General features: G+C 46.5%; 105 protein-coding genes and 3 tRNA genes (2 of these 108 only partly in view). 26 read left to right on the forward strand and 82 right to left on the reverse strand.

The features are described from left to right. Positions 1-726: the 3' portion of a glycosyltransferase gene (locus tag OW491_RS13365; RefSeq protein WP_290036454.1), read on the forward strand. 315 nt of this gene lie to the left of the window's left edge; the window shows 726 of its 1,041 coding nt (coding positions 316-1,041); its start codon lies off the left edge, out of view; the stop codon is at positions 724-726. Between the two features lie 100 nt (positions 727-826). Then, complete coding sequence (locus tag OW491_RS13370; RefSeq protein ID WP_290036456.1) at positions 827-1,870, forward strand: glycosyltransferase; 1,044 nt, start codon at positions 827-829, stop codon at positions 1,868-1,870. A 6-nt stretch (positions 1,871-1,876) separates the two neighbouring features. Here the strand turns inward: OW491_RS13370 and OW491_RS13375 are convergent, their stop codons facing one another. Further along, on the reverse strand, positions 1,877-2,788 hold the full coding sequence (locus tag OW491_RS13375; protein ID WP_290036458.1) for an ELM1/GtrOC1 family putative glycosyltransferase: 912 nt from the start codon (positions 2,786-2,788) through the stop codon (positions 1,877-1,879). 240 nt (positions 2,789-3,028) lie between these two features. Here OW491_RS13375 and OW491_RS13380 point away from each other — a divergent pair, with 240 nt between their 5' ends. Then, positions 3,029-4,024 (forward strand): branched-chain amino acid aminotransferase, encoded by a 996-nt coding sequence (locus OW491_RS13380; protein WP_075171010.1) that lies wholly within the window; start codon positions 3,029-3,031, stop codon positions 4,022-4,024. Between the two features lie 63 nt (positions 4,025-4,087). Here the strand turns inward: OW491_RS13380 and glnE are convergent, their stop codons facing one another. Both glnE and OW491_RS13390 read right to left on the reverse strand, forming a co-directional pair. Next, positions 4,088-7,009 carry a bifunctional [glutamate--ammonia ligase]-adenylyl-L-tyrosine phosphorylase/[glutamate--ammonia-ligase] adenylyltransferase gene (glnE, locus tag OW491_RS13385; protein WP_290036461.1) on the reverse strand — a complete coding sequence of 974 codons (2,922 nt, stop codon included), beginning with the start codon at positions 7,007-7,009 and terminating at the stop codon, positions 4,088-4,090. A gap of 69 nt (positions 7,010-7,078) precedes the next feature. Next, the gene (locus OW491_RS13390; RefSeq protein WP_290036463.1) at positions 7,079-7,717 is read right to left on the reverse strand and encodes a CYTH domain-containing protein; all 639 of its coding nucleotides are present in this window, start codon (positions 7,715-7,717) and stop codon (positions 7,079-7,081) included. Positions 7,718-7,860: 143 nt separating this feature from the next. On the opposite strand from OW491_RS13390, the gene OW491_RS13395 reads away from it, so the two are divergent. The 4 genes from OW491_RS13395 (at position 7,861) to argA (ending at position 12,453) form a co-directional block, all read left to right on the forward strand. Continuing rightward, positions 7,861-8,541: a TIGR00153 family protein gene (locus OW491_RS13395; protein WP_075171007.1), complete on the forward strand. Its 681-nt coding sequence runs from the start codon at positions 7,861-7,863 to the stop codon at positions 8,539-8,541. Between the two features lie 21 nt (positions 8,542-8,562). Continuing rightward, complete coding sequence (locus tag OW491_RS13400; RefSeq protein ID WP_075171006.1) at positions 8,563-9,828, forward strand: inorganic phosphate transporter; 1,266 nt, start codon at positions 8,563-8,565, stop codon at positions 9,826-9,828. 97 nt (positions 9,829-9,925) lie between these two features. Next, positions 9,926-11,080, forward strand: coding sequence for an acetylornithine deacetylase (gene argE / locus OW491_RS13405; protein WP_290036464.1), 1,155 nt, complete (start codon positions 9,926-9,928; stop codon positions 11,078-11,080). Between the two features lie 29 nt (positions 11,081-11,109). Continuing rightward, positions 11,110-12,453: an amino-acid N-acetyltransferase gene (gene argA, locus OW491_RS13410; protein ID WP_075171004.1), complete on the forward strand. Its 1,344-nt coding sequence runs from the start codon at positions 11,110-11,112 to the stop codon at positions 12,451-12,453. A gap of 58 nt (positions 12,454-12,511) precedes the next feature. On the opposite strand, the gene OW491_RS13415 is transcribed toward argA, so the two are convergent. Both OW491_RS13415 and OW491_RS13420 read right to left on the reverse strand, forming a co-directional pair. Next, the gene (locus OW491_RS13415) at positions 12,512-13,870 is read right to left on the reverse strand and encodes an ATP-binding protein (protein WP_075171003.1); all 1,359 of its coding nucleotides are present in this window, start codon (positions 13,868-13,870) and stop codon (positions 12,512-12,514) included. Between the two features lie 20 nt (positions 13,871-13,890). Continuing rightward, positions 13,891-14,568, reverse strand: a complete 678-nt coding sequence (locus OW491_RS13420) for a response regulator transcription factor (RefSeq protein ID WP_075171002.1) — start codon at positions 14,566-14,568, stop codon at positions 13,891-13,893. Positions 14,569-15,215: 647 nt separating this feature from the next. On the opposite strand from OW491_RS13420, the gene ilvD reads away from it, so the two are divergent. Beyond that, positions 15,216-17,060: a dihydroxy-acid dehydratase gene (gene ilvD, locus OW491_RS13425; protein ID WP_075171000.1), complete on the forward strand. Its 1,845-nt coding sequence runs from the start codon at positions 15,216-15,218 to the stop codon at positions 17,058-17,060. 100 nt (positions 17,061-17,160) lie between these two features. On the opposite strand, the gene OW491_RS13430 is transcribed toward ilvD, so the two are convergent. After that, entirely contained in the window at positions 17,161-19,809 is a 2,649-nt protein-coding gene (locus OW491_RS13430; RefSeq protein WP_215150821.1) for an EAL domain-containing protein, read from the reverse strand. Positions 19,810-19,843: 34 nt separating this feature from the next. After that, positions 19,844-21,082: an HDOD domain-containing protein gene (locus tag OW491_RS13435; protein WP_246283302.1), complete on the reverse strand. Its 1,239-nt coding sequence runs from the start codon at positions 21,080-21,082 to the stop codon at positions 19,844-19,846. Positions 21,083-21,226: 144 nt separating this feature from the next. Between OW491_RS13435 and OW491_RS13440 the strand changes: the two genes are divergently transcribed. From OW491_RS13440 to OW491_RS13450, 3 genes are all read left to right on the forward strand, one after another. Continuing rightward, a complete protein-coding gene (locus OW491_RS13440) occupies positions 21,227-21,454 on the forward strand; it encodes a hypothetical protein (RefSeq protein WP_075170998.1) in 228 nt (75 codons plus the stop codon). Between the two features lie 91 nt (positions 21,455-21,545). Next, positions 21,546-23,783, forward strand: coding sequence for an EAL domain-containing protein (locus tag OW491_RS13445; RefSeq protein WP_178967842.1), 2,238 nt, complete (start codon positions 21,546-21,548; stop codon positions 23,781-23,783). Positions 23,784-23,787: 4 nt separating this feature from the next. Beyond that, entirely contained in the window at positions 23,788-25,632 is a 1,845-nt protein-coding gene (locus OW491_RS13450; protein ID WP_290036470.1) for a HAMP domain-containing sensor histidine kinase, read from the forward strand. Positions 25,633-25,636: 4 nt separating this feature from the next. On the opposite strand, the gene OW491_RS13455 is transcribed toward OW491_RS13450, so the two are convergent. Together OW491_RS13455 and OW491_RS13460 are read right to left on the reverse strand one after the other, a co-directional pair. Beyond that, entirely contained in the window at positions 25,637-25,816 is a 180-nt protein-coding gene (locus OW491_RS13455) for a DUF6726 family protein (protein ID WP_170870304.1), read from the reverse strand. A 214-nt stretch (positions 25,817-26,030) separates the two neighbouring features. Then, positions 26,031-26,107 (reverse strand) — tRNA-Arg (locus tag OW491_RS13460). Between the two features lie 233 nt (positions 26,108-26,340). On the opposite strand from OW491_RS13460, the gene OW491_RS13465 reads away from it, so the two are divergent. Next, complete coding sequence (locus OW491_RS13465; protein WP_246283345.1) at positions 26,341-26,763, forward strand: c-type cytochrome; 423 nt, start codon at positions 26,341-26,343, stop codon at positions 26,761-26,763. Between the two features lie 127 nt (positions 26,764-26,890). On the opposite strand, the gene pnp is transcribed toward OW491_RS13465, so the two are convergent. The 15 genes from pnp to rlmE form a co-directional block, all read right to left on the reverse strand. Continuing rightward, positions 26,891-28,996 (reverse strand): polyribonucleotide nucleotidyltransferase, encoded by a 2,106-nt coding sequence (gene pnp, locus OW491_RS13470; protein ID WP_290036472.1) that lies wholly within the window; start codon positions 28,994-28,996, stop codon positions 26,891-26,893. Positions 28,997-29,210: 214 nt separating this feature from the next. Beyond that, on the reverse strand, positions 29,211-29,477 hold the full coding sequence (rpsO, locus tag OW491_RS13475) for a 30S ribosomal protein S15 (RefSeq protein WP_075170992.1): 267 nt from the start codon (positions 29,475-29,477) through the stop codon (positions 29,211-29,213). 159 nt (positions 29,478-29,636) lie between these two features. Further along, positions 29,637-30,593, reverse strand: a complete 957-nt coding sequence (gene truB / locus OW491_RS13480) for a tRNA pseudouridine(55) synthase TruB (protein ID WP_290036473.1) — start codon at positions 30,591-30,593, stop codon at positions 29,637-29,639. A 2-nt stretch (positions 30,594-30,595) separates the two neighbouring features. Further along, the gene (rbfA, locus tag OW491_RS13485) at positions 30,596-30,991 is read right to left on the reverse strand and encodes a 30S ribosome-binding factor RbfA (RefSeq protein ID WP_075170990.1); all 396 of its coding nucleotides are present in this window, start codon (positions 30,989-30,991) and stop codon (positions 30,596-30,598) included. Positions 30,992-31,001: 10 nt separating this feature from the next. After that, the gene (gene infB / locus OW491_RS13490; protein ID WP_075179239.1) at positions 31,002-33,554 is read right to left on the reverse strand and encodes a translation initiation factor IF-2; all 2,553 of its coding nucleotides are present in this window, start codon (positions 33,552-33,554) and stop codon (positions 31,002-31,004) included. Between the two features lie 24 nt (positions 33,555-33,578). Then, the gene (gene nusA / locus OW491_RS13495; RefSeq protein WP_075170988.1) at positions 33,579-35,069 is read right to left on the reverse strand and encodes a transcription termination factor NusA; all 1,491 of its coding nucleotides are present in this window, start codon (positions 35,067-35,069) and stop codon (positions 33,579-33,581) included. A gap of 32 nt (positions 35,070-35,101) precedes the next feature. Then, positions 35,102-35,557: a ribosome maturation factor RimP gene (gene rimP / locus OW491_RS13500; protein WP_075170987.1), complete on the reverse strand. Its 456-nt coding sequence runs from the start codon at positions 35,555-35,557 to the stop codon at positions 35,102-35,104. A 121-nt stretch (positions 35,558-35,678) separates the two neighbouring features. After that, positions 35,679-35,755 (reverse strand) — tRNA-Met (locus tag OW491_RS13505). 50 nt (positions 35,756-35,805) lie between these two features. After that, a tRNA-Leu gene (locus OW491_RS13510) sits at positions 35,806-35,891 on the reverse strand. Between the two features lie 9 nt (positions 35,892-35,900). Further along, the gene (secG, locus tag OW491_RS13515) at positions 35,901-36,269 is read right to left on the reverse strand and encodes a preprotein translocase subunit SecG (protein WP_075170986.1); all 369 of its coding nucleotides are present in this window, start codon (positions 36,267-36,269) and stop codon (positions 35,901-35,903) included. A 9-nt stretch (positions 36,270-36,278) separates the two neighbouring features. Next, positions 36,279-37,031 carry a triose-phosphate isomerase gene (gene tpiA, locus OW491_RS13520; protein WP_290036475.1) on the reverse strand — a complete coding sequence of 251 codons (753 nt, stop codon included), beginning with the start codon at positions 37,029-37,031 and terminating at the stop codon, positions 36,279-36,281. Between the two features lie 38 nt (positions 37,032-37,069). After that, entirely contained in the window at positions 37,070-38,425 is a 1,356-nt protein-coding gene (glmM, locus tag OW491_RS13525) for a phosphoglucosamine mutase (RefSeq protein WP_290036476.1), read from the reverse strand. A gap of 15 nt (positions 38,426-38,440) precedes the next feature. Then, entirely contained in the window at positions 38,441-39,292 is an 852-nt protein-coding gene (gene folP / locus OW491_RS13530) for a dihydropteroate synthase (RefSeq protein WP_290036477.1), read from the reverse strand. A 73-nt stretch (positions 39,293-39,365) separates the two neighbouring features. After that, entirely contained in the window at positions 39,366-41,315 is a 1,950-nt protein-coding gene (gene ftsH, locus OW491_RS13535; protein WP_075173362.1) for an ATP-dependent zinc metalloprotease FtsH, read from the reverse strand. 80 nt (positions 41,316-41,395) lie between these two features. Next, entirely contained in the window at positions 41,396-42,013 is a 618-nt protein-coding gene (gene rlmE, locus OW491_RS13540) for a 23S rRNA (uridine(2552)-2'-O)-methyltransferase RlmE (RefSeq protein ID WP_075170983.1), read from the reverse strand. A 93-nt stretch (positions 42,014-42,106) separates the two neighbouring features. Between rlmE and OW491_RS13545 the strand changes: the two genes are divergently transcribed. After that, a complete protein-coding gene (locus tag OW491_RS13545; RefSeq protein ID WP_075170982.1) occupies positions 42,107-42,409 on the forward strand; it encodes a YhbY family RNA-binding protein in 303 nt (100 codons plus the stop codon). Positions 42,410-42,479: 70 nt separating this feature from the next. Here OW491_RS13545 and OW491_RS13550 read toward each other — a convergent pair whose 3' ends face one another. The 3 genes from OW491_RS13550 to OW491_RS13560 are packed head-to-tail and all read right to left on the reverse strand — an operon-like array spanning position 42,480 to position 44,840. Then, a complete protein-coding gene (locus OW491_RS13550) occupies positions 42,480-43,145 on the reverse strand; it encodes an aminodeoxychorismate/anthranilate synthase component II (RefSeq protein WP_178967836.1) in 666 nt (221 codons plus the stop codon). Next, a complete protein-coding gene (locus OW491_RS13555; RefSeq protein WP_290036480.1) occupies positions 43,142-44,536 on the reverse strand; it encodes a chorismate-binding protein in 1,395 nt (464 codons plus the stop codon). Before OW491_RS13555 ends, OW491_RS13550 begins: the two co-directional genes overlap by 4 nt. A 52-nt stretch (positions 44,537-44,588) precedes the next feature. After that, positions 44,589-44,840, reverse strand: coding sequence for a Trp family transcriptional regulator (locus OW491_RS13560; RefSeq protein WP_075170979.1), 252 nt, complete (start codon positions 44,838-44,840; stop codon positions 44,589-44,591). 173 nt (positions 44,841-45,013) lie between these two features. Between OW491_RS13560 and OW491_RS13565 the strand changes: the two genes are divergently transcribed. The 4 genes from OW491_RS13565 to OW491_RS13580 all read left to right on the forward strand — a co-directional run bounded on the left by OW491_RS13565 (position 45,014) and on the right by OW491_RS13580 (position 47,224). Continuing rightward, positions 45,014-46,117 (forward strand): phosphoribosylaminoimidazolesuccinocarboxamide synthase, encoded by a 1,104-nt coding sequence (locus OW491_RS13565; RefSeq protein ID WP_178967834.1) that lies wholly within the window; start codon positions 45,014-45,016, stop codon positions 46,115-46,117. Between the two features lie 152 nt (positions 46,118-46,269). Continuing rightward, the gene (locus tag OW491_RS13570) at positions 46,270-46,800 is read left to right on the forward strand and encodes a DUF4124 domain-containing protein (RefSeq protein WP_075170977.1); all 531 of its coding nucleotides are present in this window, start codon (positions 46,270-46,272) and stop codon (positions 46,798-46,800) included. A 44-nt stretch (positions 46,801-46,844) separates the two neighbouring features. Continuing rightward, positions 46,845-47,006, forward strand: a complete 162-nt coding sequence (locus OW491_RS13575; RefSeq protein ID WP_075170976.1) for a DUF2986 domain-containing protein — start codon at positions 46,845-46,847, stop codon at positions 47,004-47,006. Next, positions 47,006-47,224: a VF530 family protein gene (locus OW491_RS13580; RefSeq protein WP_075170975.1), complete on the forward strand. Its 219-nt coding sequence runs from the start codon at positions 47,006-47,008 to the stop codon at positions 47,222-47,224. The genes OW491_RS13575 and OW491_RS13580 overlap by 1 nt, the downstream gene beginning before the upstream one ends. A gap of 11 nt (positions 47,225-47,235) precedes the next feature. Here OW491_RS13580 and OW491_RS13585 read toward each other — a convergent pair whose 3' ends face one another. From OW491_RS13585 to OW491_RS13595, 3 genes are all read right to left on the reverse strand, one after another. Beyond that, entirely contained in the window at positions 47,236-47,670 is a 435-nt protein-coding gene (locus tag OW491_RS13585) for a hypothetical protein (RefSeq protein ID WP_290036484.1), read from the reverse strand. A 57-nt stretch (positions 47,671-47,727) separates the two neighbouring features. Beyond that, positions 47,728-48,891 carry an aldose 1-epimerase family protein gene (locus OW491_RS13590; RefSeq protein ID WP_290036486.1) on the reverse strand — a complete coding sequence of 388 codons (1,164 nt, stop codon included), beginning with the start codon at positions 48,889-48,891 and terminating at the stop codon, positions 47,728-47,730. A gap of 72 nt (positions 48,892-48,963) precedes the next feature. Then, on the reverse strand, positions 48,964-49,506 hold the full coding sequence (locus OW491_RS13595) for a zinc ribbon-containing protein (RefSeq protein WP_290036487.1): 543 nt from the start codon (positions 49,504-49,506) through the stop codon (positions 48,964-48,966). A 155-nt stretch (positions 49,507-49,661) separates the two neighbouring features. Here OW491_RS13595 and leuS point away from each other — a divergent pair, with 155 nt between their 5' ends. From leuS to OW491_RS13615, 4 genes are read left to right on the forward strand one after another with little or no spacing between them, the layout of a single operon-like run. Beyond that, complete coding sequence (gene leuS, locus OW491_RS13600) at positions 49,662-52,256, forward strand: leucine--tRNA ligase (RefSeq protein WP_290036560.1); 2,595 nt, start codon at positions 49,662-49,664, stop codon at positions 52,254-52,256. A gap of 33 nt (positions 52,257-52,289) precedes the next feature. Next, complete coding sequence (lptE, locus tag OW491_RS13605) at positions 52,290-52,781, forward strand: LPS assembly lipoprotein LptE (RefSeq protein WP_075170970.1); 492 nt, start codon at positions 52,290-52,292, stop codon at positions 52,779-52,781. Positions 52,782-52,791: 10 nt separating this feature from the next. Beyond that, a complete protein-coding gene (holA, locus tag OW491_RS13610) occupies positions 52,792-53,814 on the forward strand; it encodes a DNA polymerase III subunit delta (RefSeq protein ID WP_290036488.1) in 1,023 nt (340 codons plus the stop codon). A 56-nt stretch (positions 53,815-53,870) separates the two neighbouring features. Beyond that, entirely contained in the window at positions 53,871-54,176 is a 306-nt protein-coding gene (locus OW491_RS13615) for a c-type cytochrome (protein ID WP_075170968.1), read from the forward strand. A gap of 65 nt (positions 54,177-54,241) precedes the next feature. Here OW491_RS13615 and lipA read toward each other — a convergent pair whose 3' ends face one another. The 13 genes from lipA to OW491_RS13680 all read right to left on the reverse strand — a co-directional run bounded on the left by lipA (position 54,242) and on the right by OW491_RS13680 (position 66,306). Further along, entirely contained in the window at positions 54,242-55,225 is a 984-nt protein-coding gene (gene lipA, locus OW491_RS13620) for a lipoyl synthase (protein WP_178967831.1), read from the reverse strand. An 8-nt stretch (positions 55,226-55,233) separates the two neighbouring features. Further along, the gene (lipB, locus tag OW491_RS13625) at positions 55,234-55,899 is read right to left on the reverse strand and encodes a lipoyl(octanoyl) transferase LipB (protein ID WP_290036490.1); all 666 of its coding nucleotides are present in this window, start codon (positions 55,897-55,899) and stop codon (positions 55,234-55,236) included. A gap of 3 nt (positions 55,900-55,902) precedes the next feature. Next, positions 55,903-56,193, reverse strand: coding sequence for a DUF493 domain-containing protein (locus tag OW491_RS13630; protein WP_075170965.1), 291 nt, complete (start codon positions 56,191-56,193; stop codon positions 55,903-55,905). Next, entirely contained in the window at positions 56,171-57,055 is an 885-nt protein-coding gene (locus OW491_RS13635; RefSeq protein WP_075179251.1) for a D-amino acid aminotransferase, read from the reverse strand. The genes OW491_RS13630 and OW491_RS13635 overlap by 23 nt, the downstream gene beginning before the upstream one ends. Before the next feature lie 63 nt (positions 57,056-57,118). Continuing rightward, positions 57,119-58,252: a D-alanyl-D-alanine carboxypeptidase family protein gene (locus OW491_RS13640; RefSeq protein WP_290036561.1), complete on the reverse strand. Its 1,134-nt coding sequence runs from the start codon at positions 58,250-58,252 to the stop codon at positions 57,119-57,121. Between the two features lie 121 nt (positions 58,253-58,373). Beyond that, positions 58,374-59,240 carry a septal ring lytic transglycosylase RlpA family protein gene (locus OW491_RS13645; RefSeq protein ID WP_075170962.1) on the reverse strand — a complete coding sequence of 289 codons (867 nt, stop codon included), beginning with the start codon at positions 59,238-59,240 and terminating at the stop codon, positions 58,374-58,376. 2 nt (positions 59,241-59,242) lie between these two features. Next, positions 59,243-60,262, reverse strand: coding sequence for a lytic murein transglycosylase B (mltB, locus tag OW491_RS13650; protein WP_290036494.1), 1,020 nt, complete (start codon positions 60,260-60,262; stop codon positions 59,243-59,245). A 36-nt stretch (positions 60,263-60,298) separates the two neighbouring features. Continuing rightward, positions 60,299-61,441: a rod shape-determining protein RodA gene (gene rodA, locus OW491_RS13655; protein ID WP_075170960.1), complete on the reverse strand. Its 1,143-nt coding sequence runs from the start codon at positions 61,439-61,441 to the stop codon at positions 60,299-60,301. Next, on the reverse strand, positions 61,434-63,407 hold the full coding sequence (gene mrdA, locus OW491_RS13660; RefSeq protein WP_075170959.1) for a penicillin-binding protein 2: 1,974 nt from the start codon (positions 63,405-63,407) through the stop codon (positions 61,434-61,436). The genes rodA and mrdA overlap by 8 nt, the downstream gene beginning before the upstream one ends. 47 nt (positions 63,408-63,454) lie before the next feature. After that, positions 63,455-63,922 carry a 23S rRNA (pseudouridine(1915)-N(3))-methyltransferase RlmH gene (rlmH, locus tag OW491_RS13665; protein WP_075170958.1) on the reverse strand — a complete coding sequence of 156 codons (468 nt, stop codon included), beginning with the start codon at positions 63,920-63,922 and terminating at the stop codon, positions 63,455-63,457. Between the two features lie 4 nt (positions 63,923-63,926). Continuing rightward, positions 63,927-64,286, reverse strand: coding sequence for a ribosome silencing factor (rsfS, locus tag OW491_RS13670; RefSeq protein ID WP_075170957.1), 360 nt, complete (start codon positions 64,284-64,286; stop codon positions 63,927-63,929). A gap of 77 nt (positions 64,287-64,363) precedes the next feature. Continuing rightward, positions 64,364-65,008, reverse strand: coding sequence for a nicotinate-nucleotide adenylyltransferase (nadD, locus tag OW491_RS13675; protein ID WP_075170956.1), 645 nt, complete (start codon positions 65,006-65,008; stop codon positions 64,364-64,366). 41 nt (positions 65,009-65,049) lie between these two features. Then, positions 65,050-66,306, reverse strand: coding sequence for a glutamate-5-semialdehyde dehydrogenase (locus OW491_RS13680; RefSeq protein WP_277252010.1), 1,257 nt, complete (start codon positions 66,304-66,306; stop codon positions 65,050-65,052). A 161-nt stretch (positions 66,307-66,467) separates the two neighbouring features. On the opposite strand from OW491_RS13680, the gene OW491_RS13685 reads away from it, so the two are divergent. Then, positions 66,468-68,231, forward strand: a complete 1,764-nt coding sequence (locus OW491_RS13685; protein WP_290036496.1) for a hypothetical protein — start codon at positions 66,468-66,470, stop codon at positions 68,229-68,231. Between the two features lie 105 nt (positions 68,232-68,336). Here the strand turns inward: OW491_RS13685 and parC are convergent, their stop codons facing one another. The 20 genes from parC to ffh all read right to left on the reverse strand — a co-directional run bounded on the left by parC (position 68,337) and on the right by ffh (position 91,840). Further along, positions 68,337-70,613 carry a DNA topoisomerase IV subunit A gene (gene parC / locus OW491_RS13690; RefSeq protein WP_290036498.1) on the reverse strand — a complete coding sequence of 759 codons (2,277 nt, stop codon included), beginning with the start codon at positions 70,611-70,613 and terminating at the stop codon, positions 68,337-68,339. A gap of 79 nt (positions 70,614-70,692) precedes the next feature. After that, positions 70,693-72,585 (reverse strand): DNA topoisomerase IV subunit B, encoded by a 1,893-nt coding sequence (parE, locus tag OW491_RS13695; RefSeq protein ID WP_290036500.1) that lies wholly within the window; start codon positions 72,583-72,585, stop codon positions 70,693-70,695. 15 nt (positions 72,586-72,600) lie between these two features. Beyond that, positions 72,601-73,224: a YqiA/YcfP family alpha/beta fold hydrolase gene (locus OW491_RS13700; protein WP_290036502.1), complete on the reverse strand. Its 624-nt coding sequence runs from the start codon at positions 73,222-73,224 to the stop codon at positions 72,601-72,603. A gap of 57 nt (positions 73,225-73,281) precedes the next feature. Next, on the reverse strand, positions 73,282-74,055 hold the full coding sequence (locus tag OW491_RS13705) for a metallophosphoesterase (protein WP_290036504.1): 774 nt from the start codon (positions 74,053-74,055) through the stop codon (positions 73,282-73,284). Positions 74,056-74,057: 2 nt separating this feature from the next. Further along, entirely contained in the window at positions 74,058-74,501 is a 444-nt protein-coding gene (locus OW491_RS13710) for a DUF1249 domain-containing protein (protein ID WP_075170949.1), read from the reverse strand. Beyond that, complete coding sequence (locus tag OW491_RS13715; protein WP_075170948.1) at positions 74,491-75,132, reverse strand: NUDIX domain-containing protein; 642 nt, start codon at positions 75,130-75,132, stop codon at positions 74,491-74,493. The genes OW491_RS13710 and OW491_RS13715 overlap by 11 nt, the downstream gene beginning before the upstream one ends. 117 nt (positions 75,133-75,249) lie before the next feature. After that, positions 75,250-77,046 (reverse strand): bifunctional diguanylate cyclase/phosphodiesterase, encoded by a 1,797-nt coding sequence (locus OW491_RS13720; protein WP_083609872.1) that lies wholly within the window; start codon positions 77,044-77,046, stop codon positions 75,250-75,252. A gap of 89 nt (positions 77,047-77,135) precedes the next feature. Beyond that, on the reverse strand, positions 77,136-79,796 hold the full coding sequence (locus OW491_RS13725; protein WP_075170947.1) for an EAL domain-containing protein: 2,661 nt from the start codon (positions 79,794-79,796) through the stop codon (positions 77,136-77,138). Between the two features lie 292 nt (positions 79,797-80,088). Next, positions 80,089-80,271 (reverse strand): hypothetical protein, encoded by a 183-nt coding sequence (locus tag OW491_RS13730; protein ID WP_075170946.1) that lies wholly within the window; start codon positions 80,269-80,271, stop codon positions 80,089-80,091. Between the two features lie 2 nt (positions 80,272-80,273). Further along, positions 80,274-82,022 (reverse strand): single-stranded-DNA-specific exonuclease RecJ, encoded by a 1,749-nt coding sequence (gene recJ, locus OW491_RS13735; protein WP_212667396.1) that lies wholly within the window; start codon positions 82,020-82,022, stop codon positions 80,274-80,276. A gap of 126 nt (positions 82,023-82,148) precedes the next feature. After that, complete coding sequence (thrC, locus tag OW491_RS13740; protein ID WP_290036511.1) at positions 82,149-83,540, reverse strand: threonine synthase; 1,392 nt, start codon at positions 83,538-83,540, stop codon at positions 82,149-82,151. A gap of 10 nt (positions 83,541-83,550) precedes the next feature. Next, on the reverse strand, positions 83,551-84,852 hold the full coding sequence (locus tag OW491_RS13745; protein ID WP_075170944.1) for a homoserine dehydrogenase: 1,302 nt from the start codon (positions 84,850-84,852) through the stop codon (positions 83,551-83,553). 224 nt (positions 84,853-85,076) lie between these two features. After that, the gene (locus OW491_RS13750; RefSeq protein WP_075179259.1) at positions 85,077-85,802 is read right to left on the reverse strand and encodes a DsbC family protein; all 726 of its coding nucleotides are present in this window, start codon (positions 85,800-85,802) and stop codon (positions 85,077-85,079) included. Positions 85,803-85,922: 120 nt separating this feature from the next. Further along, positions 85,923-86,864 (reverse strand): site-specific tyrosine recombinase XerD, encoded by a 942-nt coding sequence (gene xerD / locus OW491_RS13755; RefSeq protein ID WP_290036512.1) that lies wholly within the window; start codon positions 86,862-86,864, stop codon positions 85,923-85,925. A gap of 2 nt (positions 86,865-86,866) precedes the next feature. Next, positions 86,867-88,216, reverse strand: a complete 1,350-nt coding sequence (locus OW491_RS13760) for a hypothetical protein (RefSeq protein ID WP_290036513.1) — start codon at positions 88,214-88,216, stop codon at positions 86,867-86,869. A 132-nt stretch (positions 88,217-88,348) separates the two neighbouring features. Continuing rightward, on the reverse strand, positions 88,349-88,708 hold the full coding sequence (gene rplS, locus OW491_RS13765; protein WP_075170941.1) for a 50S ribosomal protein L19: 360 nt from the start codon (positions 88,706-88,708) through the stop codon (positions 88,349-88,351). Positions 88,709-88,724: 16 nt separating this feature from the next. Next, the gene (gene trmD / locus OW491_RS13770; protein ID WP_290036514.1) at positions 88,725-89,474 is read right to left on the reverse strand and encodes a tRNA (guanosine(37)-N1)-methyltransferase TrmD; all 750 of its coding nucleotides are present in this window, start codon (positions 89,472-89,474) and stop codon (positions 88,725-88,727) included. Positions 89,475-89,477: 3 nt separating this feature from the next. After that, entirely contained in the window at positions 89,478-90,014 is a 537-nt protein-coding gene (gene rimM / locus OW491_RS13775) for a ribosome maturation factor RimM (protein ID WP_343287708.1), read from the reverse strand. Positions 90,015-90,043: 29 nt separating this feature from the next. Further along, positions 90,044-90,295: a 30S ribosomal protein S16 gene (rpsP, locus tag OW491_RS13780; RefSeq protein WP_075170938.1), complete on the reverse strand. Its 252-nt coding sequence runs from the start codon at positions 90,293-90,295 to the stop codon at positions 90,044-90,046. A 162-nt stretch (positions 90,296-90,457) separates the two neighbouring features. Then, positions 90,458-91,840: a signal recognition particle protein gene (gene ffh / locus OW491_RS13785; protein ID WP_075170937.1), complete on the reverse strand. Its 1,383-nt coding sequence runs from the start codon at positions 91,838-91,840 to the stop codon at positions 90,458-90,460. A 182-nt stretch (positions 91,841-92,022) separates the two neighbouring features. On the opposite strand from ffh, the gene ccsA reads away from it, so the two are divergent. Together ccsA and OW491_RS13795 are read left to right on the forward strand one after the other, a co-directional pair. Next, the gene (gene ccsA, locus OW491_RS13790) at positions 92,023-92,817 is read left to right on the forward strand and encodes a cytochrome c biogenesis protein CcsA (RefSeq protein WP_290036515.1); all 795 of its coding nucleotides are present in this window, start codon (positions 92,023-92,025) and stop codon (positions 92,815-92,817) included. A 78-nt stretch (positions 92,818-92,895) separates the two neighbouring features. Further along, on the forward strand, positions 92,896-94,170 hold the full coding sequence (locus OW491_RS13795) for an HlyC/CorC family transporter (protein ID WP_075170935.1): 1,275 nt from the start codon (positions 92,896-92,898) through the stop codon (positions 94,168-94,170). 25 nt (positions 94,171-94,195) lie between these two features. Here the strand turns inward: OW491_RS13795 and OW491_RS13800 are convergent, their stop codons facing one another. Genes OW491_RS13800 through OW491_RS13810 form a run of 3 tightly spaced genes read right to left on the reverse strand, consistent with a single transcriptional unit; the run spans position 94,196 to position 95,362 of the window. Beyond that, positions 94,196-94,504, reverse strand: coding sequence for an MTH1187 family thiamine-binding protein (locus OW491_RS13800; RefSeq protein ID WP_215150869.1), 309 nt, complete (start codon positions 94,502-94,504; stop codon positions 94,196-94,198). A 37-nt stretch (positions 94,505-94,541) separates the two neighbouring features. Beyond that, positions 94,542-94,757 (reverse strand): DUF1289 domain-containing protein, encoded by a 216-nt coding sequence (locus OW491_RS13805; RefSeq protein WP_290036518.1) that lies wholly within the window; start codon positions 94,755-94,757, stop codon positions 94,542-94,544. Between the two features lie 11 nt (positions 94,758-94,768). Next, the gene (locus OW491_RS13810) at positions 94,769-95,362 is read right to left on the reverse strand and encodes a CoA pyrophosphatase (RefSeq protein WP_290036520.1); all 594 of its coding nucleotides are present in this window, start codon (positions 95,360-95,362) and stop codon (positions 94,769-94,771) included. 83 nt (positions 95,363-95,445) lie between these two features. On the opposite strand from OW491_RS13810, the gene OW491_RS13815 reads away from it, so the two are divergent. Further along, positions 95,446-96,012, forward strand: a complete 567-nt coding sequence (locus tag OW491_RS13815; RefSeq protein ID WP_290036521.1) for an NUDIX hydrolase — start codon at positions 95,446-95,448, stop codon at positions 96,010-96,012. Here OW491_RS13815 and OW491_RS13820 read toward each other — a convergent pair. From OW491_RS13820 to grpE, 16 genes are all read right to left on the reverse strand, one after another. Beyond that, entirely contained in the window at positions 96,009-96,917 is a 909-nt protein-coding gene (locus tag OW491_RS13820) for a DMT family transporter (RefSeq protein ID WP_290036522.1), read from the reverse strand. The two genes, OW491_RS13815 and OW491_RS13820, sit on opposite strands and share 4 nt — an antisense overlap. A 63-nt stretch (positions 96,918-96,980) precedes the next feature. Further along, complete coding sequence (locus OW491_RS13825; protein ID WP_290036523.1) at positions 96,981-99,866, reverse strand: EAL domain-containing protein; 2,886 nt, start codon at positions 99,864-99,866, stop codon at positions 96,981-96,983. A gap of 140 nt (positions 99,867-100,006) precedes the next feature. Beyond that, positions 100,007-101,881: a V-type ATP synthase subunit A gene (locus OW491_RS13830; RefSeq protein ID WP_290036525.1), complete on the reverse strand. Its 1,875-nt coding sequence runs from the start codon at positions 101,879-101,881 to the stop codon at positions 100,007-100,009. Beyond that, positions 101,878-102,576, reverse strand: coding sequence for a hypothetical protein (locus OW491_RS13835; protein WP_290036526.1), 699 nt, complete (start codon positions 102,574-102,576; stop codon positions 101,878-101,880). Before OW491_RS13835 ends, OW491_RS13830 begins: the two co-directional genes overlap by 4 nt. Next, the gene (locus OW491_RS13840; protein ID WP_215150875.1) at positions 102,573-103,253 is read right to left on the reverse strand and encodes an ATPase; all 681 of its coding nucleotides are present in this window, start codon (positions 103,251-103,253) and stop codon (positions 102,573-102,575) included. The genes OW491_RS13835 and OW491_RS13840 overlap by 4 nt, the downstream gene beginning before the upstream one ends. Positions 103,254-103,262: 9 nt before the next feature. Then, positions 103,263-103,709 carry an ATP synthase subunit C gene (locus OW491_RS13845; protein WP_139303123.1) on the reverse strand — a complete coding sequence of 149 codons (447 nt, stop codon included), beginning with the start codon at positions 103,707-103,709 and terminating at the stop codon, positions 103,263-103,265. Continuing rightward, positions 103,697-105,508, reverse strand: coding sequence for a V-type ATP synthase subunit I (locus tag OW491_RS13850; RefSeq protein ID WP_290036528.1), 1,812 nt, complete (start codon positions 105,506-105,508; stop codon positions 103,697-103,699). Before OW491_RS13850 ends, OW491_RS13845 begins: the two co-directional genes overlap by 13 nt. Beyond that, positions 105,505-106,110 carry a V-type ATP synthase subunit D gene (locus OW491_RS13855; RefSeq protein ID WP_215150877.1) on the reverse strand — a complete coding sequence of 202 codons (606 nt, stop codon included), beginning with the start codon at positions 106,108-106,110 and terminating at the stop codon, positions 105,505-105,507. The genes OW491_RS13850 and OW491_RS13855 overlap by 4 nt, the downstream gene beginning before the upstream one ends. Then, positions 106,107-107,489, reverse strand: coding sequence for a V-type ATP synthase subunit B (locus OW491_RS13860; RefSeq protein WP_075170923.1), 1,383 nt, complete (start codon positions 107,487-107,489; stop codon positions 106,107-106,109). The genes OW491_RS13855 and OW491_RS13860 overlap by 4 nt, the downstream gene beginning before the upstream one ends. 46 nt (positions 107,490-107,535) lie before the next feature. Further along, positions 107,536-107,847 (reverse strand): YqfO family protein, encoded by a 312-nt coding sequence (locus OW491_RS13865; protein WP_075179269.1) that lies wholly within the window; start codon positions 107,845-107,847, stop codon positions 107,536-107,538. Positions 107,848-108,081: 234 nt separating this feature from the next. Next, positions 108,082-108,471, reverse strand: coding sequence for a DUF3461 family protein (locus tag OW491_RS13870; protein ID WP_075170921.1), 390 nt, complete (start codon positions 108,469-108,471; stop codon positions 108,082-108,084). Positions 108,472-108,617: 146 nt separating this feature from the next. Then, a complete protein-coding gene (dapB, locus tag OW491_RS13875; RefSeq protein WP_075179270.1) occupies positions 108,618-109,418 on the reverse strand; it encodes a 4-hydroxy-tetrahydrodipicolinate reductase in 801 nt (266 codons plus the stop codon). Between the two features lie 15 nt (positions 109,419-109,433). Further along, complete coding sequence (gene cysE, locus OW491_RS13880) at positions 109,434-110,255, reverse strand: serine O-acetyltransferase (RefSeq protein ID WP_075170919.1); 822 nt, start codon at positions 110,253-110,255, stop codon at positions 109,434-109,436. Positions 110,256-110,299: 44 nt separating this feature from the next. After that, a complete protein-coding gene (gene dnaJ / locus OW491_RS13885) occupies positions 110,300-111,430 on the reverse strand; it encodes a molecular chaperone DnaJ (protein ID WP_075170918.1) in 1,131 nt (376 codons plus the stop codon). Positions 111,431-111,540: 110 nt separating this feature from the next. Beyond that, positions 111,541-113,454 carry a molecular chaperone DnaK gene (gene dnaK, locus OW491_RS13890; RefSeq protein WP_290036531.1) on the reverse strand — a complete coding sequence of 638 codons (1,914 nt, stop codon included), beginning with the start codon at positions 113,452-113,454 and terminating at the stop codon, positions 111,541-111,543. A gap of 114 nt (positions 113,455-113,568) precedes the next feature. Further along, positions 113,569-114,159 carry a nucleotide exchange factor GrpE gene (grpE, locus tag OW491_RS13895; RefSeq protein ID WP_075170916.1) on the reverse strand — a complete coding sequence of 197 codons (591 nt, stop codon included), beginning with the start codon at positions 114,157-114,159 and terminating at the stop codon, positions 113,569-113,571. Between the two features lie 202 nt (positions 114,160-114,361). Here grpE and recN point away from each other — a divergent pair, with 202 nt between their 5' ends. Continuing rightward, on the forward strand, positions 114,362-115,343 hold the 5' portion of the coding sequence (gene recN / locus OW491_RS13900) for a DNA repair protein RecN (protein WP_290036533.1). It continues 683 nt past the right edge of the window; only the first 982 of its 1,665 coding nucleotides appear in the window; its start codon is at positions 114,362-114,364; the stop codon falls past the right edge of the window.

A 115,343-nucleotide genomic window follows, 5' to 3' on the forward strand; every position in this document is an offset into this window, starting at 1 on the left:
AATAATGACCCTTTATTTGTTCCGTCCAACGTAGAGCGAATCAAAAAACGTGCCGAAGTAGCCGACGCCATTTTTGTTTCTACGGGCCGCAGTGAGCTGTCTATTTTTGAAGGATTGGGAACACGCGTGTATCACATGCCAAACCCAACAGACCCTTCCATTGAAACACTCGACAACTCGACTAAAACAGATCTCGATATCGACTTACTATTTTGCAGTAACAGCAACGACTTTACCGAACGCTTGGCAATGGTGGGACGCTTAAAAGAAGCGCTGGCCGATGATGTGCGCTTCAGAACATTTGGTAGTTTCGGGGAAGACCCGGTATGGGGGCGTGACTATGACCGTGCTCTATCTCAAACTAAGATGGGTTTGAACCTTAACCGACAAGAAGGAATGTATTGGTATTCATCCGCTCGCATGGCTCAACTAGCAGGGAATGGCATCTTACAATTTACCCACGAATCCCCTCGATTCGACACACTTATGCCAGAAGAAAGCCTTGTATATTTCGCGAGCGAGGACGATTTAAAGTCGAAAATTCTTGAATTCCAACACGACGACGCTAAACGCCGCTACTGGGCAAGCCGAGCTCGTACGTTCTTCCATCAAGAAATGAACTCAAAATTATATGCACAATATATTGTTGAAGCCGCCACTCAAACCGCATTTAGTCATGATTACGTATGGGCGCGGGACATCCACTTAGACGGCTCAATGAGGTAATGCGCCTATCTTTGTAAGGGGCGCAACTCGATCAACACGTCTAACTTTCCGTGATGGCTAACGTTCGTCATATAACAGTAAAAAACGAGATGTAATCAACATGGCCTCGAACCCAATCAAAGTAGCTCAAGTACTCGCGGGTGCAGCTAATGGCGGCGCCGAAAATTTTTTTGTGCGCTTAGTCAGCGGTTTAAATGAGCAACCCGAGTTACACGAAAAAGCATTTATACGTAACCACCAGCACCGCTTAGATGCCTTAAGAGACAACGGCGTAGACGCCCAGGGGTTCTCCTTTGGTGGCAAGCTAGACCTGTTAGGAGCCTACCGTTTCAAGAAAGCTCTCAACGCTTTTGAACCAGAAATAGTCATGACATGGATGAGTCGTGCCAGCGGTTCCACCCCAAACTCAAGCAAATACATTTTAGTAAACCGCCTAGGCCATTATTACAATCTTAAATACTATAAACACTCTGACTACTGGGTTGGTATTAGCAAAGGCATTTGCCAACACATGATTGATGGCGGCTTCCCTAAAGAGAAAATTGTACATATCCCCAACTTTGCTGATGAGACCCCCGTTACCGCTATCCCACGGAACAGTTTTAACACTCCAGCGGAGCAGCCACTCATTCTGGCAGCGGGTAGGCTCCATACCAACAAAGGCTTCGACACATTACTTCATAGCTTAGAGCGCATACCATCAGCTACCTTATGGTTAGCTGGCGCAGGGCCTGAAGAAGCCAATCTAAAAGCTCTTTGTTCACAATTAGGGTTGGACCAGCGCGTTCGGTTTTTAGGATGGCGCGATGATGTCACCACGCTAATGAAAACCGCAGACCTGTTCGTATGCCCTTCGCGCCATGAAGGTCTGGGCTCGATTGTAATGGAATCATGGGCGCATCAATGCCCCATAGTAGCGACTAACTCTCAAGGCCCAGGCGAGGCTATCACTCATGGCGAAAGCGGACTCATCACACCAATTGACGACAGCAAAGCGTTAGCGGATGCTATTAATGAGGTGTTAGGTAGTGATGATTTACGAAACGAACTGATTCATGGTGCATCACGCGTGTATGCAGAACATTACTCTAAAAAGCGTATAGTAGAGCAGTATATTGATTTTTATCAGAAAATTACTCGCTAGAGGCTATCACTGTTCACCTAACCAACCGTAGCCTAAGATAATTTCAGCGCTACGGTCAGCCTCAGCTAACACTATAGGGTTCTGGCTCGACGCCGGCTTGCTCAAAGAACCAACAAGCTCATCCGTTTTGAGGCGCTCAATACCTTTAACAACTCGGCTTTTCTCCGCTGGCAATAGGTTGATTAAGTTAACCACGCAGCCGGCTGTCAATGCTTCATAGGTCATCGAGATACTATCTTCAGTTACCCAACACGTCTCAGTGATAGCGATTGTATTCGGCAGCCAATCACTACTCGTATCCTCAGCCAAAACCAATGTAAATACGCTATCAAGGCCACTCAGGGCTTTTACTAGCGAGTCAGGCGTGCGCCGCGACGTCGCCAATGTCCATTGAGTATCTGGAAAGCCAGTTAACACACTTGAGATCTGATCAAGCACTTGCTGATCGTGCCATTCATAATGCTTGGAAGGCCCACCTAAAAGAATCAGACCTGTCCCATGTTGCTTTGGCTGAGCAACCACGCGATTGAGCGCACCTCGCGTCTGAATTACGTTGGCCGGCAATTGGTCGACATCTAATAAATCATGCTCAGGGATAACGCACTGATCAAACCAGCTTATTGGCAAGGAAGGTTTCATAAGCACCACTGTTTTGGCCTTAAAAAAACGCCCTAGTGCTAACGCTGTCCAGTGTGTTTTGTGTCCAGCGGCCAACACAAGAGCAGTAGGCTTCATGGAAGGCGAAGCCCCCCCAAAAAACATACTTTTTATAAGTAGGCTCAGCGCATTAAATACAGACAAGGGTGGTCGAACTTCAACCGCCAGTGCTGGGTTACGTCTCACTAGCGCCTCAGCCAGCCCCTTGCTTTGATTCACATGACCCGGCTTGCCATCACTGATGATAAGAATATCTGACACCACACTTAACCACTTTTCAATATTTCTCTTTATGATACTCCAGATCACTGACGCACCAAAAAAAGAAACAGATTATTCCATCCTAGCCGCAGCAAACAATTCCATTTTCTGAATAGGGTGATTACAATTTAACCTCTTGGGCCCTCTGCTTTAACAAGCTTAGTCTTATCAGTTTCGCTCACGACTGTGTAATAACGGCTCTCTACATTATTTTTACTACTTTACTTATTAGGAGTTCGCATGGCTGCGTTCGGTACAGTTTTTATGCCTGAAATGGCAATTTCTTGGTTTGACGGTTCTAGCTGGAGCACTCCTGAACTCGTCGCGAGCGACAGCCTACAACTCCACCCCGGCGCGCACGTCTTACACTACTCAAGCACCTGCTTTGAAGGCCTCAAGGCGTTTCGTCATGCAGACGGTTCTGTCAAAATTTTCCGCATGGACAAAAATTTAGACCGTTTTGAGCAAAGTAGCCATTTGCTAGCCCTCCCTCCTATTGATAAAAACGCAACACGCGAAATGATCATAGACACGGTTCGTCGCTTTGCGGCTGATGTTCCTGAAGCGCCTGGTTCCTTGTACATTCGACCAACTCACATTGGTACTGAAGCGGCTATTGGTAAAGCAGCGGCGCCCTCTCTCACCTCTTGTCAGTACATCCTCGTTTCACCTGTAGGGGATTATTTTGCAGGCGGAGTAGCGGCTTTACGTGTACTCATCGAAGACGATGGGATGCGCTGCGCAACACATATGGGCATGATTAAAAGTGGTGGCAACTATGCCAGCGCCTTACTGCCAATAATGAAAGCACGCGCTGAAGTGCAAGCCGATCAAATCTTGTTTTGCCCTAATGGCGACGTTCAAGAAACAGGAGCAGCAAACTTTTTATTGATCGATGGTGATGAAATTATTACTAAAGCGCTTGATGAAAGTTTCTTACACGGTGTTACCCGCGATTCGGTCTTAACTATAGCTCGCGATATGGGCATGCGCATTTCTGAACGTGACATCACCGTTGATGAGCTATTAGAACGTGCCGCTAAACCTAATTGCGAAGCGGCGCTTTCTGGCACAGCTGCCGTTCTAACACCGGTGGGAACATTTATCCATCACGGAAAAGAAATCAGCATCGGGAACGGCGGCATAGGCGAAACCACGCTAAAACTGCGCAAAGCACTGAATGATATTCAGTGGGGCAACAGCGAAGATAAATATGGCTGGCTTACTGAAGTTTAAGTAGGGAGTATTCAGCAGGAGGGGCCAAGCACAAACCTATGCCCCTCCTCTTACTAGCCCTTCTCAACTTTGTGGCTCATCCACTTTTATAAAACGTTTCCATATGTGAGTCACAGCGGCTCTCAACTCGGCCATTTCAACATCATTCATTGCCTTAGAGCGCTCTTGCAAGGCCAATCGATGCCCTACAGCACGATAACGTTTATAGGCTTCCTGCAAAGTAACCGCGTCGTGTTCTGGTAGTAAACCTTCTGCCTGTAAAACTTCTAAAATCCGAATATTATCGGAATACGTGCACAAAGCAGGGTGTTTATCTGCGTGTGCTAACACGAGATACTGAACCAAAAACTCAATATCAACGATTCCCCCCTCATCTTGCTTTAGATTAAACAAGCCGTCTTCAACATCTTGGGAAGAGGAGCCCAAATGCGTACGCATTTTTTGGCGCATGTCGGCGACTTCTTTTTGCAACACATCGAGATCACGCGGCTTCGCTAAAATTGTTTGGCGCAAGTTGTTAAAATCGCCACTCAACCCAGAAGCGCCGGCAATAACACGAGCACGAACTAGCGCTTGGTGTTCCCACGTCCAAGCGCTGTTATTCTGATACTCTCCAAAAGCTTTTAAAGAACTAACCAGCAAGCCTGAATTTCCCGAAGGTCGCAGCCGCATATCCACCTCGTATAACTGCCCTCCGGCCGTAAACGTATTGAGGATATGTATCATTCGCTGACCTAAGCGCGTGAAGAAAACAGCATTAGCAATCGGCTTCGCACCATCCGTCATAAGGTCGGTTTCACAATCATGAATGAACACCAAATCCAAATCTGAGCCATAAGATAACTCGATACCACCCAGTTTGCCGTAGCCCAGCACAATAAAGTCAGGGTCCGCAGGTACGCCAGCCGTTTTCATCGGACGGCCATGTTTTTCTAGCATTAACCGCCACGCTATATCTAACACACTACTTATAATAACTTCTGCAAGCCAAGTCAGATAATCACTGACTTTCATCAGCGGCAAAACGCCGGTAATGTCGGCCGCCGCTACGCGTAAAAGATGTGCACTTTTGAAATAGCGTAACGCTTCCATTAATTGCTCGATATCATCCTCAGGTATGCGTAATAGCTGCTGACGCAACTCGTTGGCTAACGCGGCTTTATCAGTTGGCGCATAAAGAGTACGTGGATCAATGAGTTCATCTAGCAAAACTGGCTTTTTCGCTAACTGGTCAGCAAACCACGCACTGCTAGAGCACAGTTTCACCAGTTGCTGTAAAGCCGCTGGGTTTTCATGCAATAGCACCAGATAAGCAGAACGCCTGAGGATTGCATGAATGAGCATCATTATCCGATTTAAAGTTTGTGTCGGATTCTCGACCTGACTAACTTCTTCTAGTAGCACAGGTAAAACACGTTTAAGCCTTTCAACGCCACCTGGCTGCAACACTTGTACAGTGCGCGAATCACGTAGTTCACTAATCAGTTTCAGCGCGGCTTCTGGGTCATCACTGTATTTATCGCTAATAAACGCTAACGACTCAGCCTCATCAAGATGCCCACTCCACAATGCCAACCAATTACCTTCTTCCTGTTGCTCCTGATCGGCGGACTCTGTTGAAGAGGGGGCAATCACTTCCTCAAAATGTGCCCTTACAATTTCTCGGTGATACTTAAGCTGCTCACTGCATTGCTGCCATGAATCAAACCCCATACTAAATGCCAAACGTGCTTTGCCGAGATCATCAGTGGGCAGTTCTTGAGTCTGTTTATCGGCTATGGCTTGGATGGCGTGCTCGATATTACGTAAAAAGATATAGGCGGCAATTAGCTCCTCTACAGCTTCTGGAGTCACATCCGATAATTCGGGCAATAAGGGTAAAATTGTCAATAACTCACGTTGCTGCAAACGACTATCGCGCCCGCCCCTGATCAACTGGAATGCTTGGGCTATAAACTCAACTTCGCGAATCCCACCCGGGCCTAATTTAACATTAAGCTCCATTCCTTTGCGTCGCACTTCGCGATTAATCATCTCTTTCATTTCGCGTAATGACTCGAAAGCGCCATAGTCCAGGTACTTGCGGTAAACAAACGGCTTTAGCATTGCCATCAATTGAGCGCCCTGCTCTTTGTCACCCGCGACCACTCGCGCTTTAATCATGGCATAGCGTTCCCATTCACGCCCTTGATCTTGATAGTAGTGTTCCATTGCTGCAAAACTTAATGCAAGCGGGCTTGCTGAACCAAAAGGTCGGAGGCGCATATCCACACGAAACACAAAACCTTCGCCATTCATGGTGTCTAAAGCATGGATTAACTTTTGCCCTAGACGAATGAAAAATTCTTGGTTTTCTAAGGTACGCTTAGCTCCCTCTGTTTCACCTTTCTCAGGGAATGTAAAAATCAGATCAATATCCGATGATAGATTGAGTTCATGCGCGCCGAGTTTCCCCATGCCCAACACAACCATGCGTTGCTGCTGCTTTTCTCCGGTAGTTTCACAGACATGCATGGGTGTACCCCAACGATCGCAAGCTTGCTGATAAAGCACCTCAAGCGCACCATCAATGAGTGCATCAGCCATCCAGCTTAACTCCAACACGGTCTGCTGCATGGTGGCTTTTCGCGTTAAATCGCGCCAAATCAGACGCACCATGGATTGCTGCCTAAGAAGACGCAAAACAGATAGTAAAGAAGGCTCGTCTGTAACCTGCTTTAGCGCCTCCTGAACAAGCGTTTTATATCCGTTTAATGACTGATTTTGATCCAACTGTTCGGCATTGCATAATGAAGCGCCCCATTCAGGATGACGAGCCAATTGGTCAACCACAAAATCACTACCAATCGAAACGGTCAGTAACTCATTGTAGCGACTCGCCGGCCAGTGCGGCTTTACTGATTCCAACAATGGGGATAACCGGTCCCACTGCTTCTCAGCTAATGGAATAAGATCACTGGGTAGCGCGGATAAATTAGGCGTCATAGTTTTCTCTTTTTAAACGGTATAAATAATCAGACACTTATCATGATGGGGAGCTAAAACAACATCTAATCAACACCGGTTCGCCTGATGAAAAAGGCGATAACCTCGTTCTGCTTTACTAATATCACTGGTGACCAAGCACCCAAGTTCAGCTTGCAACTGGTCTTTAAGCATCAGCAAGTCTTCTACCGCTCCTGACTTTAGCTCTAATTCTAACTCGCAAATAGCATCTTTTAATAACTCACCATCGCGCGCGCACTGATAACTCACATCACCTTGATCGAGCGCAACTTCTATCTGCGTGTCGTTTACAGTAACCCACCAAACAAGCCGATCAAAATTAGTGGCGAAAATAGGTAACAGTTGCCCTTTAAGTTTTTCTACAGGTAATGCATCCGGCCATTGAGCTTGCGCGAGCAAGGTTAAATCTAGATCCGGCTTGTCAAGCAACCACTCCCATTCACCTCTCTGATGCAAGCCATTAATGCTGTGCCCACGCGTTTTAACCGTTTGAATAATATCCTCACCTTGCTCTCGGATACGCAGAGCCACTTTATGCTGCGTGAGAGCAAGCTCGGGCGTATCGTAATACCGATTTACTAGGTGATTTTTACCTTTAAAATCGGCACCTTGCAGTACCTTAAGCGCTAAAACTTGTTCTAGCTTGTCGGCAGGAAAAGTCAGCTTCACTTCCGTTTCATTTGCCACTCTATTCATTCCCCATGCAATGTTAACCTCTATTACCTGATCTTTTTTAACATTTAGTTACAATTAGATGATATTTTTACTACAAATACAGGTATCTCACCCTTATACTTGCGCGAAAACTCAATCCTAAACAGGTTTTGGTTATGATTACTAACAATCCGATTATGCAAATGTTTGCACGTTCACCGTTCAAACCGATGCAAGAGCACATCGTAAAGGCACAGGCCTGTGCAGAACAGCTAATCCCATTCTTTAATGCTGTTATAGCAAACGACTGGGAAACTGCCCGAACAACCCAACATAAGATTGCGGTTTTAGAAGGCGAAGCTGATCGATTGAAAAAGGATGTTCGTCAACACCTACCTAATAGCATTTTCCTTCCGGTACCACGTACCGATCTCTTGGAATTGCTGCGTATGCAGGACAAAATCGCCAACCGCGCCAAAGACATTGCAGGGATAATGTTAGGCCGCGAAATGCCAGTCCCTGAAGTCATACAACCCATTATGCTTGAGTTTGTTCAATCTGCCTTAGCAACATCTGGACAAGCCGTCACTGCATTATCCGAACTGGACGAACTCGTCAGCGCAGGATTTCGCGGCCGCGAAGTAGAGGTCGTAGAAAAAATGCTAATCGAACTCGATCAACTTGAGCACAAAAATGATGAGTTTGAACGCACGATTCGCTCTCAACTCTTTGCTATTGAACGCGACTTACACCCCATCGATGCTATTTTCCTCTATCAGGTCATTAGTGGCATAGGTGACTTAGCTGATCGCGCCCAACAAGTCGGCAGCCGTTTACAACTTCTGCTAGCACGCTAATCTCAACAAAAAGGCATTATCATGAGCATTATTGCGCAATACGGCGATATCATCGTCATACTTGCATGTGTGTTTGGTTTTTTCATGGCGTGGGGTGTCGGCGCAAACGACGTTGCTAACGCTATGGGTACGTCAGTTGGCTCCAAAGCACTGACAATGAAACAAGCGATTATGATCGCTATTCTTTTCGAGTTTGCAGGGGCTTATTTAGCCGGTGGCGCCGTAACCGCCACTATTCGCAAAGGTATTATTGACCCCGGAATTTTATCCGGCAATCCAGAACTTCTCGTTTTTGGTATGCTATCGGCACTGCTCGCTGCAGGCTTATGGTTGCTCATCGCTACACATTATGGGTGGCCTGTTTCAACCACCCACTCTATCGTCGGTGCCATTGTAGGCTTTGCTGCCGTCGGCATCTCAGTTGATGCTGTCCATTGGGACAAAGTCTCTAAAATCGTCGCTAGCTGGGTCGTCTCGCCCGTCACCGCGGGCATTATTGCTTTCTTCTTGTTTAGGAGTGTGCAAAAGCTGATTTTAGATACAGATAAACCATTCGAAAATTCTAAAAAGTACGTGCCCGTTTATATCTTTTTAGTTGGCTTTATTATCTCAATGGTGACATTCACCAAAGGGCTAAAGCACATCGGCCTTGATATCAGCTTTGCAAACAGCGCGTTCATCTCGATAGGTGTCGCTGCTATTACCATGTTCATTGGTATCATGATGCTGAAGAAAATCAAAGCAGACCCTACGGCAGATAAGGACTATCATTTCGCGAGCGTCGAGAAGGTATTTGGTGTTCTAATGATGTTCACAGCCTGCGCCATGGCCTTTGCTCACGGCTCTAACGATGTAGCTAACGCCGTAGGCCCTTTAGCGGCCGTCGTAGGCGTTATAAGCTCTGGTGGTGAAGTAGCGCAAAAAACAGCAATGCCTGCTTGGATACTGCTCTTAGGTGGCGCTGGTATCGTAGCTGGCCTCATCATGTATGGTCACAAAGTCATTGCTACTGTAGGTAATAATATTACCGAACTTACCCCAAGTCGCGGTTTTGCTGCCACTTTAGCTGCAGCCACAACGGTTGTCGTTGCATCTGGTACGGGGTTGCCAATTTCTACCACGCACACGCTTGTAGGAGCCGTACTCGGCGTCGGTCTTGCTCGCGGCTTAGCGGCACTCAACTTACGCGTTGTCGGTACCATCTTTGTGTCCTGGGTAGTTACCCTACCTGCAGGCGCGCTATTAGCAATCATGTTCTTCTTCATGTTTAAGGGTATGTTCACTTAAGTTTTGTGCTAATACACTGAAACACGTCCACTAAGAAGGCTCGACCCGCTTCCCGAAAGCCTGCACAATAGAGAAAAACTTGTGCAGGCTTTTTATTATGTCTAAATCTATTCCAAGTCTGATCGACATGCTGACGCAGCTCATAGCTACCCCTTCTGTTAGTTGTACAGCACAAGAGTTGGACATGAGCAACCGCCCCGTTATTGATCTACTAGCCACCTGGTTATCAGCAATCGGTTTTGAGATTGAGGTGATGCCGGTTCCCGGCTATGCAGGCAAATACAATCTTATTGCCACACTTGGCCAAGGCCCCGGCGGTCTAGTTTTATCTGGCCATACAGACACAGTCCCTTTCAATGAAGAGAAATGGAAAAGCAATCCGTTCACACTCACTGAGAAAGACCAACGCCTATATGGATTGGGCAGCTGTGATATGAAGGGCTTTTTCGCACTCGCCATAGAGGCCGCCAAGCAGTTTGTAGACCATCCTTTTAAGTCGCCTTTAATCATTCTAGCGACTGCCGACGAGGAGAGCTCCATGTCAGGCGCTCAGGCCTTAGCCGATGCTGGCAAACCCAAGGCTCGTTATGCAGTTATTGGCGAACCCACCAGCTTGCGCCCTATTCGCATGCACAAAGGCATCATGATGGAAGGCATCAAAATCACCGGACGTTCTGGGCATTCATCCGATCCATCATTAGGGGCTAACGCACTCGATGCCATGCATAAAGTATTGGGCGAGCTCATGAGTTTTCGTCAAGAAATGCAAAGCAATTATCGTAACAGCGCGTTTCGTGTTGATGTGCCCACACTCAATTTAGGTTGCATTCACGGAGGCGACAACCCCAACCGGATTTGTGGACAATGCGAACTAGAGTATGATTTGCGCCCACTTCCTGGAATGGATATGTCGGTGCTACGCGAAGGCATTTATAAACGCGTAAAACCTTTAGAGACCCAATACGATGTTATTATCGATTGCGCACCCATCTTTAATGGCATTCCATCATTTGAAACGGCTGCCAACGCAGAGCTAGTTCAAATGGCCGAAAAGCTGACCGGCTATACAGCCGACGCTGTCGCCTTCGCAACAGAGGCGCCTTTTCTACAATCGTTAGGCATGGAAACGATTGTGATGGGCCCCGGTAGTATTGACCAAGCCCATCAACCAGACGAGTTCATAGCGCTGGACCAAATCCGTCCAACCGTTGATATACTGAGCCACATGATTAAGCGCTACTGTTTACAATAGCGGACTGAATTTTTTAAGAGGAAACCTCGTTGTCTGACCCAACCGCCACTGACTATGTAAATTGGTTCCGTCATTCATCGCCTTACATTAACGCACATCGCGGTAAAACATTTGTGCTAATGCTAGGTGGCGAAGCGATTATCGACCCTAACTTCGATAACATCATTCATGACATCGCCTTGATGACCAGCTTGGGAATTCGACTCGTCATTGTTCATGGTGCACGACCACAGATTGAGTCACGCCTTGAAGAGCGTGGTTTAGAAACTCGCCTGCATCATGACATGCGCATTACAGATAGCGAATCCTTATTATGTGTTATGGAGTCCATTGGCGTAATTCGTAACCTATTCGAATCCAAACTATCCATGGGACTCGTCAATACACCCATGCATGGTGCTGAAATACGTGCCGTATCGGGTAATTTTATTACAGGCCGTCCCGTAGGTGTCTATGAAGGCGTCGACTTATGCCATACAGGAGAAGTACGACGCATTGATCACAAAGGTATTTGCGCTCAACTTGATAGCGGAAACATCGTGTTGTTATCGAACCTAGGCTTTTCCCCAACAGGAGAAATATTCAACTTATCAGTCGAAGAAGTAGCTGCCCAAACAGCCATTGCATTACAAGCTGACAAGTTAATTTTATTTGGCGGCGAAAGCGGCATTATAGATAGTAAAGGCGAGGTTCGTTCTGAGTTGCTTGCTAAGACAGCTGAGCGCTTCCTAAGCCAGTACCATCAACAACTTGAAAGTACCGACGTTGCGCACTCAGAAGTCTCTAAATTGCTGTATATGGCAACCATTGCATGCGCTGGAGGCGTCCCGCGTAGCCATTTAATTAGCTACAAAGAAGACGGCGCCTTACTCGCAGAGCTCTACACAAGAGACGGCGCAGGCACAATGGTTATCAAAGAGTCTTATGAACAAGTCCGCGCGGCCACCATTGAAGACGTTGGCGGCATTATCGAACTAATTAAACCCTTAGAAGACAAAGGCATTTTAGTACGCCGCTCACGCGAATTACTGGAGGCGGAAGTCGAGCAGTTTTTTGTGGTAGAACGAGATGGTGCCATCATTGGTTGTGCAGCACTCTACCAGTATGAAGAGTCGAAAATGGGTGAGCTAGCTTGCGTTGCTATTGCTAAAGAATATCAAGGGGGTGACCGGGCAGAGATGTTACTCGCGTCGATTGAAGAGCAAGCGAAAGAGTTGGGTCTTAACGCTTTATTTGTACTAACAACGCGTACAGCCCATTGGTTCATTGAACATGGTTTTGTTGAAGTGGCAATCGAGCAACTGCCTAGCAAAAAGCAAGCGCTCTACAATTTCCAACGTAATTCAAAAGTGTTCTCTAAAGCGCTGCGATAAATACAAAAGCACTCGGGGTTAAATCCGAGTGCTTTTTAACAACCAGTGCTAGCTATTACTAGCCGGTTGGCAAAATTATTTTAAAGCTAGCGCCCCCCAAAGAAGATTCACCCACTTCTAGTTGGCCGTCATAACTGCTCAATATATCCACAGCCACTGCCAAACCAATCCCTTGCCCTGGCGCTGCGGATGTATCTACACGGGCACCACGTTGCAAGATAATATGCCGCATTTCAGGCGAGACACCAGGCCCATCATCTTCAAGCTCCAAATGCACGCCGTCATCATCACACACTAACGAGACCCGGACCTTTGAGTGGGAATATTTAAAGGCATTTTCAAGCAGATTACCCAGCATTTCCATTAAGTCGCGCTCATCGGCGCCAAACAGAGCTGTTTCATCCAGCAAAAGAGAGTAATCCACACTTTTCTCTCGGTACACTTTACTTAACGCTGAGGTAATTCGTTTTATTAAGGGCGCTAAAGCTATTGCATGCACAATCGTATTATTTTGGCTACGCACAGCCCTCGCCAATTGATACTGAACAATTTGATCCATTCGACGCACTTGCTCATCCACTACGGATCGGTAACTTTCGTAGCTCAGCTTTTCGTTTCCCGCCCCACGAACAACCGCTAGTGGCGTTTTAAGACTATGCGCTAAATCACCTAATGTGTTGCGATAACGCTCTCGTTGGTTACGTTCACTATGCAAAAGGTGATTCAAGCTATCAGTCACCCCTTGCACTTCTTCTGGATATTGACCGGCTAAACGCGTTGTCTGACCTCGCTCAATTTCATGGAGATCAGCCACCAACTTGCTCAATGGCTGCAAACCCCAGCGAGTCACTAATGTCTGAAGAATTAACGCCAAAATAGTCACGGCAAATAACCAGCCCCACAAGTGGGTGCGATAGCTATTTAATTGCGTTTGTAGGGTGCCGCCTGGCTCTAATAATGAAAATAAATAGCGACGAACCACCCCTTCGGTTTCCCATTGAACGGGATATTGATAGAGGTAGTAGTTCTGATCCGCCAAGAACTCAAAACGAGTCTCACCGGTTTTAAGCTGAGTACTGAGCAGCTGGGTACGTAACGGCTTATCAATGAACTTGGCCGACGGGGACTCCCACTGCAGCTGTCCTAGTTGAGAATGGATAAAGGCATACCCGTAACCATCATTTGGGATGGATAAATAATCAGGCACTTTCAACTGATTATCTTTGTAACGAACTTCGCCAATCATGATATACACCTGCAAGCGCATCCTATCTTCTAAGGACGCTTGCAAACTGTAGGCGTAAGAATTCTGCAGAGCATAGCCCGCTACAGTAATAATAACGGGCAACAACAGGAAAGAAGCGATTAATAAGCGCGCTTTAAGGGATCGAGGGTACCAGCGTCCTAGCCGTTTCATCAATAAAGCTTAACGCCGCACTATGAAGATTGCATATCAAAACGATACCCAAGGCCTCTCACCGTAGTAATAGGGTTGAGTGTCTGGTCGGGATCCAGTTTTTGACGTAAGCGACGTATAAAGACCTCTAATACATTGCTGTCCCTATCAAAATCCTGGTGATAGAGATGCTCGGTTAGCTCTGCTTTGGATACTGTCTTACCGGCATTCAGCATGAGGTATTCAAGGGTACGGTACTCGTAACTGGTGAGTTTGATAGGCTTGTCAAAACAAGCAACAACGCGCCCAATCGTGTCTAGGCTTAACGGGCCAAACTCAAGCAACGGTTTAGCATGACCTGCAGCACGGCGCAGCAGCGCGTTTAAACGGGCTAATAACTCTTCCATGTGGAACGGCTTGACCAAGAAGTCATCCGCTCCCGCTTCGAGCCCTTCTACTTTGTCTTGCCAATCACTGCGTGCCGTTAAAATGAGGATCGGAAAGTTTCTTTCTTCTGCACGCCACCGTCTGATCAGCTCAACCCCTGACAACGAGGGTAAGCCTAAATCAACAATTGCTAAGTCATAAGAAAATTCAGAACCCAGGTAAAGAGCCTCTTGACCATCCGCTGTCTCTTCAACGGTATAGCCACGAGATTCAAGCCCGCTGACCAACTGGCGACGTAAATCTGCATCATCCTCAACGACCAACAGCTTCATTCGTTACTCCTGTTATATTTACCTAAATCCAAATCTACCTGCCTGTTTCAGGCGAGCAACTTGCTCACTCGTGGATGAATGAACCCGTTCCTCAAACTTATTGCATGCAATTTAAGACACTTAATCACAAACAATTCGGCGCGCTTCGCATAACTTACACGATGAGGGTAAGTTTGCAATATATACCGAGTTTTTCAATATTATAATATGTTGTTTATCATCATCTTAGCCCACAAAGGCTGCGAATCGTTGTCATTTCTTGGGTGGCGATGCTTTGTTAGCTTCTTGCTTTTGCAACCTAACAGCTATCATCACAAAACGAATATTGTAAACAAAACCAATCACGAGAACGATAGGCATAGTTACAATAAAAATCTGCCCTAATGTCGGATTAGCAAGCCATTGCCCTGCCCATAAGGATAGTATACTTATCACAAATAAGGGTATGCCTACCCATCTCATTCGTCGTAGCCAATCGTCTTGTTTAATCTGTTTTTTATTCACAAATGACCTCAATCAAATAGTACGAATATTACCGTTAAAACCTTCAAGCATACATCAAGCCACCGAACTTCTATTAGCTCAGCCTGAATCTGTTATAATATCGGCCTAAAAATGCTACTAATAACGCTGTTGAGGGTCTCCTGATGCCTGTTTATCGTTCTAAAACCTCTACCGCTGGCCGCAATATGGCGGGTGCTCGTGCACTGTGGCGTGCGACGGGAATGAAAGATGATGATTTCCATAAACCGATCATTGCCATTGCTAACTCCTTCACCCAGTTTGTACCTGGTCACGTCCACCTTAAGGACATGGGTCAGCTCGTAGCGCGCGAGATCGAAAAAGCGGGCGGTGTGGCGAAAGAGTTTAACACGATCGCCGTTGACGACGGTATTGCGATGGGACATGACGGCATGCTGTACTCCCTACCGTCACGCGATATTATTGCCGACTCAGTTGAGTATATGGTCAACGCTCATTGTGCTGATGCACTCGTGTGTATTTCTAATTGCGACAAAATCACTCCGGGAATGCTAATGGCTGCGATGCGCCTAAACATTCCAGTTGTGTTTGTATCTGGCGGCCCAATGGAAGCCGGAAAAACCAAGCTGTCTGAGCATAAGTTAGACCTAGTCGACGCAATGGTTGTCGCGGTTGATGACTCAGCATCTGATGAAAAAGTAGCTGAATACGAACGCTCTGCCTGCCCTACCTGTGGCTCTTGCTCTGGTATGTTTACAGCGAATTCCATGAACTGCTTAACCGAAGCCTTAGGCTTATCATTACCCGGTAACGGCACAACACTTGCGACACACAGTGATCGTCGCCGCCTGTTTGAAGAAGCCGGACATCTCATTGTAAAAATCGCTAAAGATTATTACGAAAACGATAACGAAGCAGTGTTACCGCGTAACGTTGGTAACTTTAAAGCATTCGAAAACGCCATGACGCTCGATATTTCTATGGGCGGCTCAACGAATACCATTCTGCATTTATTGGCCATTGCTTTAGAAGCCGAAATTGACTTTACAATGAAAGACATAGATCGGCTCTCACATACCGTACCGCAGTTGTGTAAAGTGGCACCTAACTCGCCGCTGTACCACATAGAAGATGTTCACCGTGCGGGCGGCATTTTTGCGATTTTAGGCGAACTAGATCGCGCAGGAAATTTACACACCGATATCCCTACTATTCACAGCCCGACCTTAAAAGACGCTCTGGATCAGTGGGATATAATGCGCAACCCTAGTCCGGAAGTGATTAACTTTTTTAAAGCCGGACCGGCAGGCATTCCAACACAAACGGCCTTTAGCCAATCGACACGCTGGCCTTCACTGGACGGCGACCGTGAGCATGGCTGCATACGCTCAATTGACCACGCATTCTCATTAGAAGGTGGTTTAGCCGTGTTATATGGCAACATCGCGCTGGACGGCTGCGTTGTTAAAACAGCAGGCGTGGATGAGTCAATTCTTGTGTTTGAAGGTCCAGCCCATGTAACTGAATCCCAAGACGAAGCGGTTGCTAACATTTTAGCGGATAAAGTTAAATCCGGAGATATCGTCATTGTTCGCTACGAAGGCCCTAAAGGCGGCCCTGGTATGCAAGAAATGCTTTATCCAACGTCGTATATCAAATCGAAAGGATTGGGCAAAGAGTGCGCTCTCTTGACTGATGGTCGCTTCTCTGGAGGAACGTCCGGGCTCTCTATTGGCCACGCGTCTCCTGAAGCCGCCGCTGGCGGGGCGATCGGCCTAGTCGAGAATGGCGACCTAATCCGCATCGACATTCCTAACCGCACTATTAACTTACTCGTTTCAGACGAAGAGTTAGCGCACCGTCGCGCAGCGATGGAAGCAAAAGGCAAAGATGCTTGGAAGCCCGTAAAAGACCGTCCTCGCAAAGTATCTGCTGCATTAAAAGCTTATGCGCTGTTAGCTACTTCGGCCGACAAAGGCGCAGTTCGCGACTTAAGCAAGCTAGATTAACCGCACTATTAATGGGCCGCCTACTTGCAGCGGCTCATTGACACAAACGGAAAGCCTAGGCTTTCCGTTTTTTCTTTGCGCTACACGCTGAGTTAGCCAATCACGATTCTTTGATCACAGGAATAATGGACCCTTTAGCACTTTCTTGAGTAGCCCCCGGCACTTCAAGTAAGGACACCAAATTCTCGTAAGTCACTGGTCTGCTAAACAAATACCCCTGCCCAACATTACAACGTTGTTCCTCTAAAAAACGACGCTGTACATCAGTTTCTATTCCTTCAGCGACCACCGTCAAATTTAGACGATGAGCCATCGATATAATAGCGGCCGTAATTTCCATGTCATCTTGGTGATTAGGAATGTCCTTAATAAATTCTCTATCGACCTTTAACACGTTGATAGGTAATGTTTTAAGGTAGTTAAAGGACGAATACCCTATGCCAAAATCATCAATGGCTATCGTAAGCCCCAATGCTTGCAGCTCCGTTAGTGTTTCAATAGCCGATGAAATATCTTGCATGAGCAAAGATTCGGTAATCTCCACTTCAATCCAGCCAGGATCAACCTGATATTCTTCAATAATATCTCGAACCATATCAAGTAAGCCTGGATCTCTAAACTGCCGAGATGACAAGTTAATTGCTATCCGTATAGGTGTTTCAGTACGGCTGTTTAAGCGATGAATCATCTCGCATGCTGTGGCAAATACCCACCGCCCTAAAGTCACAATAAATCCGGTTTCTTCAGCGACAGGTATAAACTCATTCGGCGATACTATACCTAGCTCTGAATGCTCCCAACGAATCAACGCCTCGACACTCACGATCGAACCTGTACTCAAATCAACCTGCGGCTGATAGAGCAAGCAAAAATGGTCTGCTTCCAGCGCTTTAGGCATTTCCCGCGAAAACTGTAAGTAAGTTTGCAATTGATCATGCAAGCTTTCTGTAAAGCTCCGGTACTGGTTACGGCCCATTTCCTTAGCTTGGTACATGGCCAAATCGGCATGTTTGAGTAAGGTTTCAGATGAGTTGCCATCTTTAGGTAAACACGCCATCCCTAAGCTCGTACTAATTTGTAGCTCTAAGCCATTAATAAGAAAAGGCTGTGAAATAGCATTTAAGATTTTGCGGGCCACTTTATCAATATGATTGGTGTCTTTAATGGGGTGCACAATAATGGCGAATTCATCCCCCCCCAACCGTGCTGCCACATCATCGTCATGTAAGGTATCTACTAGACGTTGAGCAACCTGAATCAACAATTGATCCCCCACATTGTGGCCTTGGGTATCGTTAATTGTTTTAAAGTAATCAAGATCCAGAAGCATGACTACAGCGGGATCTTCTGGGTTTGCAACATCAATAAGCTCTGACAGCTGCCTAAAGAAGAACCGGCGATTCGGTAAGCCAGTTAGCTCATCGTATAACGCTAAGCGCTCCATCTGTGCATGAGCGTCTTTCAGCTCGCTAACGTCTTCACACACTATGACAAAATGAGTGAGTTCTTTATATTCATTATGGATAGGAGAGATGGAAACCAGTGACCAGAACATTTCGCCATTTTTACAGCGGCTTTGCAATTCACCGCGCCAGTGCTGACCTGAGAGCACGCACTGCCATAAGGCCTCGTAACGATCGGCACTGATCCACTTACGACTTAATAAGTCTGGCTGCGTCCCTTTTAGCTCGTCTAGTGTATAGCCTGTGGACTCGGTATATTTTGGATTAACGTACTCTATAGCACCGATAACATCGATGATGATGACGCTTGAGCCACTGTAAGTGATAGCACTTGATAACTGCTGAAGTGAGGACTCGATTTGCTTGCGATAGGAGAAATCCTGACAGGTGCCGGTTACCTTAATAATTTTTTGGTTTTCTCTGAATGCCTGAGCGACCAAGTGTATATGGCGCGGAGACTCATCTTCGCTCATCACTCGAAAGTTTAAATCTAGGCGGCCACCAACAGTCAAAATCCCCTCAAAGCGCTTGTTCAATTCATAACGGTCAGCAGGATGGACATGATAAAAAAATTGATCAAGCGTCTCAGGCTCTGGCACTTGAGGTCTCAGCACATCCATGAGACTTCGCGAACACCAAAATTGGCGTGTGGTTGCATCCCACTCCCAACACCCTAAACGTGCTATTTCTTGCGACTCTTCGAGGCGGCTTTCCACTGCACGATACAGGTTGTTTTGCTCTTCAAGCTGTTGGCGCTGATGCCCGAGAGATTCTCGTAGCAACGAAAAAGTCGATGACATCGGCTTTAAAACTAAGCGCTGAAAAACGACAACACCCAAAAGCCCAAAAATAAGCAAAGTACCTACTACTGCTCCCTCCACTATCCATACGTAGTGCCGAGCTTTTTTTAAGATAGGCTCTCTATATACCGGGCTGCTTAGCTGAAAAGGCGTATCCTCAATGGGAATAATCACCAGATGATAATCATCCGATAATGAGGAGTACGTATCACTACTGCCATCATTAGTACGTCTTTCCACGGCCATATCCAAGGCAGGATTCAAAGCCGACTCAGTGAGCAGTTCATCTAATGGGGCTCCTTCGGCGGTTTTGTGCAGTTGGTCAATGTAGCGCACCATTAATGAGCTCAACTGCTCATCATGTTCGCGTATTAACGACTGCTCCACATAAGGCAACACTAACCACTCAACAACGACCGCTAAGATGACGCAACCTAACAACAAAGGCGCTAACAACCTAAACACAGCAAACTTAATGTGTTGCATTAATTAACACCTAAACCTGCCACCATTAGCAATGTCATACGAGGGTTCCCATCACATTATCAGACCACTTCAGGCTGTGACGATACGCTACTTCATAATAAGGCTGCGGCAAGGCTCCACTTAACTGGTTAAACTCACCTCGTTCATAATGCACTACTTCTTCTAGCACAGAGCCAAGTACGCCTTCATGCTTGAGAATAGCTTGTTTAATCTCTTTCTGAATAGGAATGCCTTCTAACAAATCAGGCATTGCCTGATCAAACAGAGCATCTATTTGCGACAGCAAGCCCACCACAAAAAAGTTGAGTGAATCATCATAACCTTGCATTGATGCCAGCAGCTCGCACATACGGCCACGCACCAATAAATTGCGTGTCAGCGCATTAGGGGTTCCGTCTTGAGCTGTCGTAAGGAACAGAAGAACCCAACGTCGCATTTGCTCCATGCCCAAAAGCATAATGGCATGCGATAACGAGGAAATTTCTTTTGGCGTTTTGAATGCAGCAGAGTTGACCACTTTTAAAATTTTGTAAGTTAACGCCGCATCATTAATAGCTATTTGCTCCAAACTATCGCCCGTAGCGCCCTCACGGTTTAGCTCGGCCAGCATTTGCAGCAAAATGACTTTATTACCGCGTATCTTTCGCCCTTTAACGGGTTCGGGGCGGCTCAAAAAATACCCCTGGTATTGAGAGAACCCTATCTCTAAGCACTGTCTAAACTCTTCTTTTGTTTCGACTTTATCCGCTAGCAAATCGAGTTGATAAGGGCGTAAACGTTGAACAATACTCGGTATGTTGGCCAACCCTAATAATTGGATATCCAGCTTGACGACATGGACCGTATTTAACAGAGGATCGAAACGAAGATCACTCGGGTCATAGTCTGCGAGTACAATACGGTAACCACGCTTAGCGTAATCACTCACCTTCTGAATAAATTCCGGTGTAATTGTTGAGCGCCCCAAGATCTCTAGTACAAATAAGTTAGGCGGCAGTTCAGGGAGCTGATCGTTCAACAGTATTTTATCGGTTACCTTAATGTAACAAGGCAGATGTTGATTTTGTTTACCTACAGAAAGGCTCGCATAACTGTTTGTTATTACATCTAGCGTGGCAGCATCATCACCAATGCTCGCGATGTCAGTACCGTTCGCACTTCTAAAAAGCAGTTCAAACGCAATGATATCCTGATTTTTAGAATAAATAGGCTGACGAGCCATCAGCACATCAAGTGTATCGTCTGCATCCAGACCAGCGGGCGTAGTTAACACAAATATCTCCAAATAAATCTAACGCTTGTACGAGTTATCGACCTTAAAGTAACTAAATTGAGCGATCAATGTTATGTGTTCAGTTGACAGTTTTTCAGCTATCTAGCACTCTCGTTGCATGTACAGTTCAACAAAGGAATCACCATGAGTCAGCAACAAGGAAGTGCAGGCAATGTAATCGCCGCACTTTGTAATGTTTTTGTTCCCGGTTTAGGGCATCTAATCCAAGGGCGATTGTTAGCCGCTATTATGTATTTCATCATCATCTCCCTTGGGTATGCATTTTACATTTTAGTCATTCCTGCAATTTTCGCAGCGATTATTCACTTGATCTGCATCATCAGTGCTGCTCGTTACAAGCCCGCTGAATGACCTGACACCCATCTCTGAATGATAACTTAACAAAGCTAAACTATACTCATAGTGAAATAAAAAAATTGAATTCATAACGAAGGAGGCTTGCATGGCAAGCGAGTCGTTATTTAGCTTTACGCAAGAAGATAGCACGCCAAGGCACTCCAAAACGGATCATTGGAAAATCCTGAGCGTCGAAGACGATTCGGCGTATCAAGCGTCGCTCGCTTTTGCTCTAGAAAATCAGCGAATATTCGATCGCTCTATTGTGCTATTGAAAGCCAACTCAGCAAGCGAAGCGGCTGATATCATAGCGACTAATCCAGACCTAAGTGTGATTCTATTAGATGTGGTCATGGAAACAGACGATGCGGGGCTCAAACTCGTTGGTACTATTCGCGAAGTGTTGGGCAATGCCAACGTACGCATTGTTTTACTCACAGGCCAGCCAAGCATGGCTCCTCGTAATGATGTAATGAAACGCTACGATATCGATGACTACTGGTGTAAATCGGACCTTTCGAGCGACTTTCTGCAAACCATTATTGCAGGCAATATTCGAACCTGGAACCACCTCCAAGAGCTAAACCGCGCAAAACAAGGTTTGCAGATGGTTATTGACGCCAGTCAGCAGCTCAGTTTCAAACGTAACTTGCAGGAATTCACCCAAGTTTTACTTGAAGAAATTAGCCGGCTGCTTGGTGTCGAAGATGAAGGCATTGTGTGCAGCCTTATTAATCGCAGCAAAGTACCTTTGGATAAAGCGTGTATTTTGGCGGCGACCGGTAAATACGCCATTTATCAACAGCAGCCTCTATCGTCGATTACCGACAAGCCCCTCTTAACGCTATTCCAAGCGGCCTCTTGGCAGAGGCAGCATATTTTTGGCAATAATGTATCCATTCTTTATTTTGAGAATAAGCAGATACACGATAAAGCCTACATTATTATGGTAAACACGGAACGTGCGTTAAGCGAACATGAAACCTATTTACTTGAAGTCTTTAGCACCAACATCAGCAATGGTTTCACAAATCTCGCGCTCAATAGTCGGCTAAGCGAGCTTGCCTATACCCATGCAACATTGGGGATTCCTAACCGCAATCACTTTTTACGATCAATCGACAATACGAGCGAACAAGACAAACGAACAGCGATCATCGGCGTTGTGAAGATTGATGACTTCAACGACCTTACCCTAACCTTTGGCGAAGAATTCTGCAGCGATCTATTACGCAGCATTTACGAACGGTTAAAATCCACTACTCGTCCCTTAGAACCCATTGCTATTATTTCCCAAGATAGCATTGGCTTATTGCTCAACAATACATCACCCCATGATGCGGCTTTCTTTGAACAACTGCTTACGCCTTCATTTACCATAAGCGGAGCCGGACACAGCTTATCAACCACCGTAGGCATTCTGGATGTTAGCGTAAATAGTAACCAGCCAATACGCGAAGCAGATCGGTTATTACGCCTCGCAGAAGGGACCGTATTAATAGCCAACCGAGAAAAGCTTAATTATCTGCGCTTCGAATCACATATGGAAAGTGATATTTCTACGCGCGCTAAACTACTAAGCGAACTACGCAACGCGATCCATCAGCAGTCCATATTTATAGAAATCCAACCCAAAATAAATTTACATTCCGGCTCAATCACAGGTTTTGAAGCACTAGCCCGCTGGGAGCTTAACAACGAAAGGATTCCTCCTGATACCTTTATACTCTTAGCAGAGACTTCTGGCCTCATAACGAAGCTGGATTTACTGGTTGCCGAAAAAGTGGCCCAAGCTATCCAAAAAATGACGAAAGCAGGCGTAAGTTACCCTATTGCTATTAATGCTTCAGCCCCCGATTTACTCAACAACGATTATCGTCACAAACTCTTTGAAATACTCGATGAATATCACATAAACCCCAACCAAATAGAGCTTGAGATAACAGAAACCAAAGCAATGCGGGACTACCATGTCATAGCACCGCAACTGCGCTCAATGATAGAAATGGGCATGAAAGTGAGCCTCGATGATTTTGGCACTGGCTACTCATCGCTCGCTTACATTACTGACCTGGCCGCCACAGGCCTAAAGATTGATCGCAGCTTTATTCAAAAATTGACACAATCTGAAGCCGACGAAAAAGTTGTGGATATGATTCTTCACCTAGGTCGTTTTTTTGATTTAGACGTAATTGCTGAAGGCATCGAAACGCCAGAGCAAGCTGAACGCCTCAAACAGATGAACTGTCCCTCTGGCCAAGGCTATTTATTTTCACGTCCCATGTCTGTAGACAGCGCCATACAATGGGTCAAACTTCATAACAAACAAGCACCAAAAGGGTAGAAGGGTGCAAGAGCCCAAACGGTTTTCGGCTTCTTTGATTCTGATGGCTATCTTGTTATTAGCCGTGAGCATCGTGGGCAGCTTTATTATCTATCAGAGTCGAGTTCAAGCTCAAATTCAACAACTTGAAGGACAGCTAACGCAACAAGTCTACAATACAACCAAAGCGTTGGCCTATGAATTTGGCAACATCGAAAACATAACCCTATTACTCAAAAGAAGGCTGCTTACCCAAGATGGGCTATTGAATACAACCCCTATCAACCAAAAGCATGTGCTTAAAGAATTTGCCCATTTCCAAAGCATCTCACCATTTATAACCGAAATAACCTGGTTAGCTTCCGACGGGAAAGTACAAATCCAACTAAACGCCACCTCCACCCAAGAAAACAATGCCCCTAGTGACAGGTATGGCGACGCCTTTATGTCTGCAGCCAGACGCGCGCCAACCACCATAGCGCCGGCCATATTATTAAATGAGGAAAACCGCTATTACATCCTCTCAACAGTTACCTCAACCGAATCAGAAGGGCTTCATTCCGGCCTATTTATTATTAGGTTTAACCTAACCCCCCCCACTCAGAACCTACTGAGCACCCAAAGCGAACGCTTCGATACGTTTCTTATTACGGGAGCAGGAAAACGCAAACTAGTCCCTCCTCCTGAGATCAACTCAGAAGATAAGCATGCGTTTCATTTCTCAAAGAAATACCCTCAAGCGTGGAGCAAATTAACACTCGGCCCAGCCGAAGGGAGCTTCGTTCTCAACAACCAACTATGGCAATACCTAAGAAGAACTGTTGCCCTTAGAGAGCACCAAGAGACATTTAACCGAGAAATACTCACAATTGCTGTCGCGTCAAAGCCTGAAGTGCTTTCCAACATAAAATACTCTCAACAGATCATGATAGGGCAGTTTGCTTTTGGGGTTCTCGGCATTGGTTTATTTATCATTTACCGTCTCTATAAAAACAACCAATCCTTCCAGATGCTGCATCGCACTTTACAGAAGGAAAAAAGTAAACTTGAAACTACTTTCCAAGCACTACAAGCTGCTCATGAGCAACAAAACCTATTGATAGAAGAACTTGCCGAAAGCCAAAAACTCTCTTCGCTTGGAATGATGGTTGCCGGAGTAGCCCATGAATTAAACACACCTACTGGCGGCGCGTTAATCTCGGTCAGTACGCTACAGCGCCAACTTCACGAGCTTCAAGAAGCCATCAATTCAGGGCTTAAACGCAGTGATTTAGACCAATACGTCAACAACGCCGAATCAGGCTTGCAACTAACTGAACATAATTTAAAGCAAGCATCTAAACTCATTAAAAGCTTTAAGCGCTTAGCCGTGGATAGGAATTCTGAAGACATCACTGAATTTACGCTGGATGAGCCTATTCAAGACTTGCTGACCAGCTTACATTCTTTGATTAAAAACGCGAATATCGAGCTAATAACTGACTACCCAGCCCAACTAAAACTTTACAGCCACCCAGGGATTCTATCGCAGGTTATACAAAACTTTATCGAAAACGCTATTAACCACGCTTTTAGTCATCAAACGATCAGCAGTAAAACCATTCGCCTTTGTGCAAAAACCGAAGCCAACCAGCTTATTGTTAGCATCTCAGACAATGGCCAAGGCATTGCGCCCCATGTCTTGCCAACTATATTCGACCCTTTTGTCACAACACGTCGCGGTGAAGGCCATACTGGTTTAGGGCTGCATCAGGTGCACCAATGGGTGCAAAAAATTCTACAAGGTTCCATCAAAGTCAAAAGCACTACCAATGAAGGCACCGAATTCATCATCGCCATACCAATACGCCTGACAACAAATAAAAATTAGCGCGTTACAAAGGCACCAAATCAATCGCATCGGCGGTGGTATCGATCACCGCATCAGCCGCATTACCCACAACAGGAACCACAGAAACAACAGCCCCGCCGACACGCAACGGCACCGTTACCACCTTCGTTAGAACACACCCGTTCAATACAAGCGCCAACATTAGCACTGCTATCAACTTCATCAATGTCTACGCCTTAATATATCACCGTATTAATGCAAAACAGCATAGTGCAGATCTCACAAATGGCAATACAAGACAATGAATAACAAGAACTTAATATACAGCTAGGAATGTAAATCGCTTCGCTCAACCCAAACTTGTCGGGGGCTCTCACCCTCCCGTTCGAGCAATCAATAAGTGACTATATGTACAGAGCAGAAAAGGAAACTAGAAGTGGCGCGCCTGGAGGGATTCGAACCCCCGACCAACAGGATCGGAACCTGCTACTCTATCCAGCTGAGCTACAGGCGCTTACACATTCATGTGGGCGCTAATAATACGTAGCTAACGTGGCTTTGCCAAGCTGAAAAGCCAAAAAGTGCTTTTCATTGTCTAACCTCAATACTTTATGTTGTTATACGCCTTAAGACCAATATATAACCCCTTTTTTGTTAGGTGCTTTTATCGGTATAATTTGCGCTATTAAAATTAATGATGCTCTTAAGCATCTAATGAACCGTGACGAGGTCTCCACTGTGAAATTGATCGCCAAAGTGACATCAATCTTAAGCGCATTGGGTTTAAGTTTAGCCCTGGCTAGTTCGGTAGGTGCAGCAACCTCCGATGAAAAAATTATCGAGCGTATAAAGCCAGCGGGCAACGTATGCCTAGAAGGTGATGACTCTTGTGGCGGTGCCGCAGCAGCAGTCGCTACAACAGCCGGCGGTGCTCGCTCAGGTGAAGAGGTATATAACAGTGCTTGCGCAGCGTGCCACTCTATCGGTGTTGCTGGCGCGCCTAAGTTTGGTACGAGCGAATGGACTGACAGAGCTGCTAAGGGCATTGATAGCCTTTTAGCCACTGCCATCAGCGGTATTAATGCCATGCCACCAAAAGGAACATGTGCCACATGTTCTGATGATGAGCTGAAGATTGCTATCGAATACATGATCGATAGCGCTCCTTAATAGCCCTTATCACTTTCAATAAAAAACCTCGCACTGCGAGGTTTTTTATTGCTTTACGAAACTCTTAACGTATAGCGTCCACAAAAAAAGCCCTCATAAGAGGGCTTTTTTAATCGACTATCAGCGATTAGCCTTCAACAGACTCATCTTCAATCAAGTCTTTCATAGACAACTTAATGCGCCCACGTGGATCAACCTCAAGTACTTTAACTTTAATCACATCACCCATGTTGATGTAATCAGTCACTTTCTCAACACGCTTGTTAGCAATCTGAGAAATGTGAACTAGGCCGTCTTTACCAGGTAATAAGTTAACAAACGCACCAAACTCTTCGATACGTACCACTTTACCTTCGTAAACTTTACCGACTTCCGCTTCAGCAGTGATTTCGATAACCTTATCAGTTGCCGCTTTTGCAGAAGCTTTATCCGCTGCATAGATACGAACCGTACCGTCATCATCGATGTCGATCATAGCACCCGTTTCTTCTGTCAACGAACGGATAGTCGCTCCGCCTTTACCGATAACGTCACGAATTTTCTCAGGGTTGATTTTAATCTGAGTCATCGCTGGTGCATTATCAGGAAGCTCTGGACGTGCATAACCGATAACTTTAGCCATCTCTTTCAAAATATGGGTACGTGCATTGAACGCTTGCTCCAATGCAATCTCCATAATTTCTTCGGTAATACCTGTAATCTTGATATCCATCTGCAGTGCTGTAACACCTGCTTCAGTACCAGCTACTTTAAAGTCCATATCACCTAGGTGATCTTCGTCACCCAAGATATCAGTTAAAACAGCGAACTTTTCGCCTTCTTTAACCAATCCCATTGCGATACCAGCAACAGGGGCTTTGAGCGGCACGCCAGCATCCATCATGGCTAATGAAGCACCACAAACAGAGGCCATAGAGCTAGAGCCGTTTGATTCCGTGATTTCAGATACAATGCGGATGGTATATGGGAACTCTTCTTGTGATGGTAGCATTGCCGCTACGCCACGACGCGCTAGACGGCCATGACCTATTTCACGACGGCCTGTTGCACCCATACGTCCTGCTTCACCAACTGAATAAGGAGGGAAGTTGTAATGCAGCATGAACGGATCTTTACGCTCACCTTCAATCGCATCAATGATCTGTTGATCACGTGCAGTACCTAACGTACAAGTCGCAATGGCTTGCGTTTCACCACGCGTGAATAATGCAGAACCGTGAGTACCTTTCAGTACATCGATAGCTACTTCAATTGGACGAACCGTTTTAGTATCACGGCCATCGATACGCGGAGCACCATCAACAATACGCTGACGAACGATCTGCTTCTCAACTGAGCTCACAACACCCGACACTTCTTTAGCGCTAGGCTGACCTTCTTCACCAGACAAAGCCGCAACAGCTTGGTTACGCAACTCACTCAACGCACCTTGACGCTGCATTTTATCAGCCACTTGGTATGCATCGGCAATACCTTGACCTACAAGCTCTTTAACTTGAGCAATCAGCGCTTCGTTCTTAGCAGCTGGCTGCCAATCCCACATTGGCTTACCGGCTTCGGCTTTTAGCTCATTAATTGCATTAACAGCTACTTGCATCTCGTTGTGCGCGAACAATACCGCACCCAACATTTCATCTTCGGTTAGTTCTTGGGCTTCTGACTCAACCATCAAAACCGCATCAGACGTACCTGCAACAACCATGTCTAACTCTGAAGTAGCTAGCTGCTCATAGTTAGGGTTTAGGATATAGCCATCAGCTTCTGTAAAGCCAACACGTGCAGCACCGATTGGGCCTACGAAAGGAATGCCCGAGATCGACAAAGCGGCTGATGTACCAATCAATGCAGCAATATCCGGATCGTTTACCTTATCTGCAGACATGACCGTACAGATAACCTGTACTTCGTTCATGAAGCCTTTTGGAAACAATGGGCGAATTGGACGGTCGATCAGACGTGATGTTAGTGTTTCTTTCTCTGATGGGCGCGCTTCGCGCTTGAAGAAACCACCAGGGATACGGCCTACGGCGTAGTACTTCTCTTGATAATGAACCGACAACGGGAAGAAATCTTGACCGTCTTTGGCTTCTTTAGCGCCAACAACCGTACACAATACTTGGTTGCCGCCCATAGTAACTAATACAGCGCCTGTTGCTTGGCGAGCAACACGACCCGTTTCGATTGTGACTTCTTGGTCACCAAATTGGAACGTTTTAGTAATCGTTTGAAACACGATTAACTCCTTTAAAAAGACAAAAAATATACCTGCAGGAGAGCGCGTTTCGACACCATCTTTAAGCCAGTACTCATTTGTATTTCTTATAACACAGCCATCTTATTGAATAGCAGAAACACAAATGAGTACAGGCGGGTTGAAATCGCATCCACTCAAACAGGAGGCTTATAAAACAGAGGCCATACATTGTATGGCCTCTGTAGAGTTCAGCTTAACGACGCAGACCTAGACGGCCGATCAAAGCTAAGTAACGATCCGCATCTTTCTTTTTCAAGTAATCAAGCAGCTTACGACGCGAGTTTACCATGCGGATCAGACCACGACGTGAGTGGTGATCGTGCTTATGTGCTTTGAAATGCTCTTGCAGACCAGTAATGTTAGCGGTAAGCAAAGCAACCTGTACTTCTGTACAACCTGTGTCTGCTTCACCACGACCGAAATCTGCAACGATTTGCGCTTTTTGTTCAACTGTTAACATCTGTTTAACTCCAAAAATAATATGCAGACAATCATGCACCTTTGGTGTCACGTTGCCGGTTAAATGTCACGGTATACCGAGCATATTTTCAGTAAACCGTCTAACGCAAAAGCACAAAAGAGCGCTTAAGCGAAACAATCAGAATAGGCAAAACCCTAGCTAAGATGCAGCTTGAGTACTCAACAAACGAGTCGGCTTAAGGCGTCGATCATCTGTCACTTCACCTATCCCTAAAAAGGTATTTGAGCCTTTTTCGTGTATTCGAATCAACGAAACCGGCCTGTGCTCAACCGATACTTTTTGCCCTTGGCGAATCAACTGGCAATGCTCTGCTGTTAACTCAATCACTGGTGCATCTTCTATCGCTGACCACGGCGCTAATAATAGCGCATCAAGACGAGTTTGTATGCTTTCCTGAGACTCATCAGGCGCTTTAGGCTCAGCTATTTCACGCAATTCGTCTAAGGTAATCATATCTTTGGCGAGATAAGGCCCCGAGTCCAAGCGACGAAGCCTTTTCACATGGGCCCCACAACCTAACAACAGCCCTAAATCCTCAACGATTGAACGAATATACGTTCCTTTTGAGCAACATATATCCAGATCAACCTCATCTCCGCGAAAGGCCATTATTTCAATCGAAAAAATGGTGACTCGGCGCGGCTTGACTTCAACTTGAACGCCCTGCCTTGCCAATTTATAAAGCGGCTGCCCGTTATGCTTTAAAGCCGAGAACATCGAAGGGACTTGTTCTATCTCTCCAGTAAAATGCTCAACGAGCAAACTGGCGATACGGCCTTGCGTTATATCTTCACCCACATTAGCGGTCGCGATCACCTTTCCATCAGCGTCACTGCTATCGGTTCGGATACCTAACTTAGCCGTGGTCTGATAACGCTTATTAGCATTGAGAAGAAACTGCGAAAACTTAGTAGCCTCACCAAAGGTGAGTGGCAACATACCTGTTGCTAATGGGTCAAGAGCGCCGGTATGGCCAGCCTTTGCCGCGCCAAAAAGACGCTTAGCAACCTGCAGCACATGATTAGAACTGACGCCTTGCGGTTTATCTAATAATAAAATGCCGTCCACAGGACGGCCTTTTCTTGTTCTAGCCACGCTTATTCCTCGTCAGAGGCTTCTTTATCCCGCAGCTCGCGCGCTGCTTTTTCAATCAAGCTATGTAATTGGCGACCACGCTCTACACTCTCATCGAAATGAAAACGCAACTGTGGCATTACACGTAGCTTAATTTTATGGGATAACTCATGACGCAAAAAACCAGCTGCCTTACGCAGCACATCTAACGATACGGCGATCGACTCTGCTTCATCTTGGTCTCCTAAAGGTAAAACCGTGATGTAGACATCGCAATAACCTAGATCTTTAGCGACTTTTACGTGACTAATTGTCACCATCCCCATACGGGGATCTTTAATTTCAAACTGAATCACCTGAGCCAGATCCCTTTGGATCTGGTCAGCGATTCGTTGTGTACGACTAAACTCGCGTGCCATACGACTCCGTTTACAGTGTCCGTTGGACTTCAACAGTCGAGAATACCTCGATCTGATCGCCCTCTTTCACATCATTGTAGTTTTTAACGCCGATACCACATTCCATACCTTGGCGAACCTCAGCAACGGAATCTTTAAAGCGACGTAGCGACTCTAATTCGCCTTCATAGATAACAACGTTATCACGTAGTACACGAATCCGCTTGTTACGGAAGACCGTACCTTCAGTTACCATACAACCAGCAACCAAGCCCAATTTAGGCGAACGGAATACATCACGTACTTCAGCAATACCGACAATTTCTTCACGGAATTCTGGAGATAGAAGCCCCGTCATTGCCTGCTTAACGTCATCAATGATGTCGTAAATCACACTGTAGTAGCGTAATTGAATGCCTTCACGATCAATAATAGCTTTGGCTTGTGCATCAGCACGAACGTTAAAACCTATCACCAATGCAGAGGAAGCCAACGCTAAGTTCGCTTCTGTCTCAGCGATACCACCTACACCACTAGAAACAATGACGACTTTTACTTCGTCTGTCGACAAATCTTCTAGCGCGTTAGTTAACGCTTCCAGAGAACCACGTACGTCCGCTTTTAGTACGATATTCAGAGACTTAACATCGCCGGCTTGCATGTTTTCAAACAAGTTTTCAAGCTTCGATGCTTGTTGACGCGCCAACTTAACCTCGCGGTATTTGCCTTGACGGAACAATGCAACTTCACGCGCTTTCTTCTCATTGGAAACAACAGCAAACTCATCACCCGCCGCAGGCGTACCATCCAAACCAAGTATTTCAACAGGGATAGACGGGCCAGCTTCTTCAACGGCTTTACCATTCTCATCCAACATCGCACGGATACGTCCGTAATGCAGACCGGCAAGCACAATATCACCTTTACGAAGCGTACCGTTTTGTACTAACAACGTCGCAACTGGACCACGTCCTTTATCCAAACGAGACTCAACGACTACACCTTGACCTGGTGCTTCTGGAACAGCACTCAATTCTAGAACTTCGGCTTGTAACAGCACCGCCTCTAGCAGGTCATCAATACCATGACCGGTTTTAGCCGAAACTTCGATAAATTGAACATCACCACCCCAGTCTTCAGGGATAACATCACGCTGAGCTAACTCGTTTTTAACACGATCAGGATCAGCGTCTTCTTTATCTACTTTGTTAACGGCGATAACAAGAGGAACACCAGCCGCACGCGCATGCTGAACCGCCTCCTCTGTTTGAGGCATAACACCGTCATCAGCTGCAACCACAAGGATTACAATATCAGTCAGCTTAGCACCACGTGCTCGCATAGCCGTAAACGCAGCGTGTCCCGGAGTATCCAAGAAGGTAACCATGCCATTGTCTGTTTCAACATGGTAAGCACCAATGTGCTGCGTAATACCACCAGACTCACCGGCAGCAACACGTGTGCGACGGATGTAATCCAGCAGTGATGTTTTACCATGGTCAACGTGACCCATAACCGTAACGATTGGAGCACGGCCTTGACGATCACCTTCGTGACTTTGCATGCTTTCCATCAAGGCTTCTTCAACAGCATTTTCTTGCATCGGCTTAGGTACATGACCCATTTCCTCAACAACAAGTACCGCTGTGTCTTGATCAATTACTTGGTTAATGGTCGCCATAGCGCCCATTTTGAACATAACCTTGATCACTTCTGCCGCTTTAACTGACATTTTCTTAGCCAGTTCAGCAACCGTAATACTCTCTGGAATGGCTACATCATGAACCTTTGGTGCCTGTGGTTCAGTGAAGCCATGCTCGTTATTACGATTAGACTGCTGCTTACGCGGCGTCTTAGAGTTACGAGACAGTTTGCCACCACGACGATCATCACGATTATTAAAATCGTTACGTCCACCTCGGCCTTTTGCTGGCTTTTTATCTTCACCACGGAAGCCTTTTTTAGGCTCGCTGGTACGATTAGGCTCGGCTGGTTTAGCCTTAGTAGGTTGTTTTACTTCCACCGGTTTCTCTTTTGCAACGGGTTTAGCTTCAGCAGGCTTAGGTGCTGGAGCTTCTGTTTGCTGAGGAGCCGCGGCTTGTTTCTCTTTAGCTGCTTCCGCCTGTTTACGAGCAGCTTCTTCTGCTTCGAGACGTGCCTTTTCTTCAGCTTCTTTCTTGGCTTGCTCTGCAGCAACGCGTGCTGCTTCTTCTGCTGCCAAACGTGCTTGCTCTTCAGCTTGTGCTTGCTGAGCAGCCTCATCCGTATCAACATCTGAACGCTTAACGTATGTGCGAGTTTTACGCACTTCTACATTAACGGTTTTTTTCTTACCGGAAGCACCAGCTACTTTAAGCTGAGATGTTGTCTTACGCTTTAATGTGATTTTTTTCGGGGAATCGCCATCACCGTTTTCATCGCCATGAGATCGTTTTAAATGACCTAACAATGATTGACGCTCGGTTTCAGAAACCATTGAATCTTGGTTCTTACCAGCAATACCCGCTTCCTGCATCTGCGTTAATAAACGCTCAACGGGAACACCAACCACATCGGCAAGTTGTTTTACTGTGACTTCTGCCATATTGGTAAATCTCCTCCGTTGACTTTAAGCTTCATCCGCAAACCAGGGCGCACGTGCGGTCATTATAATTTCCGCCGCTTTTTCTTCAGTCATATTTTCAATTTCCAGAAGCTCTTCAACTGATTGCTCAGCAAGGTCTTCCATTGTAACAACACCACGAGCGGCTAACAGGAACGCCAAATGACGATCCATACCTTCCATCGTGAGTAGGTCTTCTGCAGGCTCAGCATTCTCTAGCTGTTCCTCATTTGCTAACGCCATATTTAACAGTGCATCTTTGGCGCGCGAGCGAAGCTCATTAACGATGTCTTCATCAAAGCCGTCGATTTCTAACATTTCGTCAACAGGCACATAAGCGACTTCTTCTAACGTAGTGAAACCTTCTTCCACTAAAATAGAAGCGACATCTTCATCCACGTCTAGGTGCTTAATAAACACATCCATAACAGAGCCCATTTCAGACTGCTGTTTTGCCTGCGCTTCATCTTCAGACATGACATTAAGTTCCCAGCCAGTCAGCTCAGATGCCAAGCGAACATTTTGACCGCCGCGACCGATAGCCATAGCTAAGGCTTCTTCCGCAACAGCAACATCCATAGAGTGGGACTCTTCTTCGATAACAATCGAAGCCACTTCTGCTGGCGACATCGCGTTAATAACTAACTGTGCAGGATTATCATCCCACAAAATAATATCAACTCGCTCACCGCCAAGCTCATTGGAAACCGCTTGTACACGTGCACCGCGCATGCCCACGCAAGCACCAACAGGGTCTATGCGACCGTCGTTTGTTTTGACGGCAATTTTAGCGCGCGATCCCGGATCTCGAGCAGCGGCACGGATATCAATAACTTCTTCTGATATTTCGGGTACTTCGATACGGAAAAGTTCAATCAACATCTCTGGGCAGGTGCGACTTAAGATCAGCTGCGGGCCGCGGCCTTCAGAGCGAACCTCAGTCAAAACGGCACGCACACGGTCGCCCATACGAAATACTTCACGCGGCAAAACATTTTCACGAGGTAATAACGCTTCAGCGTTGTTACCTAGATCCACAATAATGTTGTCCCGTGTAACTTTCTTTACACTAGCCGAAATCAACTCGCCAATTTTGTCGCGGTACAAATCAACAACTTTAGCGCGCTCAGCTTCACGCACTTTCTGCACGATAACCTGTTTAGCGGTCTGCGCGGCTATGCGGCCAAAGGCAACCGACTCAACCTGTTCTTCATAGGTATCGCCCGGCTGCAATTTGCTATCAATTTCTTCGGCTTCTTGAAATGTTAACTCAGTGCCTAACATTGGCACCACGTCATTAGTTACAACCAACCAGCTACGGAAAGTTTCATAATCACCCGTGGCACGGTCAATAACGACGCGAATTTCTGCTTCTTCGTCGTAACGTTTTTTAGTCGCTGTTGCTAGCGCCAACTCAATGGCTTCAAAAATGACGTCTTTAGGTACGTCTTTTTCATTAGAAACTGCTTCTGCAACCAGTAGAATCTCTTTATTCATGCTGCTGCCTCGCTCTATCCTCGATAGTACTTTTAAAACTGTGGGACAACTTGTGCGCGATCGATCAAATCAATCGGAAGCAAAAACTCTTCGTCATCCACAACCAGCAATATATCTTCGCCTTCGGTGCCATTTAGCAACCCTTTAAAATTTCGGCGACCTTCAAATGGAATACGCAGCTTTACCTGTACGATGTTACCTGCATACTCTGTAAACTGTTCAAGCGTATACAGAGGGCGATCCATACCTGGGGAAGATACTTCAAGCGTATATTCTCCGGAAATTGGATCTTCGACATCAAGCACACCACTAATTTGATGGCTCACTGCCGCGCAATCATCCACAGACACACCGCCCTCTTTTTCGATATAAACACGCAACATGCTGTGTTTACCTTGGGTAATATATTCCATACCCCACAGGCTACAGTCTAGAGACTGCACGACAGGCTCCAGCATCTCCTGAATTTTTTTCAGCTTTGCTGACACTTATTAACCTCTGCTAAACCATTCGGAAACAAAAAATGGGTCTCTTAGGACCCATTTCTGCGAATACATTGAAAACCACATTTACGAAAAAGCCCCTTGATAGGGGCCAATTCATAATAAGTGGTAGCGGGAGCTGGATTTGAACCAACGACCTTCGGGTTATGAGCCCGACGAGCTACCAGACTGCTCCATCCCGCATCAGAAACAGGTGCATAACTATACACATTATGCACTTGCATTGCAAATTATGGTGCCCAAGGCCGGACTCGAACCGGCACAGCCATAAGCCACTACCCCCTCAAGATAGCGTGTCTACCAATTCCACCACTTGGGCAAAAACTAACTACTCACCTGCTGAGGGAACATCAGCATCAACCGGAGCTGATTGCTGTTGCTCAAGTACAGGCAATTCAGGAACAGCATCTACAGACTGAACCTCTTCGATGCTAGGAATACCCGCATCTGAAATACTTGATGCCTGCTGCTTAGCATAAAAAGCCAAAACAAAACTGGTCACAAACAAGCCAGCAGCAAGAATAGCCGTAAAGCGCCCTAAAACATTTCCAGAGCCCTGACTACCAAAAACAGTTTGCGAAGCACCAGCGCCAAAAGCTGCACCAGCTTCTGCGCCTTTACCTTGCTGCAGCATAACAAGAGCAATGATACCTGCCGCTAAAATCACATGTACCGCTAGAACTACAGTTTCCATTATTTAGACCGCCTAGACATTATCTGCAGCTGCGCTGCATATCGTCAAAAATTCGTTAACCTTCAAAGATGCTCCACCAACAAGGCCACCATCTATATCCGGCTGGGCAAACAATGCGCCTGCACTCTTCGCATTGACACTCCCACCGTAAAGTATCGACATTTCATCCGCTACTTTACGACTATATTCTTCAGCTAAAACTTCACGCACACTCGCATGAACATTTTGCGCTTGTTCTGGCGTTGCTGTCCGGCCTGTACCAATAGCCCATACAGGTTCATATGCAAGGGTTACCTTTTCCAGCTCAGCAATCGATAAACGACTCAGACCCAATACCACTTGGCTTTTAATGACCGCAAGGTAATCACCCGCTTCACGCTGCTCAAGTGTCTCACCAATGCACAGCATCGGCATCAAGCCATTATCTACAGCCGCTTTAACTTTTGCCGCCACAAGATCATCTTGCTCGCCAAATAAAGACCGGCGCTCTGAGTGCCCTACCAATACATAACTACAACCTGCTTCTTTAACCATTGAAGCAGAGAGTTCGCCAGTGTAAGCACCCGAAGGCTCGCTGTTAATATTTTGAATCCCAGTTTTGCAACCAGAACAATCCACAAACGAACCAACCAAGATAGAGGGAGGAAAAACCACGACGGACACATCAGTAGGCAAGCTGGTTTCTTTTAGTGCATGGACCATATCTGCAGCAAGCTGCTTTGTCCCATTCATCTTCCAGTTACCTGCGACAATTAACTTCCGCATAGTGACCCTCCATTCAAGAGGCGCAAATATTAACGAAGTTACTCTTGGCTTACAAGAGCATACAAAGCATTTTCTACATCTTTAGCTAATTCAGCACACAATTTTTCAACCAAGGATTTATCTTTACCTTCCAGCATCACCCGAACAAGAGGTTCCGTGCCAGAAGGTCGCAGTAAAACCCGACCATTTCCACCCAGTGCGGCTTCTGTACGCTGCACTGCTGACTGAATTTCCTCCACCGAACGAATATCAACACGCTTATGCATTCTTACGTTAATCATAGTCTGCGGCATTTTTTCCATTGCCTTTTTTAACTCGTGCAATGTCAAACCCGTATCTTTTATCGCTCGCAAAACCTGCAGTGCGGAAATCGTGCCATCACCTGTTGATGTCAAATGTTTACATACAATATGTCCCGAGCTTTCACCACCGACAGACCAGCCCCGGTTTTTAAGCTCTTCCATAACATACCGATCACCAACGTTAGCTCGCACAAAAGGCACACCCATTGCCGAAAATGCCTGCTCTAACCCAAAATTGCTCATCAGCGTCCCGACTACACCACCTTCTAGCTCACCGCGGTCTTTCATTTGCTTAGCAATAATGAATAACGCCTCATCTCCATCAACGACCTCACCTTGGTGATCCACCAGAATGAGCCGGTCGCCATCCCCGTCCAACGCTATACCAAGATCGGCTTTCTCGCCCACTACAACTTTTTGCAAACGCTGAGGCGCGGTAGCCCCACACGCCTCATTGATATTGACTCCGTCTGGCGAAGACGCTACCTCAACAACGTCTGCGCCCAGCTCCGATAAAACTTCCGGGCTGACATGATAGGTCGCCCCGTTAGCGCAATCTAATACGATCTTCATGCCTTGCAAGTTAAACCCTGTTGGCACAGAAGATTTACAAAATTCGATATAACGGCCCGGCGCATCAGGTACCCGCTTAGCTTTGCCTAGGCGCGCAGAATCTACCGTCGTCATCACAAGGTCCATTTGCGCCTCAATGGCATGTTCGATCTCATCGGGCAATTTTGCGCCTTGCGCCGAGAAAAACTTAATCCCGTTATCCCCATAGGCATTATGAGAAGCCGATATAACAATACCCGCATTCGCTTGAAACGTTCGCGTAAGATAAGCAATAGCTGGAGTAGGCATTGGCCCTGTAAGTAAAACATCGACACCTGCCGCCGATAGACCCGCCTCTAGAGCGGACTCAAACATGTAGCCCGATATACGCGTATCCTTACCAATAAGAATTTTGCAGCGCCCATCACGAGCAAAGACTTTACCCGCAGCCCAGCCCAGTTTGAGCATAAAATCAGGGGTGATTGGAAACTTCCCTACCTGACCACGAATACCATCCGTTCCAAAATATTGCTTACTCACATCCATACTCTCTTGTTAAACACGCTTTGCGTTCAAAATCGCTTCGGTCATTTTAACCACATCCACTGTTTCGCTTACATCGTGAACCCTGACTATCTTTGCACCTTTCATTACCGCACATGCAACGGTAGCTAACCCTCCCGACAAGCGTTGATCGACAGGCTTGTCGAGCACCCCATCAATCATACTTTTTCGGGACGTCCCCACCAGCAAAGGCAAATCATCCAACTGCACATTCTCCAGACTGTTCATTAACCAGAGATTATGATCGAGCGTTTTTCCAAATCCAAATCCAGGATCTAAACAAATCCTCTTCGCTTCGACACCAGCGGCCTTACATAAAGCAACACGTTCACGCAAAAACACCAACACTTCATCTACGACCGAATCATACTTAGGCGCTTCTTGCATCGATAAAGGAGCCCCCTGCATATGCATTAAACACACCGCCATTGATGATTTAGCGACAGCATCAACCGCCCCAGGACGCAATAATGCGCGAACATCATTAATCATACCCGCACCCAAATCACCGGCCGCTGCCATTAAAGCGGGAGTGCTCGTATCAACTGAAATAACAACGTCCATTTCTTGCGCGATTCGCTCCACTACAGGCAAAACTCGATCCATTTCCTCTTGCTCAGAGACTGGTGTTGCTCCGGGGCGCGTAGACTCACCACCAACATCGATTAAAGTAGCGCCCTCATCTAGCATAACTCGTGCTCGTGCTAACGCCTTATCTAAACCGTCCCGATGGGAGAAATAACGCCCACCATCCGAAAAAGAGTCCGGCGTCACATTTAAAATACCCATGACATGAACACGGGACATATCCAAGGTTTGGGAACCACATATCAACTGTTTCATACTAGACCACATACAAAAAGACCGAATACTGCACCAGCATCCGGTCTATTAAATCAACGACTAAGCGCAATAGTTAAGCGGGTTTTCCGTCTTCGCCAATCACCCCATCATCCTCGGGTTTTGACTGATCGTTAGCGACTGGCGCATCAGATTCAGCAACAGCCTCCCCCGAAGAAGGAGTCGATGTCGGCTCATCTCCATCATCAACCCAACCTTCTGGCGGAGTAACGGGTTTACGCGCCATTAACTCATCTATTTGATCACTATTAATCGTTTCGTATTTAATCAATGCTTGAGTCATCGCTTCTAAAATATCGCGGTTATCTACCAGCAGTTTGTGCGCTTGCTCGTAGCAACTGTTGATAATAGAGCGAACTTCAGCATCAATACTACGCTGCGTTTCTTCAGCTAATGGCTTAGCTCCTTGGCCGTAACCATGACCAAATGGATCGCCATCTTCATCATCATACAACAACGGACCTAACGCTTCCGATAAACCCCACTTGGTTACCATATTACGAGCCAACGACGTCGCACGTTGAATATCATTTGACGCGCCAGTGGTGACCCCTTCTTTACCCAAGGTCATCTCTTCCGCTATACGGCCACCGTATAGCGAGCAAATATTTGAGATAATTGTCTGACGGCTGTGACTATAACGATCTTCAGCAGGCAGGAACATCGTCACACCTAACGCACGACCACGCGGAATAATCGACACTTTGTATACTGGGTCATGCTCAGGCATTAACCGACCAACAATCGCGTGACCTGACTCATGGTATGCTGTGTTAAGACGCTCTTTGTAAGCCATAACCATCGACTTACGCTCAGCACCCATCATGATTTTATCTTTAGCGCTCTCAAACTGTTCCATACCAACGGTACGCTTATTACTGCGCGCCGCGAACAAAGCAGCTTCGTTCACAAGGTTAGCTAGATCAGCCCCGGAGAAGCCTGGCGTGCCACGCGCAATAAGCTCGGGCTTTACATCATCAGCCATTGGCACTTTGCGCATGTGTACTTTAAGGATTTTTTCACGACCACGAATATCAGGTAATCCGACGTTAACTTGGCGGTCAAAACGGCCTGGGCGAAGTAACGCAGGGTCTAGAACGTCAGGACGGTTGGTTGCTGCAATAACAATGACACCTTCCGTACCCTCAAAACCATCCATTTCAACCAACAACTGGTTTAATGTTTGCTCTCGCTCATCATTACCACCACCCATACCTACACCACGATGGCGACCAACGGCGTCAATCTCATCGATAAAGATAATACATGGCGCGTGCTTTTTAGCTTGCTCGAACATATCACGCACACGAGAAGCACCCACACCGACAAACATCTCAACGAAGTCGGAACCAGAGATACTAAAGAAAGGTACTTTCGCTTCCCCAGCAATGGCTTTTGCCAGCAAAGTTTTACCCGTACCTGGGCTACCTGACATTAAAACACCGCGCGGAATATGGCCGCCTAAGCGCTGAAACTTGCCCGGGTCTCGCAGATAATCAACCAGCTCTTTAACGTCTTCTTTTGCTTCTTCAACACCTGCCACATCATCAAATGTGGTTTTAATTTGGTCTTCACTCATCATTTTGGCTTTAGATTTACCAAATGACATTGGGCCGCCCTTACCGCCACCGCCTTGCATCTGACGCATAAAGAACATAAATATGGCGATAATGATGAGGATAGGGAATGACGCCACTAATAACTGTGACCAAATACTTTGTTGCTCAGGCTGCTTACCTTCCACAACAACATCATGCGATAGCAAATCATCCACTAGTTTAGGGTCTTGCAGCGCTGGGCGAACCGTTTTAAAGGTTTCACCATTAGTACGGGTCCCTATAATGTTGTACCCGTCGATGACCACTTTAGAAACACGATCAGATTGCACTTCTTTAACAAATTCAGAGTAGTTCAACCGGCTAGTTTCCGTCTCAGTACTGAAATTATTAAATACTGTTAGCAGTACTGCAGCGATGACCAACCAAAGCACTAAATTTTTAGCCATATCGTTCAAAAGACAACCCTCAATAAAATTCTCTACAAGCAGAGTAGAACTATATCAGTTTACTAACCGTTACACATAGATCACTTAAGCCCTATGCCTACTATATACACTTCTCGTGATCGCGCCCGCGATGAATCCGGTTTACGTGTCACCACTTTTTTGAAGTGTGTACGCACATCGGCCATATACTGATCAAAGCCTTCGCCCTGAAACACTTTAGCAACGAAGTTACCGTTTGGCTTTAACACCTGCTTCGCCATATCTAACGCTAATTCGACTAGATATATACCAGCTGGTTGATCGACACCGCTATTACCACTCATATTGGGGGCCATATCAGAAATTACAAGGTCTGCTAGTTCGTTTCCCATAACATCTAAGATTTCATTAAGCACAGACTCTTCCGTAAAGTCACCCTGAACAAACTCAACACCCGGTAATGGGTCCATCTCAAGAATATCAGAAGCAACAACCCTTCCTTGATCCCCCACCAGTTCAGCAGCCACCTGCGACCACCCACCTGGCGCTGCGCCAAGATCAACAACAGTCATACCTTTACGGAACAATTTATCTTTATCTTGCAGTTCTAATAATTTAAAGCTCGCACGAGAGCGATAACCTTGTTCTTTCGATTTTTTGACGTACTGATCGTCAAAATGTTCCTTCAACCAACGACCGCTACTTTTAGATCTTGACACAAATAAATCTCTGTTGTTTTACCGAGAGCAACTCTCAGGTAAAATTGTTTTTTTAATGTGGCTTTGCCACCCAAAAGAGAACACTATTCTAGTATGGCCCTGACATCTGATCAAAAAAAGCAGTTTCGCACAATTGGCCACAGCCTCAACCCCATTGTTATGGTGGCAGGCAAAGGCTTAACCGAGAACATTCAACTTGAAGTGGACCGCGCACTTGAAGACCACGAGCTGATTAAAGTCAAATTTGCTGTGGGTGATCGAGATATCAAGAAGCAGCTCATACAAGAGCTTTGCTCTGTAGTTGAAGCAACAGTTGTGCAAGAAATCGGCAACATTGCTCTTATCTATCGCGCATCATTGGATCCGAACCCGAAGCTGTCTAACATTCTACGTTAAAGCCGCTTCCACGCTTTACAAGCAACCCCTTGGCGGATAACTCCGGCAGGGGTTACTTCGCCTTCATATACTACCCATTACAAAACAAAAAGTTTTTAATCAGCTCTTTTCCGCCTTCAGTTGCGAAGGATTCGGGATGAAATTGAATTCCATAAATAGGAAATTCTCTGTGCTGAACCCCCATGATTTCAAAATCACCACCCTGACGAACTTTTGCTGGGCTATCAAAATCAGATAACTGTAGATCACCTACCACAGCCGTCACTTTAAGCGCTTGCGGGAAGCTCTCCGATTGCGCAATCAAAGAATGATAACGCATCACCTCTAACTGATCAGGAATTTCATGGAACATCCCCTCACCATCGTGACTAATAGGGCTAACTTTACCGTGCATCGGCAGCGGCGCTTTAACCACCTTTCCGCCAAATACATGAGTAATACCCTGCATCCCCAAACACACACCTAACAGCGGCGTAGATTTACCCAGTTCTTTTATAACCTGTGCGCACACGCCAAAGTATTTCTCATCATCCGGTGAGCCTGGTCCAGGGGAGATGATGATGCGGTCTGGATTCTCAGCTTTAATCTGCTCCAAGGTAACTTCATCGTTACGCTTTACGATGATCTGGAAGTCATCCACACGCCCTTTCGATTTTTCAGAGGTGAGAATTTCACCAATGAACTGATACAGGTTGTAGGTGAAGGAGTCGTAGTTATCCACTATATAAACTTTCATGATGACGCCTCCGCCTTAATAAACTGATCTAATACCTTTTTAGTACCGGCAAATTTACGGCGAATCTCTTCATACTCATCTTCAGCATTGGAGTCGTACACGTTACCGCCGCAGGTTTGTACATACGCTTGTTCACCATTGGCAAATACTGTACGAATTGGGATGGCGAATGTGCAATCACCATTAAACGAGAAGTGCCCAACTGCGCCGCCGTAAGGGCCACGACCATCCGCTTCAAGATCATCAATGATCTTCATTGCTTCAATTTTAGGTGCACCCGTTAACGTACCGGCGGGGAAGTTACTGGCTAATGCAGAGAACATGTCGTGTTCTTCGGCGATAATCCCAACAATCTCACTGGAGATATGCTGTACGTGACTAAAGCGCTTGATGTCCATCAAGCTACGCACTTTAACGGTACCAAACTGAGCAACACGCCCAATGTCGTTGCGGTGTAGATCGACGATCATATTGTGCTCGGCAATCTCTTTAGGGTCATTGAGTAGCACGCGCGCTAATTCGCGGTCTTCTTCTTCGTTTTTGCCACGCATCGCAGTGCCGGCCAGCGGGAAGGTTTCCATCTCGCCTTGGCGCAGGCGGAAAAGTAGCTCTGGGCTTGCGCCAATGAGTTTTTGATCGCCAAATTTCACGTAATACATCTGCGGCGATGGGTTTACTTCGCGCAGTTGCTCGTAAATATTGATGGTGTCGCCTTCTAACTTGAAACGCTTTTTAAAACCGACTTCTGTTTGGAATATTTTGCCGTCGATGATGTCTTGTTTCACCTTCATCACCGCATCGGCATGCTCGCTTTGGGACATGGTATCGCCCAAATTGGTGATGCTTAACGGGCCATTACCTTCGTACGGGCGTGCGATAAGTTCGTTAATCAACTCAATACGATTATCGGTGTAATAGAAGTAAAAAATCTCACCGGTCATTTTGTCTAGGATAAGACCGTCTTTAAACAGTCCGAATTTGAACGCATCAAAATGCTCGCTGGTTTGCAGGCTCAGGCTAGGCTCAAAGTAATTCATGCTGTCATAGCCTAGGTAACCGGTTAAGCCACCCGCATACTTACGCGAGATCACATTTTGCGGAATGATATCGCGCAATAAGTAGTATGGATTATCGCTTTCGAAGGTCTCGCTGCTGCCATCACGTTCTTGAATGGTGAGCGTTTTACCGTTCGCATATAAAATCTGTTCTGGGTCAAACCCGATGATGGAGTAACGCGAGATAAAGCTCTCTTCGCCCAAAGACTCCAACATAAAACAGGTATCAAACTGCTTTTCGATCTTTTTAAAGAGTGCGAAAAAATCGCAATCGGCTGCCACCGCGACATAATGCGGCTTGCGGGGCAGTTTTATCGGTTCAGGTTTTTTGGCCATGATGATCTCTATAATTGGTTATCCGACGAACACAGATCGCCATATCTATGGGTTATTCACCTTTAAGCGCACGTGATCCACGCGTCACTGTAGCAATACCCACGCCTAACGTTTCTGCTATCTGGCGCTGCGGTATGCCCTGCTCTAGCATGCGAAATATCTGCAGACGCTTAGTCACTTCCGTAAACTCAGACGGCGTCAACAAGCTGCGCAAGGCACTTTCCATCGACGCTTCTGAGTCAATCGCCAGCAAGTGCTGCACTAAGGCGGCAATATGTTCGTTTTCAGTATTCGTTTTATCCATAGCGAGCAGTGTAATGTATTTATGTACTAGTATGCTAGTGCGATTGTGTATTTTAAGTAGAAAGCGAATGCTGGTTAGAGTGTGTCTACGTTTCTCTATTCTGCTAAAATCCTGTCTTTAACTATCCACTGATCTTTAACCTGCTCTTGAGTTTAACAAAGGACACTGCGCATATGAGTCTTGCCGATAAAGTACTGGCTGTTAACAACGATCTACCTATCCGTACCGACAAGCCGGTGCACAGCGGTAAAGTACGCTCTGTTTATTGGCTAACAGAGGCCGACAGCCAGCGCCTTATCAAAGAAAAGGGCTACAATGTGGCACCTGATGCGCCATTAGCTATCATGGTCATCAGTGACCGTATCTCCGCATTCGATTGCATTTGGCATGGCGAGGGCGGCTTGAACGGAGTGCCTGGTAAAGGCGCAGCACTTAACACTATCTCAAATCAGTGGTTTAAACTGTTCCGCGAAAACGGTCTAGCCGATAGCCATATCCTCGACATTCCGCACCCATTCGTATGGATCGTGCAAAAAGCTAAACCCGTTATGGTTGAGGCAATTTGCCGCCAATATATTACCGGTTCTATGTGGCGTGCTTACAGCAAAGGCGAACGGGAGTTTTGCGGAATTACTCTGCCTGAAGGTTTACAGAAAGACCAAAAACTTCCTGAATTGCTGATTACCCCTTCTACTAAAGGGATTTTGCGCGGTATTCCTGATGTGCCAGAAGCTGATGATGTGAACATTACCCGTCAAAATTTAGAGGATAATTTCGAAGCCTTTAACCTGCGCAGCAAAGACGATATTGCACAATACGAAAAGCTGTTAAAAGAAGGCTTTAACGTGATCAGCGACGAGCTAGCTAAGCTGGATCAGATCTTTGTCGATACTAAATTTGAGTTTGGTTACGTTACTGATGCGGCCGGCAACGAAAAGCTGATCTATATGGATGAAGTAGGTACACCAGACTCATCACGTATTTGGGATGGTGCAGCCTACCGCGAAGGGAAAATTGTCGAGAACTCTAAAGAAGGCTTCCGCCAGTGGTTACTGACTAACTTTCCTGACCCTGATATCTTGCTTAACAAAGAGCGTATGCCTGAGCGTGAAGCCTTAGCGCGTGACAATGCATTACCTGAAGAGGTTATGATGGATATTAGCCGCACCTATGTCGGCATTGCCGAAAAAGTGATCGGTGCCCCGCTATCGTTATCTGATAACCCTAAACAGGAGATTATCACCATCCTGCGTGACCAATACGGCTTAATCGATTAATTTTTACCCTTTAAAGCAGCCTGATATTTGTTATTCAGGCTGCTTTTTACTAGTTTTGATATAAGAGCAATAGCATTCTTACATACAGTAGCTCTAGATCAGCGATAGTTTTAGCTATCAAAAATGACATATAAAAACGATAGTAAGCCAATATGCCAAATCATACCCAACCTGCTTCGACAAGCTATATTTTTTGTTTGACCAAGCCCCTTCTCTGCTTGGCGGCTATTCTGTCCGTCCCGCCAGCATTTGCGGAGGTGTACAAGTGGAAAGACGCCAACGGCAAACTTCATTTTTCAAGCGTTCCTCCTAAGGTATCCGAAAGCAACAAAACCACACCTAACGTAGAAAAAATGGAGCTAAAAGTAGCGCCCCCTGACCGACAAAACGCCTATCGCCAACAACGGTTATTAGATCAGGCGTCCTACGAGCGTGAACGAGAAGAGCGCAAAAAAGACAGGCTGTTGAGCCGAGCTGATTCCGCAAGAAAGCGTGATGCATCGGAAGAAGAATACCGTGAAGAACAATGCGAGCACTACAAAGAGCAATACGCAGACATTCGCGACAAAGACACGCTCAAAGCGATCCACCCCCTCACAGGTAATACCATGAAGTTTTCAGGGCAGAGTGCCGAAGAGATTCGCGACAGTATCAAACAAAAACGTGATGAATATTGTGATTAGCGTATCCTAGCCACCATCATTATCACTACTTATTGGTCTTACCGATGAATCGCAAGAAAAAGATAAATCAGATTCTAAAAAGCAAAGCAAAAAAAGCGAATGCAAAATTAAACCCCAGCAACAAACCGCGCTATATTTCTAAAGCGGAGCGCGCCAAGTTAGATGCAGAACTAACAGAAAACAACCAAGCGGAACCCTCACAATAATGAGCGAACAACCCAACAACCCGCTGCACGGCATAACGTTAAAGCAGGTAGTAACGGAGCTAGAGGCGCGATACGGCTGGAATGAGTTGGCCAGATTAATCCCCATTCGATGCTTTGAGAGCAACCCTTCTATCAAGTCGAGCCTCAGCTTTTTACGAAAAACAGAATGGGCGCGCACCAAAGTTGAAGCGCTTTATATTCGCACCTTCAGAGAGTAATACCTCACTCACTACAAGCAAAATACCGCTAGCACCACAAGCACAGCGTGCGGGAAGGCAACCGTAGGCCGACATGCTTGGCAGCCGTATTCTCTTATTAATCCTATTAACGATGGCCGCTGCTCAGCAAACGCACGATTATATTGGCACGCGATAACAGTAGTAGGCTCTGATTCGTTCGTAGAAAACGCTTCACCATCCATCGCCAGCCCCTGTTCAACAAGCTGTAACCGTCCATCAATGCGTGATTGATAAGTTTTCCAAATAGCATCTTGCAACCAAATAACAAAAATAATGGCGACAACACTAACGCCTAATGCTTCGTTCGCAAGTGCGAGGGTTAATATCCCCACATTAAACAACTTTATAAATAACGAGCACTTTTCGTAGCTATCAAACTGATTTTGCAAGACCTGCCATTCAAGCGTTAACGCGGAACGATCCATAAAACATCCTTGTCATTTTATTCGCGCAGTTATCTGCACGAACTTAGTGAATAAAAATTAGCTTGGCAATGTTACCAGCGGCTCATCGTCTAAGCTCAGCAGCGTTGTATGTTGCAAACAGATCACATCGGCGACTTGAGAGGCAACTTGCTGCTCATTCATCAAGAATGTGAAGCTCACATCAAACTCGCGGCTTTCATTAGCACCAATTGTCGGGACTAACCCCAGCGCCCGCTGATATCGACGGTTATAAGCAAAGCTAGTACCGGGCTCAATCCCGACCACATACCCTTGCTTGGGCGTATCAAGGTTTTTCCAAATAGTAAGCACCGGTAACTGGCTCGTGTTATAGCCTACCGCCACCCCTTTATTGGCTTGAGCGTTATGCAACACAGCCGTGGTATTCCCCTGTTCATCACTAATAGGGAACACGTTAAACACCATTTCATCAAACCCTTTGCGAGGAGGATCAATGCTATCCCAACTAGCCAGACCTTGTTTGGCATACTCATTAAACGGCGAGATACTCTTAGCAGGCACATGCAATTGCCCGCCAGCATCTAAAACCGGGGTCCCAAAGTTATTATGATAGATAACTTGGTATTCACGCTCGTAGTCGCCACGGTTAATCAGCTCATCGCGAATAACTAATTTATTCTCACCCGGTGTGACAGACACATGCATCCAGACTTCAAAGTCTGATCTTTTGAAGCATTTCTCATCAACCCGTGCTGACAAAGTAATGTTATGCGGAGGTGACTGATCCACTGTCAGTTTCACAAACGAAGCCGGCGTATTCTGTATACGACCATGCAAAGTCAGCATCTCTTCGCCGTCTACCCCTGGATGTCCAGCCCATTGATAGCCGCAGCGAACGACCATCTCGTTAAACCCTTCTAACCAACCTAAACCGCCAAATGCTTCTTGGTTAATAAATGCCGGATTCACGACCTCTTTAACCGACGAGTCCCACCCAAAGCGAGTACCAGCTACCACGACGTCTAAGATGGCCATGGCACGTGTAGGCACGAACCGAATGGTCATATCACCTTGCGTTAAAGTAAGCAGCTCACTACCTTGCTGCTTACCTCCAGATAGTAATTGATGCGTCAAACTAAAAGGCGCCGTGCAGGTAATACCGAACGAATCATTCGTGAGATGAAAGTCCACCTCATGATGATTATTCTCACTATCCGTAATAATGTGCTCGAAAGTAGACACAACAAAGCTCCTTTATCGTCATTTGTACGGGACAACCCTGTGCTCGACGCATGAATGAAAACACCTGATGTATTATGCCGACCAATCGCCCGTTACACGACTAAATAACTCACTTTGACATTGCGTACAAGGCACCAAAAGCCCTGTTTGTTTTAGCTCCTGTTTCTTACCACACGCTAGGCACTCAAATGTACCACCGGCAGTAATTTCCCCTGCCATATACTGATCAGCGCCATGATCTAGCTGCTCACGTAAGCGCTCATAATCTAACCGCGTCTTATCAGCCAGCCCCTTGAGACGTTCCACGAATGTGTCTTCTAGATAGTTCAGATCAAAATTCAACCACGCAGCAACACCTTCACCCGTTTCATGCGCATAATGACCTAGTTGTTGCAGGTCACGCACTAGGTAAGCTTTAAGTAGATCTAACTCGTCACGCGTCATCTCTTCGGCTGTTTGCTCAAGCTCAATGGCTTCATCGATCTTCGTTTTGAGGTAATCCCATGATTTATGCTCAGCTGTATCAAGCGTTGCCTCTAAACGAGCCAAGACTCGATCGTATAAACGAACCTGTTCAGTGGGCGTTGTTTGCTGTTTTTTATCGTGCTTATCCATGTTTCCCCCTATGTCTGACGAATTAGCATTCCATTCTGCTGTAGTCAGCTCTGCTTATATTGTATCCTATGCAGCATATTCCTAACTTACCAGTAGACCATTAACCGGCATCAATGTTGCCGCTTATTTGTCAGAGATTTCAAACGATTATAATGATGAACGAACAATACCAGCCCCAAGAGATAGAAACCCAGGCACAGCAACACTGGGAAGCGAACGACAGTTTTAAATGTGTGGAAGATACCAGTAAAGAAAAATTCTACTGTCTCTCCATGTTCCCTTACCCAAGCGGCCGCCTGCACATGGGCCACGTTCGTAACTACACTATCGGCGATGTAATCTCTCGATACCAGCGCACACAAGGCAAAAACGTATTACAGCCAATGGGTTGGGATGCTTTTGGCCTGCCTGCAGAAAATGCTGCCATGAAAAACAACGTACCTCCGGCAAAATGGACGTACGAAAATATTGATTACATGCGTAACCAGCTACAGCAAATGGGCTTTGGTTATGACTGGAACCGCGAGCTTGCCACTTGCCATCCAGAATATTACCGTTGGGAGCAATGGTTCTTTACCCGCCTAATGAAAAAGGGCTTGGTTTACAAAAAAGAATCCGAAGTTAACTGGGACCCAGTCGACCAAACCGTACTCGCCAATGAGCAAGTTATCGATGGTCGCGGCTGGCGCTCGGGCGCTCTCGTTGAGCGTAAAAAGATCCCACAGTGGTTCCTAAAAATTACTGATTACGCTGACCAATTACTAGACGACCTTGATCAACTGGATGAATGGCCTGAGCAAGTTCGCACCCAGCAACGCAACTGGATTGGCCGTTCGCAAGGTGTCGAACTAAAATTCCAAGTCGCCGGTGGCGAAGATCTCGAAGTCTTTACAACACGCCCTGACACTCTAATGGGGGTCACTTACGTGGCCGTCGCCGCTCAGCACCCTCTGGCACTTAAAGCCGCTGAGACCAACCCAGAACTCGCCACATTCATTGACGAGTGCAAAAACGTCAAAGTTGCAGAAGCTGACATGGCAACGATGGAAAAACGGGGTATGGCACTGGGTATCGAGGTTAAACACCCACTGACAGGAGAAATGATCCCTGTATGGACAGCGAACTTCGTCTTAATGGATTACGGCTCAGGTGCTGTCATGTCGGTGCCGGCTCACGATCAACGCGATTTTGAGTTCGCCAAAAAATATGGCTTAAACATTAAACAAGTTATCCAGCCTACTGACAAAAACATCACAGTCGATCTGGAGAAAGAAGCCTTTACCGACAAAGGTATTTTGATCAATTCTGGCGACTTTAACGACCTCGACTTTGACGTGGCATTTAAAGCTATTTCTACCGAGCTGGAGCGCCAGAAAAAAGGCAAAGTTACCATCAACTACCGCCTACGTGATTGGGGAGTATCGCGTCAGCGTTATTGGGGTACTCCTATCCCTGTGATCAATTGCCCAAGCTGCGGTGCTGTGCCTGTTCCTGAAGATCAGCTGCCTGTGCGCTTACCCGAAAATGTAGAGTTCGATGGCAGCGGCTCACCAATCAAGAAGATGGACAGCTTTATTAACACCACATGCCCAAGCTGTGGTGGTGCTGCAGAACGTGAAACAGATACATTCGACACCTTCATGGAATCAAGCTGGTACTACGCGCGCTATGCAAGCCGTCATACTCCCGATGCGATGCTTGACCCTGCAAAAGCGAACTACTGGCTACCTGTTGATCAATATATTGGCGGTATCGAGCACGCTATCCTTCACTTATTGTATTCGCGCTTCTTCCATAAGCTAATGCGCGATGAGGGCTTAGTAGACTCTGATGAACCATTCAAAGGCTTACTATGCCAAGGCATGGTATTAGCCAACACCTATTACCGCGAAGATGAAAAAGGTGGCAAGGATTGGATTGCACCTACCGACGTTGTCACTGAAACCGATGACAAAGGCCGAATTATCAAAGCCGTACATAAAGATGACGGCTTACCTGTCGAGCAGGCAGGTGTGACTAAAATGTCTAAGTCCAAGAACAATGGTATCGACCCCCAAGTCATGATTGATAAATACGGTGCCGATACTGTTCGCTTGTTCATGATGTTTGCTGCGCCACCAGAGCAATCTCTAGAATGGTCTGATTCCGGCGTAGAAGGGGCTAACCGCTTCCTGCGTCGTCTTTGGAAGCTAGTACACGATCACCTAAACGTCAGCGGTGATATTGCGGCATTAGATACCGACCAGCTAAGTGACGCGCAAAAAGATTTACGTCGCAAGGTTCACGAAACGATCAGTAAAGTGACCGACGATATTGAGCGCCGCCAAACGTTTAACACGGCAATTGCGGCCGTAATGGAGCTATTGAACAGCCTATCTAAATTCTCCGACACTAGCGCGCAGGGTCTAGCAGTCATGAGAGAAGCAATCGAGTCTACAATCCAGTTGCTCTCTCCTATCGTGCCGCATATCACTCACCAACTCTGGAAAGAGCTAGGTCACAGCGAAGACCTACTCGTTGCTCCTTGGCCAGTTTGTGATGAGTCAGCATTAGTGCGCTCTAGTATAGAAATGGTTGTCCAAGTAAACGGTAAAGTACGATCTAAAATTCAAGTAGCGGCTGATGCAGACCAAGATATTATTTTGCATACCGCGTTAGCTGATGAGAACGTGCAAAAGTTTATGGCCGATAAAACCTTGCGTAAAAAGATTGTTGTACCTGGAAAGTTGGTCAACATTGTTGTCGGTTAATAACTGACTAACCGGAGCACTGCTGTGATACACATGAAGCGCGTTACTTGTCTGTTTTTACTGTTAGCCTCCTTGTTAGGTCTAACGGCTTGCGGCTTTCAACTAAGCGGTTACCAACCCTTACCGGAATCGGCACGCCACGTTTCTTTAATCCTAACGAGCGACACGCCAGCAAACTTGGAACGCGCTTTAAAAACCAGCTTGCGCAAGCAAGGTGTATTAATCACCGCCGATGCTCCGTATACCCTAGCGATTCGGAATGTCCAACAGAACCGTCGATCAATCACAATTGATAGCAACGCTAACGTTGATGAATACGAAATGCTAATGCAGGTAACCTTTGAGGTTATGAATCGAGATCAACAGTCGGTATCCGGCGAGTTAAGCGCCTTTACCGAAAAAATCCTCGACTATGATGCCGACAAGGAAACAGCCAGCGCCACGTTGCAACGCACAATCAAACGCGAAATGTGGCAAACATTAGCGGACCGGATTGTGCGTCAATACATCGCGCGAGCTCAATAAGATTTCTCAAATGAAGCTTTCACCTGAGCAACTACACGGCCAACTACAAAAAGCGTCTTTACCCGTTTACTTAGTAGCAGGTGACGAGCCTCTTATTGTTGAAGAAAGCTGTGACCAAATCCGCAATCAGCTACGTACTCACGGCTTTTCAGAACGCGAAGTACTGCATGTTGAAGGCCAGTTCAAGTGGGATTACTTACTTGAATGTGCCAACGCGCTGTCGCTGTTCGCCGAACAAAAGCTCATCGAAATTCGTTTAGGCAGCCATAAAGTTAACAAAGCGGCCAGCGAAATAATCCAAGAGTATATTCGGCACGCACCCCCCGAAAATGTTTTACTGATCATTGCTGACAAACTCGATGGTGGCACTAAAAAGTCCGCATGGGTGAAACAAATTGAAAAGGCTGGCGCCTACGTGGAAATTTGGCCTGTTGAGATCACGCAGTTACCGGGTTGGCTTAGACATCGCGCCAAGTCATTACATATGCAACTCGACGATGCCGCTGTTCAATTACTGTGCGACCGCGTTGAAGGGAACCTATTGGCCGCCAAGCAAGAGCTCGACAAACTGCATCTACTCTACCCAACAGGGTCAATCACGGCAGACCACATTATTGATACGGTATCAGACAGCTCTCGCTACGATGTTTTTGGCTTGATGGATGCCATCGCTGCCGGCCAAGGCGAGCGATGCATCAAAATTCTCAACGTCCTAAAACAAGAAGGGACTGAACCTCCTATTGTGCTATGGGCTCTCACAAAAGAAACCCGCACGCTTTTTGCCATCAAACAAGGTTTAGAACGGGGTTTAGCGTACGAAACCATCTGCCAAAAAGAGCGGATTTGGGGAAAACGCAAAAGCACATTACGTCGTAGCGCTGATCGCTTATCCACACAAGACCTTGAGCACGTATTGCGTGAGAGCCAAGCGCTAGACAAAGCCATTAAAGGTATTGGCGCAGGCAATGTGTGGCTTATGCTCTGCGACATCAGTTTAACACTGTGTGGAAAATCGCTTGGCTTAGCGGTTTAAAGTATTTCAGCAAGAAACAGCAACTAAGACTACACTGAAACTAAAACGGTGGTCTTATGCGAAACACACCTGCAGTGCTTTTACTCACTATCATTTGCTTAACTGGCTGCCAAGAGAAGCAAGTGCCTCTCAAAACAGCTGAGCAACTGTACGACTACTATTGCAAGCAATGCCATCAACAAAAAGGGGCCGGGGCCTACTTAGAAAATATCCCACCGCAACAACGTACCATGCAAAGCTACCAAGTTATTCTCATGATTCGCTATCACGAACCGGGATCACACCCCATGGCAAGCTTTACACAACTGGATGACCAACAAGCTGATTTATTAGCAGAATATGTAGTCAAATTAGGCCGCTAGCTTATAAAACCCCATTAAAAAAGCCGACGCATAAATGCATCGGCTTATTGCCACAGACAAAGCCGTTAACCGACTTTTTCACCTTTCGCTTGCAGATCAGCATGGTATGAAGATCGAACCAACGGCCCACTGGCTACATGAGAGAATCCTAGCTCTTTTGCAATGCGCGCAAACTCGTCAAACTCAGCCGGTGTAACAAAGCGATCTACTGGCAAATGGTTACGGCTAGGCTGAAGGTATTGACCTATTGTGATCATATCTACTTGATGCTTACGCAGATCCTTCATCACTTCAATGATTTCTTCATTCGTTTCACCCACACCTACCATTAAACCTGACTTAGTTCGAATGGTAGGTTGGCGATCTTTAAACCCGTTGAGCAGGTCTAACGACCATTGATAATCAGCACCAGGGCGGACCTTTTTATACAAACGCGGCACAGTTTCTAAGTTGTGATTAAACACATCAGGCGGCGTAGCCGATAGAATTTCTAAAGCCACCTCCATCCGGCCACGGAAATCAGGTACAAGCGTTTCTATCTGAATAGTAGGCGCTCGTTCACGCGTCTCACTAATGCAATTAGCAATATGCTGAGCACCGCCATCGCGCAAATCATCACGGTCAACAGACGTAATAACCACATAACGCAACCCCATATCCGCGATAGCTATCGCCAATTCGCGAGGCTCGTTTTCCGCTAGCGCGTTAGGGCGGCCATGAGCCACATCACAAAACGGACACCGGCGGGTACAAATATCGCCCATCACCATAAAAGTCGCCGTACCATTGGTAAAACATTCACCAAGGTTAGGGCAGCTGGCTTCTTCACAAACCGACGACAACTTATGCTTGCGCAGCTTCTCTTTGATCCGTTTTACTTCGGTATTCGAACCCATACGTACACGAAGCCAATCTGGCTTACGCGGCATGTCTTCTTTTTCAGTCGGGATAATCTTTACTGGGATACGCGCCACTTTCTCCGCGCCACGCAGTTTTACACCCTGTTCGACTTTCCCCGGTTTAACGGTTTTAACTGAGCTATCAGCCATAAGTTCTATCAGTCCAAGCCTGTTTGATGAGAGACGGAAGTATACCCTATTTTGTGAGTCAGGTAATCGACCAGAAAACGTATCGCCTCTTGCGGGTCAGCGTCAGGCACCAAATCGACAAGCTGTGTCATTGGCATACCGGCATAGCCACAAGGATTAATACGGAGAAACGGAGACAAATCCATATCTAAATTAAACGCCAGTCCATGGAAAGTGCAACCACGGCGCACTCGCAAGCCTAAAGAGGCAACCTTAGCCTGCTCGACATACACACCTGGCGCATCCGGTTTAGCATAAGCGTCGACTCCAAAGTGTGCCAATGTCGCTATAACCCCTTGCTCCATCATAGTCACGACATCACGAACACCCAACCCGTTACGGCGTAGATCAAGCATAAGGTAGACAATCAATTGTCCGGGGCCATGGTATGTGACTTGACCGCCTCGATCCGCTTGCACGACGGGAATATCACCCGTTTCCAGCAGATGTTCAACCTTCCCTGCCTGCCCTTGCGTAAAGACTGGTTGATGATCTAAGTACCAGATTTCGTCAATCGTCTCGGCATTACGGTTTTCGTTAAACGCCTTCATGCGCGTAAATACAGGCTCATAAGGCTGCAAGCCTAACGAACGGACAATCAAAGACCGCTCTTGCTGCGTGGTGACTTGCGACATCGCTTATAAAACCAAATGAACTTGATCAGACGCAATCAATTGCTCATGAAGATCTTTCAGCTGCTGCTCACCCGTAGCCGTAATAAACATACGCAACGAGCAATACGTTCCCTTGCTGCTGTCTTGTATCGTAATTCTTGACTCATCAAAGTCAGGAACATGAACGTTAATAATCTCAACAACAAGCGACTGGAACTGGTCTGATTTTTTACCAATGACCTTGATCGGATAGTCAGGGCAAGGGTATTCGATTTTAGGAGGTTCCATTGTCTTAGGGGGTGTTTTTTGACTCATCATTTGCTCCCGTCATCAGATCGTGCTGATAACGTGTAAAAATTTCGAAAAAGCGTTTCCACAACGGGCCTTTCTTCCCATTGCCTATTACCTGATCATCAACCTGTAATACAGGGACGATGGCACGAGTTGAGCTTGAAATCCAAACCTCATCTGCATTGATTAAACGCGTGTAATCTATAGGACACTCTTGGCGCGGGATACCTTGCAAATCCGCAATTTCAAGGATTAACGCGCGCGTAGTCCCACTCAAAATACCCGTGTCTAACGGGGGTGTATAAAGCACGCCTCGCTCAACAATAAAAAAGTTACAGCTTGCCCCTTCCGTGAGGTGACCGTCTCGCTGCAATAAAGCCTCTTGGGCATGATGCTCTTTAGCTTGCTGCAATACTAAGATATTAGGCAGCAAACCGTTCGACTTAATATCACAACGCCGCCAACGTAAGTCAGCGGTTACTATCACTTTAATCCCTGAAACAGCCTCACTACCGTCAGTATAGATGTCACGGATTGGCTGGCAACATGCAAACACCGTGGGCGTTAGGCCCTCTGTAATTACATGGCTACGCTTTTCAGCTGCGCCACGAGTGATCTGCAAATATACCGACATATTGCCGCCACCGTTTGACGCGACTAATGTCGAGAGCACCTCTCGGATATCGATATCTACCGAAATACGTAACGCGCGCAGACTATATTCTAAGCGTTGCAGATGCTCATCTAAACGAAAGCCAACCCCTTGATAAAAAGGGATAACCTCGTAAACACTATCACCGAACAAAAAGCCTCGATCAAAAACCGATACTTTCGCCTGATCCGACGGCAGGAATTGACCATTAAGATAAACAATATCAGGTGTCATAAATGCAAATGCCCACACCTCTCGATGTGGGCATTTCTGCTCATTTCAAGAGGCGCTAGTGGTTTAGCTAATTAAGCCCATAAAAAACAGCATAATGGCATGCCATATCCGTTTTACAAGGCCACCTTTCTCTACGTTTTCCATAGCAACAAGAGGAACAGTCACCACCTCTTCATCGTTTAGTGTCACACGAACGACACCATACTCCTGCCCTTGTACGACAGGCGCTTTAATGACTTTATCAACATCCATAGTCGCTTGCAGCTGATCCGCTTGACCACGTGGAATAGTGACAGCCAAAGGCGCCGTTAACCCTAAACGCACTTCATCACGCGTACCGCCCCACACTTTAGCGGTGCTCAGCACTTCTTCGCCACTGTATAACTTGTGTGTACGGTAATAACGGAATGCATAAGCTAGCAGTTTTTGTGTTTCCTGAGCTCGGGCTTCTTCGCTGCTTGTTCCCATAACGACAGAAATAAGACGCATACCGTCACGCTTTGCAGAAGCGACCAAGCAATAACCAGCTTCATCAGTATGGCCTGTTTTTACCCCATCAACCGTATGATCACGCCATAGCAACTTATTGCGGTTAGGCTGGCGTATTTGGTTGTAGGTAAAGTATTTCTCAGAATAAATTCCATAGTGGTCTGGGAAGTCTTGGATAATAGCTTTAGCCAGTGTTGCTAGGTCGAAAGCTGATGAGTAATGTCCATCAGCGGGCAAGCCTGTTGCATTGGCAAAGTGTGTATTCTCCATCCCTAACAAGCCTGCATGCTGATTCATTAAATCAGCAAACGCCGACTCACTACCGGCGATATGTTCTGCAACAGCAACGGACGCATCATTACCCGACTGAATTACAATACCACGCAGCAAATCACCCAATTTTACTTGAGTACCTTCTTTAATGAACATGCGCGAACCAGGCGTGCGCCATGCCTTTTCACTGACAAGCACTAGGTCATCTTCGCTGATATTGCCTTTATTGAGCTCGTACTCAACGATATAGCTTGTCATCATTTTAGTTAAGCTAGCAGGAGGAAAGCGCTCATGGGCATTTTTTTCGACAATAACCTTTCCCGTATCAGCATCAATAACGAGGTACGAGGTCGCCGCTACCTGAGGTGCCGCGGGGATTAACTCGTCAGCAGCAGATACCTGAGTGATGGTGGTAAAAAGTAAAAAGATAGACAAAAAGGCTGTTTTCAGTCTTTGCACAATGATTTCCCGGCACGTTTACAAATTTAAAATTGATCTAGATAGACGCTACAAACCATAAATAGTTCTGTCGCGGATATTACTCTAATTAGGCGATTCAGGGAAAGTCCACCGGATGCGCTCCCGGATAACCACTTTGACCTAACTGGTAGATCATCCGTTCCATTTCATTCACAGAGGCGAAAGGCCCTACCAAGACTCGGTAAAGAGTTTGGCCGGTACGTTCCACGTCTGCTACTTTAGTAGGTCGACCATACAGGTCCGATAGCTGTCGAGCAACACGATTAGCCGAACCCGCCTGGCTATAGGCTCCAACTTGGATAAAGCGCCCTGAAGTCAAAGCTGTAGGTACAGCGCGTGCAGCACTGACATCAGATGAAGGAGGTGCCGCTATCGCGCGACTCGCCGACTGCCAAGCCCGAGGGTTAATCGCCTCGACTTCAACACGAGCAGTCCCTTTAGCTAACATCCCTAATTTTGATGCGGCCGCATAAGACAAATCAATGATACGCCCAGGGTGGAAAGGACCACGGTCATTAACACGCACAATAACTTGCTTGCCGTTATCTAAATTTGTCACTTTCACATACGTGGGTATAGGCAATGATTTATGCGCTGCTGTCATTTTATACATGTCATAGGTTTCCCCATTCGATGTTAAATGCCCATGAAACTTATTACCATACCAAGAAGCCCCACCACGCTCACGATAGCCGTCTGAATCATCAAGAATACTGTAAGTCCGGCCTAACACGGTGTACGGGCTGCGATTTCCACCACGGCTTTTTGGTTCATCAATTGGAACAGCGTCTTTCACATGAGAAACATCAACCGGGGATGAAGGACCATGATCATGCTTAATGCTGTAACGGCTGCCATTACCGCCGCTCGATGCGCCCTTCTTACTCGCGCACCCCGTAATCACGAGGGCAAAAGCCACCACCGGCAAAACCATCCACTTCATTGTTAGGACCCTTTCAATTCGTCAGCACGGGCTTGAGCGATTGCCTCGGCTAATCGGTATACTGCATTAGCATACAAGCGGCTTCGGTTATAACGTGTAATCACATAATAGTTATTAAAGCCTAACAAGTACTGCACATTATCCTTATCTTTCATTTTTAATAACACGGCTGGTTGACTGGTATCGGCCAACACCCCGCTATCAAAACTGACACCTAACTCTTTCCATTGAGCAACCGTCTTAGTCGGAACTTCGCCCGTATTAATGAGCAACTCATCAGAAATATCCGTACTGACTGTCACCGGTATAACAACGGGGCCACCCGTTTTCCACCCAAATGCTTTAAAGTAGTTAGCCACACTGCCAATGGCATCATCAGGGCTACCCCAAATATCACGGTCGCCATCACCATCGAAGTCAATTGCATAATCGAGGTAGCTTGATGGCATAAATTGCCCATACCCCATTGCACCGGCATAGGAACTTTTCATGCGAGTAAGGGGACGAGTTTCTTGCTGCGATATAGTTAGCAGGTTTGTTAATTGGCCTTGGAAGAACTCGGCTCGGCGCGGATAATCAAAACCTAAGGTTGCTAATGCATCCATGGCTCGATAACTTCCCATGTTACGACCAAAATACGTTTCGATACCGATAATTGAAACGATAATCTCCTCTGGCACACCGTACTCAGCAGCCGCTCGCGCGATAGAAGCCTCGTGTTCAAACCAGAAAATCACACCGCGATTAATACGCTTAGGTTCTAAAAACAACTTTCGATAGCCGCCCCAATCTAACCGCTTTTCTGCCGGACGATCCATAGCATTCAAAATGGATTGCTGTTTTTTAACGCCGTTAAGTAATGCATCCACATCCGCAGCAGAAAAGCCCTGGGCTTTCATTTTTTCTGCCCATTTAATAGCTTCCGGGTGTTCGCTGTACCCTGCCGCTACAGCCGATGATACTGAAGCCGTTGAACACAAAGTGACAACAAAAGCAGATAGCAAATAGTTAAGACCGCGCATAACTCTCCCTGAGTTTTCCTAATAATTACGTTATTTTTATCGAAGCGACATTTGCTTGTGGGTAAAAACAGACATCAAAATACCAAAGCCTGCCATCAGTGTAACAATCGATGTACCACCATAACTTACCATCGGTAGTGGCACCCCAACCACCGGCAATAGACCACTGACCATACCAACATTTACAAAAACATAAACGAAAAACGTTAATACAATACTACCGGCCACTAACCGTCCAAATGGATCTTTCACCTGAGTTGCCATCCATAAACCACGACCAATAATTAAAACATAGATGCTCATTAAGATGGCGACACCTATAAACCCTAACTCTTCGGCAATGACCGCAATAATAAAGTCAGTATGAGATTCGGGTAAGAAATCAAGTTGGGACTGTGTACCTGACAACCAGCCTTTTCCGGAAATACCACCAGATCCGATGGCTGTTTTCGACTGAATAATATTCCAGCCGGATCCAAGCGGGTCGCTTTCAGGGTCTAAAAAAGTGAGTACTCGCTGACGCTGATAGTCTTTCATGGTCATCCAGAGTCCGGGCAATGCGGCCCCCGCCACCCCCAAGGCGCCAAAGATATATCGCCAACGTATGCCAGAAAAAAGCATCACAAAAACACCAGAAGCAGCGATCAACAAAGAGGTTCCAAGGTCAGGCTGCTTCATAATAAGTAAGGTAGGAATCCCTATAAATGCCAAACTAAAACAGCAATGTTTAAACGAGGGAGGCAGTGACCGTTTAGCCAGATAGCCTGCTATCATGAGCGGTAGAATCAGCTTCATGATCTCTGAGGGCTGAAAACGAAAGCCCGGTAATGCCAACCAACGCTGAGCGCCTTTCGCCCCAACCCCCACAAGGATAACCGCAACCAACAATAAAACCCCAGCCGCATAAATCCACGGTGCCCAGCGAGCGATCATACGAGGAGTGAGCTGAGCTAAAACAATAAGCACAAAAAATGCAGCCCCCATTCGAACTGCCTGGCGTGATACATAACCCCAGTCTTGGCCCGACGCGCTATAAAGCACAAACAACCCAAAGCAACACAGAACAAAAAGAAAGAACAGCATCCATGCATCTAGGTGCGTATAACTCCACCAGCCAGGCTTGCGGCGTAGATGATGGCCTGATTCAGGCATTGAACGTTCAAAATCGCGACTATTCATGTCGGTGTCCTACATAACCACTAGACGCGGCTGAATCCATAATACTGTAATCAACAATCGAAGCTTGTTGCAGCTCTTCTGGCGAAGTGGGATCAATACCCAACAGGTAAGCATCCATTACTTTACGCGCTACAGGTGCGGCATTCGTCGATCCACCGCCGCCATTTTCGATGACCACAGCTACCGCTATTTTAGGGTCATCAGCTGGGGCAAACGCGATAAACAGAGCATGATCGTGAAAGCGCTTTTCTAGTTTATCGGCGTCGTAGCGCTCATCTTGTTTGATACCAACCACCTGAGCCGTACCTGACTTTCCGGCTATTTTATAAGGGGCATCTAATCCAATTTTACGGGCGGTTCCTCGGCTGCCATGCACAACGCCCACCATATCATCCACAATGAGCTCCCAGTATTCTGGGTGATTCAATTCTATATCTTCAGGAATAGGGCTAGCGTTCTCGATTCGATCCGGCATGGTTACGGTAACCGTGCCATCAGGTTGCGTTTCACGGATGCCTTTTAACAACTTGGGCTGCACCCACTTACCGCGGTTAGCAAGGACCGTAGCCGCGGTTGCCAACTGCAAAGGCGTTGCTACCAAAAAACCTTGGCCAATGCTTAAATTTAACGAGTCCCCTGGATACCAAGGCAGCTTTCGTGTTCGACGCTTCCATTCTCTCGATGGCAAGAATGATGAAAGCGCTTCTGGCAAATCAAGGCTCGTCACTTGTCCAAACCCAAAACGGCCTAAATAGTCGGACATCGGGTCAACGCCCATTTTGTAAGCGACATCATAAAACCACACATCACAAGACTGAGCGAACGCTAACGACATATCCACCTTGCCGTGACCGCTGCGCTTCCAGTCCCGATATTTTCGGCCGCCTTTAGTCAGAGTATAAAATCCTGGATCCCAAACCGTATGGCTAGGCTGTACGGCATCTGAGTCGATCGCCGCTAAACCGGTAACGGGCTTTACCGTAGACCCTGGCGGGTAGCGACCACGAATAGCACGGTTAAAAAGCGGAAGGTCATCTGAATCGCGTAATGCGCTGTAATCTTCGTTGGATATACCGGTGACAAACAAGTTAGGGTCATAAGCAGGCGTAGAGACCAACGCCAGTATTCCGCCGGTTTTCGGATCAATCGCCACAACGGACGCTTTCTCATCAGCAATGAGTTTTTCGGTTATTTGTTGCAAACGTAGATCTAAGCTGAGCTCTAGGTCTTTACCGGGTTCGGGGTCTATACGCTCTAAAATACGCATAACACGCCCCCGCGCATTGGTTTCTACTTTTTGCATACCGACCTTGCCATGCAAGATAGGCTCATAGAAATTCTCAATACCTAGCTTTCCAATATAATGAGTGCCTGCATAATTTTGGGCATTGACCACTTGGAGTTCTTGCTCGTTGATCCGACCTACATACCCCATAGCATGCACTAACGATGAACCATACGGGTAATAGCGGATGAGGTCAGCTTCAACCTGAACGCCAGGCAAACGATGGTAATTAACCGCCAGCTTAGCGATTTCTTCTTCAGTTAAACGAAATCGAACTGGTATCGTTTCATAAGGACGGCGACGCTGATTCAAGCGTTTTTTGAAGCGCTCTATTTCACGATCATTAATATCAATGATAGAACGCAGCTCCTCCAACGTCTCATCTAAGTGGCTACCCACTTCTTCTTTTAAGATGGTCACGCTATAGCTGGGACGATTATCAGCTAACAAGACACCATGCGTGTCGTAAATCAGCCCCCGTGTTGGAGCCACTGGCTGTAACTGCACTCGGTTATTTTCAGACATCGCGGCAAAGCGATCGTACTCTATAACCTGCAGAAAATATAAGCGCCCCATCAGTACGCCGATAAGCACTAATACCAAAAAAAAGGCAATAAATGCTCTGAACGTAAAAGTACGGTTTTCTGATGAGTGATCTTTTATCGGGTCAAAACGAGACATAAGCTAATTATTCGATAACCCAAAATATAAAAAAGAAAGGCGATTTATCATTTGTGGTACGGATGCCCTTTTGTAATAGTCCAAGCACGATAAACCTGCTCAGCTAACAGAATTCGTACTAAAGGATGCGGCATAGTTAAACCTGAAAGCGACCACTTTTGATCAGCTAATTCAACACATCGCCGATCTAAACCATCAGGCCCGCCCACTAGCAGCGACACATTACAACCATCCATTTGCCAGTTTTGCATTTGTTCGGCTAACTGCTCGGTAGACCAGTTTTTTCCATTCACTTCCAAAGCAATAACGCGGTCGCCTTTAGGAATAGCCGCTAACATGGCATCCCCCTCTTGGCGAATCGCTTTGGCAGGGTCACTACTTTTACCTCTATGCCCTAGCGGCAGCTCAATTAACTCAAATGCCATTTCATTGGGTAGGCGCTTAACATACTCGTTAAACCCCTGTGTTACCCAATCTGGCATTTTTCCACCGACCGCTAGTAAACGTACTTTCATCGATTTACAAGCCTACTTCTTCTTCAACCGCTTCATCTACTGGATCAAAACTCCATAGACGCTCTAAGTCATAGAAGCTACGCGCATCAGGCATCATGACGTGTATCACCAAATCGCCCAAGTCCACTAACACCCAATCACCAACGCCTTGGCCTTCTGTACCTATTGGCTGTAAGTTGTTCTCTTTCATTTTCTCTATTACGTCTTGGGCAATCGACATCACATGTCGTTTTGAAGTGCCACACGCAATCATCATATAGTCCGTCACGCTGGACTTACCACGAACATCGATAACATCAATATCACGCGCTTTCATATCATCCATCGTGGTGCGTACTAATTCGATCAGTTGCTCAGTTTGCATTAGCCAGTATTTACCTTTGTTGTTAAACCCATATTTTTGGGTTGAATCATGTATTCATTAATTAAAGCATCGATTCGTTAGTCTGATGCTTTATACAGTTGCATTTTTTCAATGTAATCAAGAACAGCTTCAGGCAGCAAATATCGTGGAGACAGCCCCTTCTGGAGCAACGACCGAATGTCAGTCGCCGATATGTCCAGCGGCGTCAATTCATGAATCACAATATGCCCATGCGGCTTACCTAATAATGCCTCACGAGCCGTTGCCTGATGCTTTTTCAATAAATCCGCTAATACCTTGTTAGGTGTTAACGCATAACCAGGGCGAGCGACCACAATAATGTGGCATAAACTCATAATATCTTCATAGCAATGCCATGAATCCAACCCAAGGAACGCATCCATACCAAGCACCATACAGACCGGCTGGTTAGCTCCGAGTTCCTTACGTAAGCCTGCCAATGTATAAACAGAATAAGACGCTTGGTCAGAGTCAATCTCTCGAGAATCACAGCGTAATGCAGGCTCGTTGTGTACCGCCAACTCAACCATTGCCAAACGGTCTTGCGCTCGACAGCCTGGAGCTTCTCTATGCACAGGCCGTTTTGAGGGCATGAGGTTTACGTAATCAACCCCAAGCCACTGTTGAATCTCTAATGCCGTTCTCAAATGACCATTATGAATCGGGTCAAATGTTCCGCCCATAAAAACATGAGCGGCCATCAATGATGGCCTGCTATGTTGGGTATCATGCTATAAACCACTTATTTACGGATTTGCCCGTCACCTAACACCACGTATTTTTGTGACGTTAAGCCCTCTAACCCTACGGGGCCACGCGCATGAATCTTGTCGGTAGAGATACCAATTTCGGCACCTAAACCATACTCAAAGCCGTCGGCAAAACGAGTCGATGCATTTACCATGACAGAGCTAGAATCAACCTCACGAAGGAAACGGCGCGCCAAAGAGTAATTTTCAGTCACAATTGCATCCGTATGGTGCGATCCATACTGATTAATATGCTCAATCGCTTCTTCCAAACCTGAAACCACCTTTACAGACAGCACTGGCGCTAAATACTCTGTTGACCAATCGTCAACGGACGCCGCTATCATCACAGGAGCTAACTTGCGCGATTTATCACAACCGCGTAATTCCACCCCGGCTGCCACGTAACGATCAGCCAAATCACGTAAAATAGTCTCCGCGATTGACTCATGGACCAGCAAGGTTTCCATGGTGTTACAGGTGCCATAACGGTGCGTTTTAGCATTAAGCGCTATGTTTTCTGCTTTCACGACATCGGCTTGAGCATCAATATAAACATGGCAAACGCCGTCTAAATGCTTGATCACGGGCACCCGAGCTTCTTTACTCACACGCTCGATAAGCCCTTTACCACCCCGAGGTACGATAACATCAACATACTCAGGCATAGTAATTAGCTTGCCGACCGCTGCACGGTCCGTTGTTTCCACAACTTGAACCGCTTCTAACGGTAAACCCGCTGCTTCCAATCCCTGTCGAATGCAATCAGCGACAGCTTGGTTAGAGTGAATGGCTTCAGAGCCTCCGCGTAAAATCGTCGCGTTGCCAGATTTTAAGCAAAGACTGGCTGCCTCCACTGTTACATTAGGGCGTGACTCATAAATAATGCCAATAACGCCCAAAGGCACACGCATTTTGCCGATTTGAATACCGCTGGGGCGATAGTTCATATCCGTGATACCGCCAATAGGGTCAGGTAACGCAGCAACCTGCTTTAAACCTTCGATCATCGTGTCGATAGTAGCCGGTTTTAACGCCAAACGGTCTAGCATAGCGGCATCTAAACCGTTCGCTTTGCCATTTTCTAAATCTTTTTCATTCGCCTTGGCCAGTGCTGAGCGGTTTGCATCCAACGCTTCTGCCATGGCTAATAACGCTTTGTTTTTCAAGCCAGTATCTGCACGGGCAACCACTCTAGATGCCTCACGCGCTTTTTGACCTAACTTGTTCATATATGCTTCAACGTTCATCACTTACTCTTTATATGCGTTGACGTGAACACAGCATTATACATGGCTATTGCACAAGGGTCATGAACTGTGTAATAAGCCGTGACCCTAATTACTACAAACTGGTATGATTTCCCGATTTACATTATGGATCATTCCATCAAACGGACGACCTGTACCCCATGTTTAAAGCTGCGCCATCTTCTTTCGGCTCTATATCACGCCCAATATTGATTATCGCCTGTGTTCTTTTAGGTGGATGGTTACTGAGCTCAATTTACTTACTATTTGCGGCCGATCGATTAGCCACTCATCAAGCTGTCATCGATGGAAAACAAACCGCTAAGCAAACCGCCTTGTCGGTGCAGCCATTTATCATGGCCGACGACATCATCAGCCTCAATTATATACTTAATACCATTACTAGCTCAGAGCAGGTTAATGGCATTAGTGTTTATGACAACTCTAATCATTTGATTGCGAGAGCAGGCGAAGAAACAGGCAATGAACAACAAGTCATTCTTGGTAACAAGCAAAGCACCAATGGCAAACTCAAGCTCTTCGTAAATACAGGCCCACAATACAACCTACTTGTCTCATACCTATGGCAGATGGGGATATTGTCGCTTATTGTGATTATCCTTACGCTGTTCAGTGTGTGGATTTATTTACGACAAGCCAAAGCCAATGCACTTGCTGCCATCGCTGCCGAAAATGCTCCCAGCTTCTCAATTCCAGAGCCCACTCTTGAACCAACTCAAGATGTTTCTAACGTTACACCGCTACAAACTACAGATACATCGCTTGATGAGGATTTAGGCGCTAACGACGCCAGCACCGCTAGCCGCGACCCGGAAACGACTGCCGATATCAAAACACCGGACACCTCATCAGATGCTGGCAATATCCAAGAGCCTGCAAGCTCAACAATAGCGCCTCCGACTGAACCATTGCCTTCCGACACCCAGACATACAGCGCACAAGATATTGAAAACGCCTCGCATATATCGCCGCCGCCAGAGAAAGAAGCCCCCTCTTCAGCCTATACTACCGCCGTCGAAGAAGAGCTCAACAATGATGAGCTAGTTGCCTTATTGAAGCCTGACTATCAAGTGCGTATGCCTCATTTTGTCCCGGCTCCGGCAGACGATGAAACAGAGGAGCTCGCGCAAGTAACAGACTATGCATCGACTTTTTCAACCACCAGCAACGAACTCGACGATAGTAGCCCAATTGAAAATTCGCGTCCGTTGTACTCTTTAACCGCTAAAATGACAGAGCCTAGCGTACCTTCCGCCAACCCATTACGAGAAACCCGCCCCGAAGAGCAATTGGACTTATACTCTCTAGAGCATCAGCTAGAGCTGTCTTTAGCTCCTACCGAAGCGGCCTACCTAATCTACATTGACGCAACAACCGGCCACAGTGATTACATAGAGCCCGAACTGCACGAGTCCCTGCTCGATACATACGAACAGCTGCTGCGCCAGGTCGCCACCATTTATGGTGGTGAAATAACGGTACAAGCAACGGGCGACATGGAGTTATTTTTTGATGATCAGGATGCAGAAGATAGCCACGGCATTCATGCGTTATGCGCCGCAAAGCTTTTCGTGCTTCTTTATCGTGCCTTTAACCAAAGCCGCATCCGTCAAATGCAACCAGCACTTAACCTGCATATTGCTCTCGTGCGTGGAAACAGAACCAAACTGTCACTCATCAAAGAAGAAGCTCTGTTTCTAACACGCACCACTCAATCGAATGAGCTGATTAGCCACACAGCCCTCACTGAAGCCCAACATTTAAAAACTGGACTATTACAGCACGCAAACATTCAACGCGAAGAAGAAGATAAGGTTCTTATTCTAGCCATGAGTAATAGTTATCAAGACTTACTTAAAAAACAATCTGAACACCTGTTATCAAAGCTTAATACCGCTGATTAGGGCTTGTTCTACTTAGCCATTGTCTATCTCGAAAAATAGGTACACTTAACATACAAAAAAGCCGAAGCGGTATTCTCGCTTCGGCTTTTTTATGAGTGTGCAGAACTAGTCTTGCGATGAAGCATCCGGCTTGTCATTTGCCACCACTTCCAGTTGATCTACTCGCTGATAGCCTCGTGGCAACTTGTTACCACGTCGCCCTCTCTCTCCTCGATAATGCTCCAAATCAGCAGCCTTCAAATTGAGATGCTGACGTCCAGCATGTACCTTTAGCGCCGCCCCTTCTGGAAGCACTGCTAATGCCGTGACGACCTCCTCTCGAGTTGAGGCTCTCACCGACGGAATGTTAATGATTTTATTTCCTTTGCCTCGCGCCAGCTCGGGCAACTCCGCTACTGGGAACACTAACAAACGCCCTTCAGTGGTAACCGCTGCTAACCAGTGCCCTTCAACATAAGGCACCCCAACAGGAGGCAACACTTGTGCGTTTTTAGGCAAAGTTAGCGCCGCTTTACCGTTTTTGGTTTTGCTGGATAAGTCTTCCACCGTTGTTATAAAACCATATCCAGCATCAGACGCCAGTAACACCTTGTCTGAAGACTTACCAGACAAGGCGGTTTCAATCGTTGCGCCAGCGGGTAGGCTGAGCTTACCGGTTATTGGCTCTCCCTGACCTCTGGCAGAAGGCAGTGTATGTGTATCAAGCGTGTAACTGCGCCCCGTAGTATCTAATAGAATTAACGGTTGGTTCATCCGCCCAGGGCAAGCCACTTTAAAGCCATCACCCGCTTTGTAACTTAAACCTTCAGGATCAATATCATGCCCTTTCGCTGCACGAATCCATCCTTGCTTAGAGATAACGACGGTAACAGGGTCAGCCGATAGCAAATCTTTCTCACTGAATGCTTGCGCTTCAGCACGCTGTACAATCGGCGAACGGCGATCATCACCGTAGGTGTCCATGTCTTCTTTTAGCTCTTTCTTGATCAATGTGCGCATACGTTGATCCGAGCCCAAAATAAGCTCTATACGCTTACGCTCTTCTTCTAACTCATCCTGCTCACCTTTAATCTTAAACTCTTCGAGTTTGGCCAAGTGGCGCAGCTTCAAGTCTAAGATAGCGTCGGCTTGTAAGGCTGATAAATTAAAACGGCTCATCAATTCCGCTTTAGGCTCATCCTCATTACGAATGATAGCGATCACTTCATCAATATTCAGATAGGCCGTCATCAAACCTTCAAGGATGTGCAAGCGGTCTAACACTTTAGCCAAGCGGTATTCTAAACGACGGCGTACAACACTGGTTCGCCAACTGAGCCATTCGACTAAAATTTGACGCAAATCTTTAACCTGAGGACGTCCATCAATACCAATCATATTCATGTTGATACGATAAGTTCGCTCAAGGTCGGTCGACGCGAACAAATGAGCCATCAACTGCTCGATATCGATACGATTCGAACGAGGTATAATGACTAGGCGCGTCGGGTTTTCATGGTCTGATTCGTCGCGCAAATCAGCAACCATTGGCAGTTTTTTCTGCTGCATTTGTTGGGCAATCTGCTCAAGCACCTTGGCGCCGGATACCTGGTATGGCAGAGCGGTCACTACCACATCACCGCTTTCAACGGTATAAACAGCCCGCATCCGCACAGAGCCGCGACCGGTTTCGTACACTTTGCGCAAATCCGATGGCGAACTGATAATTTCAGCATCCGTCGGCATATCTGGGCCAGGAATGAATTCACATAACTGAGCTACATCCGCTTTGGGGTTATCCAATAAATGGATGCATGCACTGGTCACTTCGCGCAAATTATGCGGCGGAATATCCGTCGCCATGCCGACAGCAATACCCGTTCCGCCATTCAACAATATATTTGGTAAACGGGCAGGTAGCACCATAGGCTCATTAAGAGAGCCGTCAAAGTTTGGCTGCCACTCAACCGTTCCTAGCCCTATTTCTTTCAACAGGACTTCAGCATATTTAGCTAAACGAGACTCGGTATATCGCATCGCGGCAAACGATTTAGGATCATCTTGCGATCCCCAGTTACCCTGTCCATCCACGAGCGGGTAGCGATAGCTAAACGGCTGCGCCATCAAAACCATCGCTTCGTAGCACGCACTATCACCATGGGGATGAAACTTACCTAATACGTCCCCCACTGTACGTGCCGATTTCTTGTGCTTAGCCGCCGCTTTCAAACCCAACTCAGACATCGCGTAGATAATACGACGCTGTACAGGCTTCATGCCGTCACCGATGTTTGGCAGCGCACGGTCTAGAATGACATACATGGAATAGTCCAAATACGCCTTTTCAGTAAACGACTTTAACGAGAGGCGCTCGATACTGTCATCAATGTTTATTTCACTCATGGTTTTTTTCTATCCATTCAATCTTGTCGTCAGCAACCCGCTGCCAGCTATCTCGATTGATAACTGGGCATGTCACATCCTAAATATCAGCAAGGTCGCCTTTAGACTCTAACCAGACTTTGCGGTCAGCGGCGCGCTTTTTAGCTAGCAGCATATCCATGGTTTCATGCGTATTATCGTCTGCATCCAAGGTGAGCTGCACAAGACGGCGCGTATCGGGGTCCATAGTCGTTTCACGAAGCTGCATTGGGTTCATTTCCCCTAGCCCCTTGAATCGTTGCACACCAATTTTCACATTTTTGCGCTCAGCACGCAGACGCTCTGTGATACCGTCTTTCTCTGCATCATCTAGTGCATAGTAAACTTCTTTACCGGCATCAATGCGGTACAACGGCGGCATAGCCACATAAATATGACCGGCATCCACCAGCGGTTTGAAGTGGCGCAAAAAGAGCGCACAAATCAACGTCGCAATATGCAATCCATCTGAGTCAGCATCGGCTAAAATACAGATGCGGCCATAGCGCAAGCCTTCTAGGTTGTCAGACCCGGGTTCTACACCGACCGCCACGGAGATATCATGAATCTCTTGTGAGGATAAAATCTCACCAGACTCGACTTCCCATGTATTTAAGATCTTTCCGCGCAAGGGCATAATGGCTTGGAACTGTCGATCACGTGCCTGCTTTGCGGAACCGCCTGCGGAGTCACCTTCGACGAGGAACAACTCAGAACGCATCGTTTCAACACCGGAGCAGTCTGCTAACTTTCCAGGCAACGCGGGGCCTTGAGTCACCTTTTTACGAATCACTTTTTTGCTTGAACGTAGACGCTTCTGAGCGTTACTTATCACCATATCGGCAATTTTTTCGCCTTCTTCTACGTTACTGTTGAGCCACAGCGAAAAAGCATCCTTCGTCACGCCAGAGATAAAGGCCGCTATATGCCGCGATGACAAACGCTCTTTTGTCTGCCCTGCAAATTGAGGATCATGCATTTTTGCTGACAATATGTAGCAACACCGCTCCCAGATATCATCAGGCGTGAGTTTGACGCCGCGCGGTAAAAGGTTACGAAACTCACAAAACTCTCGCATGGCCTCTAAAAGCCCTGTTCGAAAACCATTGACGTGCGTACCTCCGACAGCTGTCGGTATCAAGTTAACAAAACTTTCACAGGTTTGTTCGCCGCCTTCCGGAAGCCATTGAACCGCCCACTCAACAGCGTCTTCTTCGCCCTGCAAGCTCCCCGTAAAAGGCTGTTCAGGTAATGTTTCATAAACCTGAGTGCTGCTTTTGAGGTAATCACATAAGCCGTCTTCGTAATACCACTCTTCTTTTTCGCTTTTACCGCTACTTTGATCATTAAAGGTAACTTTCAAGCCGGGGCAGAGAACAGCTTTGGCTCGTAAGTTATGTTTAAGCCTTGATACACTGTACTTAGGTGAATCAAAATACTTAGGGTCGGCAAGAAAACGTACCGTTGTCCCTGTATTTCGCTTACCACACGTGTCTATCACCTCCAGTTCGGAGACCTTAGCACCGTCAGCAAACCCAATGCGGTACACTTGACCATCACGTTTGATCTGCACCTCAAGTAATTTTGATAACGCATTTACCACCGACACACCAACACCGTGCAAACCACCCGAGTATTGGTAATTATCACTGCTAAACTTACCCCCAGCATGCAGACGCGTCAGGATCAGCTCAACACCGCTCACCCCTTCTTCTGGATGAATATCAACCGGCATGCCCCGGCCATCATCACTAACCGACAGGTATCCATCTTTATGCAGCACCACATCAATTTGTTTAGCGTGGCCTGCTAACGCCTCATCCACAGAGTTATCGATAACTTCTTGCGCTAGGTGATTAGGTCTATCCGTATCGGTGTACATACCCGGTCGTCGTTGTACCGGTTCTAGGCCACTTAAGACCTCTATCGATTCAGCGTTATATTGCTTCGTCATTGTTTACGTCAATCCTTAAAAAGAAGCAGGCAGTGGGACGGGTTCAGGAAGATCTATTTTATTGTTAGCAAAGACAACAATAGCGGGAATAAGGTCTTCAAATCGATCGAAGCCATGAGATCCACCAGGTTGGACAAACTGGGGCGAGCCGGCAAAAAATGCAACGGCTTCTTGATAATCGAGTGTCGTATCGCCCGTTTGTACTAACAATAAATATCGACTGGAATCCTTAACGCCACCCAGTGCAAATGACTCTAATTGATGAAGATGTTCAGGGCTCAGCGTGTAATGCTCAGCCGTATAAATGTTTTGGTTTTCACCAAGCCAATCCGCCAAGAGACGATACGGATAAACGGCCGGATTCACTAAAACTGTACGACAATTTTCATGCCGCTCAGTTAGCCATGTACTGTAATAACCGCCAAGTGAACTGCCGATGAGCACGACCCGACGATCAGCATGCTCAGTAATAATTTTTTCTAACTGCAACACAGCTTCTGCTGGCCAGTGAGAAAGCGCGGGTACACAGTAATCTCCCAGTTCTGGATGCGTTTTCATATACGCCCCTAACAACCGCGCTTTAACCGAAGAAGGCGAGCTATTAAAGCCATGAACATAAATAAATAAGGGAGACTGCATACTGGTTATCCTTACAGCTTTTTACAAAAGTTACCGGAGCTTTGCTTAGCTTTCAAGCTAAACGTCAACACGTACTACATCCGTTGTTAGCTCTCCATTATCCGACAGCGTGAAAACACGATAACCAGGTAATGACAGTCGCTTATCGAGCTCGTCCGTGGGCTCGCGAGTCCTTGCTTTGTATTGCGGTGCTGTAGCAGGAGTTACCCAAAAAGGAACACCTCCTACAAAGAGGTCGTGCTGCTGATGTAAATGCCCTGATAAAACCCCTTTAACGCATGAGGACGCTTCAATAATGTCGAGTAGCGCATCAGCATCACTGAGTTTTATCTGGTCTTGCCATTGGCTCCCCACATTTAGTGCCGGATGATGAAGGGCGATAAGCACCCAACGGTTATCCTGTTGTAACGCCGCTAACTGGTCCATTAACCACTGGCGTTGCTCTTTTCCTAAAGCTCCAGAACCCCGCCCATCAGCTTCGTAAATGGAGTTAAGCGATATAAACGCCCAAGGAGTTAAGTCGGGAGCCCAAACAGGCTGACATAGCTCAGGATACGATTGCATTTGCAACCAATCATCGTGGTTACCAGGCAGCCAAATAATGTTCTTGGCTATGCCAGACACTTTCGCGGCTAAGCGCCGATAACTGGATTCATAGCCGTGGTGTGCTAAATCTCCCGTCAGCCATAAAAGGTCTATATTACGCTCACAACCTGTCAGGTGGCTTAATACGGCATCGAACCGATCCTCAGTAGACATCCCTCTATGCAGCTGACTGGGGCTTTCTTGAAGATGGCAATCGGTCACTTGAACAATGCGTGTCAGCGCCATGACTAAAACGTAAGGACAGGCTCAACCTGTTGACCATGTTGAAGACAGTGGCTCAACCACTCACCCAAAAAATCATTTAGCTGCACTTTTTCATCAGGCTGATGCATCTCACGATTAGGATAAGGGTAAACGCCAGACAGCTGCTTACGGCTCTTCATGCAAATAACTTCAGCCATCGCCGCATCATGATATAAGCGTACGACTAACGTGGGCGACTCCAACCAATTCAGTGAACGGCGGCTCTGCTGGGTAATTTGAAGGGTAGCGGTATATGTAAAACGCTCGACAACATTAATGCGTATGTGCGCCGAGTGCTCGGCCATAGACACTCGAAACTCCCGTGTGTCCATGGTGTCCAGATCGGGCATTAACTTTAAGATACGCATATAATTGGCTTCACAAATAGCCATTTGACGCGTTAGATCGGGCACATACTTACGCTTCATTAAACTCCTTCGCACTCCACTTCTCACATAAACGATCTTTGTTTAATTGTAGCCACTGAACAGCAATAATGGCAGGAGCGTTATCAATATCCCCTGTTTGAATCATACGGAACACCTGCTCAGATGCAAAGTGTTGTACTTTTATGTCCTCACCTTCATCTTCTAAGCCATGTACGCCCGAGATTAAACGGCTATCAACACACCCGCAGTACAGGTCGATGTATTCCCTTGCCCCACCAGGGCTAGGTGTGAAACGACTGATATGCTCTAAGCAATGAATTCTCGCACCTGCCTCTTCAACGGCTTCACGATAAGCCACCTGTTCGGGCGACTCTCCCGGCTCAACTAAACCGGCCACCAGTTCTAATAGCCAAGGGCTACGCGGGTGATCAATAGTCCCCACGCGAAACTGTTCGATAAGCACTACCGCATCTTCTTTAGGGTCAAAAAGCAGCACGCAAACGGCATCTGGACGCCAAAATAAGTCACGAGTGATAGTTGCTTCCCCGCCCTCAAATCGCTGATGGCTAACAGTTAGGCGGCGCATTTGATAAAAGCTATCACAGATAACCGTATCTTCTTCGATACTAACGTTATTGTGATTAAATAGCGGGTTCCAGTCCTGACTCATAGCGTACTCCTCTGCTTAAGCAGAACACTATACCACGACTTTTATGGCAGAAAATGGTCATTAAGATGATAAACAACGAGCCTTTAAACCGGCATAGCCTTATGGGCGCTGCCCATGTTAGCTAATGATTCGGTGTTTTCGACGACGAGAAATAAACAGCGCATTACCGCCCATTTTTTTGGATTGTTTTTTCGCTTCGGCAGCTAACTCCACGACCTCGTGATAGCTTTCACATGCATAACTATCTGGATGGACGACTCCAATCGCCACACTCAGCAAAGAGAAGAACTGTTGCTGTTCGGCGCGGTTTTCTAGCCAAATACCGCCTTCTTGTAACTCTTTGGGCGCATAAAGGTCACGCACCTGCTCTTCAAAGGCGGCCAATACGGCACGACAGCGCTCGGCCCAGTCTGCACATGAAAAGATAACCACAAAATCATCGCCACCGATGTGGCCTAGAAAATTTTCGGCACTGGTTAAGTGATGCTTGATAAGCCGACCTAACAGCTGGATGACTTCATCCCCCTTGGCGTAGCCATAAAAATCATTAAATGGCTTAAAGTCATTAAGATCAAAATAAGCGACATGAAAATCCATGGCAGCGTGCAATCGACGATCAATTTCTCTATTAATCGGCACACTGCCGGGCAACAAGGTTAACGGATTTGCATAGGTTGCATTATGAATTTTTAAGTCCGTTATTCGTTTGAGCAAATCACGTAAACTACCCACCCCCAAAAAAGCCCCGTCTTGCACAATAATAATTTCATGATTGAGCGCAGACTCGGCCTGTTGAGTGAGCTGTTTAGATACAGACGCCAAACTAATAAAACTCTCGACTATTAAGACATCTTTTTTAAGCAGCTTTGATACCGGTTTAGTCTCATACAATGCCCGGCCATATTGAGAAGAGAATAGTTCTAATAAATCATGACGACGTACCACACCCTTGGGGATACCTTGATCCAATACAGGTAATGATAACAGGTCAGGGTGATCCCTCAGCAACTCAGATACAGTTAACAGCGTATCGGTACTGTTTACCGTAGGCACGGTACGGCATAACGAGTGAACCGTTTCTCCCTCATCAATATTACGATGTTGAGATACGCGTCGAGCACGTTGCGCCAACTGTTTATGCGCAAAAACCTGTGGGTTTGGATCAGGACGGCCCAAGTAAAAACCTTGACCCCGCGTAACGCCTAACTCCATCAACAACTCTAACTCAGTAAGGTTCTCTATCCCTTCGGCAATGACATCACAATGCAAACTTTGTGCTATTGCAATAATGGAGCGAACAAACTCCCGCTTCACTGGGTCCTTATCGATTTGGTGGATAAAGTATTTATCGATTTTCACACTACCCGGCTGCACATCGGACCATAAACGTAGACCGGAATAACCCACGCCAAGGTCATCAATGGCGATACTAAAGCCCATTTTTCGATAATACTCTACAGACGCTAACGTCAAACCACAGCTGTCGTACGGTTGTTGTTCTGACAGCTCAATGACAATCCTATCTTGCTCAATGCCAAGCTGCTTTAATAACGCTAAGGTCATACCTTTCTGATGATTAGCTGAACTTAATAACGAAGCGCTGACATTCAGAAAAAGCTTCCCTGGTAATGCCAGCTCAGCAAAACGTTGTAACGACTTTTCGCGACACAATAGCTCTAGTTCATGCAAGCGCCCAGCACTAATGGCCGCTTTAAATAATGTGTCAGGCATATGCAACCGGCTTTCAGCAGGGCCACGGCTCAAGGCTTCATGCCCAATAATTTCACCCGTCAGCAAATCAAAAATGGGCTGAAAGTAAGGCGTAATTACTTTGTGTGTAAGTACATAACTTAGCGAATCTATATCGGTAGAGGATGTTGTGTCAGTAACATTGGGAAACGCATGAACCGGCATAAAAGGTATACCAAACTGTGTAAAAGCGAGACCTTTAGCTTAAACAGGCTCTATGACAGAGGTATGACACTCAGTAAGGTTACTTGGCTCTAACCTGCATCATCAACTTCGACATCTAACCGCGCGATCAAGTCATCCAAAGGCGCAGGTTTAGCTAACAAATAGCCTTGCCCCATTTCACAATCATTTTCACGCAAAAAGGCCAATTGTTCGCTCGTTTCAATCCCTTCTGCGATGACTTTAATACCCAACTTATGGGCCATGGCAATAACCGCCGACGTGATTTCCATATCATTTTTATCATGCGGTATATCACGAACAAACGAGGCATCTACCTTCAGGTAATCAAACGGAAGTTTTTTCAGATAACTGAGCGATGAGTAACCTGTGCCAAAATCATCTATGGCTAAAGAGACACCCAGTGCTTTTAGTTTATGCAGGGTGTCGATCACTGCTTGCACGTCATCCATGATCATGGACTCGGTAATTTCAAGCTCGAGTTGCTCGGCGGGTAAACCACTCTCTTTTAATGCTGAGCTAATTTTAGTTAACAGATCGGGATCAAAAAACTGACGCATGGATAAATTCACTGCAACACGCAAATGATGCCCCATATCCAACAGTACACGCCCTTGTCGACAAGCCTCACGCAGCACCCATTCACCCATTTCCACTATCAGACCTAATTCTTCGGCAAAAGGAATGAACTCCGCCGGCGATATACGCCCTCGAACCGGGTGGTCCCAACGAATCAAGGCTTCTAAGCACACAGGCTGCAAAACACTGAGGATGGAGTATTGAGGTTGATAATGTAAGGTAAACTCATCGTTTTTAAGTGCCTGGATAATCTCCAACTCCATAGTGGCACGCGCAACAACTTCTTCATTCATTTCAGGCATAAAGAATTGAAAATTATTACGCCCCAGACGTTTAGCTCGGTACATTGCTAAATCAGCGTTTTTCATCAAAACGGGCCAGTCTTCACCGTCTTGAGGGGCCATTGTGATCCCCAAGCTGACAGTTACTTTAACTTCACTACTCCCCAACATAGTTGGATGTGATAAGGCCTTAAGTAACTTTTCAGCTACGACTCCTGCTTCTTTCGGGCCACTAATTTCTGGCAACAACGCAATAAACTCATCGCCACCGAGGCGAGCTATCATGTCAGAATTACGCAATGTTGTTCGCAAGCGATCCGCAATAGACTGTAATAAACGATCACCGACATCATGACCTAAGGTATCGTTTACCTGCTTAAAGTTATCCAAATCCAAATAGAACAGTGCTAACGAGGTGTTGTTACGCTTTAATTTTTTAATTTCACTTTCTAGTTGCTCACGAAATAATCGACGATTTCCCAACAAGGTAAGCGGATCATAAAATGCTAGCTGCTCGATCTGAGCCTGCGTGTCCTTTTGCTTGGATATATCCTCACTGACACCAATATAATGCGTAATCACATTGGACTCGTCCAAAATGGGGGAAATAGACAGGGTTGTCCAATAGGGCTGCCCCGACTTTGTTCTGTTACGCATTTCTCCGTGCCAATCTTCACCCGATTGGATCGTACGCCACATATCTTGGTAAAAATCAGGGGCTGTTTCTCCTGCATTTAGGATTGACGGTGTTCGACCTCTCACCTCCTCAAGCGTATATCCAGTAACCTCTGTAAACTCTTCGTTGACATACTCAATCGCGCCGGCGGCATCGGTAATCAACACCATTGTAGGGCTTTGCTCGACCGCCCGGGAGAGCTTTTGCAGATTCCCTTCAACCTGCTTGCGTTCAAGAGCCAAACTCACTAAGCGCGCGGCTTGCTCCAACAATGACAACCAGACATCATTCATGGGGGTCGGTTTATTGTGGTACATCCCAAATGTACCAAGAATATTTTGATCAGAATCGAAAATCGGCTGCGCCCATCCAGCCACAAAACCGGCGCGTTTGGCAACGTCCCGGTAACGCTCCCAGAAAGGGTGGCTGGACACATCATCAACAATGACTTGCTGCCCTGTCGATGCGGCAGTTCCTGAAGAGCCAGCACCAACCTCAACTTCAACTTCTTCGATGGCTTTTATAAAATAAGGCGGTAAACTCGGTGACGCACCTAACCGGATGCGCTTTCCTTCTTTATCCAATAAGAGAATCGAACACACAGATCCAGAACAGATATTCTCTATCCCTTTCACGATTTCAGTGAGTATATTGTTTAGCGACACTCCCCTGATAATCATGTCTTGTATACGACCATGATGGCGCAGCAGAGACGTTTCCATGTGCCGATGGGTCATATCTCGGTTTAAAGCAACGATACCTATGACTTCATCATTACGATCCAGCAGTGTAGTTTTAAAACTTTCGAGTAGTTGTGCTTGACCTTCTCTATTATCGACCCAAGCCTCCCTTAAAACAGGGCCCTTCTTGGCATAAACAGCACTGTCGTGTTCATGGATAATATTTTGTATTTTTGCCCCGAAGCAGTCTTCAATGCGCCGCCCAATAATTTTTTCTCTTGGTAAGCCCATGTAATCGCACAATGCTTTGTTCGCCAAGAGGTAACGGCCATGGGTATTTTTTGCGTAGATTTGATCGGGGTTAACATCTAACAATGTTTGAAGGATGTCATTCTTCTGTTCCAGCTCGGACAGCTGACGACTCATAGCACGAATTTTACCTTGTCGGGTAAATATCTGCCGAAGAAGAATAACGACAACGATCATCGCTACCAAGATAATGAGCAAGTTATCCATTTATTTATAGCCACTGTCCATGGGAAACATAAAGCCTTAAACGCCTAGCTTTTTAGATAATTAATTGCGCGGTGTGTACGTTAGCTATATCGACCACGCATTAAAAAAGCTTAATGATTTACATAAACGTTGGCGTAATTGACAGTATAGACAGATATTACAGATTAAGTGGCTAAGATTTGTACATATGAGGTAAAAATCATCTCCACATGTAGCGGGAAGACTAGACCCAGTAGCGGCGCAGAGTAGCGCCGCTGAATCAACTCAAGCGGAACGCGCTTTTAAAATGAATTTATAGTTTACACGCTCCGCCAGCACAATCATCAAAGTCCATACTTTCTAACTCTTCTCGTTCAGATTGAGCAACCTTTACACGGTCAAACAGCGCATTTGCTTGCGTTTCCGTTGCCGCTAAGCCTGCGCGATTAAAAACATCAACCAACACATTTAACTCGTCTAACGTAAAATCATTCATCACTACTCACCTGTTCGTTCAAGAGGCTCAATGTAATCCACCATTAACTGGACGTTACGCTGACCTCTAAATTCATTAACATCTAATTTATACACGGCTCTGACTGACACAATTGCCTGGTCAGGCCAACAATCCATATCCGCATTAAAGTGAATAGCATCCACACTAATGCCGGTTTTTGCATCCATCAGCACCAGCTTAAGGTGCCGTTGCCCTACAATTCTTTGCTGTAAAACACTAAACTGACCATCGAATAATGGTTCAGGAAAGTGATGCCCCCAAGGCCCCGCTTCACGCAGCCTTTCAGCCAGTTCTAGACTCATTTCGCTGGCTGACAACTCGCCGTCAGTTTCGATGCGCTGGTCTAAATCATCTGCACTCAGCTGTTCACGAACCGCCTGATCAAACGCAACTTTAAACTGATCTAAAGCCCCCGAATTTAGGGTTAATCCAGCAGCCATTGCATGCCCTCCAAACTTACTAATCAAGCCTGGATGACGAGCGTTCAGTGTCGCTAAAGCATCTCGAATATGTAAGCCTGGAATCGAGCGAGCAGACCCTTTGATATCCCCGTTATCGCCTCGTGCAAAAGCAATCACCGGTCGATGAGTACGCTCTTTAATCCGCGACGCTAAAATACCTACCACACCTTGATGCCATGCTTCATCATATAAGCATAAACCATAAGGTAGTTGATTCTCGTCTAACGGTATTTGATCCAACAACTGCAAGGCTTGCTGCTGCATTTCTTGCTCTATACCGCGGCGCTCTAGATTTAATTGATCCAAACTTTGAGCCAAATCTCGCGCATAATCAGCATCGTCAGACAATAAGCACTCGATACCAATCGACATATCTTCTAAACGCCCCGCCGCATTAAGACGCGGAGCAATCGCAAAGCCTAAATCACTCGCGACTAAACGTTCTTTTTGTCGGCCTGATATTTCAATCAGGGCCAATAAGCCCGGGCGAGCTTGACCAGCGCGTATACGTTTAAGCCCTTGATGCACCAGAACTCGATTATTATGCTCAAGTGCAACAACGTCCGCGACCGTACCTAAAGCCACTAGATCCAGCAAACTAGCCAAGTTAGGAACGGCCAAGCCCTGTTGTTCAAACCACCCTTGTTGTTGTAGCGCCCGACGCAGCGCAATCAACACATAGAAAATAACCCCGACACCGCACGTCGACTTTGCAGGGAAGCCACAACCGGGCTGATTTGGGTTAACAATTGCGGCGGCATCCGGTAGTTGATCTCCCGCTAAGTGATGGTCTGTTACGACTACATCCATACCTAATGATCGCGCCCTAGCCACGCCTTCCACACTGGAGATGCCATTATCAACCGTGATTAATAATGAGGGCGACTGCGTATGCGCTACTTCAACAATTTCTGGACTTAAGCCATAGCCATACTCAAAACGATTTGGCACTAAATAATCGACCTGAGTAGCCCCCATCATGCGCAATCCCAGAATAGCAACAGCCGTGCTAGTCGCGCCATCACAGTCAAAGTCACCCACTATCAACATCGATTCGTTAGATACAACAGCGTGAGCTAACCGCGCAACCGCTTCATTCATCCCTTTCATTTCAGAGTCTGGGAGTAATTCTTTTAAATTACGCCCCAACTCTGCTTGGGATTGAACCCCGCGCGATGCATAAATCCGTGCGAGTGCATGAGGTACTTGCGAGAATATAGGCAATTGCTCAGAGCCCGGCGCTCGGCGTTCAATGGACACTCGTTTCACATGTTAACCTTAGGTGATCCTTCAGTTTTAATCACACATCCACATTAAAGCAGTCAATTCTAGCAGCATAAAAAAAGGCCCGATCAGAATCGAGCCCTTTCTGTGCAACAGCTTGTTGACTGTTGCTTAAGGCGTGACATTATCCGCGATAAAAGCTTGTACGCCAGCAATGTCATTATCTAGAACCGTCATACGTTCTTCACGATCAAACAAATCAGCCATGTGTTCAGGTAATGCCGGGGACTCCAGGCCCGCCTTTAATACAGCATCTGGAAACTTAACTGGATGTGCCGTTGCTAAAGTGATCATGGGCACCGCTTTATCACGAATGCATTCACGAGCCGCTTTAACACCAATCGCCGTATGAGGGTCTAGTAAGTAACCTGTTTCGGCATGCACATCAGCAATAGTTTGGCACGTTGCCTCGTCATCAACAGCATAGCTATCAAACAGCTCGCGAACCTTCTCCCACTTAGCAGGATCCAGTTGAACAGATTCTGTTTTAAATCGCTTCATCAAGTCATCAATGGACGCGCCATGTTTGTCGTAAACGTCAAATAGCATACGCTCAAAATTAGATGACACCATGATATCCATTGATGGTGACAAGGTGTGCACTAAACTCTGCTTGGACATATCGTTACCCGAAATCACCCGGTGCAATATATCGTTGTGGTTAGTTGCTACAACCAGCTGGCTGATGGGTAACCCCATTTTCTTCGCCAAATAACCAGCAAATATATCGCCGAAGTTGCCAGTAGGCACTGAAAAAGCAACCGGACGATGAGGGCCACCTACCGCCAGAGATGCTGAGAAATAATAAACGATCTGGGACATAATACGTGCCCAGTTAATCGAATTCACCGCACCTAATTTCATCCCCTTAAGGAATGACTGATCTGCAAAACTCGCTTTAACCATCTCTTGGCAATCATCAAAGTTACCTTCGAGCGCGATATTATGCACATTATCAGCTAACACCGTAGTCATCTGCTTGCGCTGCACCTCAGATACACGGTTGTGTGGATGCAGGATAAAGATATCAACATGCTTGGAATGACGGCAACCTTCAATGGCAGCGGAGCCTGTATCGCCAGACGTAGCCCCCATGATCACCAAATGCTCATTGCGCTTTACAAGCACATGATCCATTAAGCGGCCTAGCAGCTGCAATGCAAAGTCTTTAAAGGCCAATGTAGGGCCATGAAACAACTCAAGCACCCATTCATTAGTACCAAGCTCTTTTAACGGTGCTACCGCCGTATGATTAAAGCCTGCATAGGTTTCATCGATCATGACTTTAAGATCAGCATCCGCGATACAGTCATTGACGAACGGAGAAATCACTTTGAATGCCAAATCGGCGTAAGACAAACCTGCCCAACTTGCTATCTCTTCCTGACTAAATGCCGGCAGCTCTTCAGGTACGTATAAGCCACCATCACTAGCTAATCCAGCCAGTAATACTTCTTCAAAATTAAGCGCTGGAGCTTGGCCGCGTGTAGATATGTATTTCATGTCTTTTCCTTTAGCCTTGTAGCTGCTCAACACGGATACGTGTTACCTGCCCAATGATGTCATCTAGCGCTTCGATAGCTGCGATCGCATCATTCATTGTTTGCTCTTTAACGCGTTGCGTTAGCAAAATAACAGGGACTTGGTATTCGGCTGTTTCCTTTTGGATGATCGCCTCAATATTGATGCCGTTATCACCTAATATTTTAGTAATGCTAGCCAATACGCCCGGCTTTTCAACAGCGTGCAGTCTTAAATAATACGATGTCTCAGTCTCAGTCATCGGCAAAACAGGCGTTGAAGATAGCTCGTCTTGCTGGAACGCCAAAGGCGGTACACGCCCTTCGTTTTCAGCCGCTAGATTACGTACCACATCGACAATGTCCGCTACCACAGCAGACGCCGTAGGCTCTGCTCCTGCACCTGCGCCGTAATAAAGCGTTTGCCCCACAGCATCGCCATCAACCATAACAGCGTTCATTACGCCATTTACATTGGCGAGTAGCATTTTCTCGGGGATTAAGGTTGGGTGAACCCGCAACTCGATGCCATTTTCGGTACGACGGCTAATGCCTAAGTGTTTTATGCGATAGCCTAGCTCTTCTGCATACTGAACATCTTCAGCCGTAATTTTGCTGATGCCTTCGGTATAAGCTTTATCAAACTGTAGCGGAATACCAAATGCGATCGATGCAAGGATAGTCAGCTTATGCGCTGCATCAATCCCCTCAACATCAAATGTAGGATCCGCCTCGGCATAACCTAAAGCCTGCGCTTCTGCTAGCACATCAGCAAAGTCACGGCCTTTTTCGCGCATTTCTGTCAGGATGAAGTTACCTGTACCATTAATGATACCGGCTAACCAATTAATACTGTTTGCAGACAAGCCTTCACGGATAGCTTTAACGACAGGAATACCGCCAGCCACCGATGCCTCATAAGACACCATGACGTTGTTACGCTGAGCGGCTTCAAAAATTTCGTTACCATGGACGGCAATTAGGGCCTTATTAGCCGTCACTACATGCTTACCATTCTCGATTGCTGTCATAACAAGCTTAAAAGCTACGTCATAGCCGCCGATTAGCTCAACCACGATATCAATATCAGGATTAGTAGCCACTTCAAAAATATCACGGGTAATGGCTGTACCATGGGTATTGCAGGCTGGGTTATCACGACGAGCGCCAATTTGCTGCACAATAATCTGACGTCCAGCTCTGCGCGCAATCTCATCTGCATTACGCAGAAGAACATTAAAAGTGCCGCCACCGACGGTACCAAGACCACAAATTCCTACATTTACCGGTTTCAAAACCTTACCTCGCTGTTAACAAGCCATCCCATGGATTTAAGATACATAAAGATCCCGTCTAATCACTTCAACGACAGACGCTTGCCCAATGCTCAAAAAATGGTCACACATTATAGCGAATAGTTTGACGTTACTCTATTAACACACCATGACCGACCATAAAAAAAGGAGCTTTCGCTCCTTCTTTTCTAAATTACACCAGCAATTTAATGCCTAAAGCTCGTTTATGAATCGGCTTTAATCAGCTCGATCAATCGCGAAGCAGGCATGTAACCGGGAATTAACTTACCCTGCGCCGTTACAATGGCAGGGGTTCCCGTTACACCCGCTTTTTGACCTAGCATATATTGATCGATAACCGGATTTTCACACGTAGCGCTAGCAACCGACTTCCCTTGCTTTGACTGGTCCATGGCTGCATTTCTATCTTCTGCACACCAGATCGATTCCATTTTTTTATGCACAGGCGATCCAGGCCCTTGGCGCGGGAAGGCTAAATACTTCACGGTTACACCTTGAGCTTGCAATTTAGGCACCTCATCATGCAACTTGCGGCAATATGGGCAATCAACATCCGTAAACACAAACACAGACGCTTTTTCGGTACCTTGAGCCGGATAGACGACCAGATCACTATCATCCAACGCCGCCATTTCTTTTTCACGCTGAGCATTTTGCTTTTTCTCAGTTAAGCTGACAAAACCTTCAGCATCAGATAACTGATACAAATTACCCAGCAAAAAGAACTCTCCCTTTTCATCCGTGTAAAGCACTTCTCCGCTACCGAGTTCAACTTCGTACATCCCCGGAATAGGGGCTTTTTCTATTGATACCACTGGTATGCCAGCATCAATTTTCTTAATTTGTGTTTGAATTTGCTCTTCAACGCTTTGAGCAAAAACACTCGTGCTGAGCAATAACAGCAAAGTGGGCAATAGAGTACGGCGCATAACTTCCTCTGAGGATTAATTAATAAAATTTAAGACGTAATGAGTTTGTTTTAGTTCAGCACGAGCGACCCACATCATAAGTTTTAACATAAAAGAGATCTACATTAGGGCTCAAATGGATCACCCCCGCGGGTGATGATCCTTATGCAATGCTTGTAGACGCTGCTGCGCTACGTGCGTATATATTTGAGTTGTTGATAAATCACTGTGGCCTAACATCATCTGAACAACTCGTAAATCGGCTCCATGATTCAATAAATGCGTGGCGAAAGCGTGGCGTAATACATGCGGTGATAAAGGCTTATCAATACCTGCAACGACAGCATACTGCTTTATACGATGCCAAAAAGTCTGACGAGTCATTTGCACGCCCCGCTGACTAGGAAAAACAACTTCACAAGCCGGGTCCGTCAGCAAATCAGGACGCGCATTTTGCAAATACAACGCTAGATAATTACAAGCTTCTTCTCCTAAAGGAACCAGCCGCTCTTTATCACCTTTACCAGTGACCCGAACAACCCCCATTCGCAAGTTAATTTGGCCTAAGGTCAATGACACAAGCTCCGTTACCCGCAAACCAGTTGCATACAAGGTTTCTAACATTGCCCTATCGCGTAAGCCTATCGTGGTACCGGTATCAGGGGCATGTAAAAGCTGTGTTACATCATCTTCGGAGAGCGTTTTGGGTAAAGCACGACCTTTCTTGGGAAGCTGAATTTGCAAAAGCGGATCAACACCAATCAACGACTCCCGCAATAAATAGCGGTAAAAGCGACGTGCGCAAGAAATAAAACGAGATGTAGAGGCCGGGCTCAGTGCCTGGGCCACACGCCAATTGAGGTAACGTCGCACATCAGCCGCAGTAACGCCGAGTAAGGACATACCTAGCTCATTTAGCCAACAAGCAAATAATGACAGATCTCTTTGATAGGCCAGCTGAGTATTCTGACTCAGGCCTTCTTCCAACCATAGGGCGTCAACAAACTGCTGAATGACTTTAACATCCGCCTCTTCTGGCGCTTTACGCGTAAAACGCTTATCTCCGCTTACAGTGACGTCCACTATCAACGATACACTTCTACGGCAGATATATTTTCGCGCAGCACCGGAATCGTCGCTTTCCCTTGCTGTATATGCCGGCGAATGCTAATTCCGGAGCTATTCACCCCCACTAATACGCCATCCATTTCACGACCAAACAAGGTTTGAACTTTTATCGAGCTACCAATGTACCCTTCTAGCTCAGGAAAAGGGGTCAACTCAAAGCGTTTTTCTTTCTCAGGCGGTCTAATCGGCATAACACCCGGAACAATTTCGCGTAATCGAGCCTCACTTATCCCCGCAGGCTTCTCGATGATTGCATCAGGAGTGACCATTGCACGAGCGGCAGAGCGTACATCACCCGCATATAGCTGTAAAATAACTTCCCACTCAGCATCGGTGAACTCAATTAACTTAGCTCCAACACTCCATCGAACTTCGGCTCGACTAAAGACACCTTCTACGCCTTCAATAGCAGTTAAAGCCGACAAGGAAGGAGGTACAGCCGGTTCAAATCGTACTTGAGTACTCATATTCGGCTGCCACAAGGAAACCATCGACTGGAGTACATCTTCACTGACATTCACACCGTACAGCGCCCACCAAGCATTGAGAGCGTCTTGGTATAACGTACTGTAGTTTGCCACTTCAACACCCGCATGCTCTGCACAACGATTGCGCCAACGCGTATTGATTCCTTGGTCTTTTATAGAAACTCTCATCTGCTGAATAACGCTAGCGGCTAATTGCTCGCGTCTTAGGGAAACCTGACCGGGCTGACCGACCAGCAAATCTATTTCGCCTGCGGCCAACTGGTTAAAATCGGCTTTCAGTACCAAGCGCAAGGCGTTGTTTTGGAGGGACGGATCAAAAAGGAACGTAGCGCTTCCTCTGATATTTTTATAACCCAGCTCCTCAAGGGGTGTCCGTCCAAACGCCGCTTCCTCTGGACATATCAACGTTGATAACGAAGGTGTGTCCTTATTATCGACATGCTGATGCTTTAACAGACTAAATGACTCAGAAGACAACTGAAGTTGATCAAGCGAAACAAAAAAAGATGAAGATACAACGCCTGAAGATAGAGCATTGTCTAAGGACAGTAGATCAAGCCAGTTAGTCGCGCCTATTGATAACTGCTCGGCTGATAAAAGCGGTTTACCCGAGTTTAAGCGAACATGCATCCCTGTCAGCGAGACATCTTGAAACGCCCAAGCGCTAATTTGCTGGTAGCCTACCTGCGCGATAGGGCTAATACTGGAGATTAAATTATCAACACTACGCTTAACTTGGAACCAATAAAAACCTTGCACCCCCGCTACCGCTAGCACGGGCAAAATAAGCCAAATTAACCACCTGAAACGACTACGCATCCACTCCCTCAGCTTTATGCACTAGCATCCTAGCTAGTGATTTTAGATGTGTCTTGATCAAGATGCTAATAACATACACAAAAAAGGTGACCATAGGTCACCTTTTTTTTACTGCATTGAACCAAATCAAACTCAGCCGAGTTTTTCTTTGATACGCGCAGACTTACCGCTACGCTCACGCAAGTAGTAAAGCTTAGCTTGACGAACATCACCACGACGCTTAAGAGTGATCTCTTCAACTTGTGTGCTGTAAGTTTGGAAAGTACGCTCAACACCCACACCGTGGGAGATTTTACGTACAGTAAACGCAGAGTTTAGACCGCGGTTACGCTTGCCAATTACAACGCCTTCGAAAGCCTGTAAACGGCTACGAGTGCCTTCAACTACACGAACCTGTACAACAACTGTGTCACCAGGTCCAAAAGCTGGAATTTCTTTACTATTCGTCTGTTCAGCTTCGATTTGCTGAATAATTGCGTTTTTGCTGCTCATCGCTCGCTCCTAATATTCAACCGCCGGACGCTTCGGTCTCGCGGACATAATCAGTTAACAATGCTTGCTGTTCGGCTGTTAACTGCATCTTATCTAACAGGTCGGGCCGGCGTTGCCAGGTTCTTCCTAACTGTTGTTTAAGACGCCAACGCCTGATCTTTTCATGATCACCGCTCAGCAGCACATCAGGTACAACGTGTTCATCAATGACTTCAGGCCGTGTGTAATGGGGGCAATCTAGTAAACCCTCAGCAAAAGAGTCTTCTTCTGCCGAAGCACTATGTCCCAAAACACCGGGTACCAGTCGAGAAACAGCATCAATCATAGTCATGGCGGGCAATTCCCCACCGCTTAAGACAAAGTCTCCAAGCGACCACTCTTCATCTATCTCTGTTCCAATAAGGCGCTCATCAATACCTTCATAACGCCCTGCCACTAAAATCAGCTTTTCGCAAGAAACAAGCTCTTGCACACCTGTATGGTCTAGACGTCGGCCCTGAGGGGACAAGTAAATAACCTTGGCACCTTCACCTGCTTGCGCTTTAGCCGCCTGTATAGCATCTCGTAATGGCTGCACTTTCATCAGCATTCCGGGACCTCCGCCATAAGGGCGATCATCCACTGTGCGATGCTTATCCAACGTAAAATCGCGAGGATTCCAACATTGAATGGCAATTAAACCATCTCGAACCCCTCTTCCTGTTACACCATGCTGAGTTATTGCCTCAAACATTTCAGGAAAGAGCGTCACCACACCAAACCACACAGCCTAGAACTCCGGATCCCAATCGATCCTCATCGTACCTGCGTCTAGGTCAATTTCTTTAATCACTATATCGGGCAGATAAGGAATGAGTCGTTCGCGACGATCATAGCTTTCTGCATTGCCCCGTACGACCATGACGTCGTTCGAGCCTGTTTCCAACAAGTGACTTACACGCCCCAGATTTTCTCCGGTGAGTGTAATAACCGTCAGTTTTTCCAGCTGGCTCCAATAATATTCACCTTCTCCAAGCTTAGGTAACAACTCGGAATCGATACCAATATCAACACCGCTAAAGCGCTGAGCATGATCTCTGTCATGAACACCATCTAACTTGGCAATCAAACCTTTGCCATGCTTTTTACTTGCCTCCAATTTGAAGGTCTGCCATTGGCCGTTAATTTTTAGCTGCCATGGCGTATAACTCAATAAGTTTTCCATCGGGTCAGTATGAGAGAAGACTTTTACCCATCCCTTTATACCGTATACCGAGGTAATCTGGCCGACTACGGTGATATCGTTTGATGTATTTCGGCTCATCATGAATTATCCAGTAACCAGCTGTTCAGAAATTACTGAGCAGCTTTTTTAGCTTCTTTAACTAGCTGAGCAACACGCTCAGACAGTGTAGCGCCTTTTCCAGTCCAGTATTCAACACGGGACAGGTCTAAGCGTAAACGCTCTTCTTGACCGCGAGCTGTTGGGTTGAAGAAACCGATACGCTCAATAAAGCGACCATCGCGAGCATTTCGAGAATCGGCAACTGTTACTTGATAGAAAGGACGCTTCTTAGCGCCACCACGTGACAAACGAATTGTGACCATCGTTGATCCCTTTATTTATGCGGGGTTTTGGTATCGCCCTGCGTTTGATTTCCACATCGCCCGACTAAACTAGCAAGACCATGCAGGCATAAAAATTATAGGGGGCGAATTCTACTCGAACCCGCCCCCTAATTAAAGCTTTCTGATTATTTTTTATTCAGACTACATCCGAGGGAAGCCGCCGCCTCCACCCATGCCCGGTGGCATCATACCTTTCATGCCACGCATCATCTTAGACATGCCGCCTTTGCCCGAAAACTTTTTCATCATTTTTGACATTTGCTTGTGCTGTTTTAGCAGACGATTCACATCTTGAATCTGGGTTCCAGATCCCATTGCAATACGCTTTTTACGAGAACCACTGATAATGTCGGGGTTGCGGCGTTCTTTTTGCGTCATGGAGTTAATAATCACCTCCATTTGCTTCATGCCTTTTTCTGCTTGGGCTGTATCCGCTTGCTGAGTCAATTGCCCCATACCAGGCAGCTTATCCAACATACCCATCATGCCGCCCATGTTGCTCATTTGCTGCAACTGCTCACGGAAATCTTCTAAATCAAAGCCTTTGCCTTTCTTAATTTTCTGGGCGAATTTTTCAGCTTTGTTTTTATCAATCTTGCGCTCGGCTTCCTCAATAAGAGATAGCACATCCCCCATACCAAGGATTCGTGACGCTAAACGGTCCGGATAAAAAGGCTCTAGCGCATCGACTTTTTCACCCATACCGATGAATTTAATCGGCTTACCTGTGATATGACGCACAGATAATGCAGCACCGCCGCGCGCATCACCATCAGCTTTCGTGAGGATAACACCGGTAAGTGGCAAGACTTCATTAAATGCTCGGGCAGTGTTAGCTGCGTCCTGACCGGTCATGGCATCAACCACAAACAGGGTTTCTACTGGATTAATCGCGCTGTGGAGCTCTTTGATCTCGCCCATCATGCTTTCATCAACGTGCAAACGGCCTGCAGTATCCACTAATAGCACATCAAAATGCTGCAGACGGGCATGTTGGATAGCATTATTAGCAATATCAATTGGCTTTTGATCAGCCGTTGACGGGTAGAATTCAACCCCCACTTCACCAGCCAGGGTTTCTAATTGCTTAATGGCTGCCGGACGATATACATCGGCAGAGACAACCAAGACCTTCTTCTTTTCACGGTCTTTTAACAAGCGCGCTAATTTGGCAACCGAGGTCGTTTTACCCGCCCCTTGCAAGCCCGCCATTAATACGACGGCAGGCGGCTTAGCCGCTAGATTTAGCGCCTCGTTTGCTTCCCCCATGACACGCACGAGTTCTTCGTTAACAATTTTAACGAAAACTTGGCCCGGAGTTAGACTTTTAGAGACCTCTTGACCTACCGCTCGCTCCTTGACCCCATTCACAAAATCTTTAACAACGGGAAGCGCCACATCGGCTTCAAGCAACGCCATACGCACTTCACGTAGCGTATCTTTTATATTGTCTTCGGTCAGTTTTGCCTGCCCCGTAACAGCACGGAGCGTTTTCGTTAATCGTTCTGACAGGTTCTCAAACATAGTCGCCTCTGATACCCCGCATTCCCACCAACATCAGCTATAAAAATCAGGGATTGCGTTACGGTTTACCTTAAATGCTTAAATATGGCGCTCATTATAGCCTAGTGTAATAGAGCACCACACCCCATTATTTCCTATACCTTCTATTTGTGCCAAACTACGGCGTCTATCAGGAGGACTTCATGCTTTTAATTTCAACGCTGTTAGCGGTTTTATTATATTTGGTTGCGGCCACGCTACAGTGGACAGTATTAAAGGGTAACAAACGCACCTCTGGGTTTGCCGTTAGAGCCGTGGCCACTACCGCTGTCGTTCTTCATACTTTTTCGATTTATCACACACTCCACCAGCCCAATGGCATCAATCTTGGCTTTTTTGCCGCAGGATCGTTAATAGCCTGGTTGGTAGCGGTCATTGTCACACTCAGTAGCTTGCGCCAAAAAATAGACAATCTGTTTATTGGTGTTTTACCGATGGCCGCCTTAGCAGCGGGGCTGGCTGTTTGGGGTCCTGAATTAGGTGAGCCACACTTATACCGCGGTGGTTTGATTTTTCACATACTGTTATCCATTTTAGCTTATAGCATGTTTACCGTAGCTACCTTCCAAGCCATTCTATTGTCTCGTCAAGATCAAGCTTTAAAACAACACCACACACGTGGGTTAGTCGCCTCATTACCCCCGCTTCAAACAATGGAGCGTTTATTATTTGAAATGCTTTGGATTGCAATGGGGCTACTATCAGCATCGCTGATCACAGGCTTCCTATTTGTTGATGATTTATTAGCCCAACATTTGGTTCATAAAACAGCCTTATCCATTATTGCTTGGCTGCTTTATGCCCTCTTATTGTGGGGTCGATTGATGCGTGGGTGGCGCAGTCAGCGCGCCGTACGCTGGACAATTTCGGGGTTCGTGATTCTAATGCTTGGCTTCTTTGGTTCGAAGTTAGTAATTGATCTTATCTATGGTGGTTAATCAAGCGCATCAGCGTATTGACAGCGCCGCTGGGGATACTGACAATGAGTCTCCATTTTTAAGTTAAGGCCCTAAGTTTTGGAAGACGCATCAATAGGATTTCTTCTCGGAGTTCTCTGCTTCCTGATTCTCTGTTCAGCATTCTTTTCCAGCTCAGAAACAGGCATGATGTCACTTAACCGTTATCGGTTAAAACATCTTGTTAAACAAAAGCACCGCGGTGCTCGTCAAGCAAGTAAGTTACTGGACCGGCCAGACCGCTTAATCGGCGTCATCTTAATCGGCAATAACTTTGTCAACATTTTGGCATCAGCCATTGCAACTGTCATTGCGGTTCGTTTATGGGGTGATGCGGGTATTGCGATAGCCACCGCAGCCCTGACCATTGTTATTCTTATATTCGCAGAAGTGTCACCTAAAACGGTCGCCGCTCTGTACCCAGAAAAAATAGCATTCCCGGCGAGCTACCTTCTAATTCCGCTGCTTAAAATAAGCTACCCTCTGGTGTGGGTAGTCAATGGTATTACCAACACTATTCTTAAAATTTTTGGGATCAGCACGGCAGGAAGTGGCGACCACCACATTAGCTCAGAAGAACTGCGCACCTTAGTGAATGAAGCCGGCGCGTTGTTGCCCAAGCGTAAGCAATCAATGCTGCTAGGTGTTTTAGAGCTCAATGACGTAACCGTTGATGACATCATGATCCCTCGTAGTGAAATACAAGGGATTGATTTAGATTTAGAGCTCGATGAAATTCTCGATAGACTTTCCCATACGCAGCACACCCGCCTTCCCGTCTATAACGGCGATATCAACCGGGTGGTGGGCATTCTACACATGCGTAACCTCGCTCAGCTCATCCAACAGGGCACGGTCAACAAAGCCTCTATTTTGCAAGTTATCAGAGAGCCTTACTTCATTCCGGAAGGAACTCCACTGCAAACCCAATTGCTAAATTTCCAAAAAGGAAGCCGCCGTATTGGCCTTGTTGTGGATGAATACGGTGACGTCCAAGGCATAGCAACCCTTGAGGACATTCTAGAAGAAATTGTTGGCGAACTATCGGCGGAGCACCGTGAAGACAATAACGATATCCACCGCCAAGAAGACGGAAGCTTCTTTATTGAAGCCTCGGCGTATGTTCGAGAGATCAACAAATCACTTGACTGGGAGCTACCCACTGACGGCCCTAAAACCCTCAACGGGTTAATTATAGAAACGCTCGAATCTATCCCTGATGCAAACGTTTGCTTGCAAATAGGCCGCTATCAGATCGAAACATTACAAATGACTGACAACCTGATCAAGTCGGCAAAAATCATTCCGTTACCCGTCGAAGACCTAGACGATTAACCCAAGCGCTGCAGATTACTGCTAGCTAATCTGCAGCGTCTAACTTCTCATAAACACTTTGCACTTTATCAGCGATAGTCTGCTCGCGATCAACGCGCGTCCCAACGCGTATTGAGGTAGTGATCCGTGGTGCACCCATACCGTGTACCGCTTCATGACACTCTTTGACGGTAGCAAAAACAGCATCCCACTCACCTTCGATATTCGTTCCATATGCGTGCATTTGATGAGATAGACCAGACGCTTTAATAATACGCTGGCATTCGGCCACGTAGGGTGAAACAGAAACACCAACACCCAGCGGCACAACACAAAGATCTATCATAACATTCATAACGTCTCCTAAACGGCAAAAAGATCATGAGTAAGTACTAACATACTTCACCGTTTTCTCGCCGCACAATTCTCTGCCAAGCTTCACGCTTTTGATCGTCGCTCAGCAAACCCCACTCAGCGATCTCCATGCCTGAACGGTGACACGCTGTGCAAATATCATTCATATCTAATACGCAGACACCCACACATGGGTTAGGTACAGGTTTCGTCTGGGAAGGGTTACTACTTGCGGTGGTACTTTTTATCGTCATTTAACTTAACTCTAGCAGTCGCTTTCATGCTCGGGTCTTGGCTTCATAGGAATGCCAGCATCCAAGCCTACATTCAATAATTCTACCAGCATAAACGCCGTCAGCCCCCAAATTATATGACCATCATATTGATAAGCAGGTACATAACGTGTTTTCCCTTTGAATAGAATTTCATCCGTATGGTGCCGGGCGTCCTGCATAAAAAAAGACAGTGGCACACGAAAAATTTCATCCAGCTCGTCGAGGTTTGCCGTTAGCGGCTCATCCGGCTCAACAATCCCCACCCAAGGCGTTACCACCACTTGATGCAACGACACAACCTGCCCTAATTGCGCTAATATCTCAACACGATGGGGCAGCAAACCGACTTCTTCTTCGGCCTCACGTAAGGCCGTAAACTTTAAATCCGGATCAGTCGCATCTTGCTTACCACCTGGGAAGGCGACTTCGCCACTGTGCGTCGAAAGCTTAGCAGAGCGACGTGTTAGGATCACATGCGGGTCTGGCTCGTTTGTTAGTGCTATTAGCACACTGGCTTGAGGTTTACGCGCGGTAATCAAACGCGGTTTATAAATAGCCAACCGCTGGCGTAATTGGTTTATCATAAAATCACCTTAGCACAAGGCGAACTATCATACCCTTGCGCCACTACTTCACTTAGACTTTTATACAGGTAAGGATAGCACTCATGAATTTTTGCAGTGAATGCGGGCAACCGGTTTCGGTCGAGGTACCAGCGGGTGATAACAGACCCCGCCACGTATGCCATGCCTGTGAGACTATTCATTACTCCAACCCCAATATCATAGCGGGTTGCCTACCAGTCTATCAGGAAGAGTATATACTGCTGTGCAAGCGCGCTATTGAGCCACGAATCGGCTATTGGACACTACCGGCCGGCTTTATGGAAAATAATGAATCCGTAGAACAAGCCGCCCTACGAGAAACTTTTGAGGAAGCATGTGCCAGTGTCTCCATTAGAAAACTGTATACACTGACATCAATCGTCCACGTAAACCAAGTACAAATACTCTACCTTGCAGAGCTTACTTCCCCTGAATATGCCGCCAGCGAAGAGTCGCTCGAAGTGGAGCTCTTCCATATCAACGAGATTCCATGGGACCAGCTTGCCTTTCAAACCATCCACAATGCCTTGCGTTTTTATATTGAGGATAAAAAGAACGGCAAGTTCCCATTGCATACGGTGCTTCTTGATACGGCTCCAGGAGAATACATACGCGAAACTCATGCCTAGGCAAAAGATGCCACTTTATCTTTTTTAGATTTCCTCGGTTGCCATTGGCTCAAGAGAACACCGCCTAGTACCAATAACGAAGCGATTAACTGCTGACCATTTAGACGCTCGCCTAACAGCCAAAACGCCAAGCCCAGCGTGAACACCGGTATTAGATTGATAAAGGCTGATGCCTGCCCCGCGTTAATACGCGACACGCCAAAATTGTATAGGCCATAGGCCCCTATATTAATCAATGTTCCCAAATACACGATAGGCCAAATACCCTCTGGAACCACTTGCGTGGGCAATTGCGTACTTGGCAAAAACAAGAAGGGAGCAAAAAATATCGTCCCGCAAAACGCCTGCATGGCCGTCAAAAACCAAGTGGAATAACGAGTAGATAAATGTTTCAAACACAAGGTGTAGCAGGTTGCACATACCATGGCACAGAACTCAAGGAAGTTCCCTAGCAAAGGATTAGGAGCTGATTCGCTTTCGTCGCCAGCCATACTAAGCCAAACAGCCCCAACAACCGCAACAGCAAAGCCCACCCACGCCATTTTATGGAGCCGCTCAGCCAAAAAGACCAAAGCCCCCATAGCCACTAACAAGGGCGCTAATGCTGTTATCATACCGGCTTGAGTAGCACTGGTATTTTGTAATGCATGAGCTTCAAATAAAAAATACAGGCAAGGCTCACTCGCAACCATCAACAGCAATAGACGCCAATCCCCCGAGCGATACTCAAACCGCATCACTGCTTTTAAAAAAAACATAAAACAGACAGCGGCCACAAACATACGCCCAAAAATTACTACCATCGGGTCATAATGAACAAACGCCATTTTCAGAGCAATAAAAGAGCTCGACCAAAGCGCCATAGCGACCAATAAGCTAGACACCGGAATCCAGAGTGAAAACATAACTACCTCACTGTAAAAAAAGGGAGATTACAGGAAGATAAAAATCAGCCAAACAAATAAAACTTAAATGACATTAGACTTACTAATAACAGTTTCTAGTTCATCTGGTGACAATGGATAGGAATAGAAATACCCCTGAGCTACATCACACCCGTGAGCGGTTAAGTAAGCAGCTTGTTCTTGGGTTTCAACCCCTTCAGCAACCGTCTCCAAGCCCAAATGTCGCGAAACATCTAGGATAGAAGCCGTAATAGCTTTGTCATCAGAATCATGAGGCAGCCCATCGATAAAGGCTCGATCAATCTTCAATTTATCGATAGGGAACCGCTTTAGGTATGCCAAACTAGAATACCCTGTACCAAAGTCATCCAAAGCAACACGTACCCCCATTTTCTGCAACGTCAGTAGTATGCGTTCGGTTTTCGTGGTATCGAGCATCAACGCTGTTTCCGTTAACTCTAAAACCAAGTTTTCTCCAGGGAAACCTGTTTTTTCTAAAGCGCGAGTCACTGTGGCAAGCAAGCTTTCTTTAAATTGTGCACCCGACACATTAACAGCAATACACGGTATACCTACACCGGCCTCGCGCCAATAAGCACCTTGAAGACAAGCTTCATGAAGCACCCAATCACCGATACCATTAATTAATCCTACTTCTTCAGCTAAGGGTATAAACTCAGCAGGCGGCATGAGTTTCCCCTCATGTTTCCAGCGAATGAGCGCTTCACACCCGGTAACACGACCATCGATCAACGAGTACAAAGGCTGGTAAGCAAGGAAAAACTCTTGATGCTCTAATGCCTGACGTAAACCATGCTCCACCCTAAGACGACTGGACGCTTTTTCGTTCATTTCAACACTGTAAAACTGGTAGTTGTTACGGCCTTGCTCTTTGGCATGGTACAAAGCAGTATCCGCATTTCTGAACAACGTATCGGCTGTATTTCCGTCATCAGGGAACAACGTAATTCCAATACTTGGCGTTACCGTTAGCTCCAGATCATCACTGTAAATTGGCGCAGACAACGACTTCATCAAACGTTCTGATAAATTAGCAGCAGCACTTAATACTTCTTCTCGGCGTACGGTTAGCAGAATAGCGAACTCATCACCGCCAATACGCGCCACGCTGTCAACATCTCGAACAATGCTGTTTAGTCGTTCAGCTATTTGCTTGAGAACAACATCACCCACATTATGACCTAAAGAATCATTAATATTTTTAAAACGGTCTAAATCAATAAAAAGCAGCGAAAACTTTTGCATACCACGCTGCTCTGAAAGGTCGATGTACTGCTTAACGCGATCATGCAACAAGCGCCGGTTAGGCAAGCCGGTTAAGTCATCATACTCAGCTAAATACTTTAATTGCTGCTCCGCCAACACATGTTCTGACCGATCACTAAACGTAGCAATGTAATTTTTAATACGCTTTTGATCATCACGGAACACCGAAATTGCCATTTGCTGTAAATATATATCGCCCTGCTTAGTGCGATTCCATATCTCACCTTGCCATTGATCAAATACCGCTAAACTACTCCACAGAGCACGATAAAATTCGCTTGTTTGCTGACCCGAGGATAAAAAACGAGGGTTTTTTCCAAGCACGCTGCTTTGATCATAGCCTGTTATTTTAGTAAACGCGGGGTTAGTGGCGACGATGAGATTATCGGCATCTGTCACCATAATACCCTCGCGCGAGGTATCGAAAACACAGGCGGCAATATCAAGTTCTTGACGCGTGCGTGAGAAGGCCAGTTGAGCATCGCTGGCGTGACTAGAAATCCCTTGCTGCAACTTAATCAGCGCAAGGCGATAACGCCACACTAAACCTACCAACAGAATTATAACGGCTATAGTTACACCAGAAATCTGCTTAATATAGCTGACATACGGCGAACTTAACGCCAACCATCCTGCTTGTTCGATCTGGTCTTCATCGGGATACATATCTGCGATAACAACCCAACCCCACGGCTCAAAATCTTGTACCAACGCTAACTTTGTTATCGACTCATCATTCCCGTTTTCAAACCAATCATACTCACTAAAGCCGCCTCCCTTTTGGGAAATTAGCAACATCTCTCGCATCAGAGATCGAAACGCTAAATTCTCCGCTTGGGTATAATGCTGACGTTCCGCCGAAGCTTCTATGGTAGGGCTATGAAGAATATGGCCCGCCTTATCAAGTACCGTAAAAGCACCCCGTTGGCCTATATTCATACTCGCAATGCGCTGCAGGGCTTTTGCTTGAATCTCTTGCTGAGCGACCTCTAAATAATCACCGGCTCCAATGACCCAGTCCATGGGTTCAAAATATTTAATATAAGAAACCTTATCGTACATCTGCGAGCCGTGATAAGGCATATACCAACGGTAACGAGCAAACCCAGCCCCCTCCGGGTTTTTAACCGCATCCAGTATGGCTCTCATGATGAATGTTCCCTGATCATCTTGATTATCTTTTAGCAACATTCCTTCAAGAGAGGGGTTAGAGGGTAATAAAATGCAAAGCCCCTGCATATCATCGATAAAAAGATAGCCGCGCCCTTGTTTAAAACGCCAGCGACGCAGTGTCTCAACAAGCAAGCTTTGCAGTTCAGATTGGGAAAGTGTGTCCTGAAAGCGATTATATAGATAAGTGGCATGACCATGCGCCTGTACCACTTGCGCTTGCAGTTGCTCTTTAAGGTCTTGCTCGGACTGGCCATGCATATAGACTAGGTAGTCTTGCAGCGACCCCATTTCGTTTTGTAAGCGATTTTGGGTAATTGCCAATAGTCCAGACGAGCCTAGAGGGTTCTCATTTAATATAGTAGCTTGGTTTATCCGCAAGATTGTCGCGATAAACATACCTACAAAGCACGCCAGAATGACCATCACAAAAACAGTGACGCGACTGGTTAGGTATTTAGGAAGTGACACTAAGTCGGTAGGCACCGTCATATTATACTAAGCAACTCTTACAACAACGCAGCATTCCCGACAATGGCCGAAAACGTGCCTTCATATTCAAAACTATAATTGTAGCAGAGATTACTAATATGAACGCAAACTTAATAGAATTGCCGAACGATGCGCTACTCTCATTTAGAGAAAAGCTGAGCTTTGAAGGTCGCGTAATCCGGGCTAGTTTCTGCACTGTAATTTAAGTTCTTGAAAAGCCCTGTTATCCGCATAAAGTAATGCCGCGCTGCGGCTTTATCATCAAAAGCCGGTAAGCCATCCATGACACGCTGAATAAGCCGCAATTGTTCATTCTGGCGAGACATAGGTGTAGAAGCATCTACCGTATCAAAAGCATCTTGTTGTAAAAACACTTCATCCAGAAACTTTGCTTTTAAAAAAGTGCAGTAATCCTCCAGGGTGACTCCTTCTTCACCTGTCACTTGCATCATTTGCTCAATAGCTTGTGCGTCCCGCAACCATTGTTGAGCCTCACTTACGCGCAACAGCCAATCATCGCCTAACGTGGAAGTATACCAGCCGGATACTTGATCAGTGTAACGCGACCATGACAATAGAGGATCGATTGCCGGATATGCACGTTTGTAAGCACGATCAGCACTCAATCCTAAAAAAGTTTTTACCGCCCGCAACGTTGACTGGGTTACGGGCTCTTCAAAGTTGCCACCAGCAGGAGACACAGTGCCTATCATGGTTAAAGTCCCCTGCTGCCCGGCATTGTTTTGGATAACCCCAGCGCGCTCGTAAAGCGCCCTAACTGACGAGTCTAAATAAGCGGGAAAAGCCTCTTCACCTGGTATTTCTTCTAAGCGCCCCGATGTTTCTCGCATAGCTTGCGCCCAGCGGGAGGTTGAGTCGGCAATTAACAAGGCGTTATACCCCATCTGCCGATAATACTCAGCCAACGTTAGTCCTGTGTAAATAGAGGCTTCACGTGCAGCTACCGGCATGGATGAGGTGTTGCAAATAATAATGGTTCGATCCATTAAGGTTCCCCCTTTTGGATCAGGCATATTCGGGAACTCTGTAATCGTTTCAACAACTTCACCTGCCCGCTCACCACACGCGACGATAATAACGATATCGACATCAGAAAATCGCGCTATTAGTCCTTGGAGTACCGTTTTACCGGCGCCAAAAGGCCCGGGAATGCAGGCAGTACCCCCTTTAGCTACCGGAAAGAATGTATCTACCAAACGAATAGAAGTGAGCAGAGGAACATTGGGGTAACAGCGCTGAGAGCGTCCCGATTTGAGCATAGGTGTGCTCAACGGAATACGGACAGGCCAACGCTGCATCATTGAGACCTCAATAACGTCATCTTGCGCAGAAAGGCCGTCAGTTTGTAAAGAATTGGCGTTACGTCGATGAGATACGCTTCGTAACCGAGCAACCACCGTGGTTACCGTGAAACTCCCTTCCTGTATCCAGCTCACCTCCGCTTCACCACTTAGCTGAAAGGGCACCATTATTTGGTGCGTAAAGCGTCCTTCTTGAACGACGCCTAAACAGTCCCCACCTGATACGCGCGCGCCAACACTCACACGCGGCTGAAATGCCCATTTTTTAGAGGTATCAATCCCCGAAACATCTAAGCCACGGGGCAAAAAATAACCATGACCAGAAGCAATAACCTCTAATGGATTCTGTAAACCGTCATAAACCTGCCCTAATAAACCAGGGCCCAGCAACACAGATAACATATCTCCCGTTTGTTCGACGGGGTCACCAACCGCAACCCCCCGTGTGCTTTCAAATACCTGTACATCCGCCTCGCCCAAACGCACACGCAAAACTTCAGCTTTTAAGTATTCTTGGCGTTCATCATCAGCACGACGTTGAGGGCAAATATGGACCAACTCATTTTTTATAATGGGATAAAAATCGCCCTGCTCATCTGTTAATAATTGAATAGTGACAATATCATCGCGCACTCCCTTCACAGTAGCGCGGACGTCAATGCCCCCGGTTCTTGAGGCTGATAATTGACTCATAACGCCTCCTGCATAAACGGAGTTAGGGAGCTATTAGCTCGATTAATTACACTGTCACGCATCGATAAAAACAAAGACGACATACTCTCATCACCCTTCATAACTCCCAGCCTCGATACTTTTGCCCGCTCAACAAGGCGCCAGCGCAATACATAACTCACTATATTCTCGTATCGAAACATCTCACTTTGCTCGCACAGTATGAGCTGGTTCCACAGCCACTGATCAAACAACCGGCTGGCCTTCTTTGCCTTCTTTTCAGCCAGTGCTTGGGCAACGGCCGCAACCTCAGGCCACTGCGCCTCCAAACCAAACAATACGTCACCTGAACGTTTTGTCACTTGTGGCTGATAGCGCCCGTATACGAGTGTTAGAGGTTGATAGCCAAGCAGCCGCTCTCTCTCAACCGATAAAAGCGCTAGCGCCTCCCCCATACGCTGAAAAAAGTCTTTTAAGACATCAGACTCAATACTCTGGCATTGTTGTCGCCAAAAATCGGCCCACTGCTGGTTGGTTTTCAATGTTTCAACAGACAATGAGAACAGAGATTCCATGACGGCTAATTGCTGACGGTCAGCCTCTGATAGAGCTGCCAAGCGTTGCTCTAAGCCAATGCGAGAAATAGGTAAAGCCTTGTTAGCAGACAGCGGGGCTAAATAAGGCAATGATGTAATTATCGTTATGTAATGACTCATGAGCGAATCACCCCTTCTAACAGCGCCCGGTATCTTGGTTGCAAATGCGCCAATAAAAGTGCAGTTAGGGTTTGGTCAGTCAACTCTACTTCTATCGCTTGCTCGTGTAGGCGAACTTTAATGCCCGTTCCATCATGCGTAGCTAAGGTGATACCTTGGCGTAACTGTTCGCCCGTTAACGCTTGCACAAAGTGGCTCAATACATCTTGATTGTAGGCTTTGGGGTTATTGCGCAACTCGGCTAACCCGACTTTTTGCTCAGGCAACAGAAGCGTTATTTGTGCCTGATTATCAAGATCAAGCGAGGTTTTGGCTTGTCCAACTAACTCTAAAATCATCTGTGCCAAGAGTTTGTCATCCAATACTTGGTCGCAAACCAAACGCCCTAACTGCTCAGAAAAACCTGTCACTAATGTTTCTTTCACATGCAATTGAACATCGCGGGCAGCCATACGCAATGCCTCCTCAGAGGCTTTCTGTTCTCGTGCGATAGAGGCTTTGGCTTCTTTTATCAAATGTTCGGCCTCTTGTTGAGCCTGAGCAACTAACCAGTCCGCACGCTGCTGTGCTTCCTTTATTAACTTGGCGGCTTCTTGTTGTCCCGCCAAAACGCCCTTTTCTTTTAACCGTGTTATTAGTTCCTCTACGCCGTACGAGGCGGCTTGTTGATCAGTCATCATCGCCTCCTATGCAGGTAAACTACCGCTCAATACCAACGCAAAAATAAACACGAAAACCGCAAAGCCTTCCACTATGGCCGCCGGGGCTAATGACAAACCAAAAATCTCGGGTTTAATACGGGAAACATTAATAGCCGCCGCACAGCAACGTCCTTGATAAATACCACTGACAAGTAAAGCTGCTCCGCATAACAAACCAATTGCCGCGATCCCCGGGGCGTTGGCTATCGAAAGCTCTCTATTCAGCGAGAACATCACGACAATGCCAAAGATAGACTGCGAAGACGGCATGGCCGAAATACCAATATAGCGCCCGTGTCCTGAATCAGTTTCAACTAAAGCCCCGCAAGCCGCTTGACCCGCCAACGAACACCCTAAAATACTCCCCAACGACCCTAGCGCCATTGGTGCATACAAGCCCGCCCACCCAAGCATTAACATTAGGTTTTCCACGGTACCACCTCCTGTTTTTTAAACGGACGAAAGGCATAGCCCTCGTCCGCTAAACTCCAATTAAAGAATTCGATTAAGTTAAGTCGCAAGCCATGAATAACCCCGCTTACTACCGTTAAGGTAAAATTGAGCAGATGCCCTATCAGCAGTATTAACACATAGAAAAGCACACCTAATTCAGGCATGGCGGCGGCAACTTGGCTCGCCAATTGATTAAACGTTACCGCTAACGAGGCACTAGCAAGCCCCAACGCAAACAAGCGCAAATAACTCAGCACATCACCAAACAACTTACTCAAATTCGATAACCCTAACAGGCCGCTAATCCAACGCTGCTTACCCCAACCGGATTGCGACGATGAACACAGAACTATTAAGACTAATGCGAGCGCTATAGCACCTTGGTGCCAAGGCGTGATGTGAGTTAGCCATGCGGACAACGAAACGATTAAAACAACAACCCATGCAAACGAGGCAAGCATGGGTAAATGAAAACGTCGCATCCACATTTGTAGCAAGTTAGCGATCACCAAATGCACGACCCCAATCACAATGGAAAGCGTCATCATGCTGCTAAAATCATTGATATCTACTACTTTTAACGACGTCAGCCAAGCCGTTGGCGGATCTGCACCAAAGTACCCACCCACGAGCACACCCCACACCAACCCCGCTGTTGCTAACGTCAACACAAGCGCACGGATACGCTTTCCTGATTGAGATAGCCCAAGTTTGCGCCAATAAAAAGCTAGCCCAAGCGCTATTAAAGCGGCATAGCCTGCATCTGACATAATCACGGCAAAAAAACAGGCGAATGAAAAAAACACCAACCTAGAAGGGTCCCAGCCTCGGTAGGAAGGCAGCTTGAAAAAGCCAATCAGGTCTTCTCCAGCCGCAACACAGGCAGGGTTTTTAAGCAATGTGGGCGGGGTTTCATGTTTTTTAGGGCTGCGCTGCTGCAGTGCTAATCCATGGCGGCGGGCAAACGCTTGCAATGCAGGACAGTCATCTTCGGCAACCCACGCAGAAACAACAAAAAGCGATTCCGATTGCCACACGCCTTGTTCCGCTAAACGTAATTGATACTGATCATCGACCTTGGCTAATGAGTACTGTAAACAGAAAAGCCAACGGCTTAACGATTCACGCTCTATCATCACCTGCTCTTCATCCCGATGTGTTTGAACTAACTGATCTTCCAAAGTAGATAATGAAATGCTCCCCGTATGCGTTCTCGCTACAGGTAACGCATTGCTTGCAGGCTCTACCTCTGAAATAACGACAACATAAGCATAGCGGTGGTCTTTATGTACTTGCTGCCATACTAAAGACACCGCCGTCATTTCCTTTAAGCGATACAAAGGCACTTGATAAAACCACAAGCGCTGGCCTTCAAGAGCATCCAGGTCGGGTAATTCAAAGTTCCCCCAAGGTCGTAAATCAGCAATGCGTCGTTGCAGAAAAATACGCTGATCGGCTAAGTCTCGGGCTTTTTGTCGATTGACTAACACCTCATTAACTAAGCGCTCGGGATCAAAACTTTGATCAAATAACTCTTGTCGGCGAATACGCTGGCAAGCAGCCAAATAACTCACCGCTTGCTTAGCATCTTCGGGGGTAATCGAGCCAAATGCTGACGTTGCAGTGTCAGCGAATGTTTCATTGGAGCCATCTACAGAGGCATCCAAACCTGCGGGCTCTAGGTGCAACATCCCTAACGCCTGCAAATCGTCCAGAACGCTCAATTTCTGTTGTTGTAAACCAATGAGATTAATGTGGCAGAGGCGCTGAATACTCATAACGATACAAACTGCCGACGCTTTTGCTTTGCGATTTTGGCTCGTACCACAGCAGCCCTTTCATTATCAGCTATTGCAATACGTATGCGGCGAATATTCTTTTGTGCACGTGGAATAAGAACTTTTTCAAATAAATTTAATCGCTGCGTCGCCTTTAAAACAGCCGCATCCAAACGCTGCAAACGCTCCCTGAGCACCTGATAGTCTAACCATAATCGGCATGACTGCTCCAACACCTCAATTAACAAATCACTCCAAATAGGCGTAGCGGGCCGACACATATCGACATGCTCAATGACCACCTTATCCAGCCGCGGCAACACTAACCCGACGATATTATCTTCGCCATAAACCAGCTCAGTGATCTGCACTACCTCACCCAAAGCCAACGTACTTTGATCTAACGCGGGGAAATTCTTAATGACACTCGCTTCTAGCACACTTTGTTCTTGGGCAACCGTCGCCAACGCATTACGCGCTTTTGAACGAGCAGCCATCAGTTGTTTTCGCTTCATGTCTAGCGCAGGAACAACACGCTGATACACCACGAGCTGGCCTACTTCGCGATTTAGCGTGCTTTTATTTAGCGAAAGGCGGCTCATGAGTTCTCCACCTCTGCGATAGCTTTCTTGGGTAAATATTTATCAACTAGCGCTTGTTTCATTAACAACTCATCCGGTTGAAAATGCTCTGCCAGCGTCGACCAACTCAAATCAAGCGCGGCCTCCAATGGCATTGACGCGCTAATGTCCATAAAACGTTCGCGAAATTGAGCACCAAAAGCCAATAACCGCTTATCGTACTCGCTCAGATCAAATGACATGGCTTGCTTTTGCGCCGCTTCTTCTGAGGCCGCATAAAAACGAATCATCGTATTCATTATCTGACCATGATCTTCGCGCGTCTCTTTACCGATCACATGCTGTTTAAGACGAGATAAAGAGCCAAATGGATCGATCACACCATCATGTAAATAAAACTGCCCCTCTGTAATATATCCTGTGTTATCCGGCACAGGGTGCGTAACATCACCACCAGGCATGGTGGTCACGGACAATATTGTGACCGAGCCTGCGCCTTGATAATCACAAGCTCGCTCATAACGTTTAGCAAGCTGTGAATACAGATCGCCAATATAACCTCGGTTTGACGGCACATGCTCCAAGGCTATGCCGACCTCTTTTAACGCATCGGCATAGGCTGTCATATCAGTTAATAAAACCAACACCCGCTTGCCTTCCTCTACGGCAAAGCGTTCGGCAACGGCTAGCGCCATATCAGGGATAAGTAATGCTTCGACTACTGGATCCGATCCTTGATGAATATACATAACGGTTTTGGCGAGCACACCGGCTTCATCAAAGGCTCCGCGAAACGCATAGTAATCATCAAATGTTAGGCCAATCCCACCAAACACAAGAATATCAGCATCCGCATGTGCTCCGATTTGCGCCAGCAAGGTGTTGTATGGCTCCCCCGCTACAGAGAAAATAGGAATTTTCTGGCTCTCAACCAAACAATTGAAGACATCGATCATAGGCACATTGGTACGAATCATTTTGGACGCTAAGACTCGCCTCGCCGGATTCACGGTAGGCCCATCGATTGCTACTTTGGGCTCATCCGCTAACGATGGCCCATGATCAAGCGCCGCTCCAGTACCGGTAAAAATACGACCTAAAATATGAGGGGAAAATACAGCCTCCATAGAGTGCCCAAGGAAGCGAATAGAGGAGTGCGTGGACAAACCTTTTGTTCCAGAAAAAACCTGGAGTGAAATATGAGACTGTTCGAGCAGGATGACTTGCGCAAGAAATGAACCTAGGTGCCCGGAAGATTCACTTTCTATAATGGCTAAATCACCAAAACAAACTCCAGATTGTCCCTGGTCATTGAGTGGTACTTCTAATTTAACGATATCCCCCACAATCTCTAAAATGCGGGAGTAACGAACCAACCACTGAGAACTATTAAGAGACAAAGCCAACCTCCTTGCGGCTCGTCTCCAAAAACAAGAAAGAGCCTAATTAAAAATCGGCGAGTTTCCACACGTCGTAAGCCACTGTTTCATAGGGATGCGATGACTTGAGCGTTGCGATTAACGTTGGGATTAACTCGTCCTTGCATACCATCTCGACTTTCCATTCGGGAACTTTCTCAACACAGCCAAACTGACCGATAAATGGCTGGCTCCCTTCTGTCGGTCGAAACTGACCTTCACCAAGCACTTGCCAACAGCAATGTTCATAATCTCCAATTTTGCCTGCTCCTTGCTCAAACAAAGCCGCTTTTACAGACTCCAAATGGGACTCGGGAACAAAAAAAGCTAATTTATACATACATTACCGTTTTCCATAAAAATGAATATTGATCTAGCGCAGCGAAGCAGCCGCTAGCGAAAGTACACAGCCATTCTTATTAGACAGGATAGCAAGGTTATCGCTCATCATTAAAATAAAGAAAGACGCAAGCCAGAAAAGTAGCGCGGGGAGAATTCAAAAAAGGGGAAAGATGGCGCAGGGAAAGTGAGCGGTAGTCTCATCCTAACTGGATAAAACTACCACGCTAAGCAGTTAAAGCTCTTCGATTTGACGACGCATATCAGCCAGCTTACGCTCGACCACTTTTTCTAAGTGCGACATTTCTTCTAACAAGCGCTCTTTACGCGACTGTGTGTTACGTTCTTCAGCAACTAACTTATCAAGCTCATCAACCGCATGAAGAAAATAAGGCGACGACTCAGTCGTATCAATGTACGGCACACGCCCTTCGTTAACACGTAACGTTTTATGAGTACGTTTAAACTTAAACTTCTTACTTTTTGTAACCCAGTCGCCCTGATGACGGTGGAAGTAAATCTTTAACACATCAGACTCACCTTCAATACGGGCCGTATATCGTTCGATATCATAAGGATCATCAATGCCCATCTCTTTTAAGATGGGAAACTTTTCAGCAGACACGCTTTACTCTCCAGCATGGTTATTTATTAATCAATTGTGCAAGTATAGACCCTGTAACAGCTTATGTGGTATGACTGAATGCAGATATGTCGCAAAAACAAAAAAAGCTGCGAAAAGGCAGCTTTTAACAAAATTTTTTCTGGCTATTAGCGTAAATTCAGCACATCTTGCATATCAAACAAGCCTACTTCTTTACCGGCTAACCAACCACAAGCACGCACCGCGCCTTTAGCAAAGGTCATACGACTGCTCGCTTTATGCGTTATCTCAACCCGCTCACCTTCAGTTGCAAATAACACAGTGTGATCACCCACCACATCGCCGGCTCGAACGGTTTCGAAACCAATTTCTTTTTGCGTACGAGGCCCTATTTGTCCTTCGCGGCCATACACGGCGCATTCTTTAAGGTCCCGTCCTAACGCATCAGCGACCACTTCGCCTAAGCGCAAAGCCGTTCCCGATGGAGAATCCACTTTATGACGATGATGCGTTTCTATTACTTCAATATCGTAATCATCGCCCAACGTTTTCGCGACAAGCTCTAAAACTTTAAAACACACGTTAACACCCACACTCATATTGGGTGCAAACATCACTGCTGTTTTATCTGCACACGCTTTTAAATGCGCTGTTTCCGCGTCGTTTAAACCGGTTGTGCCAATCACAATCTTTTTGCTATGGGCAACGCAAAAATCAAGATTCTGTTGAGTCAGTGCGGGTGTAGTAAAATCAATTAACACATCAAAGTCGTCTTTAGCCGCCTCTAGACTGCCAACTAACGCAATGCCTTGGCGACCGACACCAGCCAATTCTCCTGCGTCCGCACCGATTAACGAGCTTTCAGGATGCACAATTGCGGCCCCTAGCGTCACGCCTTCGGCTTGGCATACAGCCTCTATAAGCGTTTTACCCATGCGCCCAGCGGCACCAATAACTGCGACTCTCATGTTTTTAATTCCGTATTATTTAGCAACAACATCATCGTTTTTTTCAAGATCAAAGCGCTGGTTCATGTCGAGCGCGGGTTTATCGCATCCCGATGACCCAACCACCCGAGCAGGCACACCAACAACGGTTTTGCACGGTGGTACATCGTCTAATACCACACTTCCGCCGCCCACTTTTGCCCCTTTGCCTACTTCGATATTACCAAAGATTTTAGCACCCGCTCCAATCAGTACGCCTTCGCGAATCTTAGGATGACGGTCACCCGTTTCATTTCCGGTACCACCTAGAGTCACCGATTGTAAAATCGATACATCATTTTCAATGACACAGGTTTCACCTACAACAATACCGGTAGCATGGTCAAACATGACGCCTGATCCGATAATGGCAGCCGGATGAATATCCACCTGGAACACAGAACTTACGCGACTTTGAATATAGGACGCCATCGAACGCCGTCCCTGCCCCCATAACCAATGCGCCACTCGATGTGACAGCAAAGCATGAAACCCTTTGAGATACAGCAAGACTGTTGAGTACTTATCCACCGCTGGGTCGCGCGTATGTACCGCTATAATATCCAAACAAGCCGCGTTAAGAATGAAAGGATCAGTTGCCATCGCTTGATCAAGCAACTCGCGCAACAATATAGGAGACATCACATCATCAGCTAACTTACTCGCTAAGATAAAAGACAATGCTGACTGTAAATCATTATGGTTAATGATACTGGAATGATAGAAGCTGGCGAGAAAAGGCTCTATTGACACCTCCGCCTGCGCTTCTTTCTGAATGCTCAGCCATAAATCAGCTGGCGCTATGGTCAAGTTGGTCATGCTTATCCACCAGACTAAACGGGCCGCTTAGCGGCCCGTTAGGATCAATCTTCGAAGAACTTCTTCACTGAGTCGAAGAAGGAATGCTTTTTAGGGCTGTGCTTACTGTTACTACTGCCTTCTTCTGTTGCCGCCTGGAACTCTTTGAGCAGTTCCTTCTGACGAGAAGTCAATTTCACAGGGGTTTCAACAGCAACACGCACCATCAAATCACCCGCTCCACCGCCACGCACAGGTGCTACACCTTTTCCACGTAAGCGGAATAGTTTACCTGTTTGTGTTTCAGCTGGCACTTTCAGTTTTACACGACCATCTAATGTCGGTACTTCCAGTTCTCCGCCTAAGGCTGCATCAACAAAGCTGATCGGCACCTCACAATATAAATGACGACCATCACGCTCAAAGATAGGATGCTCAAGTACATTGACCTGAACATACAAGTCTCCCGATGGTCCACCATGAGAGCCTGCTTCACCCTCGCCGGATAAACGAATACGATCGCCCGTATCAACGCCCGCTGGAATCTTAACAGATAGCGTTTTGGTCTTCTTAACGCGTCCCTGACCATGACATGAGTTACAAGGATCAGAAATAATCTTACCTTCACCACGACACGTAGGGCAGGTCTGCTGAACAGAGAAGAACCCTTGCTGCATACGTACTTGGCCCATACCACCACAGGTGTTACAGGTTTTAGCACTTGAACCAGGCTTAGCACCGCTACCGTCACAGGTCTCACAACCGACAAGCGTAGGCACTTTGATCGTTTTCTCGATACCGCGAACGGCTTCTTCTAGTGATAAGTCCATGGTGTAACGCAGATCAGCACCACGCTGAACTGAGCTACGACGGCCACCGCCGCCTCCGCCACCAAAGATATCGCCAAACACATCACCAAACACATCCGAGAAGCCACCGTCAAAACCGCCGCCCCCGCCGCCCATATTCGGATCGACACCCGCATGGCCGTACTGATCGTAAGCCGCTTTTTTCTGGGCATCCGACAATACTTCATAAGCTTCATTAACCTCTTTAAACTTATCTTCAGAGGTTTTGTCATCGGGGTTACGGTCAGGATGGAACTTCATCGCCATGCGACGAAATGCTTTTTTAATTTCCTGATCACTGGCGTTGCGATCAACACCTAAAACGTCGTAATAATCTTTCTTAGACATATCCGGTTCTATTCTACTTCAGCGGTTAGCTCCCGCCGGGAGCCGGACACGACAACGCGGGCCAAAGCCCGCGCTGCCACACATACTACTGATTAGGGCAAGCGCGATGCTTACTTCTTATCATCTTTCACTTCTTCAAACTCAGCATCGACAGCGTCATCAGCCGTGGCTTGCTCTTCACCTTGCGGCTGAGCTTCGCCTTCTTGAGCGGCTTCGGCATACATCTTCTGAGCCAATCCAGACACCGCTTCAGTTAGCGCCTCTGTTTTGGTATCGATGTCTGCTTTGTCATCAGCTTTCAATGCTTCTTCCAAGGCAGTGATTGCGGCTTCAATCGCAGCGGTTTCTTCAGCTGTAGCTTTATCGCCAGCTTCTTTCAGCGTTTTCTTCGCTGAATGAACCATTGCATCACCTTGGTTACGCGCTTGAGTCAGCTCTTCGAACTGCTTATCAGCATCCGCGTTAGCTTCTGCATCACGAACCATTTGTTCAATTTCTTCATCGCTCAAGCCTGAAGACGCTTTGATAACGATCGACTGCTCTTTACCTGTCGCTTTATCTTTAGCTGACACGTTCAAGATACCGTTAGCATCCAAGTCAAAAGTTACTTCAACTTGTGGAACACCACGTGGAGCTGGTGGAATATCAGCCAAATCGAAGCGACCCAAAGATTTGTTCTGAGATGCTTGCTTACGCTCACCTTGAACAACATGGATGGTTACCGCGCTTTGATTGTCTTCAGCTGTAGAGAAGATTTGAGACTTCTTCGTTGGAATAGTCGTGTTCTTCTCGATCAACGGAGTTGCCACGCCGCCCATTGTTTCGATACCCAATGTCAACGGTGTAACGTCTAATAAAAGCACGTCTTTAACATCACCCGACAGTACAGCACCTTGGATAGCTGCGCCAATCGCTACGGCTTCATCTGGGTTTACGTCTTTACGCGGGTCTTTACCAAAGAACTCAGAAACAACTTTCTGAACCAATGGCATACGAGTCTGACCACCAACCAAGATAACTTCGTCGATATCAGAAGCGCTTAAACCAGCATCTTTCAATGCAGTGCGACAAGGGTTGATTGAGTTAGTAACCAGCTCTTCTACCAAAGACTCTAACTTCGAACGTGAAATCTTAACGTTCAAGTGTTTTGGTCCAGTAGAGTCAGCCGTAATGTAAGGCAAGTTTACGTCGGTAGACTGCGCAGACGACAACTCAACTTTCGCTTTTTCAGCACCTTCTTTCAGACGTTGTAGCGCCAACGGGTCGTTGTGCAAATCGATACCGGTTTCTTTCTTAAACTCAGCAGCCAAGTACTCGATCAAACGCATATCGAAGTCTTCACCACCAAGGAAAGTATCACCATTTGTAGCTAATACTTCGAACTGGTGCTCACCATCAACATCTGCGATTTCGATGATAGAAATATCGAATGTACCACCACCCAAGTCGTAAACAGCGATCGTTTTATCGCCTTTAGACTGGTCCATACCGTAAGCTAATGCAGCGGCTGTTGGCTCGTTGATGATACGCTTAACGTCTAGACCAGCGATTTTACCTGCGTCTTTTGTTGCTTGACGCTGAGCATCGTTAAAGTAAGCAGGAACCGTGATAACCGCACCTGTCACTTCTTCGCCAAGGAAATCTTCGGCGGTCTTTTTCATCTTTTTAAGTACTTCAGCTGACACCTGAGGAGGCGCCATTTTCTTGCCGTTTACGTCAACCCATGCGTCGCCGTTGTCGGCTTCGATGATTTTGTAAGGCACCATGCTGATGTCTTTTTGTACGACGTCGTCTTTGAAGCGACGACCAATCAAACGCTTGATAGCATATAAAGTATTATGCGGGTTAGTCACCGCCTGACGCTTAGCAGGCTGGCCTACTAATGTTTCGCCATCTGTAAAAGCAATAATCGAAGGCGTTGTGCGGTCGCCTTCAGCGTTTTCAATAACGCGTGTTTTTTCACCATCAAGAACCGCTACACAGGAGTTTGTGGTTCCTAAGTCGATACCGATTATTTTACCCATGTTTCTTACTCCGACTATTCAGCACCGCTATTTAGCGTGCGTTCAATCAATTAAATACCGTTGATGTCTATATGGTTGCGCCAAACGTTTTTTCAAGGCAATTTGGCGATTTTTTTAACCCTGAACGACAACAACCATGGCAGGGCGAATCAAACGACCGTGCATTGTGTAACCTTTTTGCATCACCGCCATTACGGTGTTTGCTTCATGGTCAGGCGACGGTACCATCGACATTGCTTGGTGCAATTCAGGATCGAATGGCTGGCCTTGCGGATCGACTTGTTCAATATTAAATTTAGCTAAACCACTGACGAACATTTTGTGCGTCATTTCAACGCCTTCACGCAACGCTTTTGTGGCCTCATCATCAACGCTACAAGCGTCCAATGTGCGCTCTAAACTATCGATGATAGGCAGCATTTCGTTAGTGAATTTATCCAAACCAAATTTGTGCGCTTTTTCAACATCTTGCTCTGCACGACGGCGAACATTTTGTAGTTCAGCGGTTGCTCGCAAGGCTTGGTCTTTCAGTGTAGCGACTTCATCTTGCGCAGCGGCAAGTGCCTGCTGTAGCGCCTCAACATCAGCAACCACTTCGTTGGCCGCATCGTCAGCCGCTTGTTCTGCTACGTCAGCAGCGTCCGTTTCCTGAGTGTTTGTCTCTTCAGGGGTCGGCTCATTCGGTTTTGTCTGTTCTTCAGCCATTGGGGTCTCCGATTTAACGCAATCAAACTCAACATTAACTGCTGCGTTTTATGGGGACATAGCAACGGGTTTCAACCCTTGGGCAGATAATTTTTTACTAAACGTCTACCGTTAGTCATTTTTTTATTGATCAACAATTGCGCAACGCTTAAAAATGCCTTATACATAAACACTGTATAAATAACCATGTGTGAGTTTAGCGATGCTAGCACAACTATCGATTCGAAATTTTGCAATTGTTGAAGCTCTTGATCTGGATTTAAAGGCAGGCATGACCGTCGTCAGCGGCGAAACAGGAGCTGGCAAATCGATTATGCTTGATGCCCTTGGCCTTACGATGGGCGACCGAGCCGAAGCCGGAAGCGTTCGCTTAGGTGCCGAACGTGCTGAAATCATAGCCAGCTTTGATATCAGCCAGCTAACCGAAGCCCGTGAGTGGCTAACCAGCCAAGATCTGGATTCTGATAATGAATGCATTATTCGTCGTGTTATCACCAAGGAAGGACGCTCGCGCAGTTATATTAACGGACAAGCGTGCCCATTGAATGCACTAAAGCAGTTGGGTGAACACCTCATTGCGATACATGGCCAACACGAACACCAACGCCTGCTTAAAAAAGAGCACCACCGAGAATTACTCGATCAGTTCTCACAAAGCACGGCCCAAGCCAAAAAAGTCGCCCAACTGTTTAACGAGTGGAACGCACAAAAAAAGCAATTGAATACGTTGCTTAACCAAAGCGCAGAGCATCACGCCAAAGTACAGCTGCTTAGTTATCAAGTTGAAGAGCTTGATCAAATCAATTTACAAACCGACGAGCTGGCCGAGTTAGAGTTAGAGCAAAAAGAACTCAGCCAAGCAGGCGAAATTCTGCATAACGGGCACCACTCGCTCAATTTAATGACCGATGGCGATGGTGACAATTGTGAGCAACTGCTCAATCAAGCATTGCACTCACTCGCCAACCTGAATAACGGGGCACCAGCAATCAACCAAACTATTGAGCTGCTTCAAAGCGCTCAAATTCAAATCCAAGAAGCTGGCAACGAACTCCGACATTACTTAGACCGGGTAGAAATGAACCCGTCGCGCTTACAAGCGGTTGAAGATCGCCTCTCAGTCCTGTTTGAGTTAGCGCGTAAACATCGCATTACACCAGAAGAGATCCCCGTATTTCATCAAG

Origin of the sequence: Neptunomonas sp. CHC150 (assembly GCF_030397555.1) — a bacterium.
Taxonomy (GTDB): domain Bacteria; phylum Pseudomonadota; class Gammaproteobacteria; order Pseudomonadales; family Balneatricaceae; genus Neptunomonas; species Neptunomonas phycophila.

Bases quoted from the DNA above. Each gene is read 5' to 3' on its own strand.
- OW491_RS13370 (WP_290036456.1), top strand. From the start codon at position 827: ATGGCCTCGAACCCAATCAAAGTAGCTCAAGTACTCGCGGGTGCAGCT.
- OW491_RS13380 (WP_075171010.1), top strand. From the start codon at position 3,029: ATGGCTGCGTTCGGTACAGTTTTTATGCCTGAAATGGCAATTTCTTGG.
- glnE (WP_290036461.1), bottom strand. From the start codon at position 7,009: ATGACGCCTAATTTATCCGCGCTACCCAGTGATCTTATTCCATTAGCT.
- OW491_RS13395 (WP_075171007.1), top strand. From the start codon at position 7,861: ATGATTACTAACAATCCGATTATGCAAATGTTTGCACGTTCACCGTTC.
- OW491_RS13400 (WP_075171006.1), top strand. From the start codon at position 8,563: ATGAGCATTATTGCGCAATACGGCGATATCATCGTCATACTTGCATGT.
- argE (WP_290036464.1), top strand. From the start codon at position 9,926: ATGTCTAAATCTATTCCAAGTCTGATCGACATGCTGACGCAGCTCATA.
- OW491_RS13415 (WP_075171003.1), bottom strand. From the start codon at position 13,870: ATGAAACGGCTAGGACGCTGGTACCCTCGATCCCTTAAAGCGCGCTTA.
- OW491_RS13420 (WP_075171002.1), bottom strand. From the start codon at position 14,568: ATGAAGCTGTTGGTCGTTGAGGATGATGCAGATTTACGTCGCCAGTTG.
- ilvD (WP_075171000.1), top strand. From the start codon at position 15,216: ATGCCTGTTTATCGTTCTAAAACCTCTACCGCTGGCCGCAATATGGCG.
- OW491_RS13430 (WP_215150821.1), bottom strand. From the start codon at position 19,809: ATGCAACACATTAAGTTTGCTGTGTTTAGGTTGTTAGCGCCTTTGTTG.
- OW491_RS13440 (WP_075170998.1), top strand. From the start codon at position 21,227: ATGAGTCAGCAACAAGGAAGTGCAGGCAATGTAATCGCCGCACTTTGT.
- OW491_RS13445 (WP_178967842.1), top strand. From the start codon at position 21,546: ATGGCAAGCGAGTCGTTATTTAGCTTTACGCAAGAAGATAGCACGCCA.
- OW491_RS13455 (WP_170870304.1), bottom strand. From the start codon at position 25,816: ATGAAGTTGATAGCAGTGCTAATGTTGGCGCTTGTATTGAACGGGTGT.
- rpsO (WP_075170992.1), bottom strand. From the start codon at position 29,477: ATGTTAACAGTTGAACAAAAAGCGCAAATCGTTGCAGATTTCGGTCGT.
- rbfA (WP_075170990.1), bottom strand. From the start codon at position 30,991: ATGGCACGCGAGTTTAGTCGTACACAACGAATCGCTGACCAGATCCAA.
- infB (WP_075179239.1), bottom strand. From the start codon at position 33,554: ATGGCAGAAGTCACAGTAAAACAACTTGCCGATGTGGTTGGTGTTCCC.
- nusA (WP_075170988.1), bottom strand. From the start codon at position 35,069: ATGAATAAAGAGATTCTACTGGTTGCAGAAGCAGTTTCTAATGAAAAA.
- tpiA (WP_290036475.1), bottom strand. From the start codon at position 37,031: ATGCGGAAGTTAATTGTCGCAGGTAACTGGAAGATGAATGGGACAAAG.
- folP (WP_290036477.1), bottom strand. From the start codon at position 39,292: ATGAAACAGTTGATATGTGGTTCCCAAACCTTGGATATGTCCCGTGTT.
- ftsH (WP_075173362.1), bottom strand. From the start codon at position 41,315: ATGGCTAAAAATTTAGTGCTTTGGTTGGTCATCGCTGCAGTACTGCTA.
- OW491_RS13545 (WP_075170982.1), top strand. From the start codon at position 42,107: ATGGCCCTGACATCTGATCAAAAAAAGCAGTTTCGCACAATTGGCCAC.
- OW491_RS13550 (WP_178967836.1), bottom strand. From the start codon at position 43,145: ATGAAAGTTTATATAGTGGATAACTACGACTCCTTCACCTACAACCTG.
- OW491_RS13555 (WP_290036480.1), bottom strand. From the start codon at position 44,536: ATGGCCAAAAAACCTGAACCGATAAAACTGCCCCGCAAGCCGCATTAT.
- OW491_RS13560 (WP_075170979.1), bottom strand. From the start codon at position 44,840: ATGGATAAAACGAATACTGAAAACGAACATATTGCCGCCTTAGTGCAG.
- OW491_RS13565 (WP_178967834.1), top strand. From the start codon at position 45,014: ATGAGTCTTGCCGATAAAGTACTGGCTGTTAACAACGATCTACCTATC.
- OW491_RS13570 (WP_075170977.1), top strand. From the start codon at position 46,270: ATGCCAAATCATACCCAACCTGCTTCGACAAGCTATATTTTTTGTTTG.
- OW491_RS13575 (WP_075170976.1), top strand. From the start codon at position 46,845: ATGAATCGCAAGAAAAAGATAAATCAGATTCTAAAAAGCAAAGCAAAA.
- OW491_RS13580 (WP_075170975.1), top strand. From the start codon at position 47,006: ATGAGCGAACAACCCAACAACCCGCTGCACGGCATAACGTTAAAGCAG.
- OW491_RS13585 (WP_290036484.1), bottom strand. From the start codon at position 47,670: ATGGATCGTTCCGCGTTAACGCTTGAATGGCAGGTCTTGCAAAATCAG.
- OW491_RS13595 (WP_290036487.1), bottom strand. From the start codon at position 49,506: ATGGATAAGCACGATAAAAAACAGCAAACAACGCCCACTGAACAGGTT.
- leuS (WP_290036560.1), top strand. From the start codon at position 49,662: ATGAACGAACAATACCAGCCCCAAGAGATAGAAACCCAGGCACAGCAA.
- lptE (WP_075170970.1), top strand. From the start codon at position 52,290: ATGAAGCGCGTTACTTGTCTGTTTTTACTGTTAGCCTCCTTGTTAGGT.
- holA (WP_290036488.1), top strand. From the start codon at position 52,792: ATGAAGCTTTCACCTGAGCAACTACACGGCCAACTACAAAAAGCGTCT.
- OW491_RS13615 (WP_075170968.1), top strand. From the start codon at position 53,871: ATGCGAAACACACCTGCAGTGCTTTTACTCACTATCATTTGCTTAACT.
- lipA (WP_178967831.1), bottom strand. From the start codon at position 55,225: ATGGCTGATAGCTCAGTTAAAACCGTTAAACCGGGGAAAGTCGAACAG.
- lipB (WP_290036490.1), bottom strand. From the start codon at position 55,899: ATGTCGCAAGTCACCACGCAGCAAGAGCGGTCTTTGATTGTCCGTTCG.
- OW491_RS13630 (WP_075170965.1), bottom strand. From the start codon at position 56,193: ATGAGTCAAAAAACACCCCCTAAGACAATGGAACCTCCTAAAATCGAA.
- OW491_RS13635 (WP_075179251.1), bottom strand. From the start codon at position 57,055: ATGACACCTGATATTGTTTATCTTAATGGTCAATTCCTGCCGTCGGAT.
- OW491_RS13645 (WP_075170962.1), bottom strand. From the start codon at position 59,240: ATGAAGTGGATGGTTTTGCCGGTGGTGGCTTTTGCCCTCGTGATTACG.
- mltB (WP_290036494.1), bottom strand. From the start codon at position 60,262: ATGCGCGGTCTTAACTATTTGCTATCTGCTTTTGTTGTCACTTTGTGT.
- rodA (WP_075170960.1), bottom strand. From the start codon at position 61,441: ATGAATAGTCGCGATTTTGAACGTTCAATGCCTGAATCAGGCCATCAT.
- mrdA (WP_075170959.1), bottom strand. From the start codon at position 63,407: ATGTCTCGTTTTGACCCGATAAAAGATCACTCATCAGAAAACCGTACT.
- rlmH (WP_075170958.1), bottom strand. From the start codon at position 63,922: ATGAAAGTACGTTTACTAGCGGTCGGTGGAAAAATGCCAGATTGGGTA.
- rsfS (WP_075170957.1), bottom strand. From the start codon at position 64,286: ATGCAAACTGAGCAACTGATCGAATTAGTACGCACCACGATGGATGAT.
- nadD (WP_075170956.1), bottom strand. From the start codon at position 65,008: ATGGCCGCTCATGTTTTTATGGGCGGAACATTTGACCCGATTCATAAT.
- OW491_RS13680 (WP_277252010.1), bottom strand. From the start codon at position 66,306: ATGAACGTTGAAGCATATATGAACAAGTTAGGTCAAAAAGCGCGTGAG.
- OW491_RS13685 (WP_290036496.1), top strand. From the start codon at position 66,468: ATGTTTAAAGCTGCGCCATCTTCTTTCGGCTCTATATCACGCCCAATA.
- parC (WP_290036498.1), bottom strand. From the start codon at position 70,613: ATGAGTGAAATAAACATTGATGACAGTATCGAGCGCCTCTCGTTAAAG.
- parE (WP_290036500.1), bottom strand. From the start codon at position 72,585: ATGACGAAGCAATATAACGCTGAATCGATAGAGGTCTTAAGTGGCCTA.
- OW491_RS13700 (WP_290036502.1), bottom strand. From the start codon at position 73,224: ATGCAGTCTCCCTTATTTATTTATGTTCATGGCTTTAATAGCTCGCCT.
- OW491_RS13705 (WP_290036504.1), bottom strand. From the start codon at position 74,055: ATGGCGCTGACACGCATTGTTCAAGTGACCGATTGCCATCTTCAAGAA.
- OW491_RS13710 (WP_075170949.1), bottom strand. From the start codon at position 74,501: ATGAAGCGTAAGTATGTGCCCGATCTAACGCGTCAAATGGCTATTTGT.
- OW491_RS13715 (WP_075170948.1), bottom strand. From the start codon at position 75,132: ATGAGTCAGGACTGGAACCCGCTATTTAATCACAATAACGTTAGTATC.
- OW491_RS13720 (WP_083609872.1), bottom strand. From the start codon at position 77,046: ATGCCGGTTCATGCGTTTCCCAATGTTACTGACACAACATCCTCTACC.
- OW491_RS13725 (WP_075170947.1), bottom strand. From the start codon at position 79,796: ATGGATAACTTGCTCATTATCTTGGTAGCGATGATCGTTGTCGTTATT.
- OW491_RS13730 (WP_075170946.1), bottom strand. From the start codon at position 80,271: ATGAATGATTTTACGTTAGACGAGTTAAATGTGTTGGTTGATGTTTTT.
- thrC (WP_290036511.1), bottom strand. From the start codon at position 83,540: ATGAAATACATATCTACACGCGGCCAAGCTCCAGCGCTTAATTTTGAA.
- OW491_RS13750 (WP_075179259.1), bottom strand. From the start codon at position 85,802: ATGCGCCGTACTCTATTGCCCACTTTGCTGTTATTGCTCAGCACGAGT.
- OW491_RS13760 (WP_290036513.1), bottom strand. From the start codon at position 88,216: ATGCGTAGTCGTTTCAGGTGGTTAATTTGGCTTATTTTGCCCGTGCTA.
- rplS (WP_075170941.1), bottom strand. From the start codon at position 88,708: ATGAGCAGCAAAAACGCAATTATTCAGCAAATCGAAGCTGAACAGACG.
- rimM (WP_343287708.1), bottom strand. From the start codon at position 90,014: ATGATGAGCCGAAATACATCAAACGATATCACCGTAGTCGGCCAGATT.
- rpsP (WP_075170938.1), bottom strand. From the start codon at position 90,295: ATGGTCACAATTCGTTTGTCACGTGGTGGCGCTAAGAAGCGTCCTTTC.
- ffh (WP_075170937.1), bottom strand. From the start codon at position 91,840: ATGTTTGAGAACCTGTCAGAACGATTAACGAAAACGCTCCGTGCTGTT.
- ccsA (WP_290036515.1), top strand. From the start codon at position 92,023: ATGCTTTTAATTTCAACGCTGTTAGCGGTTTTATTATATTTGGTTGCG.
- OW491_RS13800 (WP_215150869.1), bottom strand. From the start codon at position 94,504: ATGAATGTTATGATAGATCTTTGTGTTGTGCCGCTGGGTGTTGGTGTT.
- OW491_RS13805 (WP_290036518.1), bottom strand. From the start codon at position 94,757: ATGACGATAAAAAGTACCACCGCAAGTAGTAACCCTTCCCAGACGAAA.
- OW491_RS13810 (WP_290036520.1), bottom strand. From the start codon at position 95,362: ATGATAAACCAATTACGCCAGCGGTTGGCTATTTATAAACCGCGTTTG.
- OW491_RS13815 (WP_290036521.1), top strand. From the start codon at position 95,446: ATGAATTTTTGCAGTGAATGCGGGCAACCGGTTTCGGTCGAGGTACCA.
- OW491_RS13820 (WP_290036522.1), bottom strand. From the start codon at position 96,917: ATGTTTTCACTCTGGATTCCGGTGTCTAGCTTATTGGTCGCTATGGCG.
- OW491_RS13825 (WP_290036523.1), bottom strand. From the start codon at position 99,866: ATGACGGTGCCTACCGACTTAGTGTCACTTCCTAAATACCTAACCAGT.
- OW491_RS13830 (WP_290036525.1), bottom strand. From the start codon at position 101,881: ATGAGTCAATTATCAGCCTCAAGAACCGGGGGCATTGACGTCCGCGCT.
- OW491_RS13835 (WP_290036526.1), bottom strand. From the start codon at position 102,576: ATGAGTCATTACATAACGATAATTACATCATTGCCTTATTTAGCCCCG.
- OW491_RS13840 (WP_215150875.1), bottom strand. From the start codon at position 103,253: ATGACTGATCAACAAGCCGCCTCGTACGGCGTAGAGGAACTAATAACA.
- OW491_RS13850 (WP_290036528.1), bottom strand. From the start codon at position 105,508: ATGAGTATTCAGCGCCTCTGCCACATTAATCTCATTGGTTTACAACAA.
- OW491_RS13855 (WP_215150877.1), bottom strand. From the start codon at position 106,110: ATGAGCCGCCTTTCGCTAAATAAAAGCACGCTAAATCGCGAAGTAGGC.
- OW491_RS13865 (WP_075179269.1), bottom strand. From the start codon at position 107,847: ATGTATAAATTAGCTTTTTTTGTTCCCGAGTCCCATTTGGAGTCTGTA.
- dapB (WP_075179270.1), bottom strand. From the start codon at position 109,418: ATGAGAGTCGCAGTTATTGGTGCCGCTGGGCGCATGGGTAAAACGCTT.
- cysE (WP_075170919.1), bottom strand. From the start codon at position 110,255: ATGACCAACTTGACCATAGCGCCAGCTGATTTATGGCTGAGCATTCAG.
- dnaJ (WP_075170918.1), bottom strand. From the start codon at position 111,430: ATGTCTAAGAAAGATTATTACGACGTTTTAGGTGTTGATCGCAACGCC.
- dnaK (WP_290036531.1), bottom strand. From the start codon at position 113,454: ATGGGTAAAATAATCGGTATCGACTTAGGAACCACAAACTCCTGTGTA.
- grpE (WP_075170916.1), bottom strand. From the start codon at position 114,159: ATGGCTGAAGAACAGACAAAACCGAATGAGCCGACCCCTGAAGAGACA.